This window comes from Luteolibacter algae, assembly GCF_042683045.1.
GTDB classification, from domain to species: domain Bacteria; phylum Verrucomicrobiota; class Verrucomicrobiia; order Verrucomicrobiales; family Akkermansiaceae; genus Luteolibacter; species Luteolibacter algae.
Genome location: NZ_JBHUIT010000031.1, coordinates 344666 through 457626, shown reverse-complemented (window position 1 = coordinate 457626; position 112961 = coordinate 344666). Strand labels below are relative to the sequence as shown.

At 52.7% G+C, this 112961-nt stretch carries 116 protein-coding genes (2 of these 116 running past the window's edge); 57 read left to right on the top strand and 59 right to left on the bottom strand.

The genetic code is table 11. The features are described 5' to 3' along the window. The 10 genes from ACFSSA_RS14345 to ACFSSA_RS14300 all read left to right on the top strand — a co-directional run. Positions 1 to 880 carry the 3' portion of a DUF4861 family protein gene (locus ACFSSA_RS14345; RefSeq protein ID WP_386821243.1) on the top strand. 5 nt of this gene lie to the left of the window's left edge, so 880 of the gene's 885 nt are visible here — the last part of the coding sequence; its start codon lies off the left edge, out of view; the stop codon is at positions 878 to 880. A 132-nt stretch (positions 881 to 1012) separates the two neighbouring features. After that, complete coding sequence (locus ACFSSA_RS14340) at positions 1013 to 2173, top strand: glycoside hydrolase family 88/105 protein (RefSeq protein ID WP_386821242.1); 1161 nt, start codon at positions 1013 to 1015, stop codon at positions 2171 to 2173. 43 nt (positions 2174 to 2216) lie between these two features. Beyond that, positions 2217 to 4466, top strand: coding sequence for a polysaccharide lyase family 8 super-sandwich domain-containing protein (locus ACFSSA_RS14335; protein ID WP_386821241.1), 2250 nt, complete (start codon positions 2217 to 2219; stop codon positions 4464 to 4466). Positions 4467 to 4540: 74 nt separating this feature from the next. Then, positions 4541 to 5989 carry a sulfatase gene (locus tag ACFSSA_RS14330; RefSeq protein ID WP_386821240.1) on the top strand — a complete coding sequence of 483 codons (1449 nt, stop codon included), beginning with the start codon at positions 4541 to 4543 and terminating at the stop codon, positions 5987 to 5989. Continuing rightward, complete coding sequence (locus ACFSSA_RS14325; RefSeq protein WP_386821238.1) at positions 5986 to 8034, top strand: polysaccharide lyase family 8 super-sandwich domain-containing protein; 2049 nt, start codon at positions 5986 to 5988, stop codon at positions 8032 to 8034. Before ACFSSA_RS14330 ends, ACFSSA_RS14325 begins: the two co-directional genes overlap by 4 nt. Before the next feature lie 19 nt (positions 8035 to 8053). Beyond that, on the top strand, positions 8054 to 8917 hold the full coding sequence (locus tag ACFSSA_RS14320; RefSeq protein ID WP_386821237.1) for a hypothetical protein: 864 nt from the start codon (positions 8054 to 8056) through the stop codon (positions 8915 to 8917). Between the two features lie 57 nt (positions 8918 to 8974). After that, positions 8975 to 9517, top strand: coding sequence for a hypothetical protein (locus tag ACFSSA_RS14315; protein WP_386821236.1), 543 nt, complete (start codon positions 8975 to 8977; stop codon positions 9515 to 9517). Between the two features lie 50 nt (positions 9518 to 9567). Then, positions 9568 to 10245 carry a response regulator gene (locus ACFSSA_RS14310; RefSeq protein WP_386821234.1) on the top strand — a complete coding sequence of 226 codons (678 nt, stop codon included), beginning with the start codon at positions 9568 to 9570 and terminating at the stop codon, positions 10243 to 10245. A 244-nt stretch (positions 10246 to 10489) separates the two neighbouring features. Beyond that, positions 10490 to 11248 (top strand): PEP-CTERM sorting domain-containing protein, encoded by a 759-nt coding sequence (locus ACFSSA_RS14305; RefSeq protein ID WP_386821233.1) that lies wholly within the window; start codon positions 10490 to 10492, stop codon positions 11246 to 11248. A 412-nt stretch (positions 11249 to 11660) separates the two neighbouring features. Then, positions 11661 to 12440 carry a GDSL-type esterase/lipase family protein gene (locus tag ACFSSA_RS14300; protein ID WP_386821232.1) on the top strand — a complete coding sequence of 260 codons (780 nt, stop codon included), beginning with the start codon at positions 11661 to 11663 and terminating at the stop codon, positions 12438 to 12440. Positions 12441 to 12656: 216 nt separating this feature from the next. Here ACFSSA_RS14300 and ACFSSA_RS14295 read toward each other — a convergent pair whose 3' ends face one another. Next, entirely contained in the window at positions 12657 to 13418 is a 762-nt protein-coding gene (locus tag ACFSSA_RS14295; RefSeq protein WP_386821231.1) for an IclR family transcriptional regulator, read from the bottom strand. Positions 13419 to 13535: 117 nt separating this feature from the next. Between ACFSSA_RS14295 and ACFSSA_RS14290 the strand changes: the two genes are divergently transcribed. Genes ACFSSA_RS14290 through ACFSSA_RS14265 form a run of 6 tightly spaced genes read left to right on the top strand, consistent with a single transcriptional unit; the run spans position 13536 to position 18475 of the window. After that, complete coding sequence (locus ACFSSA_RS14290) at positions 13536 to 13910, top strand: hypothetical protein (RefSeq protein ID WP_386821229.1); 375 nt, start codon at positions 13536 to 13538, stop codon at positions 13908 to 13910. Positions 13911 to 13934: 24 nt separating this feature from the next. Continuing rightward, positions 13935 to 14762, top strand: coding sequence for a 5-dehydro-4-deoxy-D-glucuronate isomerase (gene kduI, locus ACFSSA_RS14285; protein WP_386821227.1), 828 nt, complete (start codon positions 13935 to 13937; stop codon positions 14760 to 14762). 2 nt (positions 14763 to 14764) lie between these two features. Further along, complete coding sequence (locus ACFSSA_RS14280) at positions 14765 to 15529, top strand: 2,5-didehydro-3-deoxy-L-galactonate 5-reductase (RefSeq protein ID WP_386821260.1); 765 nt, start codon at positions 14765 to 14767, stop codon at positions 15527 to 15529. 42 nt (positions 15530 to 15571) lie between these two features. Next, positions 15572 to 16591 carry a TRAP transporter substrate-binding protein gene (locus ACFSSA_RS14275; protein ID WP_386821226.1) on the top strand — a complete coding sequence of 340 codons (1020 nt, stop codon included), beginning with the start codon at positions 15572 to 15574 and terminating at the stop codon, positions 16589 to 16591. After that, positions 16588 to 17091, top strand: a complete 504-nt coding sequence (locus ACFSSA_RS14270) for a TRAP transporter small permease (protein WP_386821224.1) — start codon at positions 16588 to 16590, stop codon at positions 17089 to 17091. Before ACFSSA_RS14275 ends, ACFSSA_RS14270 begins: the two co-directional genes overlap by 4 nt. Then, a complete protein-coding gene (locus tag ACFSSA_RS14265; RefSeq protein WP_386821223.1) occupies positions 17084 to 18475 on the top strand; it encodes a TRAP transporter large permease in 1392 nt (463 codons plus the stop codon). Before ACFSSA_RS14270 ends, ACFSSA_RS14265 begins: the two co-directional genes overlap by 8 nt. Before the next feature lie 136 nt (positions 18476 to 18611). Here ACFSSA_RS14265 and ACFSSA_RS14260 read toward each other — a convergent pair whose 3' ends face one another. Genes ACFSSA_RS14260 through ACFSSA_RS14250 form a run of 3 tightly spaced genes read right to left on the bottom strand, consistent with a single transcriptional unit; the run spans position 18612 to position 20289 of the window. Continuing rightward, positions 18612 to 19043 carry a hypothetical protein gene (locus ACFSSA_RS14260; RefSeq protein WP_386821222.1) on the bottom strand — a complete coding sequence of 144 codons (432 nt, stop codon included), beginning with the start codon at positions 19041 to 19043 and terminating at the stop codon, positions 18612 to 18614. Between the two features lie 27 nt (positions 19044 to 19070). Beyond that, on the bottom strand, positions 19071 to 19955 hold the full coding sequence (locus ACFSSA_RS14255) for a hypothetical protein (RefSeq protein ID WP_386821220.1): 885 nt from the start codon (positions 19953 to 19955) through the stop codon (positions 19071 to 19073). A gap of 25 nt (positions 19956 to 19980) precedes the next feature. Further along, entirely contained in the window at positions 19981 to 20289 is a 309-nt protein-coding gene (locus tag ACFSSA_RS14250) for a hypothetical protein (RefSeq protein WP_386821219.1), read from the bottom strand. A 349-nt stretch (positions 20290 to 20638) separates the two neighbouring features. Here ACFSSA_RS14250 and ACFSSA_RS14245 point away from each other — a divergent pair, with 349 nt between their 5' ends. Next, positions 20639 to 21010 carry a VOC family protein gene (locus ACFSSA_RS14245; RefSeq protein ID WP_386821218.1) on the top strand — a complete coding sequence of 124 codons (372 nt, stop codon included), beginning with the start codon at positions 20639 to 20641 and terminating at the stop codon, positions 21008 to 21010. Between the two features lie 80 nt (positions 21011 to 21090). Here the strand turns inward: ACFSSA_RS14245 and ACFSSA_RS14240 are convergent, their stop codons facing one another. From ACFSSA_RS14240 to ACFSSA_RS14225, 4 genes are all read right to left on the bottom strand, one after another. Then, positions 21091 to 21648, bottom strand: coding sequence for a sulfatase/phosphatase domain-containing protein (locus tag ACFSSA_RS14240; RefSeq protein WP_386821217.1), 558 nt, complete (start codon positions 21646 to 21648; stop codon positions 21091 to 21093). Then, positions 21645 to 22631, bottom strand: coding sequence for a sulfatase-like hydrolase/transferase (locus ACFSSA_RS14235; RefSeq protein ID WP_386821215.1), 987 nt, complete (start codon positions 22629 to 22631; stop codon positions 21645 to 21647). The genes ACFSSA_RS14240 and ACFSSA_RS14235 overlap by 4 nt, the downstream gene beginning before the upstream one ends. A 113-nt stretch (positions 22632 to 22744) precedes the next feature. Further along, on the bottom strand, positions 22745 to 23704 hold the full coding sequence (locus tag ACFSSA_RS14230; RefSeq protein WP_386821258.1) for a sulfatase-like hydrolase/transferase: 960 nt from the start codon (positions 23702 to 23704) through the stop codon (positions 22745 to 22747). Next, positions 23611 to 24324, bottom strand: coding sequence for a sulfatase-like hydrolase/transferase (locus ACFSSA_RS14225; RefSeq protein WP_386821213.1), 714 nt, complete (start codon positions 24322 to 24324; stop codon positions 23611 to 23613). Before ACFSSA_RS14225 ends, ACFSSA_RS14230 begins: the two co-directional genes overlap by 94 nt. Positions 24325 to 24501: 177 nt before the next feature. Here ACFSSA_RS14225 and ACFSSA_RS14220 point away from each other — a divergent pair, with 177 nt between their 5' ends. The 13 genes from ACFSSA_RS14220 (at position 24502) to ACFSSA_RS14160 (ending at position 38654) form a co-directional block, all read left to right on the top strand. Further along, positions 24502 to 25257 (top strand): AraC family transcriptional regulator, encoded by a 756-nt coding sequence (locus ACFSSA_RS14220; RefSeq protein ID WP_386821212.1) that lies wholly within the window; start codon positions 24502 to 24504, stop codon positions 25255 to 25257. An 84-nt stretch (positions 25258 to 25341) separates the two neighbouring features. After that, on the top strand, positions 25342 to 26469 hold the full coding sequence (locus ACFSSA_RS14215; RefSeq protein WP_386821211.1) for an acyltransferase family protein: 1128 nt from the start codon (positions 25342 to 25344) through the stop codon (positions 26467 to 26469). Positions 26470 to 26685: 216 nt separating this feature from the next. After that, positions 26686 to 28005, top strand: a complete 1320-nt coding sequence (locus ACFSSA_RS14210) for a Gfo/Idh/MocA family protein (RefSeq protein ID WP_386821210.1) — start codon at positions 26686 to 26688, stop codon at positions 28003 to 28005. Next, positions 28002 to 28976 carry a Gfo/Idh/MocA family protein gene (locus ACFSSA_RS14205; protein WP_386821209.1) on the top strand — a complete coding sequence of 325 codons (975 nt, stop codon included), beginning with the start codon at positions 28002 to 28004 and terminating at the stop codon, positions 28974 to 28976. The genes ACFSSA_RS14210 and ACFSSA_RS14205 overlap by 4 nt, the downstream gene beginning before the upstream one ends. After that, the gene (locus tag ACFSSA_RS14200) at positions 28973 to 29764 is read left to right on the top strand and encodes a sugar phosphate isomerase/epimerase family protein (protein ID WP_386821208.1); all 792 of its coding nucleotides are present in this window, start codon (positions 28973 to 28975) and stop codon (positions 29762 to 29764) included. The genes ACFSSA_RS14205 and ACFSSA_RS14200 overlap by 4 nt, the downstream gene beginning before the upstream one ends. Next, a complete protein-coding gene (locus ACFSSA_RS14195; RefSeq protein ID WP_386821207.1) occupies positions 29761 to 31002 on the top strand; it encodes a nucleoside permease in 1242 nt (413 codons plus the stop codon). Before ACFSSA_RS14200 ends, ACFSSA_RS14195 begins: the two co-directional genes overlap by 4 nt. Continuing rightward, positions 30992 to 32380, top strand: coding sequence for an ROK family protein (locus ACFSSA_RS14190; protein WP_386821205.1), 1389 nt, complete (start codon positions 30992 to 30994; stop codon positions 32378 to 32380). Before ACFSSA_RS14195 ends, ACFSSA_RS14190 begins: the two co-directional genes overlap by 11 nt. Further along, entirely contained in the window at positions 32337 to 33188 is an 852-nt protein-coding gene (locus tag ACFSSA_RS14185; protein WP_386821204.1) for a PIG-L deacetylase family protein, read from the top strand. Before ACFSSA_RS14190 ends, ACFSSA_RS14185 begins: the two co-directional genes overlap by 44 nt. After that, positions 33188 to 33976, top strand: a complete 789-nt coding sequence (gene nagB / locus ACFSSA_RS14180) for a glucosamine-6-phosphate deaminase (protein ID WP_386821203.1) — start codon at positions 33188 to 33190, stop codon at positions 33974 to 33976. Before ACFSSA_RS14185 ends, nagB begins: the two co-directional genes overlap by 1 nt. A 29-nt stretch (positions 33977 to 34005) precedes the next feature. Next, entirely contained in the window at positions 34006 to 35442 is a 1437-nt protein-coding gene (locus ACFSSA_RS14175) for a Gfo/Idh/MocA family oxidoreductase (protein WP_386821202.1), read from the top strand. A 101-nt stretch (positions 35443 to 35543) separates the two neighbouring features. Continuing rightward, positions 35544 to 36476: a GNAT family N-acetyltransferase gene (locus ACFSSA_RS14170; protein WP_386821201.1), complete on the top strand. Its 933-nt coding sequence runs from the start codon at positions 35544 to 35546 to the stop codon at positions 36474 to 36476. 27 nt (positions 36477 to 36503) lie between these two features. Then, on the top strand, positions 36504 to 37328 hold the full coding sequence (locus tag ACFSSA_RS14165) for a 3-keto-disaccharide hydrolase (protein ID WP_386821200.1): 825 nt from the start codon (positions 36504 to 36506) through the stop codon (positions 37326 to 37328). Between the two features lie 282 nt (positions 37329 to 37610). Then, complete coding sequence (locus tag ACFSSA_RS14160; protein ID WP_386821199.1) at positions 37611 to 38654, top strand: Gfo/Idh/MocA family protein; 1044 nt, start codon at positions 37611 to 37613, stop codon at positions 38652 to 38654. 63 nt (positions 38655 to 38717) lie between these two features. Here ACFSSA_RS14160 and ACFSSA_RS14155 read toward each other — a convergent pair whose 3' ends face one another. The 6 genes from ACFSSA_RS14155 to prfB all read right to left on the bottom strand — a co-directional run bounded on the left by ACFSSA_RS14155 (position 38718) and on the right by prfB (position 43733). Further along, the gene (locus ACFSSA_RS14155; protein ID WP_386821198.1) at positions 38718 to 39431 is read right to left on the bottom strand and encodes a hypothetical protein; all 714 of its coding nucleotides are present in this window, start codon (positions 39429 to 39431) and stop codon (positions 38718 to 38720) included. 47 nt (positions 39432 to 39478) lie between these two features. Further along, positions 39479 to 39868: a HesB/IscA family protein gene (locus tag ACFSSA_RS14150; protein WP_386821196.1), complete on the bottom strand. Its 390-nt coding sequence runs from the start codon at positions 39866 to 39868 to the stop codon at positions 39479 to 39481. 147 nt (positions 39869 to 40015) lie between these two features. Beyond that, complete coding sequence (locus ACFSSA_RS14145) at positions 40016 to 41560, bottom strand: glucose-6-phosphate isomerase (RefSeq protein ID WP_386821194.1); 1545 nt, start codon at positions 41558 to 41560, stop codon at positions 40016 to 40018. 30 nt (positions 41561 to 41590) lie between these two features. After that, complete coding sequence (locus ACFSSA_RS14140; protein WP_386821193.1) at positions 41591 to 42109, bottom strand: adenine phosphoribosyltransferase; 519 nt, start codon at positions 42107 to 42109, stop codon at positions 41591 to 41593. A 187-nt stretch (positions 42110 to 42296) separates the two neighbouring features. After that, positions 42297 to 42488 carry a hypothetical protein gene (locus ACFSSA_RS14135; protein ID WP_386821192.1) on the bottom strand — a complete coding sequence of 64 codons (192 nt, stop codon included), beginning with the start codon at positions 42486 to 42488 and terminating at the stop codon, positions 42297 to 42299. Positions 42489 to 42589: 101 nt separating this feature from the next. After that, positions 42590 to 43733, bottom strand: a protein-coding gene (gene prfB / locus ACFSSA_RS14130; RefSeq protein WP_386821190.1) for a peptide chain release factor 2 whose coding sequence is annotated in 2 segments (ribosomal slippage) — positions 42590 to 43654 and positions 43656 to 43733 — 1143 coding nt in all. Because the reading frame shifts where the segments join, the coding sequence is not laid out codon by codon here. A gap of 128 nt (positions 43734 to 43861) precedes the next feature. Here prfB and ACFSSA_RS14125 point away from each other — a divergent pair. Beyond that, positions 43862 to 44299 carry a DUF5069 domain-containing protein gene (locus ACFSSA_RS14125; RefSeq protein WP_386821189.1) on the top strand — a complete coding sequence of 146 codons (438 nt, stop codon included), beginning with the start codon at positions 43862 to 43864 and terminating at the stop codon, positions 44297 to 44299. Positions 44300 to 44361: 62 nt separating this feature from the next. On the opposite strand, the gene ACFSSA_RS14120 is transcribed toward ACFSSA_RS14125, so the two are convergent. Further along, complete coding sequence (locus tag ACFSSA_RS14120; RefSeq protein WP_386821188.1) at positions 44362 to 45684, bottom strand: anthranilate synthase component I family protein; 1323 nt, start codon at positions 45682 to 45684, stop codon at positions 44362 to 44364. Positions 45685 to 45770: 86 nt separating this feature from the next. Between ACFSSA_RS14120 and fusA the strand changes: the two genes are divergently transcribed. From fusA to ACFSSA_RS14090, 6 genes are all read left to right on the top strand, one after another. Continuing rightward, complete coding sequence (gene fusA / locus ACFSSA_RS14115) at positions 45771 to 47861, top strand: elongation factor G (protein WP_386821187.1); 2091 nt, start codon at positions 45771 to 45773, stop codon at positions 47859 to 47861. 132 nt (positions 47862 to 47993) lie between these two features. Continuing rightward, on the top strand, positions 47994 to 48341 hold the full coding sequence (locus tag ACFSSA_RS14110) for a hypothetical protein (RefSeq protein WP_386821185.1): 348 nt from the start codon (positions 47994 to 47996) through the stop codon (positions 48339 to 48341). A 142-nt stretch (positions 48342 to 48483) separates the two neighbouring features. Then, the gene (locus ACFSSA_RS14105; RefSeq protein WP_386821184.1) at positions 48484 to 48828 is read left to right on the top strand and encodes a hypothetical protein; all 345 of its coding nucleotides are present in this window, start codon (positions 48484 to 48486) and stop codon (positions 48826 to 48828) included. A gap of 114 nt (positions 48829 to 48942) precedes the next feature. After that, on the top strand, positions 48943 to 49956 hold the full coding sequence (locus tag ACFSSA_RS14100) for a hypothetical protein (protein ID WP_386821183.1): 1014 nt from the start codon (positions 48943 to 48945) through the stop codon (positions 49954 to 49956). Positions 49957 to 49998: 42 nt separating this feature from the next. Beyond that, positions 49999 to 50727 carry a YdjY domain-containing protein gene (locus ACFSSA_RS14095; RefSeq protein WP_386821182.1) on the top strand — a complete coding sequence of 243 codons (729 nt, stop codon included), beginning with the start codon at positions 49999 to 50001 and terminating at the stop codon, positions 50725 to 50727. Positions 50728 to 50794: 67 nt separating this feature from the next. Then, a complete protein-coding gene (locus ACFSSA_RS14090) occupies positions 50795 to 51937 on the top strand; it encodes a prenyltransferase/squalene oxidase repeat-containing protein (RefSeq protein ID WP_386821181.1) in 1143 nt (380 codons plus the stop codon). 353 nt (positions 51938 to 52290) lie between these two features. Here ACFSSA_RS14090 and ACFSSA_RS14085 read toward each other — a convergent pair whose 3' ends face one another. The 3 genes from ACFSSA_RS14085 to ACFSSA_RS14075 form a co-directional block, all read right to left on the bottom strand. Then, on the bottom strand, positions 52291 to 52938 hold the full coding sequence (locus tag ACFSSA_RS14085) for a PEP-CTERM sorting domain-containing protein (protein WP_386821180.1): 648 nt from the start codon (positions 52936 to 52938) through the stop codon (positions 52291 to 52293). 32 nt (positions 52939 to 52970) lie between these two features. Then, positions 52971 to 54002 carry a TIGR02597 family protein gene (locus ACFSSA_RS14080; protein WP_386821179.1) on the bottom strand — a complete coding sequence of 344 codons (1032 nt, stop codon included), beginning with the start codon at positions 54000 to 54002 and terminating at the stop codon, positions 52971 to 52973. Between the two features lie 375 nt (positions 54003 to 54377). Further along, on the bottom strand, positions 54378 to 55358 hold the full coding sequence (locus ACFSSA_RS14075; protein ID WP_386821178.1) for a PfkB family carbohydrate kinase: 981 nt from the start codon (positions 55356 to 55358) through the stop codon (positions 54378 to 54380). A gap of 194 nt (positions 55359 to 55552) precedes the next feature. Here ACFSSA_RS14075 and ACFSSA_RS14070 point away from each other — a divergent pair, with 194 nt between their 5' ends. Both ACFSSA_RS14070 and ACFSSA_RS14065 read left to right on the top strand, forming a co-directional pair. Next, complete coding sequence (locus tag ACFSSA_RS14070; RefSeq protein WP_386821177.1) at positions 55553 to 56482, top strand: ThuA domain-containing protein; 930 nt, start codon at positions 55553 to 55555, stop codon at positions 56480 to 56482. Between the two features lie 6 nt (positions 56483 to 56488). Next, complete coding sequence (locus ACFSSA_RS14065; protein WP_386821176.1) at positions 56489 to 57430, top strand: glycosyltransferase family 9 protein; 942 nt, start codon at positions 56489 to 56491, stop codon at positions 57428 to 57430. Between the two features lie 23 nt (positions 57431 to 57453). Here the strand turns inward: ACFSSA_RS14065 and ACFSSA_RS14060 are convergent, their stop codons facing one another. The 11 genes from ACFSSA_RS14060 to ACFSSA_RS14010 all read right to left on the bottom strand — a co-directional run bounded on the left by ACFSSA_RS14060 (position 57454) and on the right by ACFSSA_RS14010 (position 65260). Next, positions 57454 to 57816: a sulfite exporter TauE/SafE family protein gene (locus tag ACFSSA_RS14060; protein ID WP_386821174.1), complete on the bottom strand. Its 363-nt coding sequence runs from the start codon at positions 57814 to 57816 to the stop codon at positions 57454 to 57456. 75 nt (positions 57817 to 57891) lie between these two features. Next, the gene (locus ACFSSA_RS14055) at positions 57892 to 58725 is read right to left on the bottom strand and encodes an urease accessory protein UreD (RefSeq protein WP_386821173.1); all 834 of its coding nucleotides are present in this window, start codon (positions 58723 to 58725) and stop codon (positions 57892 to 57894) included. 8 nt (positions 58726 to 58733) lie between these two features. Continuing rightward, positions 58734 to 59366 (bottom strand): urease accessory protein UreG, encoded by a 633-nt coding sequence (ureG, locus tag ACFSSA_RS14050; RefSeq protein ID WP_386821172.1) that lies wholly within the window; start codon positions 59364 to 59366, stop codon positions 58734 to 58736. After that, positions 59344 to 60006, bottom strand: coding sequence for an urease accessory protein UreF (locus ACFSSA_RS14045; RefSeq protein ID WP_386821171.1), 663 nt, complete (start codon positions 60004 to 60006; stop codon positions 59344 to 59346). Before ACFSSA_RS14045 ends, ureG begins: the two co-directional genes overlap by 23 nt. Before the next feature lie 13 nt (positions 60007 to 60019). Next, entirely contained in the window at positions 60020 to 60448 is a 429-nt protein-coding gene (locus ACFSSA_RS14040) for an urease accessory protein UreE (RefSeq protein ID WP_386821170.1), read from the bottom strand. After that, positions 60448 to 62169 carry an urease subunit alpha gene (ureC, locus tag ACFSSA_RS14035; RefSeq protein ID WP_386821257.1) on the bottom strand — a complete coding sequence of 574 codons (1722 nt, stop codon included), beginning with the start codon at positions 62167 to 62169 and terminating at the stop codon, positions 60448 to 60450. The genes ACFSSA_RS14040 and ureC overlap by 1 nt, the downstream gene beginning before the upstream one ends. Before the next feature lie 3 nt (positions 62170 to 62172). Continuing rightward, complete coding sequence (locus ACFSSA_RS14030) at positions 62173 to 62484, bottom strand: urease subunit beta (RefSeq protein WP_386821169.1); 312 nt, start codon at positions 62482 to 62484, stop codon at positions 62173 to 62175. Between the two features lie 7 nt (positions 62485 to 62491). Then, positions 62492 to 62794, bottom strand: a complete 303-nt coding sequence (locus tag ACFSSA_RS14025) for an urease subunit gamma (RefSeq protein ID WP_386821168.1) — start codon at positions 62792 to 62794, stop codon at positions 62492 to 62494. 12 nt (positions 62795 to 62806) lie between these two features. Then, positions 62807 to 63085 (bottom strand): hypothetical protein, encoded by a 279-nt coding sequence (locus tag ACFSSA_RS14020; protein ID WP_386821167.1) that lies wholly within the window; start codon positions 63083 to 63085, stop codon positions 62807 to 62809. A gap of 230 nt (positions 63086 to 63315) precedes the next feature. Beyond that, on the bottom strand, positions 63316 to 64176 hold the full coding sequence (locus tag ACFSSA_RS14015) for a hypothetical protein (RefSeq protein ID WP_386821165.1): 861 nt from the start codon (positions 64174 to 64176) through the stop codon (positions 63316 to 63318). A 307-nt stretch (positions 64177 to 64483) separates the two neighbouring features. Further along, positions 64484 to 65260, bottom strand: coding sequence for an NIPSNAP family protein (locus ACFSSA_RS14010; RefSeq protein ID WP_386821164.1), 777 nt, complete (start codon positions 65258 to 65260; stop codon positions 64484 to 64486). A 141-nt stretch (positions 65261 to 65401) separates the two neighbouring features. Here ACFSSA_RS14010 and ACFSSA_RS14005 point away from each other — a divergent pair, with 141 nt between their 5' ends. The 10 genes from ACFSSA_RS14005 to ACFSSA_RS13960 all read left to right on the top strand — a co-directional run bounded on the left by ACFSSA_RS14005 (position 65402) and on the right by ACFSSA_RS13960 (position 77801). After that, positions 65402 to 67150, top strand: a complete 1749-nt coding sequence (locus ACFSSA_RS14005) for a hypothetical protein (protein WP_386821163.1) — start codon at positions 65402 to 65404, stop codon at positions 67148 to 67150. 61 nt (positions 67151 to 67211) lie between these two features. After that, positions 67212 to 68069, top strand: coding sequence for a formyltetrahydrofolate deformylase (gene purU / locus ACFSSA_RS14000; RefSeq protein WP_386821162.1), 858 nt, complete (start codon positions 67212 to 67214; stop codon positions 68067 to 68069). 132 nt (positions 68070 to 68201) lie between these two features. Then, the gene (tig, locus tag ACFSSA_RS13995; protein ID WP_386821161.1) at positions 68202 to 69542 is read left to right on the top strand and encodes a trigger factor; all 1341 of its coding nucleotides are present in this window, start codon (positions 68202 to 68204) and stop codon (positions 69540 to 69542) included. A gap of 3 nt (positions 69543 to 69545) precedes the next feature. After that, positions 69546 to 70220, top strand: coding sequence for an ATP-dependent Clp protease proteolytic subunit (locus ACFSSA_RS13990; protein ID WP_386821160.1), 675 nt, complete (start codon positions 69546 to 69548; stop codon positions 70218 to 70220). Positions 70221 to 70271: 51 nt separating this feature from the next. Continuing rightward, positions 70272 to 71573, top strand: coding sequence for an ATP-dependent Clp protease ATP-binding subunit ClpX (gene clpX, locus ACFSSA_RS13985; protein WP_386821159.1), 1302 nt, complete (start codon positions 70272 to 70274; stop codon positions 71571 to 71573). Between the two features lie 203 nt (positions 71574 to 71776). Next, positions 71777 to 72502 (top strand): ABC transporter ATP-binding protein, encoded by a 726-nt coding sequence (locus ACFSSA_RS13980; RefSeq protein ID WP_386821157.1) that lies wholly within the window; start codon positions 71777 to 71779, stop codon positions 72500 to 72502. A gap of 80 nt (positions 72503 to 72582) precedes the next feature. Continuing rightward, positions 72583 to 73314, top strand: coding sequence for an ABC transporter permease (locus tag ACFSSA_RS13975; protein WP_386821156.1), 732 nt, complete (start codon positions 72583 to 72585; stop codon positions 73312 to 73314). Between the two features lie 41 nt (positions 73315 to 73355). Continuing rightward, positions 73356 to 75284, top strand: coding sequence for a Gldg family protein (locus tag ACFSSA_RS13970; protein WP_386821155.1), 1929 nt, complete (start codon positions 73356 to 73358; stop codon positions 75282 to 75284). Between the two features lie 74 nt (positions 75285 to 75358). Continuing rightward, positions 75359 to 76615 carry a DUF4340 domain-containing protein gene (locus ACFSSA_RS13965; protein WP_386821154.1) on the top strand — a complete coding sequence of 419 codons (1257 nt, stop codon included), beginning with the start codon at positions 75359 to 75361 and terminating at the stop codon, positions 76613 to 76615. Positions 76616 to 76733: 118 nt separating this feature from the next. After that, positions 76734 to 77801 (top strand): 3-deoxy-7-phosphoheptulonate synthase, encoded by a 1068-nt coding sequence (locus ACFSSA_RS13960; RefSeq protein ID WP_386821153.1) that lies wholly within the window; start codon positions 76734 to 76736, stop codon positions 77799 to 77801. A 91-nt stretch (positions 77802 to 77892) separates the two neighbouring features. Here ACFSSA_RS13960 and polX read toward each other — a convergent pair whose 3' ends face one another. Continuing rightward, positions 77893 to 79626, bottom strand: a complete 1734-nt coding sequence (gene polX, locus ACFSSA_RS13955; RefSeq protein WP_386821152.1) for a DNA polymerase/3'-5' exonuclease PolX — start codon at positions 79624 to 79626, stop codon at positions 77893 to 77895. Positions 79627 to 79759: 133 nt separating this feature from the next. Between polX and ACFSSA_RS13950 the strand changes: the two genes are divergently transcribed. Next, positions 79760 to 80200, top strand: coding sequence for a DUF5069 domain-containing protein (locus tag ACFSSA_RS13950; RefSeq protein ID WP_386821151.1), 441 nt, complete (start codon positions 79760 to 79762; stop codon positions 80198 to 80200). An 81-nt stretch (positions 80201 to 80281) separates the two neighbouring features. Here ACFSSA_RS13950 and ACFSSA_RS13945 read toward each other — a convergent pair whose 3' ends face one another. From ACFSSA_RS13945 to ACFSSA_RS13880, 14 genes are all read right to left on the bottom strand, one after another. Beyond that, the gene (locus ACFSSA_RS13945) at positions 80282 to 80767 is read right to left on the bottom strand and encodes a low molecular weight protein arginine phosphatase (RefSeq protein WP_386821150.1); all 486 of its coding nucleotides are present in this window, start codon (positions 80765 to 80767) and stop codon (positions 80282 to 80284) included. 89 nt (positions 80768 to 80856) lie between these two features. Then, complete coding sequence (locus tag ACFSSA_RS13940; protein ID WP_386821149.1) at positions 80857 to 81270, bottom strand: hypothetical protein; 414 nt, start codon at positions 81268 to 81270, stop codon at positions 80857 to 80859. Between the two features lie 49 nt (positions 81271 to 81319). Continuing rightward, positions 81320 to 82456 carry a type II secretion system F family protein gene (locus ACFSSA_RS13935; protein WP_386821148.1) on the bottom strand — a complete coding sequence of 379 codons (1137 nt, stop codon included), beginning with the start codon at positions 82454 to 82456 and terminating at the stop codon, positions 81320 to 81322. A 40-nt stretch (positions 82457 to 82496) separates the two neighbouring features. After that, on the bottom strand, positions 82497 to 84194 hold the full coding sequence (locus ACFSSA_RS13930; protein ID WP_386821147.1) for a GspE/PulE family protein: 1698 nt from the start codon (positions 84192 to 84194) through the stop codon (positions 82497 to 82499). 18 nt (positions 84195 to 84212) lie between these two features. After that, positions 84213 to 84794 carry a hypothetical protein gene (locus ACFSSA_RS13925; RefSeq protein ID WP_386821146.1) on the bottom strand — a complete coding sequence of 194 codons (582 nt, stop codon included), beginning with the start codon at positions 84792 to 84794 and terminating at the stop codon, positions 84213 to 84215. Between the two features lie 21 nt (positions 84795 to 84815). Continuing rightward, positions 84816 to 86615 (bottom strand): type II secretion system protein GspD, encoded by a 1800-nt coding sequence (locus tag ACFSSA_RS13920; RefSeq protein WP_386821145.1) that lies wholly within the window; start codon positions 86613 to 86615, stop codon positions 84816 to 84818. Positions 86616 to 86650: 35 nt separating this feature from the next. Further along, positions 86651 to 87367, bottom strand: coding sequence for a hypothetical protein (locus ACFSSA_RS13915; RefSeq protein ID WP_386821144.1), 717 nt, complete (start codon positions 87365 to 87367; stop codon positions 86651 to 86653). 7 nt (positions 87368 to 87374) lie between these two features. Further along, a complete protein-coding gene (locus ACFSSA_RS13910; RefSeq protein WP_386821143.1) occupies positions 87375 to 87908 on the bottom strand; it encodes a hypothetical protein in 534 nt (177 codons plus the stop codon). 4 nt (positions 87909 to 87912) lie between these two features. Continuing rightward, positions 87913 to 89685, bottom strand: a complete 1773-nt coding sequence (locus ACFSSA_RS13905; protein ID WP_386821142.1) for a hypothetical protein — start codon at positions 89683 to 89685, stop codon at positions 87913 to 87915. Positions 89686 to 89814: 129 nt separating this feature from the next. Continuing rightward, positions 89815 to 90276, bottom strand: coding sequence for a hypothetical protein (locus ACFSSA_RS13900; RefSeq protein WP_386821141.1), 462 nt, complete (start codon positions 90274 to 90276; stop codon positions 89815 to 89817). Positions 90277 to 90355: 79 nt separating this feature from the next. Further along, positions 90356 to 91627, bottom strand: a complete 1272-nt coding sequence (locus tag ACFSSA_RS13895; protein ID WP_386821140.1) for a type IV pilus twitching motility protein PilT — start codon at positions 91625 to 91627, stop codon at positions 90356 to 90358. Positions 91628 to 91646: 19 nt separating this feature from the next. After that, the gene (locus tag ACFSSA_RS13890; protein ID WP_386821139.1) at positions 91647 to 92573 is read right to left on the bottom strand and encodes a hypothetical protein; all 927 of its coding nucleotides are present in this window, start codon (positions 92571 to 92573) and stop codon (positions 91647 to 91649) included. Positions 92574 to 92604: 31 nt separating this feature from the next. Further along, positions 92605 to 93372 carry a hypothetical protein gene (locus ACFSSA_RS13885; RefSeq protein ID WP_386821138.1) on the bottom strand — a complete coding sequence of 256 codons (768 nt, stop codon included), beginning with the start codon at positions 93370 to 93372 and terminating at the stop codon, positions 92605 to 92607. Between the two features lie 25 nt (positions 93373 to 93397). Continuing rightward, positions 93398 to 94048: an ATP-binding cassette domain-containing protein gene (locus ACFSSA_RS13880; RefSeq protein ID WP_386821137.1), complete on the bottom strand. Its 651-nt coding sequence runs from the start codon at positions 94046 to 94048 to the stop codon at positions 93398 to 93400. Positions 94049 to 94269: 221 nt separating this feature from the next. On the opposite strand from ACFSSA_RS13880, the gene ACFSSA_RS13875 reads away from it, so the two are divergent. Next, complete coding sequence (locus tag ACFSSA_RS13875; RefSeq protein WP_386821136.1) at positions 94270 to 95154, top strand: tyrosine recombinase; 885 nt, start codon at positions 94270 to 94272, stop codon at positions 95152 to 95154. A 7-nt stretch (positions 95155 to 95161) separates the two neighbouring features. Here the strand turns inward: ACFSSA_RS13875 and ACFSSA_RS13870 are convergent, their stop codons facing one another. Beyond that, positions 95162 to 95911 (bottom strand): hypothetical protein, encoded by a 750-nt coding sequence (locus ACFSSA_RS13870; RefSeq protein WP_386821135.1) that lies wholly within the window; start codon positions 95909 to 95911, stop codon positions 95162 to 95164. A gap of 2 nt (positions 95912 to 95913) precedes the next feature. Next, positions 95914 to 96324: a YkvA family protein gene (locus ACFSSA_RS13865; protein WP_386821133.1), complete on the bottom strand. Its 411-nt coding sequence runs from the start codon at positions 96322 to 96324 to the stop codon at positions 95914 to 95916. A 125-nt stretch (positions 96325 to 96449) separates the two neighbouring features. Here ACFSSA_RS13865 and hprK point away from each other — a divergent pair, with 125 nt between their 5' ends. Next, on the top strand, positions 96450 to 97415 hold the full coding sequence (gene hprK / locus ACFSSA_RS13860) for an HPr(Ser) kinase/phosphatase (RefSeq protein WP_386821132.1): 966 nt from the start codon (positions 96450 to 96452) through the stop codon (positions 97413 to 97415). Positions 97416 to 97440: 25 nt separating this feature from the next. Here hprK and ACFSSA_RS13855 read toward each other — a convergent pair whose 3' ends face one another. Together ACFSSA_RS13855 and infC are read right to left on the bottom strand one after the other, a co-directional pair. Next, the gene (locus tag ACFSSA_RS13855; protein WP_386821130.1) at positions 97441 to 98148 is read right to left on the bottom strand and encodes an HAD family hydrolase; all 708 of its coding nucleotides are present in this window, start codon (positions 98146 to 98148) and stop codon (positions 97441 to 97443) included. A gap of 5 nt (positions 98149 to 98153) precedes the next feature. Further along, the gene (infC, locus tag ACFSSA_RS13850; protein WP_386821128.1) at positions 98154 to 98804 is read right to left on the bottom strand and encodes a translation initiation factor IF-3; all 651 of its coding nucleotides are present in this window, start codon (positions 98802 to 98804) and stop codon (positions 98154 to 98156) included. Between the two features lie 402 nt (positions 98805 to 99206). On the opposite strand from infC, the gene ACFSSA_RS13845 reads away from it, so the two are divergent. Together ACFSSA_RS13845 and ACFSSA_RS13840 are read left to right on the top strand one after the other, a co-directional pair. Continuing rightward, on the top strand, positions 99207 to 100100 hold the full coding sequence (locus tag ACFSSA_RS13845; RefSeq protein ID WP_386821126.1) for a D-alanyl-D-alanine carboxypeptidase family protein: 894 nt from the start codon (positions 99207 to 99209) through the stop codon (positions 100098 to 100100). Next, entirely contained in the window at positions 100101 to 101246 is a 1146-nt protein-coding gene (locus tag ACFSSA_RS13840; RefSeq protein ID WP_386821124.1) for an aminotransferase class I/II-fold pyridoxal phosphate-dependent enzyme, read from the top strand. Here ACFSSA_RS13840 and rpiB read toward each other — a convergent pair. From rpiB to ACFSSA_RS13815, 5 genes are read right to left on the bottom strand one after another with little or no spacing between them, the layout of a single operon-like run. Beyond that, complete coding sequence (gene rpiB / locus ACFSSA_RS13835; RefSeq protein ID WP_386821123.1) at positions 101235 to 101669, bottom strand: ribose 5-phosphate isomerase B; 435 nt, start codon at positions 101667 to 101669, stop codon at positions 101235 to 101237. The genes ACFSSA_RS13840 and rpiB overlap by 12 nt on opposite strands. After that, on the bottom strand, positions 101666 to 102322 hold the full coding sequence (locus ACFSSA_RS13830; RefSeq protein WP_386821122.1) for a phosphopantothenoylcysteine decarboxylase domain-containing protein: 657 nt from the start codon (positions 102320 to 102322) through the stop codon (positions 101666 to 101668). The genes rpiB and ACFSSA_RS13830 overlap by 4 nt, the downstream gene beginning before the upstream one ends. A gap of 30 nt (positions 102323 to 102352) precedes the next feature. Next, positions 102353 to 103810 carry a tetratricopeptide repeat protein gene (locus ACFSSA_RS13825; RefSeq protein WP_386821121.1) on the bottom strand — a complete coding sequence of 486 codons (1458 nt, stop codon included), beginning with the start codon at positions 103808 to 103810 and terminating at the stop codon, positions 102353 to 102355. A gap of 47 nt (positions 103811 to 103857) precedes the next feature. Then, a complete protein-coding gene (locus ACFSSA_RS13820; protein ID WP_386821120.1) occupies positions 103858 to 104610 on the bottom strand; it encodes a M14 family metallopeptidase in 753 nt (250 codons plus the stop codon). A gap of 16 nt (positions 104611 to 104626) precedes the next feature. Then, positions 104627 to 105409 carry a dienelactone hydrolase family protein gene (locus ACFSSA_RS13815; RefSeq protein WP_386821118.1) on the bottom strand — a complete coding sequence of 261 codons (783 nt, stop codon included), beginning with the start codon at positions 105407 to 105409 and terminating at the stop codon, positions 104627 to 104629. 203 nt (positions 105410 to 105612) lie between these two features. On the opposite strand from ACFSSA_RS13815, the gene ACFSSA_RS13810 reads away from it, so the two are divergent. Beyond that, positions 105613 to 106107: a PEP-CTERM sorting domain-containing protein gene (locus ACFSSA_RS13810; RefSeq protein ID WP_386821117.1), complete on the top strand. Its 495-nt coding sequence runs from the start codon at positions 105613 to 105615 to the stop codon at positions 106105 to 106107. A gap of 201 nt (positions 106108 to 106308) precedes the next feature. Next, positions 106309 to 107733: a DUF4139 domain-containing protein gene (locus tag ACFSSA_RS13805; protein ID WP_386821116.1), complete on the top strand. Its 1425-nt coding sequence runs from the start codon at positions 106309 to 106311 to the stop codon at positions 107731 to 107733. A 27-nt stretch (positions 107734 to 107760) separates the two neighbouring features. Here ACFSSA_RS13805 and ACFSSA_RS13800 read toward each other — a convergent pair whose 3' ends face one another. The 6 genes from ACFSSA_RS13800 to ACFSSA_RS13775 form a co-directional block, all read right to left on the bottom strand. Then, positions 107761 to 108492, bottom strand: coding sequence for a hypothetical protein (locus ACFSSA_RS13800; protein WP_386821114.1), 732 nt, complete (start codon positions 108490 to 108492; stop codon positions 107761 to 107763). Between the two features lie 53 nt (positions 108493 to 108545). Further along, complete coding sequence (locus ACFSSA_RS13795) at positions 108546 to 109262, bottom strand: TPM domain-containing protein (RefSeq protein ID WP_386821113.1); 717 nt, start codon at positions 109260 to 109262, stop codon at positions 108546 to 108548. Positions 109263 to 109279: 17 nt separating this feature from the next. Further along, complete coding sequence (locus tag ACFSSA_RS13790) at positions 109280 to 109888, bottom strand: TPM domain-containing protein (protein WP_386821112.1); 609 nt, start codon at positions 109886 to 109888, stop codon at positions 109280 to 109282. Beyond that, positions 109885 to 111174, bottom strand: a complete 1290-nt coding sequence (gene hisD / locus ACFSSA_RS13785; RefSeq protein ID WP_386821111.1) for a histidinol dehydrogenase — start codon at positions 111172 to 111174, stop codon at positions 109885 to 109887. Before hisD ends, ACFSSA_RS13790 begins: the two co-directional genes overlap by 4 nt. A 49-nt stretch (positions 111175 to 111223) precedes the next feature. Then, positions 111224 to 111718, bottom strand: coding sequence for a DUF3592 domain-containing protein (locus ACFSSA_RS13780; RefSeq protein WP_386821110.1), 495 nt, complete (start codon positions 111716 to 111718; stop codon positions 111224 to 111226). A 95-nt stretch (positions 111719 to 111813) separates the two neighbouring features. After that, positions 111814 to 112668: an ROK family protein gene (locus ACFSSA_RS13775; RefSeq protein WP_386821109.1), complete on the bottom strand. Its 855-nt coding sequence runs from the start codon at positions 112666 to 112668 to the stop codon at positions 111814 to 111816. A 108-nt stretch (positions 112669 to 112776) separates the two neighbouring features. Between ACFSSA_RS13775 and dnaX the strand changes: the two genes are divergently transcribed. After that, positions 112777 to 112961, top strand: partial view of a DNA polymerase III subunit gamma/tau gene (gene dnaX / locus ACFSSA_RS13770; RefSeq protein ID WP_386821108.1) — the beginning only. 1444 nt of this gene lie beyond the right edge of the window; 185 of the gene's 1629 nt are visible here — the first part of the coding sequence; its start codon is at positions 112777 to 112779; its stop codon lies beyond the right edge, outside the window.

The following is a 112961-nucleotide window of genomic DNA, read 5'->3' as shown; positions in this document are numbered from 1 at the left end:
AATCCAAATCATTTTCCCAGTTCTGGCACTGGCATTTCTCGACCCTGCCTCCATTGCCGCTGCCAACGATCTGAAACCCGCGACCTTCTGCCGTTTTGTTCAGGAACGTCAGGATGACTTTGCCTGGGAAAACGACAAGGTAGCCTTTCGGGCGTATGGCCCCGCCCTGCGTGCGGGCAAGGAAAACAGCGGCATCGACTGCTGGCTCAAGCGCGTTCCCTACCCGGTTATCGACAAGTGGTATACTGAAAACAAGAAGGGCAAATCCTACCACAAGGATCACGGTGAAGGTTATGACCCCTACCATGTGGGTTCGTCGGCGGGAACCGGCGGCACGGGAATCTGGCTCGATGGCAAACGCGAACCACTGGAGACTTTCACCGGCTATGAAGTGATCGAGAGCGCACCGGAAGTTTCCCGCTTCAAGCTGAGCTTCGAACGCGAGATCGGCGGGGTGGTTTATCGCGAGGAAAAAACGATCACGATCAGACTCGGAGAGCGTCTGTTCGAGGCCCGTTCCGTCTTCACCCGCGACGGCAAGATCGCGGTGGGCCTTCCCATATGTATCGGCGTGACCACACATGATGGCAAAGCGGAAGCATCCTCGAACACAAACGAAGGATGGATCGCCTGCTGGGAAACGATCGAAGGAAGCGGTCTCGGAACGGCGGCGCGAATGGAGCCATCCCGGATTTCAGAAATCAAAGAGGTCGAATCGGACGAACGTGATCAAAGCCATATCTTCCTGATTGCAAACACCAATGATGACGGTGCCATCGACTACCGTGCCGGTTACGGATGGGAGAAAGCGGGCGAGATCACCACCCGCGAGCAGTGGGAAACGTATCTGAACGAGCATGGCCAAAGGGATGCGGATTGAATACCGATCATACTAGATCAACCCAAACCCTCTAGCGAGATCGACTGGTGACCGGATAAAAACGCGGCATTGGCAAGGAACTAACGCACGGATCGGACGCTAAAGCTACAACCACGGAAACATTCTATTTTTATGAAACCCTTTTCTTCTTTCAAATCATTATGCATCGGCATCATTTTTCTGTCCTCGGCGGCAAGTGGTGTTGCCGCAACCGAACCATCCCCGCAATCTGTAAAAGCGATCTGCGAAAAAGTCGCTGAATGGCAGATCGAATCCTTCGAGGAACAGGGAAAATACCGAGCGCTACCGACCACGGATCGACGGAAATGGCATCACCGGAACCGCTATCCCGATATGAACTGGAACAATGGTGCGCTTTATGCCGGGATGTTCGAATGGAGCACGATTGCCGGAGATCCGAAATTCACGGACTGGCTGAGAGCGATCGGCGATAAGAACAGCTGGGATCTCCACGTGAATGCTGCGAAGGGCTCGCATCACGCGGATGCCCATGCTGTCGGGATCAGCCACCTCAAGATGCATGAGCAGTTCGGCGATCCAGAAATGATAGCTCCGACACGCGGAATTTTTGACGAAATCCTGGCAAGGCCGGATGCCGAGGAATATCATTGGGTTTGGGCGGATGCCTTGTTCATGTCGCCTCCGGTTTGGGCGCAACTCTCCAAGGCGACAGGTGACATGCGTTATCTGGAATACATGGATCGGCAGTATCATATGACCTACGATGAGCTCTGGAACGCGGAGGATCAGTTGTTTTACCGCGACAAGGGACGCATCAAAAAACGTGAGAAGAACGGCGCGAACGAATACTGGGCGCGCGGCAACGGTTGGGTTTATGGCGGCCTGACCTACATGCTCCCCTACCTGCCGGAAGACTGGGACGGGCGTGCGTTTTACATCGATTTGTTCAGGCAAATGTCGGAGGCGCTCATACGCACACAGCGCAGCGACGGCACCTGGTCGATGGGAATGATGGGCGCTGAAGCGGATTATCCGTCAAAGGATATCAGCGGCTCGTCCTTCTTTGTGTTCGGCATGGCACGCGGGATTAACATGGGTATCTTGGATCGGACGAAGTATGAGCCGATCGTTTTCAAGGGCTGGCAAGCCTTGACCGAGTGCGTGCGGGAGGACGGACTAGTCGGCTACGTGCAGGGTGTGGGCGCGGGACCGGGCGAAACCTTTGCCGATTACACCGAAAGCTATGGAACCGGCGGGTTCCTTGCAGCCGGGGCGGAGGTTTATAAACTGGTCAGCAAAACGGGTCGTTAAATCATTTCCGGAGATGAGTCGTTTTTGCAAACCAGGGAGAATTTTGGGGTCAATCACTGGGCTCATAATCAGCGCAGCTGCACAGACAAATGTGCTGGATGTGGACTTTGCAGCCACTAGCAATGAGCAAAACGTCATTCTAAATGCGACCCGGCTTGATAGTGATTATGAATACGATTTGCAGATGTCGACGGACCTGGATCAGGACGGGTGGCAATCTGTCGGGGATTCGGCATTTGGTCTGGATAGCGCCAGCTGGATTTGGCCAATGGATGAGCCGCATGCATTCTACAGACTCAAAGGGGTGCCGATTAATCCCACGGGCGAGAGCGATTTGAGTCGAATACCTAGACAATATTTTGAGTATCAGATCCAACAACCGAGCGATGAAGCCGCGATTGCGTTGTATTTGGAATCACAGCTTGGTGACGGCACGTGGAATGACGTGGACTATGAAAATACCTGGCGTGGGGGATGGCTGACACTCGTTCACTTGCAGCGCTTGCTTCCGATGGCGGTGGCATACGTTTCTCCGGACTCAGCATATTATCAGGATCCCGCAATTAAAGTGGCGGTTCTGAGCGGAGTCCAGCATTGGCTGGATAATGACTATCGCAATGCCAACTGGTGGCACACGTCGATCAGCATCCCCGAATATCTGCTGAAGACATTTGTCATGATGGGTGATGAGGTGCCCGCGGCCATGCTTGCCCAGGCAATGGCGGGGCCGTTATCGCGCTTACACTCGATGAGAAACCATGTCGGGCAGAACCTTGTCTGGGTCGCCGGGAACCATTTTTGGAGAGCGTATCTCAATGGGGATGAAGCGGCTATGACTGTGGCGGCCGAGCGGATCCTTTCGGTGCTCGATGTAGCACAAGTGGGCGAAGAAGGCCTTCAGCTTGATTGGACCTTTCACCAGCATGGGCCGATGATGCAGTCGGGCACATACGGAGTCGATTTTGGAGTCGACATGGTCGAGTGGTCTGCATTGTTGAAGGGCTCGGGTTTGACCTCGGAGAAATTCAGCTACATCCGCAATTATTTATTGGAAGGCTCATCGTGGATGATCTGGAAGGGGCGATTGGATTTGAACGCATGTGGACGCCAGTTTACCGAAACCGCTGCGTTGCTAAATCCAGATGAAAAGGGCCAGATCTATCAGAATTTGCTCCGCCAGATGAGTCGGATTGATCCCGGCTATGCTGATGAATACCAAAAACGGCTGAACCCAAACAACGAACTTGTCGGCCATAAATCATTTTGGCGTTCCGACTTTGCCATCCATCGTCGGCCGGGATGGTATGCCTCGCTCAAGATGTCGTCGACACGCGTGGTCGGCACGGAGATCGCCAATCAGGAGAATACGAAAGGCTTGCATTGGGGGGACGGCACCTTACTGCTCTATCAATCTGGTCAGGAGTATGTCGCAATTCCCCCGCTGTGGGATTGGCATCGTCTGCCGGGCACGACGGCCGACATGGGCTTGCACGCTTTGGCCCCGAACGGGTATGGCACGGAATATGGAGCGACGGATTTTGTGGGCGGCCTTACGGTGGATGATCACGGGTTCTCTGCCATGCACTTTCAGCGGAAGGAGCTCACAGCTTACAAGGCCTGGTTTTTCGGGGAGAGCTCGGTGATTTGTCTGGGAGCTGGAATCGAGGGGACGAGTCTCGGCCCGGTTTACACCTCTGTGCAGCAATCGTTGTTATCCGGCCCCGTTGAGAGCTCCATCGGCCCGCTGAGCGTTGGAACGCATGTGCTCCCGGCAGGCTCATGGGTGCATCATGATGGGTATGGCTATCAGCTGGCGGATATTGCGACAGTTGATATCGCAGCAGTGACCGGGAACTGGAACCGCATTTATCCCGCACGGGATAGCCTTCCCGCCGCTGGCGACGTATTCAGCATATGGGTGGATCATGGGCAGTCGCCATCTGAGGAAAGCTATGCTTATGTGATTCACACGGAGGTGGAGGCCTCGGAAATGGCTCAGCGGGTCAGCGCGCCACAGGCAACCATTTTGAGCAATACGAATACATTGCAAGCCATTGAGGTCGATGGCGGGACGCAGGCGGTCTTTTATGCTCCGAGTCAATTGAACACCAGCGGAGGCAGCGTGATCACTGTGGATTCGCCGTGTTTGTTGAGCCTGAATGCGAACGAACTGATCGTCGCAGATCCGACCCAGAAGCTGGCTTCCCTAACCGTGACAATCAACGGAGAATCCAGATTAGTCGAACTTCCACCTGCGGAGAACGCGGGAAAACAAGTTGTGGTCCACTGGTGACCGTGTGCTCAGGAGACCCCATATGAATATTCGCCGATACGAGAACCAAGCATCATAGGTCCATCGAAAAAATCATGATATCAAAATACATCTTATCCGCGGCTTTGGCTGCTTCGCTCTGCCATCAAGCGCACGCGGCGGAATCGGAATCGTCCCCGCCCAATGTGCTGTTCATTCTGATCGATGATTTCGGTTGGAACGATGTCGGTTACAATGGAAGCACATTTTATGAAACGCCGCAGATGGATGCGTTCTCGGAAAAGTGGATGCGTTTTGATCATTGCTACACGCCAAGCCCGATGTGCTCACCCACGCGGGCGAGCATTCTGACCGGGAAAAATCCCGCGCGGCATGGCATTACCCAGTGGCTGTCTGGAAGTGATCAGCCCCATACCCGCAAGGAAGAGACGCCGCAGGTGTACTGCCCGCTTCCCCGGTCAAATGGACTGCAGGAAAACGAAATCACGCTGGGCGAGGCTTTCCAGGAAGCCGGCTATGACACGGCATTCTTTGGAAAGTGGCACATGGGCAAAATTAGAATCACCGGCGGTCCGAAAAATCACGGATATGATTCGCAGGTAGCGGTGATCGAGGAAAATGGATGCAGGCAGTTTTCCTACAAACGCTATTTCCGCAATGCCAAGCCCGGGCAAAGCTTCAACGACGCACTGAATGATGCGGTGATCGATTTCATCAGGCAGGAATGCGACAAGCCGTTCTATCTGCACCTTAGTCATTTCGCGATGCATGCGCCGATCGTAACTTCGCCGGAACTCCGCGCTCGGTTCGAAGCAAAGAAAAAGGCTTTAGGTATCACCACGGCGGATACGGAACTCGATGAGTATTCCCACATTCCCCATAAACTGCAGCAGGACAGCGCCGAGTATGCCGGGGAACTCTTCAATCTTGATGAGGGACTTGGCCGCGTGATCGACGCGCTCAAAGAGAGCGGGCAATACGAGAATACAATCATTGTTTTGACGGGTGACAATGGCGGCAGAACCACCATCGACAAGCCAGATGCCACCGCCACCGTCCCGCTGCGCGGTGGGAAAACTTTTCTGTTCGACGGCGGTTTGCGCGTGCCGACGCTGATCCACTGGCCAGCGCATTCAAAAGCAGGCATGCAGACCGATGCCATCGTAAGCAGCATGGATTTTTATCCTACCTTGCTCGATATGGCGGGTTTGCCGCTCAAACCGGAGCAGCACCGCGATGGCGTCAGTCTGGTGCCCCTGTTCAAAGGCGGTTCGCTGGATCGGGACACCCTTTACTGGCACTTCCCGCATTACCAGGGGGAAGGCTCCTACCCCGCCAGTGCTATTCGCAAAGACAACTTCAAGCTGATTCTAAATTACCATCATGGAGATGTGTTGCTGTATGATCTCGCGGAGGATCCGCATGAAACGAAAAATCTCGCCCTTTCGATGCCCGAGAAGGCCGCGGAACTCGAGCGTGAGCTAATAGCCTATTTGAAGGAAACAGAAGCCACCATTCCCCAAGCCCAGACACCCGACCAATGAATACGACCTCACGACTAGCAGGATTGGCGATCCTTTTACTATGCTGCCTTGGCAGTATCCAGGAGACAATAGGCGCCGAAACGGACTCCTCGCGAATGCGCCGGCAATTTATCGAATACCATATTCAGAATCCACCGGATCCTGTCGTGGTCAAAGGCTATCTGGAATCCCAGCGAGATGATGGAACCTGGGCGGATGTTGACTACACCAGTCAGCGGACTGGAAGCTGGGAGACCCTGGATCACTTGATAAGGCTCCTGAAAATGGCCGCGGCTTATGTGAATCCCCATTCCGCCTACCACGAGGATCCGAAGATGCAGGCAGCGCTCTTAGCGGGCCTGTCGCACTGGGTGGAGAAAAACTATAATAATTCGAACTGGTGGCATCGATCCATTGGCGTTCCCGAGAACCTGCTCGCGACCTTTGTTCTATTGGGAGACGAGCTTCCGGGACCCATGTTGCAGGAGGCGCGCGAAGGCCCGTTGAGCCGATTGCATAAACTGGGCAGCGGCACCGGACAGAACAAGGTGTGGATCGCTGGAAACTGGTTTTTATTGGGACTATTGACCGATGATGCCGCCGTGATGAAAGCAGCCAGCGACGCGATCTGGTCGGAGCTAGTAGTGTCCACGGGTGAAGGGATTCAGCCGGACTGGAGCTTCCATCAGCATGGTCCTCAGTTGCAGTTCGGGAACTACGGCCGCTCTTTTGGTGGCTGCATGGTGCAGTGGGGATGTGTGCTGCGGGGCACCGATTATGCGATATCTGAAGAGAAGCGGTTGATTTTGCGAAATTACCTGACGCAGGGCCCCGCTTGGACTCTGTGGAGAGGCCTAATGGATTTCAGTGCGTGTGGACGGCAATATTCTTCGGAAAGTGTGGGCAATCCACGCGGGAACTATGTGGACATTCGCTCGCAGATTGCACGCATGATCCAAATTGATCCGGAATATCAGGCCGGCTATGAGGCTCTGCTGGAGGAACCCAGTCAACTGCTTGGTCACAAGTTCTTCTGGCGATCCGATTTCGCCGTGCATCGCCGACCCGATTGGTATGCCTCGGTCAAGATGTCTTCGACCCGTGTGGTGGGCACCGAAGTTGCCATTCAGGAAAACATTCAGGGGCTGCACAATGGCGACGGGGTGATGTTGCTCTATCAACACGGCAAGGAATACGAGGACATCGCGCCGCTGTGGGACTGGCGCCGCTTGCCTGGCACCACTTGCGATCAAGGGCTGAAAAACCTAACTCCCAAGGGCTACGACACGGAATACGGCGGCTCGGATTTCGTGGGCGGCTTGACCGATGGAGAGACTTGCATGGCAGCGATGATCTACCTCCGCGAAGGACTGACGGCTCGCAAGGCGTGGTTCTTTGGAAAGGATACGGTGATTTGTCTGGGCACTGGCATCGGCGGGGAAACTAAAGGGCCAATCTACACGTCGATTCAACAATCGTTGCTAAAGGGACCGATAACGACTTCGTCAGGCGAGCTTGCGGGCGGAACCCATAATCTCAGCGCTGGAACATGGGTGCATCACGATGGCATCGGCTATCATTTGCTAGACGCTACAACCCTGAAATCGGAAGTGGTGGGGGGTAACTGGCGCACCTCCTATCCGGCATACTCGGACCGGCCGGCCGAAGGCCCTGTCTTCAGCCTGTGGATGGATCACGGCACCTCTCCGCAGCAGGAAGCGTCCTATGCGTATGTGCTCCACCCTCGAACCAAAGCGTCGGAAATGGCGCAGGTCATCAAGACACACCCCGCCAGGATTCTGAGCAATACGAAATCCCTGCAGGCGGTTGAAAATACAATGGGCGTGCAGGCGGTTTTTTATGAACCTGGCAAGCTGACGATGAGCAGCGGAACCGAGATCGCGGTGGATGCGCCCTGTTTATTGAGCCTGAACAACAAGCAATTGGTCGTTGCCGATCCGACCCAGAAGCTGGAATCCCTGACGGTGAAGGTCGATGAAAGGGTTTGGGAAGTAATACTTCCCGTGGGGGCAAATGCAGGCGCAAGGGTGTCGGTAGAACGATGATTAAACAACACTCTAACACATGACCAACCAACAACGCCTACCAAAGATTTTCAGAGCGGTTTACGCCTCCATCATCGTCTGTTTTTCGCCAGCAGCGCTCCATGCCGGAGACTCCACGCAAACGATCAATCACGAATTTCTCGCCAGACTGAGCACCGCGGGCGTCCTTGATGCGGCCGAGGAAATCGGGCTGAATGTCGATGCCCATATCCTGCCGCTTGCTCGAAATCCGGGGCACCAGTATGACCGCTACCGCTGGTCGGTGGGCCACGCCGACGATGGTGGGATCATGATCAGCGCCCTGCCACCGGAAGAAGAGGTCGGGTGGACACCTTGGGAACGCTGGCGTAAGGGGGAAGACGGCCAATGCGTTCACGAATCCTGGGTGCTTTATCCTCTCAAAACCGCGACGCCCGAAGGTGTTGCCCAATGGTATCGAATCGATGAGCCCGGCCTCGGACCGCGATTTGCAGAACCTCCCTCCAGTCTCGAAGAACTCCTGCATCGGGCACGCATTCATGAAGCCGCCAAAGTTCTGGGATTCGATGCGAAAGAGATCCTGCTCGACCCGCTTTCGGCCGAAGGAAGCAGGCGATATCTGCAGTGCCGATGGGTGGTCATACCCCACCATCTCGCTGCGGATACCCCAGTCATTTATGTGCTACCCCCGATGCATCTAGCCGACCAATGGCCGTGGGAATCCTGGTATACGGACGGCAGCACACCCCTCATTCTCCATGTCCATTTCACCAAAGCAAGTTCGAGAACCACCGGCACGTGGAGCGAGTATGCCAATGCGCCGCAGCGCCCTCCCGAGATTTTCGGCCACCTCTGGCACTGGTATGACGAGCCATCGCTCGTCCCGACGATGGCGAACCCTTAATTCAAAGCGAACGTTCCCTGAGAAATCACGAATCCATTTTTAACCCGATAAATTATCATGCCCAAATCACTATTCATCGCAGCCATCTGTGTCTTCTCGTTCTTCCTTTCCCCCGGCGCTTTTTGCAAAGATTGGGAACAGGTGCTGGAGGAACGGTTGCCCGAATATGGACACCGCAACTGGATTATCATCGCTGATGCGGCCTATCCGAAACAAAGCGCACCCGGGATCGAAACTATTTACACCGGCGCAGGCCAAGTGGAGGTGCTGGAGAAGGTGTTGAAAGCGGTGGATACAGCCAAGCATGTTAGACCCATGGTGATGCTCGATGCCGAACTGGATTCTGTTTCAGAGAAAAACGCAGGCGGTGTCGATGCCTACCGTAACGAGTTGAGGCGCATCTTTGGAGAGCGAGCGCCGAAGGTGATGGCGCACGATGACATCATTCGAAAACTCGATGACGGCGCGAAGATGTTCAGCATTCTCTTGCTCAAGACGGACATGACGATCCCCTACACCTCCGTGTTCATCGAACTGGACTGCGGTTACTGGAGTGCCGCTAAGGAACAGGAGCTCCGCAAGAATTTCCCGACACCATAGTGTTTGTTGAAGTTATTTCCTGACAACCGAGATAATTATTTCCTCGATTTATGCCCTCAACTACCAGCCCTAGAAAGCGGATATCCCCCGCTATTGTCTGGATTTTCGGATACGAGGACGATTACCTTGAGAAATTGACTACGATGATCCAGCTCGACGAATGGATCACCTGCGCTTGCGTCGTCAATGATCTCGAGGAGGTGCGCAAGCGGTTGACTGGCAACGGTGAGGCGCCCGATGTGATTCTGATCGACCTCGATCTGCCAGGGACCAACGGGCTTGAAGGCATTCGGGAGCTGAAGCTGTCTCACCCGATGACACAAATCGTTGTATTAACCAGTGCCAACAACCGCAGATCGGTGTTCCATGCGCTTGAGGCAGGTGCGGCCGGCTATCTTCTCAAAAACGAGCCACCGCAGAAAATTATCCAAAGTATCCAAGAGGTCATCGAAGGTGGCGGCGTGCCGTTGAGCAGCTCGGTCACCCCCTACCTTCTCGATGTGCTCAGGAGCTACCAGGCCAAGGGAGCGGAAGGGGTTCTGACCGATCATGAAGTGGAGATTCTCGATCTTTTGGCTGACGGAATGAGGAGGAAGGAAGTGGCGCAAAAATTCAACGTTGCCACCGGCACGGTGGACTACTACTTGCGACGAATCTATGGCAAACTTGGCGTCAGCACCATTCCGGGTGCGGTTGGTCAGGGATTCCGCAGGGGAATTTTAAAATAGGGCAGAACTCGCCGTCACACGGGGGGCTCCGGAACAGAGGTTATATCTTCCCTTTGATATACAAATCTTGCCGCGCGCTCAATGCCCCCTCCCGCTACAAGAAATCACAGTTACTACTACAACACCCCTACCTTGTCATGGAAAAGCCGATTAATTAAGTTGCATCCGCACTTCATGCGATCAGGCGATTCGAATCGCACCGGTGTAAGATTGGCATCTTGAATTTCAAAATAGCATAACCACCATGAAAAAAACCGCACTAGCATTCACAACATCATTTTCGCTCGTATTAGGAGCGCAGGCGGCTCTCGTCATCAACGGCGACATGTCCGCTTCACAAGTCGGAACTACCGGGAATAATATTACTTTTGGAGACGTGGGCGTAGGCTGGGTTGCTAAGGGCGGTGCGGCACCAAACACAACCAATACCGCCGCTTGGAGAACAGTAAACAACCGACTCACAGATTTCGGGGGAGCCGGCGGCAACTCTGTGGGCCAAATAAATGCGGTGACTACTGAAACGGGCTCCAACCTGACATTCAAGTTCAGCTGGACTCCAGGTGGAACTTCGCCTGCGGACAATCTTACACTGGAGTATCAAGTGGTTGGCTGGAAGTTAGGCACTGAAACTCCTGCTGTAAACGACACGATGTTCAATGGCATCAATTTCGGTGGAAGCAATGTCGGCGCAATTGGCGGAGGTAGTGCAAGAAATCTAATCTCTGGAAGCGCCACGACAGGGATTAATGGTGGAGTAGGTTCCCAGACGGTTACCGGCGTGGCTGATACAACAGCCCCCTATAGTTTCGACATTGACCTTAGCCTGCTTCCCTCAGGATTCCAAGACGTCAGCGACTACGACTATATCGGCGTTCGTTTTTCGGACGTCACCGGGGTCGACGGCGGATATATCAGTGACGTCAGTCTCGTAGTCCCCGAGCCATCCGCAGCCGCCTTGCTCGGTCTCGGCCTCGTCGGCCTGGTGATCCGTCGCCGCCGGTAATTCCGAATTCCGAATGCATCCTGATTGTTTGCAAACCAGATCGGGTTCTTGCTGGCTACGGCGGGAGCTTTTTTCTGTATTCTTTTCCTCTATTCTCTTTAACGATCGTCCGCTGACCAAACCTGGAAGCGATACCGGTTTTTTTGGCGCTGGGCGCGGACTTCCAAGTAGCACCTCTCGTCTCAGTTGATTCGCTGCTCCATTGTCCGGACCGTCTGCATCGGGTCTTTACAGGCATCCTGCATCTGCACACCTATCGCTTGTATTCCAGAACCCAGACCCGTCATTAGAATGAAAACTCCTTCTACCACACGCATCCCGGCGCAGGCCGGTCACCAGGAACAATTCCATTATCAACAAACACTGCCGAACCCGAACCACGATGGAAACTAATTTGATACGAAGCAAAACGATGACACTACCCAGTGCGATGACATTTTTACTCGGTGGGCTTCTGCTGGCCGGAAGTGTGCTTAGCAAAGAGAATCCAGCGGAACTCGCGGTTCCGCGAGACACCACCGGCAAGAGCCAGTGGGTCGCCAACCACTACAAGCGCATGATGGCTCTGGCGGACAAATCGCCCGAGAAGTTCAGGATAGTCTTCGTCGGTGATTCGATCACCAAGAAGTGGCTCGATGATTCCGGATCCTTGTGGGCGGACAATTTCGGAAGTGAAGACAGCCCGTTTTACGCTTTGAATCTCGGTGTCCCGGGAGATCGGACCGACCATGTCCTCTACCGGCTAAAGGCAAAGGAAGACGGCGGATTGGGGAACCTGGACAACCCCGCCATTCAGCCCGAGGTGATTGTGCTGATGATCGGCACCAACAATCTTTTCCCACCCCATGATGCAGAACAGATCGCCGGCGGCATCGGCGCGGTAGCCAAGCGCCTGAAGGACTTGCGTCCTGACTCGAAGCTGATCATCTGTTCGGTCATTCCCTCGAACAGCGCCCAGAAGGACGAGGAACTGGTCATACCTGCCAACGCAACGCTGTCGGCTCTCGCGGAAAGCATGGGAGATGACGTCCGCTATCTTGATCTCTTTTCTCCCTTTCTCGACGGACAGGGAAAGAAAAACACCGAATGTTATGAAGACGGGCTGCACCTCAACGAAAAGGGATACGAGGTCTGGTTTAGTGAACTGATGCCGATGCTCAAGGAGACTCTAGGGTTGGCAACGGAAAACTAGCGGGCCGCTGGAAGAATTCGGCTGGGTGTGGGGCGATGTTGTCGTCCCTCCCGTTCTTGCCGGATAAGAGGAGCCCTTCGTCTGGAGCAAAATCGTCAACGACTGATTCGGATGCATCCACATCCTGTGGGATCAGCACTGCCGGGCCCAAGCATGAGGATTTGCTGGGATTAAAAAGTGGCCATCGGTCCCCTCTCAGATCTGTAAGCTCCGGGTTCATGCGTCGACACTGCCGCCAAGTTTTAGAGAAAGATCTTCGGCAGCAGAGATCACCCGATCTGCAATTTCAGGGATTCGTTCCTGAGGAAAGCTAACAGTGCTCGCCGTGATACCAATGGCGGCTTCTACCTTACCCGATGCGTTGCGCACCGGCGCGGCCAGACATCGAACTCCTATGCTATATTCTTCGTTATCGATCGAATACCCACGAGCTTGGATCTCGCGGATTTCCTTTGCCAGCGCTTTGACGGAGACCGATGTATGCGGGGTTCTTTTTACCAACGGCACGCCATCAAGGAACCCAGATAAATCAGAAACCGCAAAAGCGAGCATGATTTTGCCGGTCGCCGAACAATGAATATCTGCGAGCGTGCCCTCTTTGGAGGCGGCGCGCACCGGATTGGGGCTCTCGCAGACCCGGGCGATTAAAGCCTGCTTGCCCGTCAGCTGCGCTAGGTGTGCGGTTTCTCCGGTAGTCACTGCGAGTATATTCAAAACCGGGCCGGCCAGTTCGCGAATATCGCTCTTCTTGAAGGCTTTAAGACCCATCCCGAGCATCATTGGCCCGATCTGATAAGTCCTCCCCTCACGCTGCACAAAACCCTCATCTTCGAGTGTGGTCAAAATGCGCAGCATCGATGTCCGTGGAACCCCGAGGTGCTCTCCCATCTCCCCGATACTAATACCGGATTTCTGCTCAGCCATAAGCTTGAGAGCCAAGCAGGCGTTCTTCAAGTTAGGGATCGTGTATTTGCTCATGTGAGATATTATGTGTTCATATATGAACAGACGTCAACCAAATATGGATATTACTCCTTGACGATATTGAATCGATAGTTAGGGTCGCATCAGTTCTCCGGAAAACGGTGAAATCTCATGTTACACAAACCGATCTTTCTAAACCTTGCCCCTGATGCTCTGGTGGGCATCAGCTTTACGCCCTGGCGCGTAACTGCTCCTGAGTCGGCAGAGATCAACCCGGAAACCCACTCCTCTTTTGTCCCGGAGCGGGAAAATGGATTTGCTTGTGAACTCAATGAGCATGGTGTTGCCACTACTGTGCTAGTAGCTCCGTCAAAAATTAGCGAAGTGGTTCGATTCGGCTCAAACAAGCCTGACCACAGTTGCGGGCAGTTCATCACGGAGACGGATCCCGGTGGCCGCATTGTTTATCATACGGGACACGACTGGGAAAAGGCCGGTGCAAGCAGATCAATGCAGAAATGGGCCGCTCATCTCAACAATTTTTAAAATCAATCAATTGAAGCATTTAGCATGAACATCAGATACACAGTCGGAATCAACGAATACAGGAGGATGAACACGCAGGAGCTGCGTGATGCCTTTCAAGTGAACATTTTTGAAACCGGCGAGATCAATCTACTCTACTGTGAGGTCGAGCGCGGCATTATTGGTGCTGCGGTTCCAACAACCACGGCACTAAAGCTCATCGTTGGCAAAGAACTCGCGGCAGACTATTTCTGCCAGCGGAGGGAAATCGGAATCCTGAACATTGGTGGTCAGGGTATTGTGACAGTTGATGGAGTCGAGTATGTGGTGAATAATCTCGATTGCCTTTATGTTGGCCGAGGCAGTCGGGACATCACCTTCAGTAGTAACGATGTCAGCACACCGGCGCGCTTTTACTTCATCAGTTATCCAGCTCACAAGGAGTTTCCCACCGCACTTGCTAAAAAGACCGATGCCAATGCGTTGCATCTCGGCTCCGTCAAGGACGCCAATAAGCGGACGATTTACCAATACATTCATAAGGAGGGAATCAAGAGCTGCCAACTGGTGATGGGTTTCACAGCCCTGGAAGAAGGCAGTGTCTGGAACACCATGCCCTGTCACACACATGAGCGCCGCACCGAGGTATACATGTATTTCGGGCTCGAAGATAACGCCCGAGTGTTTCACCTGATGGGACTCGGCGATGAAACCCGCCACTTAACCATGGCCAATGAACAGGCGGTCATTTCACCAATGTGGTCGATCCATTCGGGATGTGGAACGCAGGCGTATAATTTTTGCTGGGGAATGGGTGGCGAAAACCAACGCTTCGACGACATGGATCACATTCAAATCAAGGACTTGAAATAATGATACTCGATCAATTCAACCTTGAGGGAAAAGTCGCACTTGTGACCGGCTGCAAACGCGGTATTGGCAAGAGCATGGCGCTCGCGTTGGCGGAAGCCGGCGCGGACATCATCGGTGTCAGTGCCTCACTTGAAACGGAAGGCAGCGCCATCGAAAAGGAAGTGCGGGCGCTTGGCCGCCGGTTCAAGGGGTATGCCTGCGACTTCGGTGACCGCAAGGCGCTCTACGCATTCATCGAACAGGTGAAAGCGGATTTCCCACAGATCGATATTCTTGTAAACAACGCGGGCACGATCAAGCGGGCACCCGCGGCGGAGCATCCGGACGAATTGTGGGACCCGGTGATAGAAGTCAACCTGAACGCCCAGTTCGTGCTCTCGCGTGAGATCGGCAAAGAGATGGTCGGGCGGGGTTCCGGAAAGATTATCTTCACTGCTTCGTTGCTTACATTTCAGGGCGGCATCACGGTTCCCGGCTATGCGGCCAGCAAAGGAGCGATCGGCCAACTGACGATGGCACTCTCCAACGAGTGGGCTAGCAAAGGGGTTCAAGTCAACGCGATCGCTCCCGGCTACATCGCCACCGATAATACCCAGGCGCTGCGGGATGACCCGGAGCGCAGTCAGGCAATCCTGGGCCGGATTCCGGCCGGGCGCTGGGGGACACCGGAGGATTTCATGGGGCCGGTGGTGTTTCTGGCATCACAAGCTTCCAACTACATGTCCGGCCACACCATGCTTGTAGATGGCGGATGGATGGGACGCTGACCACAACCTAAACGAAATAGGCGGAATGAACTTCATACAAAAATGAGTAAATCAATTTCCTACTTCATCTCCGGGCTACTCCTCGGCGGCCTGCTCGCGACGCTTGGTTTCGTTCTGTTCGTGAGGACGCTGGATTCCGGAGAATCGGGGAACGCCCAAACGGTTCTCAAGCTCGGGCACGGCCTCGACACAGGGCATCCCGTTCACAAAGCGATGGAGTTAATGAAAACCCGCCTGGAAGAACTCTCCTCTGGGCAGATCAGCATCGACATTTACCCCGGTGCTGTCCTTGGATCAGAAACCCAATGTATCGAACAGCTACAAAATGGTTCGCTGGCGATGACCAAGACGTCAGCCGCAACAATGGAGAATTTCATCCCTCAAATGGCGGTTTTCAGCCTCCCGTATATTTTCCGCGATGAAAATCACTACTGGAAAGTGATCAATGGAGAAATCGGACAGGAATTGCTCGCACAAGGGGAGGAGAAATTACTGCGGGGGCTTTGCTATTACGATGCCGGCAGTCGGAATTTTTATAGCAAGAGCCGCCCGATCAAAAAACCGGATGATCTCAAAGGAATGAAAATCCGGGTAATGAACAGCAGCACCGCCATCGATATGGTCAAAGCCATGGGCGGCTCTCCGACGCCCATCGCGTGGGGGGAACTCTACTCCGCGCTCGCTCAGGGAACAGTCGACGGAGCCGAAAATAATCTGCCAAGCTTTACCACCAACAAACACTACGAAGTATGCAAACATTTTACTTTAAATGGTCACACCCGGGTGCCGGACATCCTGATGATGAGCGCCAAAGTGTGGAACAAGCTGGATCCCCAGGTTCGCGACTGGCTGCTGATCGCCGCCCGGGAATCCTCCGATTTCCAACGTGAATTGTGGCAACAGGAAACAGCTATAGCGCTTGAAAAGGCCGAATCCGAAGGGGTGACGATCTACGAGGTCGATACCGAGGCGTTCGCCGCAAAAGTTAAGCCAATGCTACAGAATATTGGAAACAGCGACGTGCGCAAGCTAGCTAAAAAGATCAAGGCTATCAACGAATGATCAACGCAATACTCAGTTTCAAAAAAGGTCTGGCAAAGCTGCTGGAGCTGACCCTAATTCTCGCAGTGGCACTACTCGTCCTCAACGTGGTATGGGGCGTTTTCACACGTTATGCGATGGGAGAACAGGCCAACTGGACCGAGGAGCTGGCTCGCTTTTTGCTCGTCTGGATCTCGATGCTTGGGGCTGCCCTCGCCTTCGGCACCAGAGCTCACCTCGGCGTCGATTACCTGATGGAAAAGCTGCATCCCGAAGTGCGCGGACTGATGGAGGTGACGGTGCATCTCATCGTTCTCTTTTTCGCTGCCGCCGTTTTCATCTATGGCGGTAGCCGTGTTGTTGCGGATGCCTTGGCAATGGAGCAGACGACACCCGCCCTCGGTTGGAAAATGGGCCATATCTACCTGGTGTTGCCCGTGGCAGGTATTTTTATGGTAATTTTCACGATAGAGAATTTGATTGAAACGATAACCCTGAAAAAGGAGGCAGCCCGTGGCTGAAGTCGCACTAATCCTGGTCGTGGTTTTTGTGCTCTTGCTGTTCATGAACACCCCGATCGCTGTGGCTATCGGACTTGCAACCTTTGCCGCGGTATTACTTGAAGGTTCGGATCCCACTGTTGTCGTCGCTGCCAACATGGCGAACGGCGTAAATAGTTTCGCACTTCTGGCGATTCCATTCTTCATCCTCTCCGGGCACCTGATGGGCAAAGGCGGAATGGCCCGGCGCCTGATCGATTTCGCCGGAGCGTTGGTCGGCTTCTTTCCCGGAGGCCTGGCCTACGTCAATACACTCACGTGTATGTTGTTCGGATCGATTTCGGGATCGGCTGCGGCGGCGGTGTCATCGGTCGGCGGATTTATGATCCCCGAAATGAACCGCAAGGGATACAACCGGGAATTTAACGTCGCCGTCACAACGACGGCTGCAACAACCGGTCTGCTCATTCCGCCCAGCAATGTCATGATTGTGTATTCAGTCGCTGCGGGTTCGGTATCGATCGCCGCTATGTTCATGGCTGGCGTCATTCCTGGAATCATCGTCGGGTTGTTTATCATGCTGGTTTGCGTGGGACTTGCCCTGCGAAACAAATACCCCTGTGAAGATCGCTCTTCCCTCCGGGAGATCCTGATAGCTTTCAAACGCGCATTTCTCAGCCTGTCCCTAATCGTCGTCGTAATTGGAGGTATCCTGGCCGGTGTCTTCACTGCGACCGAGGCCGCCGCCATAGCGGTCGTCTATGCCTTTCTGTTGACCGTTGTCATCTACCGGGAAATCAAGCTGAAGGCCCTACCAGATCTGATGTTGCAAACCGGTATCACAACCGCAGTCATCATGCTATTGATCGGTGCAAGCTCCGGGATGAGCTGGATCATGACGATGGCCAATATCCCGCAGACCGTCAGCGCGGTGTTACTGGGATTATCCGAAAATCCGGTGATGATACTTCTCACCATCAACATTCTGCTGCTGATAGTTGGCACCTTCATGGATATGACTCCGGCGATCCTGATTTTCACGCCCATTTTTCTGCCCGTGGCCGTATCGCTGGGCATGAACGAAGTTCACTTCGGCATCATGATGATTACCAATTTATGCATCGGTCTCTGCACGCCGCCTGTGGGAACCTGCCTTTTCATCGGCTGCGGAGTCGGGGAAACAACGATCGCAAAAGTGACCACTACCATGCTGCCATTCTTTGGCGCAATGATCGTCGCGCTGATGGTGATTACCTATATCCCGGCCACCTCGCTGTGGCTACCGGTGCAGACCGGACAGCTGAAAAAGAGCGAGGTAGAGAAAAACACTTTTATGAAGTGGCATCTCGTCCCGGATCGAGAGAAGGAAGGCGATGCTCTCAAACCAAAAGAGATTCACGATTGAAAAATATGCTGAACGAATTTTGAAACGTTTGATCAATTTCCCGATCGACCACGTGATTCTTGAATTCATCGATCTTTTCGATGCCTCTGATGATCGCAGATTCTGTGCCTAAGCATTTTGATTCCTCCCATCCTTTTCAGTCAGGGTGAACCGATAGAGGGTGGCAGAAACAAGCCACTCCGTTGGCACTGCAGTGGATCGCCCGGTTGCTCAGTTGTTGACCGAATCTCGGAACCGCTCCCACAGCCATATGGAATTCAAATATCAAGGCCCGCTCGGCATAAACCTGTGTTGTCCCCTCAACCCGAATCTGTCGAGGCAGCAGCTCGAACAGACGTTTCTCATCCGGCCAGTTGACGCTGTGAGCCTCTACGCCAGCGAGGACAGTCTTCTGTCCCTCATCCAGGAAGGTGGGTTTGGTGATAATCACGGCACTGAGTCCGTCCATGTCACCTGAAGTCAGCGTCTTATCCAGCCAGGCGTCCCCCGCCACAATATAGCGGAATGGGATGTTTTTCCGGATCAACTCAAGGCCGACACGCTTCGCCTCCGGCTTCCATCGACGCATCGCGGTGTGACTGTAGAGCAGCCCTACCTACGCGACCGGTTCATACCCGTTAAAGAGGTCCGCGTGGCGACGAACGAATTGGTAGAGGTCATCGAAATTCCCGGGACGGCTTTCGTATCGAGCTTCATCTTCACCGCTCCATACATTATTTGGAACCAGGAAGTTATGCCCGTATGCATAGGATTGGGCGATCCAGATTCGCACCATGCCCTTGAGATTTTGGTCACGGACGTAGGTCCAATCGTTATTGCCCATCCCGGTCACAAGAATCCGCTTGCCGAGCCCGTCGGCGAGCTTGTAGCGGAAAATCTGATCCTCAGGAATCTGGCGCTTCTCGGGATGGAGAATCGTTTCAATCGTAAAATGATCGATCACCGAAGCCGGATACCAATCTTTGGCGTGGTGCAGCGGAGTGCTGGTCGAAAACTCAATCGGCGTGGCCGACATCTCATCGACGGCCCGATGAAATTCTTCCAGAAATCCTCGAGCCGCCACCTGCTGGAAAGTAAGGTATTCATCTGCCAGGGGCAATTTGGACGGCCAGGCGAGAACCTCTCTTCCAAACTGAGTCGAAGTAAAACCGCGATCACGAAGAAAGCGCCCATAGTCGAATCCATTCAGATCCCCTATTTGAAGTGCATTCAATTTTTGCTGAGGAATATTTTCAGCTACATATCCTTTGAAAGCGGTCATACAGTGAGAACAGAAACAGCCACCCTGATGGAGCGCGTTCGCCGTGGTATGGATTCCGTCGATAAGCAACATGTCCGGCTGTCCCGCAAGCGCCTCTTTGGCCTGTTGTGTCAGATATTCCCGATAGCCGGGAGCATTGGTGCAGAAGTAGTAGGGCGGATGCCCCTTATACTCGCTGTTCCAGAACCTGAAAACGATCGGATTTCCATCGAGATCCATACACGCGGCATCCTGAAAATCTGGATCAATAATCGATCATCACGCGCCACCCGGCATCCAATTCCACCCTCGCCTGATAGCGAACGCCCGAGCCATGTGCCTCATCGATTCCCCTCTTCCATTCCGCATAAAACTCCTTCCCCGACAGCTCCCATAGCCGGAAACCCCATGCGACCATCGTAGCCCCGTATTGCCTATACACCTCGGGACTGGCTTGATTTGCAAAGGCTACATCGGACCGTTTGATGCTGCCGTCAGCAAGTGCCTGGGTCGGGACATTTGAGATCAGTGCCACCGTAAGGAGCGTGCGAATCGCGATTCTTCTCTTCATCATATATAAATGGGCCAACGAAGCTCTTGAAATAGTAGACATCCTCACTCCGGATGACCTCTTCCAATCAAGCATTAAAGGTTACTCCACCTGTTTATTAGGCAAGAAATCGGACTGCGATTTACTTCTCTAACCAGGCCAGAATTTTGTGGCACGTTCCTAATGCTCAGCGGTTCCGTCTCCAACACCCCTAATATCCTTCAGTCGAGCCGTAGCGGATCAATTTTTTTACGGGCTGAAAAATGATCTCCGTGTGAAACCCTCCTGACATAGGGTTGTCAGGAGGGGATGCTTTGATCGAGAGGTCGACCGGAAGACCGGGCGCATCTTTATGACCAATTACCAACAAATTATGAAAACCAACGCACTAAACTGGTTCGAGATCTTCACAAATGATCTGACGAAAGCCACGGAATTTTACAGCACCATTCTTGCCGCCGAGCTGGAGCCCGCGACGATGGAAGGTTGCCAGATGGCCATGTTTCCCAGCGATACTGAGAACGGTGTCGGCGGCGCAATCACCCGGATGGAGGGCTGTGCCCCCGGAGCCGGTGGCACCCTGGTCTATCTGAATGTCGAGGGTGATCTCGACGGTGTCATCTCCCGCATTCCAGGCGCCGGGGGAACGATCGTGAAAGAACGTTTCAGCATTTCCCCGCACGGCTTTATTGCGATCTTCCGCGATCCGGAAGGCAATCTGGTGGGCCTGCATAGCATGTCTTGATGAAAAACTTTTGAGGGGATCCGATCCCGGATCCCCTCATCAAACCGATATGTAACAACTTATAGCAAAGAGGCAGCACCCTATTTCAAAAGCTCCTCCATCTGCACCCATTTTTCGCCCTCTTTGAGCTTGTAATTCTCTTGCGGAGCGCCCGGCGTGCTGCGGCCTTTGTTAATAATCCCGATCAACTCTTTTTTCAGACTTACAACGACTTCCGGGTGTTCCGAAGAAAGATTTGCCGTCTCTCCCAGGTCCTTTTCCATATCGAAAAGCATGATGCCGGCTGCGTCCGAGATCGGTTGCTTGACCTGCTCATCGCGACCGCGCCGTGAGCCGCCATGCTCATCAAGGACGAGTTTCCACTTTCCTTTTCGCACCGCGAAATGCCCATCATCCGAGTGATGAACGAGCATCCGCTCGGCAGCTCCCGGAATAGCTTCACCCTTGATGGCGGGTAGGAAACTCACGCTGTCTTCCGCGACGTTATCCGGAAGTTTTTTCCCGATAAGCTCCGCACAGGTGGCCAGCAGATCATTGGTGGAAATGAGTTGATCGGAGACCATTCCGGCTTTGATCGTTTCCGGCCAGCGGATCACGAAGGGAATGCGGTGACCGCCCTCCCATAGTGTGCCTTTCATGCCACGGTAGATCCAGCTGGTCTGGTGGCCTTTTTTGCCATCTCAGGAATTCCCGCTGATGGAGAAGTCCCATTGTCCGCAGTGAAAATCACGATGGTATTTTCCGCCAGCTTCAGCTCATCGAGAGTTTTCAGCACTTCTCCCACCACCCAATCCGTTTCCATAACGAAGTCGCCATGATCGTTCAGCCCGCTTTTCCCGAGAAATCCTTCTCTCGGGACAATGGGGTTGTGCGGCGACGTGAGGGGTAGGTAGAGGAAAAAGGGCTTTTCGGCATTTCCCCGTATCCATTCACAAGCGGTGGAAGCAAATCTCGTTAGTTTTTCTTCCTGGACGTAATCGTCCTCCGCCCAGTCGGGCTTGGTATGCACGTATTTTCTTTCTTTCACGTCCGCGGCCGTAAGCAGTTTCACTTCCTTCTCCACCCGTCGACCCTCGATGTAAAACATGCATGTGGGATGGGATTCGAGGACGAAATCAAATCCCCTATCCATGGGGCCGTTCTCGATAGGTGCGGTGAGATCGACGAATTTTGCCGCGATCCGCTTGCTCTTCGCGGGGGCACTGTTTTTCCAATCCATTCCCAGATGCCACTTCCCGACCATCGCAGTCGCATAGCCTGCCTTTTTGAGGAAAGTGGCCACGGTCTCCCGCTCTTTTTCGATCAATGGTGGGCTATAGGGCCCAAGCACCCCTTCCTTCAGCCATGTCCGCCAGCTATAACGGCCAGTCATAATGCCGTAGCGGGTGGGTGAGCACACTGCGGACGCTGTATGCGCGTCCATGAACTTCATCCCTTCCGCCGCGATGCGATCGATGTTCGGGGTTGGGATTTTACCGTCCTTGTTGTAGGCGGAAACATCTCCCGGCCCCATATCATCAGCGAGGATGTAGACGATGTTCGGCGTGGCAGCCAGTGCGTTCTGCGCTGCAAGAATCAGCGCGAAGCCGATAACCTTTCCCAATTTTAATTTTCCACTCATACCCATTTTTTCTTTGTTCTTGTTTCGTTGATTCAAAAAAATTTCCCCTTCATCTGCCAAAAGGAGAGAGCCAGAATGGCGGGCGAAGCCATTCCCTCATCCCATCGAGCAAGTTACTTCTTCGCCTTGGACTTCTTGTTGGCTTTTCCCACAAGAGGTTCTCCTTCGGGATGCCTGGCCTTATATTCCTCTGGCGTTAGCCACGTGATGGCCGGCCACCATCCGGTGTCATTGGATTGGCGGGCGCCCTGTGTGGAGCGGCCATTGCAGAGCATCTCCGTCAGCTTTACTTCGAGAGCCGCAGCCACCTCCGGATGCTGCTTGATCAGGTTTCGATTCTCTCCGATGTCCTCCGCTAAATCGTAAAGCTCGCGGCCATTTCCCCCGGATGGCATTACCAGTTTCCACTTCCCCTCCGTGACCGAAAACTGTCCGTTGCGGTTGTTCGTGATGATCATCGGGATGCGCTCGAAACCGGAGGCAGGATTCCTCAAAACATCCGCAAAGCTCTGGCTATCTTCCGCAGCATCCTCAGGGAGTTTGGCTCCGATGATTTCTGCGACCGTGACCATCAGATCGATCTGACAAATCGGTTTTTCCCAGATCCGGCCAGCCTGAATGACCGCAGGCCATCGTATGGAAAATGGAACACGGTGACCGCCCTCATAGTGCGATCTTTTTCCGTCCCTGAGCTTACCACTACTATGGTGCCCGTAATCCTTGATGCGTTGCTTCCAGGTATTTTCGGCGCCGTTGTCACTGGAGAAGAGGACGAGCGTATTTTCAGAAAGCTCCTGTTCATCGAGGAAATCCAACAAGCGCCCGATGTGGAAATCCGTCTCCATCACGAAATCGCCATAACCGCCACATCCGCTTTTTCCGATAAAGTCCGCGCGAGGGGCGACCGGCTCATGCGGAGATGTCATGGAAAAATAGAGAAAGAACGGCTTGCCGTTTTTCGCGTCGTTCGCCTGTGCGCTCACCCATTCCATTGCCTTGTCCGTATAGCGGGTGAGCAGCTGGTCGTCTTCCCAATCCGGCGCGACTTCGCTGATGAAGTTTTTGTTCTCAATCGTATCTTTCGGCTGCTCCTCGAGATCCGTGTATACGGCTTCATGATGCGCCAGCGCTTGTCGATGTTTGGAAAATTTTTCTTGTGATATGTTAATAGATCCGGCTCCGCAGCCCCCGGCGCCAGGCCGCGATTTTCAAACCACGCGCATACCAACTTCGGCGATGTCGGTATCCCATACCAGTAGTCAAAGCCTCGATCCACCGGCCCCTCCAAAATCGGTTCCGACCAATCGCGGTCCCCCCGCGAACCCGGTAGTTCCATGCCGAGGTGCCATTTCCCGACACAAGCGGTATGATAGCCGTTCTGTTGTAGCATCCCGCCAATCGTCAAGCGGCCTTCGGAAATCATTGATGGCTGGTCCACATCACCGACACCTTCTTTCAGCTCGGTGCGCCATGGATACCGGCCTGTCATCAAAGCATAGCGTGAGGGTGTGCAGGCTGATCCCGCCGAGTGTCCGTTCGTAAAATTGATCCCTCCTTTGATCAGGCGATCTATGTTCGGCGTCTGGAATTTCGAATCCGGATTCAGGTGACTGACATCTCCGTAGCCCTGATCATCCGTGTAGATGACGACGATATTCGGCTGAGACATCGGGCCCGCATGGAGCTCTGCCATTAGGGACAGGCTCAGTCCGGTGAAAACTCGCGTAAGAAAAAGGATGTGAAAATGGCTCAAAAAGGGTCGGGTTGGGTTTCAGAATATCCGTTCGAAGAGCGATCGAATATTAGGACAACATCGGGTTATTTTTCCCGAAAGACATGTGCTGGCAGGTGAGTAGGCTATTGTGAACAAATGACCGATCAAGAGGATGCCGAATGGATCAAGAAGCAGGAACAGTTCCGCGAGGCACTTCATGGCGCACAGCTCCAGCAGCTCTTCAACTATCTCCCGGGAGTCTATTTCGTAGCGAAGTGCAAGGATGGCCAGGTGATGATGGCCAACCAGCTGGCCGCACAGCTATGCGGCCAGGAATCCGAAAAAGACATGATCGGGAAAAGCGATTACGACCTTTTCCCTTCCGAGCAGGCGGAAGGCTACACCAGAGACGATCGGCAGGTTTATGAGACCGGGGTGCCGATTATCGATCGTGTGGAGCTCGCACCGGATCCCAAGAATGCGATCAACTGGTTCATCACCACAAAGCTGCCTCTATATGGGCAGAATAAGAAGATCATCGGCCTCGCCTGCATCGCCAGGAACATGGAAGACGATAGCGAAAAGGTGCGCCCGTATGCTGAGATGAACGATGTATTGGAATACATCCGCATTAACTACGCCGCGCAAATCCGTGTCGAGGATCTCGCCGCGCTGGCCCATCTATCCGTCGGCCAGTTCGAGAGGAACTTCAAAAAAATCTTCGGAATTTCCCCCAAACAGCATCTCATGAATGTGCGGATCCAAGCTGCATCCCACCTTTTGCGATCTACTCACCACACAATCACTTCGATTGCCCACGAAACGGGATTCTACGATCACAGCCACTTTTCCCGTTCTTTCAAAAAGGAACTGGGCGTTTCCCCTGGAGAATACCGTAAGCCCAAGGGCTGATTTTTTTCCATACTCCTGCGGCAAATACACAAACGCGTCAGCATTCTACAAGACCGCGGCTCCGTCAGCAGTCCAGCATGTCATATGCCGCATCAAGTTCCACCTGCTCCAGATGAGAAAGTCCGTTTGACATCATTGGACGCATTGCGCGGATTCGATATGTTCTGGATCATCGGTGGCTCGGGAATGATGGTCGCATTGATTAAAATCCTGGGCTTTCCGGAGAACTGGGTGGAGGAATTTGCAAAACAAATGACCCATGGAAAATGGGATCAATACCATTTCACCGATCTCATCTTCCCGTTGTTTGTGTTTATGTCGGGAGTCACTGTGCCCTACTCGATCCTGGCAAAAAAATCCAAGGGCGTGCCTAGCCGGACATTGCAACTTCAGATTATAAGGCGCACCGCGATTATCGTCCTGATCGGGGTTAGTTTTACAGCCTTCCGTTTCAGATGGGAGGAGATCCGCTTCTATCAGGTCCTCTGGATTATCGGTATGGCATATGGGATCGGCGCCAGCATTAACCTGCATATCAGGAGCTGGAAATATAGGATCGGTATATTCTTCGGCATACTCGTGACCTATCACCTCGCGATGCAATATATCCCCTACCCTGGAAAAGGAGACACTATGACGTGGGGCAACAATCTCGCGGCATGGATGGATCGAAACTTGATCCAGACCAAACTGCTTGGAACCACCAGCGATCCGGAAGGCTCTATCCGGATCTTTCCAGCCGGTGCGCTGGGCCTGCTGGGCGGACTCGTCGGCGAACGGATAAAATCCTATCAAATCCCCCGCTTACGATGCGGCATCGAGCTATTTGCAGCCGGCCTGTTCTGCCTGCTGGTCGGCTGGCTCTGGAGCTTCTCTTTTCCCATCATCAAAGTCCTCTGGTCTCCATCCTATATCGTATGGTCCGCGGGCTGGTCCCTGCTACTGCTCGGGCTGTTTTACACGCTCATCGATGTGTGGAAGATGAAGTGGCTCGGCTGGGTCTTTCTTCCGATAGGTATGAATGCGATTACCATCTATGCCGCACAGTGGTATTTTCCGTTTCATGCCAGCCGGGATTTCTTTTTCGAAGGATTGGCCAGCCACTTCGAAAATCCTGACATGCGGAATTTTATCCTCAGCGCCGGCCTCGTCATCATCGAGTGGTTGATCCTTTACGCGCTCTACCGGAAGAAAATTTTTCTACGGGTTTAACCCGGTTCCTCCGTGCCACCGAACGGAAAATTACACACAGATGCAGAATTTATCCAAGACCCGCAATCCACGATATGTTGAGCTACTGTAAAGAAACTATCCGAAACCCATTATTACACCCGGGAAACCGCTGGCGGAAAACTACACAGTCGGACTGACCTCGGTGCCTGACGGACCCACCGCATATCGGCCTTTCCTCGGAAAAACACCCATACCATGCACACCAGACGAAAATTTCTTCGCAATCTTTCCTTGGCGACATCAAGCCTTCCGCTTTTCAACATCGCCCGCGCCGGTGTCCCGGCAAGCGGCAGGATCAATCACGCTAGCTTTGGTGCCGATGGGATGGCCTTCGCGGATCTCAAAGCACTCTCGGCCAATCCCCGCGTCAATCTGATCGCCGTCGCCGAAGTTGATGAAAACCGTTTGGGAAAATTGGAAAAACTCTTCCCCGATGTCCGTGTCTACAAGGACTGGCGGGTGCTGCTGGACAAGGAGCACAGGCATCTGGATTCCGTGAACGTCTCGACGCCCGACCACATGCATGCACCAATCGGTCTTGCCGCGATGCGGATGGGTCTCCACGTATATGGGCAGAAGCCGCTCGCCCATACCTTGAAAGAAACCCGTCTTATGGCGGAAACCGCCCGGGAGAACAAATTAGTGACCCAAATGGGCACCCAGCTGACCTCCAGCACCAATGAGCGCCTCGCCGCCCGGATGATTCAAGACGGAGTGATCGGAAAGATCAAAGAGGTCTACATGTTCAGCCATAAAAACTGGGGCGATTCCAAACCGCGGCCGGATCGCCGGGATCCCGTTCCGGCGGGTTTTGATTGGGATCTCTGGCTGGGAGTGGCTGCCGAGCGTCCTTACATCCAGAAATACTATCATCCTGGTAATTGGCGTGCCAGATTGGATTTCGGCACAGGCACTCTCGGCGATATGGGATGCCATATTTATAGTCTGATGTTCCAGGCCTTGGGCGTCCGCGCTCCGCTCTCGGTGAAGTCCATCGGTGGCAGCCCGGATGCCCATAGCTGGGCGATCAATGAATCGTTTGAATATCTTTTCCCGGGAAATAATCTGACTGCGGGAGATACGGTGAAAGTCACCTGGACGGATGGCTCGCTACGCCCTCCCGCGGAATTTTCCGAAATGTTCGGAGATCAGATGCCGGACCAGGGCTCTATCTTTGTCGGAACAGAAGGAATTCTTTTACAACCTCACACAGAGAAGCCAGTCCCTTACCCCCTGGATAAATATAGGGATTACGAATACCCGGAACTTGAGCCACGGAATCATTACGCCGATTTCGCAAATGCCGTCTGCGGGGAGAAGGTGAAGCTATTGGCAGACTTCCACGATTACGGCGGCCCTCTGACTGAGACAGTGCTGTTAGGCGCCCTCGCATCCCGTTTCCCACAGGAGACTTTGAAATGGGAGACGGAAAAGCTACGCTTTGCCAATTCGGACAATGCAAACCAATTCATCACCAAAACCTACCGAGAAGGCTGGGAAATCGAAGGACTGTGACATTGAAAATCGGCATCATAGGAATGGGCTTCATGGGAGCGACACACTTGTCCGCCTGGCGACTGGTGCCGCAAGCGGATATCGCCGCCGTTTGTGTCCGGAACCCGGAAATCACCAAGGCCAAGCAAGGCAATATCGAGACAGGAGCGTCTGATCTGGATCTGGACGGGATCAATATCTATACGGATCTTGAAGAAATGCTGGCCAGGGAATCCCTGGATGCCGTCTCCATCACTCTGCCCACACATCTTCACAAAGAAACCTCCATCCGCTGCCTCGAGGCCGGCCTGCACGTATTGTGCGAAAAACCGATGGCTCTCAACGATCAGGACTGCCGGGAAATGATCGAGACCGCCAATGCATCCGGAAAAATCCTCATGGTGGCCCAGTGTATCCGCTTCTGGCCGGAATATGCCTGGCTGAAGGAAACTTTGGAATCCGGTGCGCTGGGAAGAATCCTTGCCGCAGATTTCCAGAGACTGACCTACGCCCCATCCTGGAGTGGTGAAACCTGGTTCTCAGACACGGCCAAAAGCGGCGGAATTTCCCTGGACCTGCATATCCACGATCTGGATTTTGTTTTGTATCTACTAGGAAAACCAGAGAGCACCATATCGAGAAAAAGTCATTTCCCCAATGGCACGACAGCCCACATCCAGACATGGCTCGATTACCCGGAAGAACTTACCGTGAGCGCGACCGCCAGCTGGTTGATGCCGGAATCCTTCGGTTTTCAAATGTCTTTCAATGTCGTTTTTGAAAAAGGGTTGGCTGCCTTCGACGGGAAAAAGCTAACGATTTATCGCGATCATTCGGATCCCGATGAACCATCCCTACCGCAAAAAACTGCTTATCAAAGCGAGGTTTCCCATTTTGCGGATTTGATCAGCGGACGAGCCCATCACCCAGTCATCAGCCCCGGAGAAGCCGCGGAATCGGTGCGAATCGCGCTCACCACAGAACAATCATGATAACGGAAATTAGCGTCTGCACCTGGTCACTGGCGAATCACTTGGAGCGGGTCAACACAGTGATGGATCAATCCGGCATCGGCGGGTTGCACCTCGATGTATCGGCCGCGGAACAATTCAATCGCATCATTTCGGAAAAAGGCTGGCGGATCAGCTGCATGATGCTCGGCTTCCCACAGGAAGATTACTCCACGCTGGAATCCATCAGGAAAACCGGTGGCATTATCCCGGACTCCGAATGGCCGGAAAACAAGTTGCTTGCGGAAAAAGCGATTCGCAAAACCGCGCAGCTCGCTGTTCGCTACCTTTCGTTCCATGCAGGATTCATTGATCATACCGATGCGGAAGACTATCGCATATTTTCCCAAAGAATGCGCCAACTGGCGGATTCCGCGCGGGCTGCGGGGGTGACGCTGCTCCTGGAAACGGGTCAGGAATCCGCGGAGAATTTGAAACAGTTTTTGACGGATTTGAATCATCCGGCAGTTGCCGTGAATTTCGATCCCGCCAATATGATTCTATACGGAAAGGGTGATCCCATTGAGGCCATTCACATTCTTGCTCCCTGGATCAAGCATGTCCATATCAAGGACGCCATTCTATCCGCAGTCCCCGGGCGATGGGGCGAAGAGGTCCCCTGGGGAAAAGGTGATATCGACACAGACGCCTTCTTCCATGCGCTGGAGAAAATCGGTTACACCGGAGCGGTGGCCATCGAGCGTGAAGCAGGAGAAAACCGCGAGCAGGACATGATCGATGCCATCGCACAAATGAAGATCAACGTATGAGCGATACCAAAATGAACCGATCCATTTCCACGCGCCTCTCCATCATGATGTTCCTCCAGTTCTTCATCTGGGGAGCATGGTTTGTCACGCTTGGCACCTATCTATCCCAGTCACTGTCCTTCACACCTGAACAAATCGGCAGATCCTACAGCACCATGTCGTGGGGCGCGGTCATCGCACCTTTTATCGCCGGCACGATTGCGGATCGGTTTTTCCCTGCACAGAAAGTGATGGCCTTCATGCACCTGCTGGGCGGCTGTATTCTTTTTTACGCCGCCACGATCACTAACTCCACGGTTCTCTTCTGGGTGCTGATCGCCTATGCGATTTGTTACAATCCTACCCTAGGGCTGGTGAACGCGATCTCTTTCAACCAGATATCGAACCCCGAGAAGGAATTTCCCCGCATCCGTGTCTTCGGAACGGTCGGCTGGATCGCCGCAGGATTACTCATCGGATTCATGAAAGTGGAAGCAGGTAACCTCCCGATTTTTGTCGCCGGTGGAGCATCAATTCTTCTCGGGATTTTTTCCCTGTTCCTACCCGATACGCCCCCGACCTCCCTGGGTCACAAAGTCACCGTAAAAGATATGCTCGGGCTGGAGACCCTGAAGCTGATGAAACAGAGATCCTTTGCCGTTTTTGTGATCGGCTCTCTGCTAATCTGCATTCCATTGGCGTTTTATTATAACTTCGCCAATATGTTTCTCAACGACGTGGGCGTAAGTAACGCCGCTGGAAAAATGACGATGGGCCAGATGTCGGAGTTTGTCTTCATGGTGATCATGCCGTTTTTCTTCGTCCGTCTAGGCATCAAAAGAATGATGCTGATCGGCATGCTCGCATGGGCAGTCCGCTACGTCCTTTTTGCATTCGGCAGCCCGGACTCGCTTGTCTGGATGTATTATGCGGGCATTCTCCTGCACGGCATCAGCTACGATTTTTTCTTTGTCACCGGCCAGATCTATGTGGATAGGACTGCCCCCAAGATCATCCAGGCACAAGCCCAGGGGTTCATCACCTTTATCACCTATGGCGTGGGCATGGTCATCGGCGCAAACCTGGCCGGGCAGGTGGCCGGATATTTTACGACTACCCTGGCATCCGGCGACGTCGTGAAGGCGATGATCGATTGGCAAAAGGTATGGCTGACTCCCGCCATCATCGCCGGCATGATATTTCTCCTGTTTCTCGCTCTCTTCAAGGATACCAAAACCGAATCCCTCGATGAAAATTAGGCCGAAGATCCCGCCGGAGCTCGATCCCGGTTTTGAACCCGCGGCATTGTGGAATCGTGCCTATCAGGAAAAAGTCCACCGAGCCGGTTCATCGGTCGCTATAGCGATTGCACTCACACGACCGGACGGAAGCACCAGAACATTTCATACAAAAATCCTTCCTGAATCGGCTCCGGACTCAACGCTCAACGAAAGGTATCTGGAACGTATCCTGAAGTTCCTCCTCTGGCAGTGCGGCGCTTTCCAAATACGGATCGCGGGCTGTGATCCCATCACCCGCAGGCTGAAATCGATGTATTCTGAGGATGGAGAGCGGGCTTTCGATTACTGTTTTTTCAGTGATCAAGCATACCTGCAGCCACTGGAAATCATTGCCTGTCGGCACGATGAGATCCCGGATGAGACAGAACAGATCATTCCGCTCGGCCGGAATCTGGACGGCTGCCGGATAGGATTCGACCTCGGTGGATCGGATCGAAAGTGCGCGGCTCTCATCGATGGAAAAGTCGTATTTTCCGAAGAAGTCGTATGGACGCCGTATTTCGAGAAAGATCCTCAATACCACATAAGCGGCATCCAGGATTCGTTGAAGCGCGCTGCAGCACATTTGCCGCGTGTGGATGCAATCGGCGGCAGCTCGGCTGGTGTTTATGTGAGGAACGAAATCCGTGTGGCTTCGCTTTTCCGGGGAATTTCCAGCTCGGACTTCGATACCAGAGTCCGCCGGATTTTTTTTGATATCAGCCAGCACTGGAGAGGAATTCCCTTCGAGGTTGTCAATGATGGCGAAGTGGCCGCCTTGGCAGGATCCATGTCACTCGGGAGAAATTCTCTCCTGGGAGTGGCAATGGGCACCAGCGAGGCCGTGGGATATGTCACCGCACAAGGGAACATCACCTCAATGCTAAACGAGCTCGCATTTGCGCCCATAGATTACCGTGCGGACGCACCCCGCGACGAATGGTCCGGTGACACAGGCTGCGGAGTCCAATACCTTTCACAGCAGGCGGTGGCCAGGCTAGCACCCGCCGCCGGATTCGATTTCCCGGAGAAAACACCCTTTTCCGTCCGTTTGGTCGAAGTCCAGAACGCACTGAGCCTGGGTGACAAACGCGCGGCGAAGATATTTTCCACGCTCGGCACATACCTCGGCTATGCGATCGCACATTACGCTGACTTTTACGAGCTGCGGGCAGCACTGCTGCTAGGGCGTGTGATGAGCGGAGAAGGCGGAAATATCATCATCGGGAACGCGAGGTCCGTGCTCGCCACCGAGTTCCCGGAGCTAGCCAGGCAGATGGAAATTTTCACCCCGGACGAAAGAGAAAAACGTCATGGACAAGCAGCTGCCGCAGCCAGCCTTCCAAGCCTACATTGAAATGAATAATCCCTACCTACCTTTCATCCAAAGCATCGAGGACGGACTTGCGCTGGCAAAGGAAAGCCCCAGGCCCCTACTCAAGCACAGCCGCCTCGAAGCAGACTCCAAGGTTTTGCTTTTCTCTCCACACCCCGATGATGAGTGCATCACCGGTCTCCTTCCCCTGCGCCTGATGCGGGAAGCAAGGAAACAAATCATCAATGTGCCAGTGACATTCGGAAGTATGCTGGCGAGACAACAGGATCGCTCCAAAGAACTGGATGCAGCATGCGATTACCTGGGATGGGACAACTTCCGGGCAAAAGACAGTTTTGACCCGCTGGCCATCGAGGACATTCTCGAGGCGCTCACTGAATTCAATCCGGAGATCATTTTTTTCCCTCATGAGGATGATTGGAACTCCCGCCACATCGCGACCCACAAGCTGGTTGTGGATGCGCTTGGACGGATGGGTCCGGACTTCAGCTGCATCGTTGTTGAAACAGAATTCTGGAAGCCGATGCATTCGCCGAATTTGATGGTGGAGGCTGATGCCGGGCTCGTTGCCGATCTTGTCGCCGCCACCTCTCTGCATGCGGGTGAGGTCGCACGGAATCCTTTTCATCTTCTGCTTCCGGCATGGATGCAGGATAATGTCCGCCGCGGTGCGGAAATCGTCGGCGGCCAAGGAGGTAGCGCACCGGCGTTTTCATTTGCCACGCTATACCGGATCCGGAAATGGGAGCATGGGCAGCTCGTCGATAATCTTGTGCCACAAGGCCTCTCACTTCCCGCCTCAGACCACTTGATCAAGGAAATATTCTAATGGAAGTCATCATCACCAAGGACTGCATGACAGCCAGCACGGCGGCTGCGAAAACAATCTCCAAGCTCATCCGGGACAAACCGAATGCTGTTCTGGGACTGGCGACGGGGAGCACCCCGCTGCCCCTCTACTCGGAGCTGATCCGCATGCACCGGGAGGAGGGACTGGATTTCAGTGGAGTCACCACGTTCAACCTCGACGAATATATCGGATTAGCCCGGGACCATCCGCAATCCTATAACTACTTCATGTGGGAGAACCTGCTCAAACACATCAATATCCGGACAGAAAATGTTCACATACCGGATGGCACCACCGATGATGTCCCCGGGTTCTGCAAACGTTACGAAGAAGAAATACTCCTCGCAGGCGGTATCGATTTACAAATTCTCGGAATCGGTAGCGACGGCCATATTGGTTTCAACGAACCCGGCTCTTCTTTCGCCTCGCGGACACGTATCAAGACTCTCACCGAGCAAACCGTTGCCGACAATGCGAGGTTTTTTGATGGCGATGAACAAGACGTCCCACGCCATTGCATCACGATGGGAATCGGCACGATCATGGACGCCCGCATGAACCTCCTTCTCGCCTTCGGAAAGAATAAATCCAAGGCCATTTCCGCCACTATCGAAGGGCCTGTCTCCGCGATGACACCTGCATCCATTTTACAACACCATCGCACCGTTAGAATCTTCATCGATGAGGCCGCCGCCTCGGAGCTAAAACGCCAGCACTACTACCGCTGGGTATATAATGGAAAGCCTGCCTGGCAGCAGGACGTATGAAAAACCCGCAAACCTAACCCTATCCAATTATGAACCACAAAATAAAACACCAATCCACCCGCCGCAATTTCATCAAAAGCACTGGTGCCATCGCCGCCGGCTTTACCATCCTCCCATCCTACCTCACCGCTGCGCGCAAACCGGGTGCGCCACTGCCTCCCAGTGAGCGGATCAATCTGGCATGCATCGGCATCGGCGGCCGGGCACGCGGAGTGATCCCGAGCCTTTGCCATGGAGGACGTGCGCAACCCATAGCGCTCTGCGATGTGGACTTTGAGTCTGCCAAAGGAGCCCAGGACACCCTGAAGCAATATCCGGATGCTGCCCGCTTCCACGATTTCCGCGAGATGTTCGATAAGTTGGAAAAAGACATCGATGCCGTCAGTGTCGTCACTCCGGATCACACGCACTTCTGTGCTGCCATTCTCGCAATGTCTCTTGGGAAACACGTTTATGTGGAAAAACCGCTCACACGCACTTTCCATGAATCCGAGCTACTTATGCGAGCCGAGAAGAAATACGGAGTCGTCACCCAGATGGGCAACCAAGGCCACACCGGCTCCGGTATCGATCTCTTCTCAAAAATGGTGGAAGCAGGTTTATGTAATGAAATGACACACCTGGACGCATGGAAAACACCAAGCCTCTGGTTCATGGACAAAAAGCAACGGAATATCCTCCCCCTCTCAAAAGATCCCGTGCCGGATTCCTTGAAAACCTGGGATCTGTGGTGCGGTCCGCGCCAGAAGTTGCCATTCAACAAGCTCTACCATCCATTCGACTGGCGCGGCTTTTATGAATACGGCATGGGTATGCTGGGTGACTGGGGTGCCCACATCATCGACTTTGTCCACGACAAGCTCGATATGGGCCTGCCGACAACGATCAAGTCGATCCAAATGCTCGATCACAATCAGATCTACTACCCGCTCGGTTCCCAGCTATCCATGCACTTCCCCGCTCGTGGCGAAAATAGACCCGCCATCGACATGATCTGGAAAGACGGTCCGGATTGCCTACCAGAGATTCCGGAGCGTTTCCTGACCAAGGGAGAAAACGGCAAACCAGATCAGTCGATCACACGTGGTGCCGGGACCTTGCTCTATGGTGAAAACACGGATCTGGCCATCTCCCGGGGCCATCATGTGGACTCGCCCGTCATCCTAACCCAGCAGGATTCCAAAAATAAATACGATGCCTTCAAGCCGGTGGAAGTGGATCGCAATTCCGCCGATCATTTCACAAGCTTTATCAACGCCTGCAAGGGCGATGGCACGACCAACTCGCCATTCAGCAAAGGCGGCTTGCTCACCCAGGTATTGGCGCTGGGCACGATCGCGCAGTATCTCAACACGGATCTGGAATTCGACCCGAAGGCCAAGCAATTCGTGGACAATGATGCCGCCAATGTCTTGCTCAATCCTCCCGCCCGCAAAGAGTGGGAACAATATTACCAGCTTGCCTAAGGCTTAGGCCGCAAAGGTTTTTTTGGGTTTCCTCTCCCCGCTGACGCTGGCGATGGAGAGAGAAACCCATTACTGAAAATCTTCTTCCACCACGCAGTAGTATGGAAAAAAACATCGGGTTAAGGCATGCCATCCCTAGCGATCGGACCGCTGTTGCAGAGCTAATTCATCTTTCCACAAACCGTTGGTATGAAGCCAATGGCAGAGCTCCGGTCTTCCCGCCGGAAAGCCATCCGGTAGAGCTTTTTTGCGAAGTCTACGAGGCCCTCGATCCGGGGAGATGTCTGCTGGCCATTGATGTAAATACGAGACAAATAGTAGGTTCATGCTTTTACCATCCGCGTGAAACTCACGTTTCCCTCGGCATTATGAACTCGCATCCGGATCATGCTGGCAAAGGCGTGGCGCGCATGCTTCTGGAGTTCATACTACACTTCGCGGAACGGGAGGGTAAGCCAGTTAGGCTCGTCTCAAGCGCCATCAATCTGGATTCCTTTTCCCTCTACAACCGTGCCGGGCTTGTCCCCTACGCGATCTATCAGGACATTATTTTGGAAGTCCCGTCCGCGGGTATTCAGGAATCGACCCCCACCGGCAAGATCCTGCGGGATGCCGTGTTGTCCGATGTTCCGGCGATGTTGGCGCTGGAAGAAGATGTTCTGGGCATACGCCGCGCATCCGATTTCGAATACTTTATCAAAAATCAAAGTGGTGACTGGCACGTCAGCGTCCTGGAGAACCAGAGCGGAGAGCTCGAAGGCTTTCTCGCATCGATCCACCATCCTGCCAGCTCCATGCTGGGCCCCGGTTGCATGCGCGGGGATGAAGAGGCTATCGCACTGATACGGAGAGAGCTGGACTACCGCCGAGGCAAAACCATGGTGTGGCTGGTTCCTTCGGACAGACCCGCCATTACCCGGGCGATGTATGGACTCGGTGCGCGGAACTGCGAGCTTCACTTCGCCCAGACCACCGGAACACCACCCGCTATCAATGGCGTGGTGATGCCCACTTTCATGCCGGAAACCGCTTGATCCCCAGAACTAGAATCCAAAAATCATATGAAAAAAATACTATTATCCACCCTCGTTTTCACCACCGCGGCATCGCTCCTTTCCGCAGAAGACGCTCCACGTCCGCTGTTTGACGGAAAATCTCTCACCGGCTGGCATATCCCGGAACGTAAGGAAACCGATAAAGACTACGCGACCAAAGAGAATTTCTTTGTTAAAGATGGAGCGATTCACTGCTACCAACTACCAAATAAGAAGGGTGGCATCATCCTGACCGACGAGGAGTTTTCCGAGTTCGAGCTCGAGATGGACTTCAAGAGCGATTGGGGCTGTGATTCCGGAATTTTCATTCATTGCAATGAGCAAGGCCAAGGTATCCAGATATTGAACGATTACCTAAAGGATGGCTGCGTTGGATTTGGCTTCGGTTCCGGTATGGGAGGCTTCATCTCCCGCCCCATTCTGCTCAATGAAGTGGATGGTAAAATCGTCGCCAGAGACTCCTATGATGCCGTCGAAAAGGACGGACTTCTCTATGCGATAGATGCCAGCGGCTGGAATAAAATGTGGAAGACCGATGACTGGAATAGAATCCGTATCCGCTGCGTCGGAGATGCCCCGCATATCACCACTTGGATCAACGGCGTTAAAGTCATGGAAATGGACGGAACCACCTACAAAGCACGCAGCTTGAAGGATGAGACCGAAAAAAACTGGGATGCTCCCTCCGCTTGGGATAGCGATAAAGTGCGCGAAACTACGGGAGGGAAAGGCTCGATCGCGCTCCAGATCCATGTTGGAGGGCGTTGGAAACAAGGTGGCTCCGCTGCTTACCGGAACATCACAATCAAGGAACTTGACTCAAAACCATGAGCTGATTTCCACCGCCGGCTCCGTGCCGGACCATGGTTGCCCTGCCGCTTTCCGAACCACTACCGATGGATTTCGCAGCTGCAAGGCTCGTGGATCCGCTTGCTCTACCTCGCATGGCTGCTCGCAGACCGCTCTCCTCCGGGGACTAACTATGCAGTTTGATTCCAATCCTCAGTGGCAAAATTTTGCGGAAAGAAACGCACCCTTGTCACTCCCGGTGAGATCGGTAAGATTTTTTGCACGCAGAAATTACGCTTCCACCTCTAAATCACTTATTCTCACATGAAATTCGGAATCATCGGCGCCGGCATGATCGGCAATTTTCACGCAAAGGCCATCCAAGCAATGGAGCACGGGGAACTACATTCCGTTTGCTCTCTAAGAATCGAATCCGCTGAAAAACTGGCGGGGGAATTTGGCGCAAAGGCGTTCACCGACATCGATACATTTCTTGCCGATCCCGAACTGGAGATTGTCACAATTGGCACGCCTTCCGGGGCGCATCTCGATCCGGTTTTGGCGGCTCTCAAGGCAGGAAAGCATGTGATTTGTGAAAAGCCATTGGAGATCACCACCGAGCGTATCGACGAGCTCACTGCGGCGGCAAAGGAACATGGCAAGACACTTTCCGCGATCCTCAACCGCCGGTTTCATCCGGGAATGGATGCCTTCAAGAAAGCGGCTGATGAAGGCCGTTTCGGGAAACTTACTTCCGCCTCCGCCTACGTAAAATGGTATCGGGATCAGGCTTACTACGATTCTGCAGGATGGCGCGGAACCTGGGCCTTGGACGGTGGCGGAGCCTTGATGAATCAATCGATTCACACGGTCGATGCCCTACTTTATCTCGCAGGTCCGGTAAAATCCGTGCAGGCAAATGCTGCCTGTCTTGCTCACCAGCGTATAGAAGTAGAGGATATCGTGGTAGCTGCAGTGGAGTTTGAGAACGGTGCATTGGGCGTCATCGAGTGCTCCACCTGCACCTGGTCGAAGGATGGCCACCCCGCCCGCGTCCAGCTTTCCGGAACTGACGGTTCAGTATTTCTTGCAGACGAATCGTTTGAAATATGGGAGTTCCGCGATGAAAAGCCTGAGGATGCAGAGATCCGTAGAACCTTGATGAAAGGGCAGGAAGCGGGTCTGGGGGCCAACGATCCGAAGGCGATTAATTTCTACCAGCATCAACGGAACTTCGAGGAGGTAGTTGCGGCCATCCGTGAAGGACGCGAGTGCAAAACCAATGCCTCCGAAGCCCGCAAAGCCGTCGAGTTGATTCGGGCAATTTACGAGTCCGCACAAAACGGAGGAAAGAAAGTTTATCTTTAAACCTCCGTCGAAGAGTGATCTTCCGCGAAAAGGGAGATCACTTTTCCAATAGAGAACGCGCTCTTATTTCCAAATCGGTAGCCGATCGCCCGGATTCAACTCGGCCGGGGGCTCGATTGAAAACGACCTGTCTTTGCCGATCCGATACGGTCCGTATGCAATGGGAATAACGGTCAACTGGAGAGCTGGCTCTTCGTCCACCACGGCACGGGATACATTGACCACCGCCGCGCAGTTCGGGTTTTTGCTCACCTTCAGAATATCTCCCACGCTGAAGAGATCCGCGGCATGGGCATTTTCCGTGGGGAAAATGTATTCAATCACCACCGGGAAACCGACGGCCTCAGTGAAATCATCCGGTTTCACCATTGCCTGTGCCCGGATAGCAAACCCCGGATAAAGGAAATCTCCCGGTGCTAGTTTCTTCACATCCGCCACTTGATACTCCCCTTCCACATAAGTCAGCAGGAGGGTTTTCTCGAAGTTCCGCATGTAATTGCGCAGCAAAAGAGCGTTGAGCTGGTCACGGTTCGCCTCCTCCAGACCAAAGAACTTTCCGTATAATTCACTGGGATCAAGGACGTTGCCGTTAGGGACATCCAGCACCGTGTAGCGCTTCAGCTCAGGGAGACGATCCAGTTTTTTGAGAATGCGGTAATTTCTTGGGATTTCCGGGTTACCAAAGATATGCAGACAGAGAAACCAACTGACCACGGCGAAACACGCCGCCAAAACGTTGGCTAGAAACCACCAGTAATAGGCGGGACGGCGTGGCACCGGCTCTTCCTGGTTTTTTTTGTTTTTTCTCTGATTCGCAGCCACGACTATTCTGCCCCTCCACCGCAAACTTCTCCATCTTCCGCACCGCTTCCTTCCGGCTCGTCATCGGGCTCGAACGAAGTGCCACAGCCACAGGAACGGCGGGCACGTGGATTGTTGATCTTGAAGCCCGCATCCGTAAGATCATCGGAGTAGTCGATCTGGCAGCCCCGCAGTTTATCCAGGCTATCCGCAGCGATGATGACACAGGCCCGGCCGTTCCGGACGATTTCATCGCCTTCCGCAGGCTCGGCGACCTGCATCTCATACTGCCAGCCAGCACAGCCACCTTTGTTCACGCCGAGTCTTAATCCAGCGGTTTCGGAAGCCGATTTCGACTCCAGCAATTGGGCGAGCTTTTCCTGTGCGTTTTCTGTGATTTCAATGATAGCCACGTCCGAAAACTAGCCCAGCACCGGCCGATGTGAAGCAAGATGTTTCATGACCGCCACGTTTCGCAATCCCCCGGACGGCTGTATGAAATGAAAAAACCGCTGATCTCTCTAAGAGACCAGCGGCTTGGAAAACGCGATCGCAATACCCTAGAGCTGGAAAAGGTCTTCGGCAGGGCTTTTACCCATGGACATCTGAGCTTCCCCGTTGTTGGCGAGATGAACCAGGCAGTGATAAACGGCTTCAGGATCACCATCCACCTCGAAGGCCACTTCATCCGCATTTTTCGCCTCGGATACAAGACGTCCGCGCACCCGTCCGAGTAGATTCAGGAAGGTTGCAGCGGCTGCCTTACCTGCTTCCACACCCGGCTGATGGTAGGCGTTGATATTCACCAGAGTCGCATAGAATGAAACGGTGCGCTCGAAGAGAGCGATGAGCATCCCCAAGGAAAATGGGGTCACCTCATAAATGGAAATCGTCAGAGATTTACGACCGTTTTCATACAATGCACCACGCGTCCCGCGCATGAAGCCCTGCAGATAGTCCGCACTGGTGTTTCCGGGATCCACTTCGATGGATTTTCCCTCACGCCCCCTACGGACTTCGATAAACGTGGCGAAGAAATTGTTCACGCCGTCCCGCAGCTGCTGGACATACGCATGCTGATCTGTTGAGCCTTTGTTTCCATAAACCGCGATGCCTTGGTTGACGACATTGCCATCCAGATCTTTCTCTTTGCCAAGGGACTCCATTACCAGCTGTTGAAGATATTTGGAGAAAAGGACCAGGGAATCCTTGTAAGGCAGAATCACCATATCTTTTTCGCCCCGTCCGTTCGTCGCCTTGTGCCAGGCGATAGCCAGCTGGAGAGCCGCATTGTCATCGGCTTCGCGGGAGCGGGTCTTCTCATCCATCGCCGCCGCACCTGCGAGCAACGCATCGATGTCCAATCCTTGGAGAGCTGCCGGAACTAGGCCGACAGTCGAGAGAACCGATGTGCGCCCGCCGATCCAATCATCCATCGGAAATCGTGCGATAAAGCCGTGCTCCTCCGCGAAACGATCCAGCTTGGAGCCTACTCCGGTTACCGCAACGGCATGTTTCCCGAAGTCGATCCCGGCTTTTTCGAAAGCTGCTTTCGCCTCGAGCATTCCATTACGGGTTTCCGGAGTTCCACCGGATTTTGAAATGATAAGCACCAGGGTCTCGGCCATATTGAGGGTGGCCAAGGTGTCATCCATTCCCTGCGGATCGGTATTGTCGAAAAAGGTAATCTTCATTTTCGCATCCTTGCCAATCGCCTGGGAGACGAGTTGCGGCCCGAGCGCGGATCCACCTATCCCGATCAGCAGGAGCTCCTTGAATATTTTCCCCTCGAAGGTCACTACCCGTCCGGTGTGAACATGCTCCGCGAATTCCTTGAGATCCTTGAGCGGCTGGGTGATCGCAGCCTTCAACTCGCCAGTCGGTGCCAGCTCTGGATTGCGCAACCAATAGTGCCCGACCATCCGCGCCTCATCGGGATTGGCGATCGCTCCACCTTCGAGAGCGACCATATCGTCAAATACCTTGGTGATTTTATCGCCCAGGCCAGCTTTATAATCCGCTGTGACATCCATCAGAGAGAGATCCAGGCTGAAGCCGAGATCATCGTATCGCACCAAACTTTCGTTGTATTCTTTCCAGCTCATTGTGTGTTTTTCAGTAATTGGTAAAAATTTTTAATAATGGAGAATTGATTTCACCTCATGGGAAGGGATTTTTTCTCTTCCTTTGAGAAAAGACAGCTCGATGAGAAACGAGACTGCAATGACGTCCGCGCCGACTTTGTCTAGGAGCTTGACCGCGGCGGCGGCTGTTCCACCGGTGGCTAGCAAATCATCCACGAGTAAAACCTTCTCACCCGGCTTCACCGCGTCCTGGTGTATCTCCACCGTAGCCTCTCCGTATTCCAGCGCGTAAGAGGCCTCATGGCATCTCCACGGCAGCTTGCCTTTCTTTCTCACCGGCACGAAGCCAGCTGACAAGCGATCCGCTACGGCCGCCGCAAAAATAAATCCGCGTGCATCAATCCCAACGATTTTATCGATTTCCTTCCCTCCGGCTGTCTCACAGAGAAGATCAATCGCTCCGCGGAAAAGCGCGGCATCGCCGAGAATAGGCGTGATATCCTTGAAAACGATCCCGGGCTTTGGGAAATCATTCACATCACGTATCGCAGATTTCAATCGCTCGACCATCACGGAGCTTTAATGACATCGCTCATCAGGGCAAGACCCGAGGGTGGAAGTCTCATGAAAATGGATCAGCCACGGGATGAACCGGCCGCGCGGCTCCCGGACCGCATGCATCACAATAAACTGCGATCAAAGCTCTTAATCAAAGGGCACTTCGTGAAGATACGATAGATAAGAAGAAATCTTCATGTTAGGCTTCAAGGATTCGCTTCTGTTGTTTTTTGCTAAGCCCGAACCGATAATAATCTTCCGGTTTCCAAAGATTATTATGTTCTTTCATTTCCGGATCACGGACATCCAGGCTCAAATCACAATCGAAAGGCGCTGTCTGCCACAAAAGTCCACCTATTAATAATCCTATCGGCTTGATCAAAATTTTCATGATTACGTTGGCAATTATTGATGACCGGGATCATCACGGAAGAATTGCCAACAAATTACAGAAATTGGAAATTATCTCCAATTTCCGTGGATCAACTGGGCTCAATCCTCATCATCCTTCACGCCTTTGACGCGGACTTTGCCACGTAGCTTGGCCTCGATGAAGGCATCGATATCTCCGTCCATGACATCCTGGATGTTTCCCGTCTCCTCGCCGGTGCGCAGGTCCATCACTTTTTGATATGGTTGGAAAACATAGGAGCGGATCTGGTTTCCCCAGGAGACATCGCCCTTTTCTCCATAAGCACGATCGGACTCCGCGCGTTGTTTGTCTTCCTCGATCTGATAGAGCTTTGCTTTCAGAATCTGGTAAGCCATCTCGCGGTTGGCACCCTGCGAGCGAGCCGCTGTCGAGCGGATTAAAATGCCGGAAGGAAGGTGCCGTAGGATAACCGCCGTCTCCACCTTATTGACGTTCTGTCCGCCTTTGCCACCGGACCGGGTGGTGGTGATTTCCACATCCTTCTCGTTGATCTCGATTTTGATCTCCTTGGAAATTTCCGGAGTTACATCGATAGCGGCAAAGGACGTGTGCCGCTTCGCGGCGGAATCGAAAGGAGAAATGCGCACCAGACGATGCACTCCCCGTTCGCTTTTCAAAAAGCCATAGGAATAGGGGCCGGTGATGCGCAACATGGCGGAGCGGAGGCCCGCCTCATCACCATCCTGCCAATCCAGCGTCTCCACGGTGTAGCCTTTCCTTTCCGCCCAACGGGTATACATGCGGTGCAGCATCTGGGCCCAATCACAAGCCTCGGTGCCGCCGGCTCCGGATTGTATCACCATAAAGCAAGACGGTGAATCATCGCCGGGATTGTTCAGAAGCGTGAGAAGCTCATAAGAGCGAATATCCTTTTCCAAAGCCTGGGTCCCCTCGATCGCCTCCCGGGCAAGCTCTTCGTCATCGAATTCCTTGGCCAGATTGATTCCCTCGATAATATCGCCGATGCGGGACTCGAGATCGAGAAAGCCCTCGAGCTTCTTCTTCAAAGCGGCCGCATCTTCGGAAATTGAGCGCGCCTTTTCCGTATCATCCCAGAAGTCGGGGGCACCCATCGCCTCCTCCAGCGTCTGGATTTTATTTTCTAAAACAGGAACGTCAAAGATACCTCCTGAGTTTTGACAGGCGGCTTTTGATGCCGTCCGTGTCAAGCGCCAGGAGGTCAGCGGTAGGTAGTGTGGACATGTGGAGCGAAGAAACCGCAGCTCGGACAGCCCCGCAAGAACAATCATGGCAGGAGAAGAATCCGCCCGTTTCCGTATTTTCCCGATTCGGGTTTGAAATCGAAAAATCGGGCGTTAGCGTTGCGGCCTATGAGCAACAAAATCGTTCCTACTATCTCTTCCGGCACACCCGGCCCTCTCGGCGTCCTGCATCTTCCCCGCTTCTGGCAGAAACTTTCCCTTGGTGCGGCAGGCAAGCTCGCCGAAGATTATCCAGCTTGTGGCCAAGGCTACGACCAAATGGTTCTCGATGGCCTGGGTCTGGATAAGCAGGCGCTTCTCGATTTCGTTGCGGAAAAGAAGCCTACCTACATCCAGTTCGAAAAATTCGTTTCCGAGAATGCGACCAAGCTGAACCAAACCGCAGTTTCACAACTCAATGCGGCAATCACCGGCTACCAGCACACCGATGAAACACGCCAATCGATTCTTTCCTCAGTCGGTCTTCCGGATGGCAACCCGACTGATGCCGTGAACCTCAACAACCTTGATGACTGGCAAGGTTTCCACGCCGCCGAGATCGCATAAACCAGCGTTTGAAAATCTATCGAAAAGCGGAGAGGCAAAATGCTTTTCCGCTTTTTTTATCGCTAAATTCCCGGATTACCGGCTCTCCACCGCTCCACTCCCAGCCGCAGCCCTTCCGCCTTTTGCAAGGTCTCACGATATTCGTCTTCCGGAATAGAATCCGCGACAATTCCCGCACCAACCTGGTATTTCAAAATCCCATCGCGGCGAACCATCGTCCGTATCGCTATATTAAACTGGCTTTCTCCATTGAAGCCAAGCCATCCCATCGCCCCGCAGTAAATCCCCCGTGGTGATTGCTCAAGCTCCGCGATGATTTCCATCGCTCTCTTCTTCGGAGCCCCGGTGATGCTTCCGCCGGGAAAACATGCGGCGAGAGCTGACAAGGCATTGGACTCTGCTCTCAATCTACCTTTCACGGTTGATACGAGATGGTGGACTTGCGCCAGACTTTCCAGCCGAAGCATCTCACTTACTTCCACACTGCCAAACTCGCAGACTTGCCCGATATCATTCCGTAACAAATCGGTGATCATCACAAGCTCCGCAACTTCCTTGGGCGATGTCTGAAGCTCCACCGCAGAGCGCAGGTCCTCATCAAGATCGGAAAAACGTGGCCGGGTTCCCTTGATCGGGCGTGTCTCCACCCCTTTTCCGGATATTTTCAAGAAGAGCTCGGGAGAAGTTCCTAAAACTTCAATCCCATCCAGAGACATCCAGACACCCATCGGTGCCGGGCTAGCATCCCGAAGCACCTCGTAAAGCCCGAACAACGATCCTTCCCCGAAAACCTCGGCAGAGAATGCCTGGGCAACATTCACCTGATAAATATCCCCTGCGGCGATCCAATCCTTCACCTTCCGCACAGAATCCAGAAACCTTTCCCGACTCATTTCTCCCGAGAATTCCCCGAGGCGGGCCCCGCCTGGTAACGGATCACCCAACTTTTGCGAGAGTCCTCCCAGCTCCCACCAATCACCGCTCTCCTCGTCCCGGACCAGCATCTCACGATATTCGCCGAACACGTAGTCCCCTTCGTAACTCACCCATCCACACAGGCCTCCTGCCGGGAGACCGAGATCCCCGCCAACAGATGCATTCCCGGCTAACACCGCATCCAGCACCTTCCTGTCGCTTTCGGAAAAAATCGATCCCCGGAAAATCTCAGCCGGAGCGGCCGAAACCACCGAGATCGCCCTCCCGGCATTTTGAGGCACATTCCCCGCAGTATCGAAAAACACGGGATTCCCCAGCCATTCAAGCCTCCGCACCACCTCGACAGCCTCCATTCCGGCCAATTCCGCCACTCTTCGCATGCCGCGTTCCGTCATATTCACCGCCAAAACAATGACCGCCAGGCCACTGTCCTCAACCCAAATCCGCAATCAAAGGTTGCAAAACCCTTCCGCTCCGCTAAAACCCCGCCCCGCCGGGATCTCTCGGCCGCACCAAACCACTACACATTACAGGCATGAAGGACCTCAGCAAATATCGCAACATCGGCATTTTCGCCCACGTTGACGCCGGTAAAACAACCACCACCGAGCGTATTCTCAAACTCACCGGCAAAATTCACAAACTTGGTGAAGTTCACGACGGCGCATCAACCATGGACTTCATGGAACAAGAAGCCGAGCGTGGTATTACGATCCAGTCCGCTGCCACTACCTGCTTTTGGAAAGACCATCAGTTCAACGTTATCGATACTCCGGGCCACGTTGACTTCACGATCGAAGTTTACCGTTCCCTCAAGGTTCTCGACGGCGGCGTCGGCGTTTTCTGCGGCTCCGGTGGTGTCGAGCCTCAATCCGAGACCAACTGGCGTTATGCGAACGACTCGAAGGTTTCCCGTATCATCTATGTTAACAAACTCGACCGTATCGGCGCTGATTTCTACCGCGTCGTGGCTCAAGTGAAAAAAGTCCTTGGCGCGACTCCTCTCGTCATGGTCCTGCCAATCGGCACCGAGTCCAATTTCACCGGAGTGGTCGATCTTCTTTCGATGAAGGCATACGTTTGGGATGACTCTGGCCAGCCAGAGAATTTCTCCATCGAGGAAATCCCGGCCGACATGATTGAAAAAGCCGAGCAATACCGTGCGGAACTGATCGAAACTGCCGTCGAGCAGGACGATGCCGTGATGGAAGCCTATCTGGAAGGCAACGAGCCTGACATGGAAACCATCAAAAAATGCATCCGCAAAGGCACCATCGATCTTGCCTTCTTCCCTACCTACTGCGGCTCCTCCTTCAAAAACAAAGGCTTGCAACTCATTCTCGACGCGGTTGTCGATTACCTGCCTAACCCGCTTGATGTCAAACCTCTCCCGGAAGTTGACGCAGAAGGTAACGAAACCGGTAAATTCGCGATCATTGATCCATCCGCACCGCTCCGTGCACTTGCATTCAAAATCATGGATGACAAGTTCGGTGCACTCACCTTCACCCGTATTTATTCCGGCACGATCAAGAAAGGCGATACCATCCTCAACTCGTTCACCGGCAAAACCGAACGCGTTGGCCGTATGGTCGAAATGCACGCGGACGACCGCAACGAAGTCGATGTCGCTCAAGCGGGTGACATCATCGCCATCGTTGGCCTCAAAAACGTGCAAACCGGCCACACTCTTTGCGACGAGAAAAACCCGGCCACTCTTGAGCCTATGGTCTTCCCGGATCCGGTTATCTCCATCGCCATTGCGCCGAAAGACAAGGCAAACGCCGAGAAGCTCGGCAACGCCATCGGCAAGATGGTCCAGGAAGATCCATCTTTCCGCGTCGAGACCGACGAGGAAACCAACGAGATGATCCTCAAGGGCATGGGCGAGCTCCACCTCGATATCAAAATCGATATTCTGAAGCGCACACACAAAGTCGAAGTAGAAGTCGGTGCTCCACAGGTTGCCTACCGTGAAACGATCACCAAAGCCGTTTCCGACAGCTACACCCACAAGAAACAGTCCGGTGGTTCCGGTCAGTTCGCGAAGATCGACTACAGCATCGAGCCAGGCGAGCCTGGTTCCGGATTTGTATTCGAGTCCAGCGTCGTCGGCGGAAACGTTCCAAAGGAATACATTCCAGCAGTTGAGAAAGGTTTCAAAACCTCCGTCAGCAAAGGCCCTCTTGCTGGTTATCCATGCTTGGACTTCAAAGTTACGTTGAAAGACGGTGGATTCCACGCGGTTGACTCCTCCGCCATCGCGTTCGAGATCGCTGCGAAAGCCGCTTACCGCCAATCCATGGTGAAAGCCGCTCCGCAAATCCTTGAGCCTATGATGAAACTTGATGTCTTCTCTCCTGAAGAAAAAATCGGTGATGTCATCGGCGATCTTAACCGCCGCCGCGGTATGATTCACGGCCAGGAGCCAACTCCGGGCGGTGTCCGCGTCAAAGCGGAAGCACCACTTTCAGCAATGTTCGGCTACATCGGCGATCTGCGCACCATGACTTCTGGCCGCGGCCAGTTCTCCATGGAGTTCAGCCACTACGCAGCATGCCCACGCAACATCGCTGACGAAGTGATTGCAAAGGCCAAGGAGCGCGAAGAAGCACTCCGTAAGTAATTGCTAAGCCGGTCTTCCCGGCCGGCTCCTAAAGTAGACCTTCAAGCAAACCCGCATCGGCATACAGTCCGGTGCGGGTTTTCTTTTTGCAATCCAGTCAATTCGGAATGATGGTTGGAACCCTATCACCCCATGAAAGTTCCCACGCCAGCTCTGCTCCCCACCTCATTTTTAGCCGCCATTTTCCTATCTGCCTGCAATGAAAATCGCGGAGAGCCACGCCAGGATCAGCTCGAAATCTCTGCGGAGAATCTTGAAGCCAAGGCGGAAAAACTCAAAACCGATATCGAGCAGACTGCGGAGGGTAAGGAAAGGCTGGCAAAGGAACTTTTAGAGAACGATGGCGATAAGGATAGTGCTGCGATCTTGGAGAAAGATGCGGATGAGGTCCGCAAAGTTGGAAAAATCCGAGCCCAGCAGCTTGAAGAGCAAGCAGAGAAGATTCGTGAGCAGAAAGAGATCCTGCCGGATTCCGAATAACCCGCAGCTTGCATGATGCATGGTCGAGGACTGGCATAACACACGATTTCCGCGCCTTTAACCTCCGGAATCCCTGTAAACACGTATGGCATCTGATCTGCAATAGGACACTATAGCCTCTAGGCAATAACCACTACCTACTATGAAAACTAAAGCAATTACCTCAATTTTCGGCGCTTCTATTCTTGCTCTTGCCGCTACCTCTTGTGATTCCCCGCAGGAAAACGCTCGTGAAGATGCCGTGGAAGCCAAAGCAGATAACATGGAAAACAAGGCCGATCAGGTCCGCCGTGATGCGGAGAAGAACGCAGATATGAAAGAGGATCGCGCTGATCAGATGAGAGAAAATGATCTCAATGACGCCAATGGAAACATCGACAAAGCTTCAGACGACGTGGAAGATGAAGCCGACCGCATCCGCGAAAATGCCGAGAAACGTGCCGATCAGCTCGAAGAGGATGCTGACGCCGTCCGTGACTCCGAATAAAACTCATCCCCGATTTATTTAGAAAAACTGCCACCGGTCATATTGATGGGTGGCGGTTTTTTTGTATTTTTTGAGCTGTCTTGACTCAGCACGTAACAAATCCACACTCGCAGCATGTCAGACAACTTTACGTTAAAACCTAATATCGCCCTCGGAGTCGTCCCAACCCACATCCGCTTTGTCGGAGGCCTGGTGCCTGACGAAAATGGGAAACTCCCGCGTGAAAGTGACGGACGAATCTGCTGTGTCGCGGAGATGGACCGGATCTGCCAGCAGTCTCCTGTTCGCCCTAGCTGCACCCAGATTTCTTTTTTCCCCGGCACAGATGAGGGAGATGTGGAAGAGATGATCTCAGGGCTGAAGTTTCTTGATCTCGCGGTTCACCTAGTCCTCATGGTGGGTGGCGCAAATCCAATGAATCCGGCCGATGAAGACGCAGTGGTTTCCCAACTAGTCGCCAGTCTCAAAGGCGCGATCAAGCATGAAGTTGCCTCCGTGGGCTCCACGTCAATTGAAGAGTGGATGAGCAACGAAGCTCCGCGGACAGGAGCCGATTTCGATGCAGCAGTGGCCCAGAACGTAAAGGTTCATCTGCGTGCCATCAAAGAGTCCGGCTTGCTCGAATCGTCCATTGACACCTGGCACCTGGAATTTCTCCGCCCGGGCGAATTCAAAACCTTCACCAATATCGATCGCGCTTGGTCCTTTATCAAAGAAATCAACAAGGCACTCGGTCGCAATTTCTTCAAAATTCTCGTGGATGCGGCTCATTGTGGTGACTCTGGATTGTCCATGGAAGAAAATCAGCGGCTCATCGCTGAGGTTGCAGCAGCCGATCATCTCGGCGTCTACCATGCCTCCGCTCCGACCACCCGTGGCTGTCTCAGCACGGATGATGGTTGGATTGGAGCAACACTTTTGGCGGCGGCGAAGAGCGGAAAGCTGGAAACCGTTTTCGTGGAACTTTTCGATCACGAGGACGATGCCCTCGGAGCTCTCCGCGATCTTGGCACGGGCCACGGAGTCGATACACGTGACGGCCGCTCATACACGCAAACCACCATCGATGCCCTGGTGGAAGTCGCCCGCCGCCTGAACAATCTTCAAGCGCGCGGTTTCTTGAATTAACCGCCACTCCCGCTACGCGTTAAACTTTTTCCTGATTTCTTTATGCCCACCATTCGCCTGTTTTTCTTGCTACTGCTTTTGCAACTGCAATCTCCCGCTCAGGAAGCCGGGCAGGATCAGGAAAAAGTTCAAGCGCCCGAAAGACCGATCATTGAGCAGATTGATGCCAACCAATATCGGATCGGGACGGTAACTTTTGATAAGAAGAGCCGTGAGATCCGGTTCCCCGCGCAGCTGAATATGCGCGAAGGACTACTGGAATACCTGTTGGTTCACCAGAATGGTAAAATCCATGAGGCCCTCTTCCGCACCGAAACCAGCCCCACGAATATCAATCTGGCATTCACTCTCCTCCGATATAAGCCGTCGAGAGAACTTTATCGAATCCCACGGGAGCCTGGAGTGCTTTCGAATGATTTTTATAAGGAGGACGAAGCAACCCGGGCTGCTGCAAGAATTGCCATTGATGTCGAATACACCATCGATGGGGAGACCAAACGCTTTTCCGTCAATGAATGGATCAGCCATGGCACGACCGGCAGAACGATGCCGCTTACCCATTGGGTTTATGGTGGATCAGAATTTTATGAAGGACAATACGTCCCCGAAACCACCGGGGACTTGGCGGCGATCTTCATCACCAATGCTTCAATCATCAACTATCCGGGTGAAGACAACGGCAATGATGATGTCTGGACCGTTTTCACCCGCAGGGTGCCTCCGTTGGAAACAAACGTTACTTTGATTGTTTCCCCGTATAAAGAGCCCTAAGATTTAGCCACCGGCACGCGTTTCACAAAGAACCGGAAAACGTTTACGGACAACTCAATTAAAATCCATGAAATCACTTCTGCTAAGCTTCGCCATCTGTATTGGCTCCACTGCCGCCCAGGCTCAAAACGAATATCTATCGATTAAAAACGAGATCCGCCAGTCTATCGCCCGCGGGAATGCCTGGCTCGTCGACCAGCAGAATGAGCAGGGTTTCTGGGATGATGAGGGCCTGCCAGCGTTCACAGGTCTTGCCCTCACCGCCATTGTTCGTGATCCAAACCTGCAATCCCCGGCAGAGAAACTGCCTACCTCTGCCGAAAAGGGTTTCGCCTGGCTTCTGAAACAACAGAAAGCAGATGGCGGCATCTACAATCGCGGTCTTTCAGTTTACAATACCGCCACCTCTCTCACCGCACTGTCCTCTGCCGGTAGAGATGTATTTGAGCCGGCAATTATCAAAGCCCGTCGCCATCTGATCGCCAACCAATGGGACATTGGCGAGAAAGGAAAGTCGGACAACCCGAACGATGGAGGCATAGGCTACGGCTCCCATGACGATCACACCGATATGTCCAACACCTATTTGGCGATCGAAGCGCTGGCGTTGTCCGATAAAATTATCGAGGATGGAAATCATGCGGACGAGCCCAAACTGGATTGGGACGCAGCACTGACCTTTCTTTCCCGCAGCCAAAACCTCAGCGCCACCAACGATCAGGAATGGGCCTCGGATGACGAAAAGAACAAGGGTGGTTTTATCTACACTCCGGGTGACTCAAAAGCCGGCACCGATGTTACCAAAGACGGAAAAGTTGCCCTCCGTTCCTACGGATCAATTTCCTATGCGGGTTTGCTCTCCCTTGTTTATGCAAACGTTACCCCTGACGATCCGCGGGTGATTGCCGTGAAAGAATGGCTCGGTAAAAACTACACCACCGAGGAAAATCCCAATATGGGAGCGGAAGGCCTCTACTACTACTATCAGGCGATGGCCAAGGCTATGAACGCATCTGGAATCGATAAGTTGAAGCTTGCCGATGGCACTGAAGCAGATTGGCGCAAAGATCTCGCCGGCGCTCTCCTTACCAGGCAACGCGAGAATGGCTCGTGGGTAAATGACAACGGACGTTGGATGGAATCCAACCCGATCCTCGTTACTGCCTATACGGTTCTGGCGCTTGAGGAAATCTATCGCTCCATTCGCTAATTCGACGAGTTGAGCAACTTAACTGGCCACGGAGTAGGAATGTAGAAATTCCTTTGAAGAGGGATCGGTTCATCGTTCAAGAATTAACCGGCGGCTTCCCTTTCCTTAGCAAACGGTCGCCCGAGCCGGGCGACCCTACCTTCATTCAATGAATTGGTAGGGCCAAGCGGCTCGCTTGGTCGTGATATCAGAACTCTCGTTTAGATTTGATCGCTCATTCCTTCAGTTTTCTAACTATCTGAGCAACGGTCGCCCGGGCCGGGCGACCCTACCTCTTGTACAGATGGGCACAAAAAAAAGACGGGCCGAAGCCCGTCTTTAGAGAAGTGTATGTGTGTGTCAGATAGCAAAAACTAGCGTCTACGACGAAGAAGACCAAGCACACCAAGCGCACTCAACAAAAGTGCAGAAGGCTCTGGAACCATTGTAATTCCTGTTGCGGCACGAACGGGATCTGGCCCACGAAAAACAGCACTATAGTCAAATGTAGCGCTATCAGTAGGGATTTTGAATGATGAATCATCTAAAAATCCTGCTGAGTTACCAGAAGTATCAAACCAAACTATACGGAATGCATCACCTGTAGAAACCCCATTGGAACCATTTAGTTCTATCGTTGTGATAGATCCAATTCCACCTACTCCGCCCGGATTCTGAGGAACCGACTGAGCCGAAAATTCAGTGAAAGCAGACGTATTTGAAGTGAGCGTATTGGAGAGAATCAAAACATTACTTCCGGTCGTTCCCCCAGTGCTTAGGGTCGATACCAAACTGGGAGATAGAGTCAGTTTGTCATATGTTGTTCCGAAACCAGTGTTATTTGTATCCACGATAACTCCCCAATAAAGGCCATTCATTGCAACCCCTGATGCATCAGCAAAATTAGAAGTTACTCCACCCGTAGTTGAGAAGGGCTGTATAAACTGTAAGGTAACAGTCGCCATAGCCGATGAGGCGAAGATCACAGATCCAGCCATGACTGCCAATGTATTTATTTTCATATAAGTATATAATATTAATTTGATCCTAAAATCTACAAGTCATCCAAATAGTTTTGTTCAATGGAAATTTCACCATCTCCTATTGGAGCTCCAGCAGAGCGCCGCAATACATAACCTTGTCCTGATTTCAGCTTATATAGGCCCGTTTGATCACCAGATACACCGGCGACACCAAACCATGCTGTTCCTGACCAAACAAGAACCTCAGACGCTGACTTATTTATACCCGATGTGCTATTGTCAAATGTCAGCAGGTTGTCTCCAGGAAGCATACCTCGCAGGTTTTCAATTGGCTCATCGACGGGACTGGTAATCGAAATTCTGTTATCTTGGGCATTACTATTAATTTTTGTGATCAGCGCCCGCGATTTAGTTAGCGGAACGTTTCCGGTCACTACAAAGCCGTCAATAGGTGCGCCTCCGGAACGTACAATAAATGATTCGCCTGGGAATAAAATGGTATTCGAGTCATTTTCGAGGCCGTTATCAGCGCCAGAAATTTGAAACCATGAAGTCCCGCTCCACACAAAAGCCAGATCGGAGGCTAAGTTAGAGCCAGCTACTGTTCCCGAGTATGCTAAAACGTTGGTTCCCGCAGGTAAAGTCGATGGGAAGAATGTGCCTAGGGTCCAAGCCTTCGAAATCACAAACGTATCATTTGCGCTAACTCCTGATAAATCACCCACAATTATGCTACCAAGATTAACACTATTTGCAGTATTTGCGGAAATCAAACCGATAAGACCTTCTTGAGAACCTGAGGTTATCTTGAACTGGTAGGGAGTTGCAGGATCACCCGCTAATCCAGATACAGGCAAGACGTTTGTATCGAGAACCAAATTAGATCCTGAGACAGAGCTAATCTTACCAGAATATTCGGGAGCACGTTCTAAGGGAATAGAAACGGTAGCATCAGTATTCGCTGTGATATCAGGTATTGCTGCATTCGAATCCGGATTACCTAACGTCACATAGCCAGAAGGCTTCGAATACGCAGTTTCTGCGTGGGAGATGCCGGGCGCGGCGAGAGCAGCGGCGGCGATAAAGGGGATTAAATTTTTCATTGCGGGCAATGGAGTAGTTTTTTTTTTGGTTTCGGTCAGGCCGTATAGGGTGACATTTCTGTCACGACTCCGGCTACTTCACGGTGTTTCCACCGCACACACAGGGCAAAGAAACATCATTTGTAAACACAGAGCAAGGGCAAAAATTTATCCCGGGATGGCTATTCGTGAGTTTTTACATTCAGTTTACATAGCCGCGATCCACACCTCACACAAACTCCTGCTTTTCAGCAGTTTACATAAAATCCAACCAACCGTATAAATCTGCTAGATATCCGGTGTGGAGGTTAGAATTTTCAATCCGGCCTGTATGCGGTTTTCTATAATGCAGGATGCTTTGAAGATTTAACCATTTCTATTCAAAAAACAGTGTGGTTACTCGGGCCAATGGGTGAGATTTTTCAGGAGTGTCAGACGGTTCTCGATCTCATCTCTGGAAATGTGGGCCAGCCGGTTGGCGGAGAAGGCCTCACAGGTGAAGGAAGCCACGACAGATCCATAAACGATCGCACTGCGGATATCGTCGAAGGAAAAGTCCGTCTTTCCGGTGGAAGCGAGGTATCCGGCGAGAGCGCCGAGAAATGAATCCCCCGCTCCTGTTGGATCGGCCACTTCCACAAGAGGGAACGCGGCGCATCGGAAAAGATCATAATTTGTGCCAGGCAAGGTGAACTCTGTCGCAGGGCTCCCTTCCGGGTGTTTTGAGAAGAGGATCGCCCCGAACTCGCCGAGTTTGATAACCACATTCCGGGGTCCTTTCTCCAGAAGTCTCTGACCGGCGGTAATCAGGTTCGCGGTCTTACAGAAATCCCGTGCTTCGGATTCATTGATCACGAGAAGGTCGATCTTCAGGAGCACTTTATGGAGATCCTCGTTGGCGATGGTGATCCACAAATCCATGGTATCCGCTGCGATGAAAGGCCTTTCAGCGGTGAGCTGGTCAATCATCTGAAGCTGGTTGAGAGGATGCATATTGGCGAGGACCACGATGGGCGCCGAAGCTATTTCTGCGGGAATTTTTGGTTCCCAGTTTTCAAGAACGTTGATCGCTACTGCCAAAGTATCACGATCGTTCATGTTCTCGTGGTATTCTCCGGTCCACGAAAAAGTGTCCCCTTCGGAGCGCTCAAGGCCGCTGGTCGAGATGTTTCGGGAAGCAAACAGATCCAGATGTTCCTGCGGAAAGTCCTGCCCGATGACTCCTATCAGGTGAACCGGATCGGTAAAATATGAGGCTGCGATCCCGGTGAAAGAGGCGGAGCCGCCAAGAAGATTTTTCCCCTCCGCGGTGGGGGTTTTTATGTTGTCGATAGCGATCGAGCCGCCGATCAATACTGCTGAACTGGTGTTTTGCATGCCGGTTGGTTAATCACAAACCTCCAATATATCTAGCCGAATGAGATTTTTGTTGGGGGCACCATTACTGCCCGGCCGAATTTCAATCCGGGCTAGGAAATCGCAGCAACTACGGCATGGCGGCTCCCAAAATTCATCCATGCGTGAAAAATGGGTGTTGATGAGATGCATTACAGGTGGTGGATTGTTCGGAAATGAAAAAGCTTCACCCGAAAAGTGTCATCCTGGCTGTTCTAGCTATTACAAGTTTCCCGATGATTTCCGCAGCGGAAGATGTTCCACATAAAAAGCTGGTAATGATCGCCGGTAAACCCAGCCACGGCCCGGGAATGCATGAATTCAATGCCGGATGCGAGCTACTGAAGAAATGTTTGTCCGGCGTGGAGGGCCTGGAAGTGGAAGTCCACCCAAACGGATGGGTGAGCGATGATGCCGTGCTCGATACGGCGGATGCTGTCGTGATTTATGCGGATGGAGGAAAGAAACATCCGGCGCTGGAAGGCAATCGCCCGGAGCTGATCCAAAAACTGGTCAACCGCGGAGGCGGGGTGATGATGATGCATTACGCGGTGCAATGTGCTGACGAGGGAGAGAGTGGTAACGACTTCCGCGAATGGATCGGCGGAGCTTACGAAACCGGCTTTTCCTGCAACCCATATTGGGAAGCAGATTACAAAAAATTCGATATCCACCCCATCACCCAAGGGATCAAACCTTTCAAGATCCTGGATGAATGGTATTTCTCCATCCGTTTCCCGGAAGATATGAAGGGCGTGCAATCCCTGCTGGTCGCGACCCCTTCCGATGAAGTGCGGGATGGCCCCTACGTTCATCCGAAAGGCCCTTACGAACACATTCAGGCAAGAAAAGGCGAGCCCGAAACCATGATGTGGAGCATCGAGCGCCCAGATGGTGGCCGCGGGGTGGGTTTCACCGGAGGACACTTTCACAAAAACTGGGAAAACGATAGTTTCCGCAAGATTGCTCTCAATGCGATGCTCTGGATTTGTAAGATGGAAGTCCCGGAAAATGGCGTGGAATCCACTGTCAGCGCAGAAGATATGGCCGCGAATCTGGATGACAAAAGTGATCCTGTGAAAAAGGCCAACAAGCAGAAGAAGTAACCCCTGATGAGTCAGAAAAAAGGAATGCTGCTGGCAATGCCGGAGCGGTGGGATGAGGCATGCTTTGCGATTCCGGCATTGCGCGCACTGCACCAGACAGGGCTCGTAGCCAGCATCGTCTGCCGTGAAGAGCAGCAGGCACTTTGGGAGAGTGTCTGCAATGCCAGGCAGTTCCGTTTTTCAGAAAAGACAAAGGTGGGGGCTCTCGTCGACCAGATAGGCGGAAGCTGGGAGGCGACACTTGCGTGGCAGGACGGCACCGCAGCAAAGGCTTTTGCGAAAGCGAAAATCGAGCGGCGGCTCGGGCCCGACGAAAAAAAACTTTCCAAGCTCCTCACCCATCCAATGGCCGTCCACGAGGGCGCGACCGAGCACCGGGTGCGCATGTATTTGAAAACCTGTGAAGAACTGGGCGTCTCCGTTGACAGACCGGAGTATTTTGTCGCTTCCCCCATGGGCATTCCCGCTGGTCACAATACTGTCCTACTATGCCCCGGCTCCGACTTCGGACCGAGCTACGAGTGGCCGCTCGACCGTTGGCAGGAGCTCGGCGAAGCAATGCTGGAACGTGGGAAACATGTGACTGTCGCAGGTGCGGTGGGAGGCCGCGGCCTCGGGAAAATTCTGTCGGTCCGGTTGGGAAGCGACGTGGAGTTTCTCCACATTTCTCCATTATCCGCAGCGCTTCCGATGCTGGCCGCCCACCAACTGGTGATCGCCGCAGATGGATCGCTCCCTCATCTCGCAGCTCATGCGGGTGCAACTTGCGTCACGCTTTTCGGGCCCAATGACATCGCCTGGAAACGACCTCTCGGGAAGCGCCACGTCGCAGTAAAACGCCACGTGGAGTGCTCTCCCTGCCTCTCTCCCAAATGCCTTATGGACGGGAGATGCCAGTTGGAGCTGGATGTGGTAAAAGTTCTCGCGGCGATTCCAAAGTGCTTCTAAGCGAACCTTTTCTGACCAAGAAACTAGCCCTTAATGAGCATTCTTGCTCCAAAAACCACCAGAACCACCCCGAAGGTGCGGGTCAGCACCTGATTTGACAGCGACCGCATCAAATCACTTCCGAACCAGGCTGTCACGGCGGAGGCGATCCCTACGAATACCACGATTTTCCAATCGATGAGATTCCCGGCACGCGCGTTGTTCAACGTCGCTACCAGCGAGGTTAGAATAATTACCGCGAGGGAAGTCGCTACCGCTTGTTTCTGCTCGAATCCGAAAAAAGCAACGAATGCGGGAACCAGGACGATTCCCCCGCCCACGCCACACAGTGCCCCGAGCAAGCCAGCAAGAAGTCCGATCGCAATGGAAAGCAGGATAATTTTCACCCCGCTGCAATGAACGGCTTTTACTAAAACATCAACTGTGAAACCGGTTTCGCCCGCCGATGCCGGGTTTTCCGTTCACATGAAAATACGCCCGAGAGAGGGAGCTTTCAGATTGGCATTTTTGTAAAGCAAGCTCCGTAGCCGCTCGATTAAGCGTCGAGCGGCCAAGCTGTCACGACACAACGCTCGGACAACTCTCACCTCCCCTCCTTCAAGAGCACCGTGCCCCAGGTAAACGTCCGCACCGCTGAGCGCATCGATCTCCGAAGCCGGCCAGTTTTCCTGCATTTCTCCAGCCACATAAATGGAAATATAGTGCCCCGCCTCAAACATCGCGGTAATCCCCTCCAGGCCCTCTCCCGGCATTTCATAGCGCTCCCGCGCCACAAGTTTACCCGCCATCTTCAGATCGAACTCCCAGCGCAGACTCTCGTATTGGAAGATTTCCCCATGCGCGACCCTTCCCGGCGAGATCCAATCGATGAAAAGCAATCCAGCCTCCCGCTCCAATTCGATTTCCGTGCGCTGCACGTAGCGTGCGCCCGCATGGGGAATAAATGCCTCGGGGATCCACTCAAGAAACCCATCGGCTTCGACTGAAAACTTTTGCTCACAAATCGCCGCCTTTCCGTCATACTTCCGCATTCGGAACACCCGTGAAGAGCTTGGAGTGCTCATTACCAGGCGGGCTTTGGCGCCGACAGAAATGTCGCTGAGCAAGCGGTCTCCATCAAAAAAACCGGCAGTGGGATTGATCACCGTCACCACCAGCTCCGAGCCATCCTCGGACACATGCGACTTACTCAGATGCACCGGCGCACGGAAACTCTGCCGGGAAAGGAACGGCACCCCGTCTGCCCGCACCTCGCAGCGCAGCCGCAAATGCCCGCTGAGAGAATTTCCAGTCATTAGCTGCATCAGACAAAAAGATATTCGTGCTTCAGCCAGCCGAGAAGCTCTTCCTTGCCCTTCTCCGATTTTAAATCAGCGAACACGACAGGCTTTTCGCCGCGTTGTGTCTTCGCATCCCGCGCCATGACATCAAGATCAGCCCCCACATACGGCGCGAGCTCGATTTTATTGACCAGCAGCAGATCACTTGTGCGGATCGCAGGGCCACCCTTTCGTGGAATTTTATCACCCTCGGCGACATCTATTACATAAATGTAGGCATCGACCAGCTCCGGGGAGAACGTTGCCGAAAGGTTGTCTCCTCCGCTTTCGATAAGGATAAGCTCCAGATCGGGATGTCGGCTCTCCAGATCCATAACGGCTGCCATATTCATACTGGTATCATCACGGATCGCGGTATGTGGGCACCCGCCTGTCTCCACCCCGATGACACGATCCGCAGGTAACACGTTTGCCCGCAGGAGAAACTCCGCATCCTCGCGGGTATAAATATCATTCGTGATCACGGCGAGCGACACCTCCGTCTTCAGCCACTCGCTCAAGCGCAATACGCACATCGTTTTGCCCGAGCCTACAGGACCACCCACACCTAGCCGGAAGGGTCTTTTATTTTGATTAGGAGATGAAAAGTCGTTCATTGGAAACTGCATGTTTGAGTGAAGCTATTTCTAGCAAGGGGTTGAAAAATCCATCGATCTCGGCTTCCAACGAATCCGAGATTCTGGTGCCAAGCGCGCCGAGCACGCGGTAGAGAATTCCCTGGCATGCGGTCTGGCCGATGCGCATCAACTTCATCGAAGCAGCAGTCCCTGCCACCACGGCCTGATAGGAAAAAGCACGTGCGGCATCCCCCACGCCCACGCCACGGAGTTCAAGAGCCGTCACGACAAGATGGTGCGCACGGGGACAGTTTTTCTGGAAATCGGTGATCAAGGGATCGCCATCCAGCTCGCACAATAATCCCAGGCGCTGCGAACCCACACGGCGGCTGGCATCGCGTAACTCGGCAGCAATCCGCCAGCCGTCCAGCTCCGCGTCCAGCTCCGCCAGCAGCACGGAATCTCCCTCTACTGCCGCAGCATGCGCACGGGCGAAAAACGGCAGCTCAAACTTCAGCAGAGCCGGTAAAACCTGCCGCATCAGGTATCGCTCCAGCTCGTCTGCTGTAGTCACGACCCCGGCTCGCACAAGCTCTTCCAGGCCATATGAATGAGCGTATCCACCCGAAGGATAACCGGTATCATTTGATTGCAAAAGCCATAGCAGTCCGTCACTCATCGTTAATGGAAATTCAGCTGTGAGCGATGGCTTTCATCGGTGTGAATATGACGACAGGCTCAGAGAAATCCCATCCCTCCCGCGCTAACAGATGTGCCATCGCTTCATCGTGCAGCACCCGAAGCGCTCCCATCATCACCTGTGCCGGAAGATGAAGATTCCCCACCTTCCAGCCGACCAAGGCAGCATGGGCGGTATCTGTGAAAGGGACTTCGTAAACCGGCTCCGGCAGCTGGCGGACGATGTAGTCTTTTCCCCCATTCTGATAGATCACGCAGCCGTCGATCAACCGACTTTCCAGGTCGAAGCCAAACTCGCTCCCATCCTCGGCGACTCCCCGCCAACGGCGCTTCAAAAACAAGCGTCTCTCCACTGCCAGCTCGACACGATCCCCGGCAGCCTTTTCAGAACGGGAGGCCAACATTTTTTCGATCAGCCTCATTAGAAAAGGAAATATCTCTGTGCCATCGGCAAGACTGAAAGAGGCTCGCAGCGAAGCTCCCTGCCATCGGCCACCACGCTGTAAGTTTCCGGATCGACGGTGATCCTGGGCAACGCATTGTTGAAGAGAAGATCATGCTTGGTGACCTTGCGGCAATTCTTCACCGCTGATAACCGCTTCTGCAGCCCCAGGGGATCAAGTGCTCCGCTCTCCAAAGAAAGCGCACTAACAAATGTGAGAGAAGTGGCAAAAATCGATTTACCAAAAGCCCCGAACTGTGGGCGATAGATCGCGGGCTGTGGCGTCGGGATGGATGCATTGGGGTCTCCCATGTTTGCCCAGGCGATGAGACCACCTTTGAGAATCGTCTCCGGTTTCACCCCGAAAAAGGCCGGCTTCCAAATCACAATATCCGCCAGTTTTCCAGGCTCGATACTGCCGACCTCGTGAGCGATCCCGTGAGTAACCGCAGGACAAATCGTGTATTTTGAGACATAGCGCAACGCCCGGAAGTTGTCTGCGGCAGGATGTCTTTCGTCCTCCAACTTGCCAAACTGGACCTTCATTTTATGCGCCGTCTGCCAGGTCCGGGTGATGACTTCTCCCACCCTTCCCATAGCCTGGCTATCGCTCGACATCATGGAAATCGCTCCCATATCGTGCAATAGATCTTCGGCCGCGATCGTCTCGGGCCGGATACGGCTCTCGGCAAACGCCACATCCTCCGGAATGCGGGAATCGAGATGATGACAAACCATCAACATGTCCAAATGCTCGTCAATGGTGTTCGTAGTAAATGGGCGGGTGGGGTTTGTGGAAGATGGCAGAACATTGGCCTCTCCACATACGCGGATGATATCCGGAGCATGCCCACCGCCGGCGCCTTCCGAATGGTAAGTGTGAATCGTTCTACCGTTGAAGGCCTCCAAAGTCGTCTCCAGAAAACCCGCTTCGTTAAGCGTGTCGGTATGGATCGCCACCTGGACATCCATTTCATCCGCAACAGTCAGGCAGCTATCGATCGCGGCCGGCGTGGTCCCCCAGTCTTCGTGAAGTTTCAGTCCTATCGCACCGGCCATCACCTGCTCGCGCAAGGGTTCGTGAGAAGAGCAGTTACCTTTTCCCAGGAATCCCAGGTTCATCGGAAAAGCTTCGGCCGCTTCCAGCATCCGGTGGATGTTCCATTTTCCGGGAGTGCAGGTTGTCGCAAAAGTCCCGTGCGCAGGGCCGGTGCCCCCTCCCAGCATCGTGGTCACCCCGCTTGCCATTGCATGCTCAATCTGCTGCGGGCAAATGAAATGAATGTGTGTATCGATCCCACCTGCTGTGACGATACAGCCTTCTGCGGCGATAACCTCCGTTGCCGCTCCGATGGTCATGGTGATACCATCCTGCAACAAAGGATTCCCCGCATGGCCGACACCGATGATACGACCGGCCTTGATCCCGATATCCGCCTTGATCACTCCGTGTGCGGCATCAAGGATCAAAGCGTTTGTGATGACGAGATCGAGGGAATCCGCATCAAGCGCCAGTGGCGACTGCGCCATCCCATCGCGGATGACCTTACCTCCGCCGAACTTTACTTCATTTCCGTAGCCACCGTTTTCAGCGATCAGATCCCGCTCCACTTCGATAAAAAGCTCGGTATCAGCCAGCCGGACTTGATCACCCACCGTCGGGCCAAAAGTCCCCGCGTAATTTTTTCGGGTTTGTTTCATCATTCAAATCTTTCCATTAACCGCAGAGTTGAAGCCATGGATCTCGCGTTTCCCGGCGAACGCCACCAAGGGAATTTCCCGGCTGTCCCCGGGTTCAAAGCGGACAGCGGTGCCTGCAGGAATATTTAACCGAAATCCACGTGCCACCGCCCTGTCGAAATGCAGCTCGGCATTCACCTCGGCAAAATGAAAATGACTGCCCACCTGCACCGGCCGGTCGCCACGGTTTTCGACGACGATTTCCATCGTATCCAGACCGGCATTGAGCTCGATATCCGCTGCACCTTCCGGCGTAATGATTTCTCCTGGTATCATTTCTGTTTCAACGGATCGGATTGTGGACGGTGACGAGCTTTGTGCCGTCCGGGAAGGTTGCTTCCACTTGAACATCGTGGATGATCTCGGCCACGCCTTCCATCACCTCATCCCGCCGCAGCAGGGTAGTCCCATAGCTCATGAGCTCGGAAACCGATTTTCCGTCCCGCGCACCCTCCATGATTTCTGCGGTAATGAGAGCAACAGACTCCGGATGGTTCAGCTTCAATCCACGATTCATCCTCCTGCGGGCAAGATCAGCGGCTACGACAATCAGCAGTTTTTCCTGCTCTCTTGGGCTTAGATGCATGATGTGGAAAAATCAGTGGCGGGAGGTTGCATCAGACCAAATGCCACCGTCCTTTTGAAAAAAAGCAAAGCCCAGGCAAGCCGCCACTCCCGTGAGAACCAATAAGCCGCCCAGATCGAAATCACTCTCCAATGGTTTTGCGGAAAACTCGGTGACCGGCTCATCAAACTCATCGACCTCGTAGGGGTGATAATGTCCCGGGGGGCCAGGATGAGCTGAAACGATAGCAGCCGAGGACAAAAACAAGCCTAAGACGGCAGCTCGGCTAGAGTTCCTATTCATTGTTTTCATAGTCTTCACTAAACACGGGAAAGCATGGCCCGTGCCAAAAACAAAAGTCCCTGCCTTCCCGTTTTCCGGGGCGGCAAGGACTCTGTGACAATGAGAACTGGTTCGAGTGAGGAGTTTCCGAAAGAAAATCCTCTCCCGGATTTCACGATACATGCGGGAAGGTATGAGGCGCTCTCACACCCCAAAACCCTCCCGCACGCAACCGTAACAACAGGGAGTCTTAGTAAAAATTAGAAGGAGAGACCGAGGCCAATATTGGTGGCAAAAAAGCTATCTTCCGTGTTGACCCCTTGTCCAATGACATCGTCGTCAGTGAGGTAGTAGGTCACCCCGGCGTTTAGAGACCAGTCGCCATAGGCATCGCCAATGATGCTATTGAGAGGCAGGGATGCCTGGGCACCGATGGAGGCAAAACCAATGCCACTATCACCGGATGCCGCGTGGTAACCATCATCAACGAAGTAAGCGAGACTGAAAGGGAAGGAGATCGAGACCGGTCCCGCTTCGATTCCGTGCTCCAGTCCAAGAACCAAAATGGTTCCTTCATCACCTCCGGCAGGACCGGCGGCACCTGCATCAAGCCGATTGTGAATCGTCAAAGACGGAGAAAGAAAGGTGTCATAGGAAAGGGAGATATCGAGGATATCCTCCGTGTCATTTCCGTAGAACCAGTTTTGATAGGTCACCCCAACTGTGAATTTTTCATACGTGTAGGAAAGACCATACCAGAGATCCACCTCAAGAATATCGCCGCCAAGTGTGGCCGTAGTATTCGGGCGATCCTTATCATGAATTTCCGCCCAGATCCCGAGCGTGGCAGTGAAACCGGCAGGGAGGGCAAATGCGAGCTCTGCGGACGGATACAGCCCCATACTGAACGCATCGTCACCATCGTTCCAAACATCGTTACCGTAGGAGAAAAAGTGGGAGTTGAAGTCCAGGTTGAAGGATCCGGAAACGACATCCGTATCCGCGATTTCCATGGGAGCCGCAGGGGCGGATTCCATAGGACCTGCGAGAGCGACACTTCCGGACAATGCTGCGGTAAAAACTGCGGATTGAAGGAAGTTACGATGGTATTGATTTTTCATAGTTCAGCTGTGTGTTGAGGAGCCATGTGCGAATTGGGAGGCTCACCCGAAGATTAGCGTTTGGCATGCCATCAAATGAAAAATCAGGAAAACATCATGAATCCAAACCCACTGCAAATGAGCCAACTATGAATGAAATTACTTCACCACCCCTGAACAGAGAAAGGAGCGGACAGACACGCTTTCCATGTCTCCGCTCCTTTCATCGGGGGAACCGGCCTACCGCGGCGCTCCCTCCACTACACGAAGCCCATCTACTACCATTCCAGTGGCTCGATCATTCAGTCGTGCGCAGATAACCTTCCGCTTATTTGGCCGGGGAAAAATCCGTGGCTTTCAAAAACAAGGATTGGACGCCTCCATCCGCGGTGAGTGATCCCCCGGCTTTCTCCTCGGATGATTTTTTTGCGGCCACCCAGGTCTCATCCTGACGGAAGGCATCCCAGGATTTCCCGGCCCCCTCCACACTTCCGTGGCCGAGAAAGTAAAGCAGGGTTTTATCAGCTCCCGCCTGATCGGGAAGGAGGCTATAATACCCTGCATTGAGCATATCGTGCTTTTCGAACAATTTGAGTGCGTGATCACGGAAACGGGATAGCAACGCATGCAGGTTCCCCGGAGTGGCAGTATAAGTGCGCATCTCGAAGATATGTTCTCCCTCCCCCTTGGAAAATTGTTCGAAGCCCTTCGAGAAATCGGTCGCCTTCAGGTAAACGCTATCGATTTTTCCAACCAGTTTGCCGTCCCTTTGAGATGCCGCTGCGACTTCTTTCCACTTGGGATCATTTACGAATGCTTTCCAGGAGGCAGCCGCCGACTCCCGATCCGGATGCGCCAGCAAGTAAATAAGAAGGTTGTCCGGATTTTGGACCGGGACCCAGTAGCCGATGTTCGTCATTCCGTGCTTTTCAAAAAGCATGCAGGTATGATCCCGGAAACGGGACAGCAACGCATCAAGTTTCCCGGGATTCGCCTGATAGGTGCGAAGCTCGAAAACCCGCCCATCGGCTGGCTCCTCGGCGGATGCCGCGGAAAAACTGGATACAGCGACCATACTGACAATCAATTTTAGTAATTTTGACATGACGCAATCATGTCGCCATGCCTCCACACCGCAACCAATAGTTTTTTACCATATCCGTTCCAAAAAATGACCGGGGAAGCCATGCCGCAGAGGTATCGGCAAATCCTTGCAAGCTCTGGAAATCAAAGAAAGTATTGCCGCGTGTTCCGCGTGATTCTGCCCAGCCTGTTTTTATCACTATTTCTCCAGTCCGCGCCGGCTGCTCAGGTGTGGCAGCCGATTATCGATTACACCATCTCCTTTCCCGGAGACAGACCCGATGCAGCCCCCATCATCAACCCTTTCGAAAACTTCACACATTTTGCCTCGGACTTTGGCTGGATGGGCCCCGGTGGAGCCCGTATCGACTCGCGCAACGGCGTCATCCACGTCCGTCCGGATGGTGAGTGGACAGGCGCATGGCATTCGCTGGCAGGCCTGGCGGCGGATTCATCCCGCACTCTGGATCCTACCGACCTCGTAGGCTTGCAAGCCCCCCGGGAACGACGGACGGGAATCCGCGCTCTCAGCGTAAATGCCAGTGGCTTTGGCAGCCTGCGCCTTGAACTTGCCGACGTGAACCGGGAGATCATTTGGAGCAACACGTTGGAGCTCGCTACGCAGCACACGATTGCAAGCGCTTTGCCGATTCCATCCCACCTGACCAAACGGATCAAATTCATGAACTGGATCGCCGAGCCTGGCGCGGAACTGCGAATCTCCTCCATAGGCTTTCTGGCAGAACGCCCCGAGATGAGCCCGGAGGAATGGGCGTTTCGGATTTCCCTTGGAAAAATCCGGCGCTGTCATGATCCCGATAGCGGATTCACCCGGGATCGCGGGCATCTTCCCGCAGGTGTTTTTGATTCCATCGCATCGACAGGATATCACGCACTTTGCAGCGCGCTGGGGGCAGCCGAAGGAATTCTGGACAGGGAGGCGGTTAGCGCGGAAATCGAACGCACCATCAAGGCAATCCGTAAACTGCCGAAATCCCACGGTTTTCTTCCACATTTCGTCTCCAAAGGAGAATCCGGCAGAATTTCCATACACCCTGGGACGGAGTTCAGCACGGTCGATACCGCCATTTCGCTCCAGGCCCTTTTACTGGCTACGGAAATTCTCGGCCGGACCGATCTACAGGAAGAAGTCGGCGGCATGATCGCCGATCTCGATTTTCCGGGGGCGACCGATACCGATGGCTGGATCACCCACGGATTCCTGGACGACGGCCACACGATGCTAGCCGGAAGATGGCGCGATTGGGGTGGAGAGACAGCTCTCGTCCTGGCACTCCAAGCCATGACTCCCGGAGGAAAATCCGCCATACCGAAGATGACCAACAGCGGCGAGGTCTATCGTGGCGTGGGGTTTATTGCAGAGATCCAGAGTCTGCTTTATCCGGATTTTGATAAGACGGACAAAGATTTGATCTCATCCATCTCTTGGCCGGAGGCCCGCAAGGCTCTTCTCGCGGATCAGATCGCCTATTTCCAGCAGTCAGCGCCGGAGACATCCGCAGCAAAACAGGGAGTCTTCGGGGTATCTGCCGGCGAGGCGGGTATGCCGGGAGCAGGCTATACGGCAAACGGCACGGAGGTTATCGGAGTGCGTTGGATCCATCCCCATTACATGCTCATGGGACTGGCGCTTAGCGGTGGCGAGCTTTATCACGCCGGACTGGAGCGGCTGGACGCGATTGGCATGCTTTATCCTCTGGGATTGCCGGAAAACACCGAGGTGGATTTACGCCTTCACAATCCCATGCAAGGCTCGCTGAACGCCTCTTTCGAAACCCTTGCCGCCTACCATGGCTGGCGGGGGCGGAGCACGGAGAAAAACCTCCTCGACCAAGCCAGTAAAAAATGTTCATACACCCGCGAAGCAGCGGCGATTTTTTACGCACAATAATCCATTCGCCTGCCTACCTCACGCTTGCCAAACAATTTCCCGAAAAAATCGACCCCCTATCATGCGCCCCGGCCTTATTCTCAAGCTCTCTTCTCCCGACCACCCCGGGATTGTCGCGAAAATTGCTTCATACGTAGCATCACACAGCGGGAATCTGATTGAGTTCAGTCAATTTTCCGACCAGCTGCAAAAAAAGTTCTTCGCCCGTCTTGAGATCGATACTTCGAACCTTAATGTCGATATCGAGGACTTCAAAAGCGGCTTCGGCACGCTCGGCCGGTCACTTCAAGCGACGTGGCACTTTCGCGTGCTTCCCTATAAAATGAAGACGGCCGTGCTGGTGACAAAGACCGACCACTGCCTCAACGAAATTCTCTGGCGCACCGGCCTCAACGAGCTCCCAATTGAAATCACCTCGATAATCGGGAACCGTGGCAATTGCCGCCAAATCGCGGAACAAGCAGGCCTGCCTTTCCATGAAATTGATATGGACGGGGACAAGCGGGAAGCTGGCTTCCAGCAAATCCGCAGCCTTCTCGTGAAACAAAACGTGGAATTAATCGTTCTCGCCCGCTTCATGCAGATCCTCCCCGACGCATTTTGCCAGGAGTTCTCCGGCCGTATTATCAACATCCACCACTCCTTCCTGCCTGCCTTCATCGGGGCGAATCCCTACAAGCAGGCTCACGTCCGTGGAGTGAAACTCATCGGTGCCACGTGCCACTATGTAACGGCTGACCTTGATGCCGGCCCCATTATAGAACAGGAGGTGGACAGAGTCTCCCATTTCCACAGCCCCTCGGATCTTTCCCGCCTCGGCCGTCATTGTGAACGCATCGCGCTTGCAAAAGGTATCCGCTATCACGTTCACGATCGCACTATTATCGACGGGCACCGCGCGATTGTTTTTCCTGACTAAACCCACCGGTTTTCCCCAACCAAACCCACTGATCAGCAGATCGGAGCCAAACACGCGGGCCAACTGCGAACAAATCCAGTTGCCAAGCCCTCCCCACTGGCTCTAGTTTCCCCGCCCCAACGCAGAACCTTTATGAACATCGTCGTCGACAAACAGCCAAAATGCATCGCAACCCTCAACGTGGAAGTTCCATCCGCCGATGTTGCAGCCAAACGTGAGGCCATCACCTCGTCCTATGCTTCCCAAGCAAAAATCTCAGGATTTCGCCCGGGAAAAGCTCCCAAAAACGTGATTCAAAAACGTTTCGGCAAACAAATTTCAGAAGAGCTCAGAGACGCTCTCTTCGGTGAAGCTTGTGATCAAGCCCTTGAGCAAGAGAAACTCAAGGTTCTCGACTTCGGCTTCCCGGACAAGCTCGACGAGCGCGAAGACGGCTCAATCGCCTTCGAAACCAAACTCATCCTCGCTCCGGAGTTCGAACTCCCGGAATACAAAGGTATCGAGGTAAAGGCTCCTTCCACAGATATCACCGACGAGGAACTGGGCGAACAACTTGAAAATCTTCGCGAGCGCCTTGCGGAGTTTGAAGATGTGGCGGACCGCCCACTCCAGAACGACGACATCGCGGTTGTCGATTTTACCACCACTCTTGATGGCACACCACTCGATGAGGCAATCGGCGAAAAAGGAAAATATCTCGCAAAACGCGAGAACCACTGGCTCCCTATCAAAGAGGGTTCCTTCCTCCCCGGCTATGCCGAGCAACTCGTAGGCCTCAAAGAAGGAGATAAAAAGGACGTTGCCATCACTCTGGACGACGAGTTCCCTTTCGAAGACCTCCGCGGCAAGGAAATCGTTCTCCACACTTCTGTGGAAGGTATCAAAACCGCAAAACTTCCGGAACTCGACGACGCGTTTGCCGAAAAACTCGTGCCTGGCAAAACGCTTGAGGACATCAAGGACATGATCCGCGACAACATGTCCCAGGAAAAGACCAAGCAAATCAACGAATTGAAGGTCAACCAAATCGTCGAACACCTCAACAAGGTGGTAACTTTCGAGCTTCCCGAGGAAATCGTCCAGCGCGAGACCCAGAACCAGGCAAACGCGCTCGTCCGCGAGGGCACAAAAGCCGGTGCCTCCAATGAGGAAATGGCCGGCAACCAGGAAGAAATCTTCAATGTCGCCACCGAGCGGGCACTTACAAATCTTCGCACGAACTTCCTCCTCCAGGAAATCGCCAACACCGAGAAAATCAGCGTTTCCGATACAGACCTTTTGGGTCACATCTCAAAAATCGCGGAGTCCCGCAAACAGCCGATCAAAAAGGTCATCAAGGATCTCCAGAAGAACAATCAGATCCAGTCCATCCGCAACTCGATGCTTATTGGCCAGACCATTGACTTCCTTTTGGAACAGGCGAAGGTGACTGAAGTTTCCCAAGAGGAATTCGAAGCAACACCTGCCGAGTAAAAAATGAATCTATTCCCACCATCCAATCATTCGGGCTCCCACGGCGCCCCGCAGAACAGTTATTACATCCCTACGGTCATCGAGTCCGATGGCCGCAGTGAGCGCGCGTTTGATATCTACTCACGCTTGCTCAAGGACCGTATTATTTTTATCGGCACAGCCGTCGACGATGGTCTGGCGAACTCCGTGATCGCCCAGCTCCTCTTCCTGCAAATGCAGGACCCGAAAAAGGACATCCACATCTACATCAACAGTCCCGGCGGTTCCGTGACCGCAGGCCTCGCGATGTATGATACCATGCAGTTCCTGACCTGTGACGTGAACACCTATTGTATCGGCATCGCCGCATCAATGGGCTCAGTCCTCCTCACCGCGGGGACCAAGGGCAAACGCTACTGTCTGCCTAACTCCCACGTCATGATCCATCAGGTTTCCGGCGGCGCCCAAGGCACGGCATCCGATGTGGAGCGCACCATCGGCTTCATGTTCAATCTCAAGAAGCGCCTCAACGGAATCCTTGCCCATCACACCGGCAAAACCGTCGAGGAAATCGAGCATGATTCCGACCGGGACAACTACATGACAGCGGAAGAATCCGTCGCCTACGGTCTCGTCGATAAAGTCCTCGAGTCCCGCAAGCAGCTTCCTGACAGCGTTCAGGAGAAACTCGCCGAGTAAGCCTTACACTTCAGTCTTCCAGTTCTCAGAATTTTAGTTTTAATATAACAAATGGCCCGTGCTTCCAATCTTACCATGTGCTCCTTCTGCGGAAAGAGCCACTCAGAGGTAAAAAAACTCATCGCAGGCCCGGGCGTCTACATTTGCAACGAATGCGTGGATGTTTGCGGAAACATCCTTGCAAAGGAACTGAATCCACCTGAGAGCACCGGAGGCTCGAAGAAGGGAAAGGGAAAAATTTCACACGAAAAGGAAGATATTCCCACTCCCGCCCAGCTACTCACTGAGCTGGACAACTATGTGATCGGCCAGGAGACCGCAAAACGCGTGCTCTCCGTGGCTGTTTATAACCACTACCTCCGTCTCAATCAGAACAACTTCTCAATATCCGCGGAGTTCAAGGATGTTGAGATCGAAAAGTCCAATGTTCTATTGTTGGGCTCCACCGGCTCCGGGAAAACTTTGCTCGCACGCACCTTGGCCCGGGTTCTCGATGTTCCTTTCTGTATTGTGGATGCCACCACACTTACCGAGGCAGGCTATGTCGGGGAAGATGTGGAAAATATTATTCTCCGCCTTCTCCAAGCGGCAGACTTCGATGTGGAGCGTGCGGAGCGTGGCATCATCTACGTCGATGAAATCGATAAAATCGGCCGCAAGACCGAAAACGTATCAATCACCCGCGATGTTTCCGGAGAAGGTGTCCAACAGGCGCTTTTGAAGATTCTCGAAGGCACCACCTGCAACGTTCCCCCTCAGGGAGGACGCAAGCACCCCCAACAGGAATACATCCAGATCAACACGGAGAAGATTCTTTTCGTCTGCGGTGGAGCTTTTGTCGGGCTGGAAGATATCGTGCGCCGTCGCTTGGGCAGTAAGACACTCGGTTTCCACAGCGACACCAAAAATGATTCCCTCGATGCGACAAACTCGAAAATTCTTGAGAAAGTCCTGCCGGAAGACTTGCTCCACTTCGGGTTGATTCCGGAGTTCATCGGCCGTCTCCCCGTCATTACCTCATTGCGGAAGCTCACCGAGGATGAGTTGGTAAAAATCCTTACAGAGCCGAAGAATGCTTTGGTCAAACAATACTCCAAGCAACTCGCACTCAACAACGTCAAGCTCCGGATCACCCGTGATGCGCTGCGTGCCATTGCAAAACAGGCGGTTGAACGCGGAACAGGCGCACGCGCCCTGCGCTCGATCTTCGAAGCGCTAATGCTCGACATCATGTTCGACGTCCCATCGCGTGGCGATATCGAGGCGGTATCTATCAACCGCCATGTCATAGAAGGCACCAAACCGCCATCCATGCGCCGTCGGAAATCCGACGCCAACGAAGATGCGGCATAGGAATAATCAGCACCTTCCTTTTCTAGCCGTCAGGGCTTGGTCTTTTTAGCGGACGATTGATTCGTCCGCTTTTTGCTTTTCCGGAGACGCGTGATTTTTCCGTTTTTTCCGGATTTTTCCTAAACAAAAACCTACTCCGGTGTCGCAAAATTTACAGGGTTGGATAAAACCACTTTCCATTTCCCCAACTACGAGACACACCCATGATTGAAGTAGCAAAACTTAGCAAACACTTCGGTAGCAAGCTCGCCGTCGATAACCTCTCATTCACTGTGGAGAAGGGCGAAGTCCTCGGTTTCCTGGGACCCAATGGTGCCGGAAAATCGACAACCATGCGTATGGTGACAGGATTCATCCCACCATCCGCCGGAGATGCCAAAATCTGCGGTATTTCCATGGTCGAAAATCCCGCAGAGGCTAAAACCAAAATTGGCTATCTGCCGGAGTCCGCTCCCCTATACAATGACATGACTGTCATCGGCTTCTTGAAATTTTGCGCTGAAGTCCGTAAACTCAAGGGCAGCGCAAAAAATGACGCGGTGGAAAAAGCGATCGAAACATGCTTTCTGACAGGTGTCGCCCACCAGTCCATCGATACCCTTTCCAAAGGTTATCGCCACCGGACCTGCCTCGCCCAGACACTTCTCCACGATCCGGAGGTTCTGATCCTTGACGAACCAACCGATGGTCTCGACCCGAACCAGAAATACGAGGTCCGGCAGCTGATCAAGCGTCTCGGCGAAGAGAAAGCGATCCTGTTTTCCACACATATCCTCGAAGAAGTGGAAGCTGCCTGCACGCGGGCGGTCATCGTGGATCGTGGCAGGATCGTGGCAGATGGAACGCCATCGGAGCTCATCGCTCAATCTGGAAGCGGATCACTGACAGATCTGTTCAGAAAAGTCACCACCACTGATACGGCAGCATAAGAATTCTCCAAGAACATGGTGAATTCCATGATTCCGATGGAAGCACTCACCTACTGATCACTTTTACCCTTTTTCCATTTATGTCCTCTCTGACAATTTTCAAACGTGAACTAAAATCCTACTTCGCACAGCCCACGGCCTACGCGATCATTGTCATCTTCCTCATCCTTTCACTAGGCCTCACCTTCACCTTCGGCAACTTCATGCGGGTGGGTGATGCCTCGCTGGAATACTCCTTCTTCTTCTGGCATCCGTGGCTCTACATGTTGATCGCGCCTGCTGTAGGCATGAAGCTCTGGGCGGATGAGCAACGCAACGGGACCATCGAGCTCCTCGGGACCTTTCCGGTCTCGCTCTGGTCAGCGATCACCGGGAAATTCTTTGCCGCGGCCACCGTCAGTCTTGTGGCCTTGGCGCTGACATTCCCGATCGTCCTAACTGTAAACTATCTTGGAAGTCCGGACAACGGGGCCATTTTCTCCGGCTATATCGGGTCATTTCTGGTCTCGTGCACGTTCCTGGCCATCACCATGCTGGTCTCCGCATGCACCCGGGATCAAGTCGTCTGCCTGATCGTATCTGTCACCATTTGCACTTTGATGGTGCTCTGCGGATACGATGATTTCACACGGGAGATGGCAAAAGCGACTTCATCGTCCACCGTCGAGGCCATCGTTACCTTCGGGGTTTGGGATCATTTTTCCTCGCTTAACCGCGGACTTTTCCGGCTCCAGGATTTTGTGTGGTTCGCCAGCTTCATCGGTCTCTGCCTACTTGGCACTTCCACGATTCTCGGCGCAAAACGCGCATAACCTTCCATCATTCCATTACCGTCATTTCAAAACTTACCCTTATGAAATCTCCCATATCACGTGCCGCACTAGGAATTGCCGCCCTCGTCGCAATCGCGATCCTCGCCAACTGGTTGATCTCGCTCACTCCTTTGGGGAACCGCGGTGCTGACTTCACGGAAAACAAAATCCATACACTTTCCGATGGCACCAAATCGATTCTCGGTGAGCTGGATACTCCCGTGGTTATTCGTTACTACGCCAGCCGTAATAGCGATTATATGCCGGAGCAGGTAACGCTTCACATCCGCCGTGTCGATGACTTGCTCAAGGAGTATTCCAACCTTTCCAACGGAAAACTACGTATCGAGAACCTCGATCCCGAGCCTGATACCGATGCCGAAGACTCCGCGAATCTGGATGGCATCTCCGGACAGCAAATCAATGGTGACAATCTTTTTCTCGGGTTGGCTGTCTCCGCATTGGATAAAAAGGTGGTCCTCCCATTTCTGGATCCAAATGAGGAAACGATGCTCGAATACCAGATTTCCAAAGCTATTGCCGAGGTCACAACCCCTGTGAAACCTGTCATCGGAGTCATGTCCGCACTGGATCTCGCAGGGTCTCCGGCCATGATGCCCGGACAGCCACCCCAGCAGTCCTGGGTGATTTACCAGCAACTGCAGCAATCCTTTGATCTCAAAGATCTAGGTATGACGCCTGAAAAAATCGATCCGGACGAAATCAAGGTTCTTTTGCTATTCCACCCTGCGGGTATCAGCAAGGAAACCGAATACCTGGTGGATCAATATCTACTGAATGGTGGAACCGTCGTCGCCTGTCTGGATGCTTACTCTGTGGCAGCGCAGATGGTCGGAGGCGGCAACCCGATGACCGGGCAGCAAGGTGCCCCGGCCACCTCCACTCTCCCCACCCTTCTTCAAGCCTGGGGCATGAAATTCGAGTCCAACGAAGTTCTCGCGGATCCGGTCAATGCGACGATGCTCGGTGGCAACCGCAACGGAATAGCCGTGCTGAGCATTCCTCAACGGGATATGCCCCAGAAAGATAACATCATCACCAATGCTCTTGGCTCGGTAACACTTTATCTTCCCGGCGCATTCAAGAAGGAAGGCAATCCAGGCGTCTCGATCAATACCTTGATGCGCTCCTCGAACCGTGCGGGCTTTGTCGATTCACTCAAGGCCTCACGTTTGGACCCATCGCTCGATACCTCCGTCAGACCCGAGGGAATAGCTTTCGACTTGCTAACCCATCTTTCCGGTAAGTTCAAAACCGCATTCCCCGAAGGGGACCCTCGCGCCAAGGAGGAAGCAGAAGCATCTGATGAAGCCACAACCGCCGGAAACGAAGACTCTGATAAAGAAACGTCCGCTGATAAAAAAACCTCTGACGCTTCGCTCAAAGAAGCAGTGAAAGACGGCAACGTCTTTCTTGTAGCTGACGTGGATGCTTTCTACGATCGCTTTGCCTACACAGTGCAGAACTTCGGAGGAGTTCAAATGGCAACACCCGCCAATGGTAATGCCACCCTTCTTCTCAACCTTCTCGATCAAGCCACCGGTTCCAAGTATCTTATCGGTTCCCGGTCTAGGGCTGCTACACGCCGCCCTTTTACCGTCGTCCAGGAGATGGAAGCGGAATTCAACAAACAGGTCGGCAGCAAGATCCAGGAGTTCCAGGTGAAAATGGATGAAGCCCAGGCAAAACTCCAAGAGCTGCAGGCACAGAAAGCCCAAGGCACGGAGCTCTATCTTTCTCCGGAACAAGAGGCGGAAATCAAAAAATTCCGCGAGCAACAGGTTGAATACTCACGCCTTATCCGGGAGCAGCAGAAGGATCTCCGCCGGCAAAAAGACAAACTTGCCGGCAATATCACTCTGCTAAATGTCGCGGCGATGCCGACCCTCGTAGTCCTCTTCGGACTAGGGCTTTACCTGAAGCGTCGCTCCTCCACACGTGCCAGATAATTTCCGGTATCGATTAATTCTGAACTCCTTTTAGCACTGATAAAACAGCTCATTATTCATCATTTTAGAACATCATGAAATCCCGCACAGTCATTATTCTCTGGCTAATCGCCATACTGCTCGGAGTCTCCGTGCTCTTGCTAAAACATTCGCAAGGAGACGAAAACAATACAGCCACCAAGCGTGCCCCAGGCCAAACCCTTTTCGAGGACTTCCCTGCGGACAAGATAGCAACCATCGAGATCTCCGGAGCAGAACACACCGCTACGCTGACGGAAAAGGACGACAAATGGACCGTCGCCGAGCGGGATGATTATCCTGCGGATACCCGGGCGATCAATGACCTGCTCCGAACTCTATCCGAGTTAAAGGTCACGCAGGGGATCGAAGCGGGGCCATCCTTCGCGCCACGTTTCGGCATGGACGAAAAATCCTCCAAACCGGCGGAGCATGGTCTGCGAGTCAGCTTCAAAGACTCGGCCGGCAAAGAGCTGGCCAAGGCTGCCTTTGGAAAAAATCTCGATGCGGCAGGCAGTAGTGCCTCTGCCTTCGGAGGCGGGGCCACCGGTCGATATGTCAGGAATTATGCCGACGAGTCCGGTTTCTATGCCGTATCCGAGGTATTCGGCACACTCTCGGAAGACCCCAAGAGCTGGTTGTCTGAAGAATTTATCAAGGTTGAGAAGATTCAAAGCATTGCCCTTACCCAGCCCGGCTCGGACGAGCTCGAATGGAAGCTAACCCGCGACAATGAAAATGCGGACTTCGAATTTACCGAAGCCTTCCCCGGGGTAAAAATCGACACCGCCGCAACTGCTCCGCTCAAATCCCTCTTCTCTTTCGCCCGTTTTGAGGACGTGATCTCCAACGCGGATCTGGAGAAACGAGCAAATCCCGAAAAACTACAAAAGGCGACGATCACCACCTTCGAGGGTCTCGTTTACGAGGTTACTCTTCAGCCCGACAAAACCGCCGCAGGACAATCCACACCTACCACGGAGAACTACCTGATGACGGTTTCAGTCACCGCGGAGCTGCCGAAAGAACGGAAAAAAGCGGAGAACGAGAAAAAGGAGGAGGCGGAGGCCGCGGACAAGGCGTTTGCAGATCGGAAAGAGGCTCTCGGCGAGTCGATCGCCAAAACCAAGGCTCTCGAAGGACGGACATTCCTCGTCTCCAAATTCACTGTGGATGCTCTCTTGAAAAACCGGGCCGCCCTCATGGATAAAGGCCCCGGCCCCGGGGAAAGTGACAAAGCTCCCGCCCCAGGGACTTCCGCTACTTCGGATCCGGTGGAAATACCTCCAGCTCCAGCCGCCGAGGATAACTAGCAACAGCTTGCTCTCTCATCCCGCCCCATTGTCCTACCGGCCACAGTGGGGCGATTTGCTTCAAATGCGGGACACTTAAAACTAGCCAACGCTTCCTTGGCAGGTTTCCATCTCTTCCGTGACCAAGCACCGCACAGACGACCTTCGCATTTCCGGCATCAACCCGCTTATTTCCCCTGCGGTCCTCGCCTATTACCTACCGATCAACGAGCAAGCTGCTTCTGTAGTGCACAACGCACGCAACGAAGCTGATGCCATCCTCAATTTGAAGGATGACCGTTTACTCGTTATCGTCGGCCCATGCTCGATTCATGATCCCGAGGCAGCGCTCGAGTATGCTGCCAAGCTCAAAAGTGAAGCGGAGCGCCTCAAGGCAGACCTCAGCATCATCATGCGGGTCTATTTTGAAAAACCACGCACGACCGTAGGCTGGAAAGGATTGATCAACGATCCGATGCTGGATGATTCCTTCGATATCAATCAAGGTCTCCGCGTTGCGAGAAAACTGCTTTTGGAGATTTCCAACATGGGCCTACCATGCGGCACTGAGTTTCTTGATACCATCTCCCCGCAATACATTGCGGATCTTATCTCGTGGGGTGCTATCGGCGCCCGCACGACAGAATCGCAGATTCACCGGGAATTGGCTTCCGGCCTGTCCATGCCTGTCGGTTTCAAAAACGGCACCGGTGGTTCCATACAAATCGCTCTTGATGCCATCAAATCCGCTTCCCGCCCACATCATTTCCTTTCGGTAACCAAGCAGGGTGTGTCCGCCATTGTCTCCACTGCAGGCAATCCTTCGTGCCACCTCATTCTTCGCGGTGGCAAGTCCGGCCCGAATTATTCGGCGGAAAGTATCACCGCAGTGGAATCGATCCTTCGTGAACAGGATCTTCCGCTTTCCCTGATGATCGATTGCTCACATGGTAATTCAAACAAGGACTACCGTAACCAACCATTGGTCGCGAAAGATCTAGCAGAGCAAATCGCAGCTGGCTCAAAGTCCATCACCTCTGTGATGATCGAGTCCAACCTTGTCGAAGGAAACCAAAAACTTGATCCGGATCTTAGCAAGCTGACAAGAGGCCAATCCGTGACCGATGCCTGCATCAACTGGGATGACACTGTGGAAACTCTGGAAGTCCTTGCCGCTGCCGTCCGCGACCGCCGCGCAAAAGCCTGATAACTTCCCGGATGCATTCTTACGAAAAAGGAGAAGGGTTTGATACTCTTCTCCTTTTTTAATGAGCGTTTCTCGGCGAGCCGACAGGAGCTTATCTTGCGCCTTTCGGAGTTTTCAGAAACTCTTCCACCTCCTGCACAGACCGGGTGTTCAGCACGTCCTCACGCCGCAGCCAGCCTTTGCGGGCGACTCTCACCCCCAGACCGAGATGGTGCAATCCTCCCCGTGAATGCGCATCCGGATTGATCGAGCACAAAACTCCTTTATCCCGCGCCCGCTTCCACCAGCGCCAATCCATATCGAGACGCATGGGGCTGCAATTCAGCTCAATGATCGTCCCAGTCGCCGCCGCACAATCAATGATCCGTGCGTGATCCACCACATAGGCGTCCCGTTTCAGCAATAGGCGTCCAGTCACATGCCCGAGCATCGTGACATGCTCGTTCTCCATCGCACGGCAAATCCTCTCCGTCATGGTCGCTTCATCGAGATTGAAAATACTATGAACCGAGGCCACACAGTAATCGAGTTTGGCCAAAATTTCGTCCCCAAAATCCAGGCTGCCGTCTTTGAGTATGTCCACTTCAGATCCCGCAAAAATTCGGAAACCTCCCAGTTTTTCCTCCAGTTCGCGAATCGCCTTCACTTGCTGAAGGAGCCGTTCTTCATCCAGACCATTCGCATAGACGGAGGATTTCGAGTGATCCGAGATTCCCAGATACTGTAGTCCTAGCTCCATCGCCTCCTCGACCATGCCTTCTAGGGTATCACGGCCATCGGAAGCGGTGGTATGATTGTGGAATGTGCCGCGGAGATTCATTAGCTCCACCAATCGTGGCAGCGCATTTTCCATCGCAGCTTCGATTTCACCGCGGTTTTCACGCAGCTCCGGCTCGATGAACTGAAGCCCCAGAGCTGAATAGATATCCTCTTCCTCATTCACTTCCGGTCTGGCCGTGGCTCGATCTGTAGGATTCAACCCGTATTCGTTGAGCGACCATCCTTTTTTCAGGGCCAGGGATCTGATGGCGACATTGTGTTCCTTTGAGCCGGAAAAATACTGGAGGGCAAAGGGAAACTCGGCACTTGTCACCGCTCTGAGATCGCAATGGATACCGTTTTTAAGACGAACCGAAGCTTTGGTATCACCGCATGCGATGACAGCATCAACCTCGGGTAACGTCGTAAAATCTTCGCAAACTCTGGCACCCTGTCTGGTGGCTACGAGAAAATCCAGATCGCCCACCGTCTCTTTTGCGCGCCGGTAGGATCCCGCAACCGAGACTCGTGAAACCTCCGGATGCTGCCTGAGCGTATCCAGAATATTCTCTACCATCGGCTTGATTTCCCCCAAAGTGAATCGATCCGCGAACTTCTCGTTTGCCGCGATCGCTTCAAGGATCTTAACCTGTGTTTTCGCACCGAATCCCGCCAATTTGGCTACCTCATCTGCTTCACAGGCCCTCTTAAGTTTCTCAAGGGAATCCACTCCCAGGGCTTCATATAGAGCTTTGATTTTCTTTGGCCCCAGCCCCTGGACATCGAACAAGTCAAAAATCGTATCGGGAAACTCCGCTATCAGATTCTCATAAAATTCCAGACGACCGGTTTTTGCCAGCTCCCCCAGTTTGTCCCGCAGCGCTTCGCCAATTCCCTTGATCCCTTTCAGTTGGTCCGCTTTTGCGAGCCCTACAATATCCTCCTCCAGAGACATTACCACCTCCGCCCCCTGCCTGTAGGCACGCACTTTGAATGGATTTTCCCCCTTTAGCTCCAGTAACAAAGCTATTTTCTCCAGCACCTCCGCCATTTTTTCCCGATTCATCTTGAGAGAAAATATGTCTATCCCAGCCGCACCACGCAAGAGCTGAGCACGATACCCCAGAGCTCGCGGCCACCCGGAAAATGTCACAATCAAGATCTGGATATATCCTGCAACTGGGGCACATTGGCTGGCCATGGATATCCCATCATTAGACCTCACCACCGAGTTTCCCCGTAGTCCCCGTGACACCTCGATCGCCGGCTATTGCATCGCAGCAAGAGCACTCGATAAATGCCGCGCCGTGCTGAACAATACAGCTGGCGAATATCATTCCGGATGCCCGCTGGATCTTGTGTGGCTGGACTTCGTAGGCATCAAGTTCAAAGCCTTTCGCAAATTTGTTTCCAGCGGTGCGGATGACGCTGCGGTCTCTGAATGGATCAAAGAAAATGCGAAACAAAAATCGCGCAGCGAAGTGATCAAGTGGAACAACAAAATGCGCGATAAACGTATCAGCAAGATGTCTCCCGACTTGCAAGAATTCCTGGAAGATTACATTCCCGCCAATCTCCCTGCGGATAAAATCGTGCGGGTATGGTTCGATGTATACGATATCGAAGAAAAACGTATCTGATTTCCACCGAATATCATAGTTCTCCCGGCTCCCCTTTCGATGGATTTTTTCGGATGGTGGAGCTTTTTTTGCCTACCACAACTACGCCTTGCGGGGTGTGGTTTGGTCAATATAGGCGATGATCGCCGGGATCGCTTGTTCCATGACTTTCGCCACTTCGACATAAGCACTTTTTCCCATCCCAATTGGGTCTGGCACATCCGCGCCAAGCCCTTTTCCGGGTAAATCCACAAACTCACAGGCGAGATAGTATTTGTCGGAAAACTCCGGGAAATGCTCTTCCAGCACCGCAAGATGTCCTTTTGTCATAGTGAAAACATGGGTGGCGTCCTCCAATAACTTGGCCGAAACCGGCTGGCTCTTGAAATTGGCCAATGGTGCTTTCACCGCCTTGCAAATCTCGGCGGTTTCCCGGCTGCAAGGTGAGCCCTTTGATGCGGCCACGCCTGCCGAACCTACCGAATAATCGTTTCTCCCTTCAATGGCTTTGCGAAAAAGTGCCTCGGCCATGGGACTGCGGCAGGTATTGCCAGTGCATACAAAAAGAACCCGTTTACTCGCTGTCATAATCTGCCGATAAGATGGGTCCCCCGGAGCGATGCGTCAAACGAAAGCCTATGGCGATCCACAGACAATTCATCGTTTCAAGATTGGTTCTAGCCTCTAAGAATCTCCAACGATTCCTTCATGTTTTTCATGAACTCCGGATTCTGAAGGAGACCCCTTATCCAAATAATTACCGGAGCAAGCCCGCCCATCATCAGGAAAACGGAAACCAAATACCAGGTTACGGATTTTCCCTTTGGAGCAACGAATTCCACCCACCAGGCCTTTTTATCGACAACCTTGGTGGTGAACATCTGGTTATTTTCCTTCAATCCCGCAAGCATCTCATTGGCAGCCTTCGCACGACCTGTCGTATAAAGATGTTTGTATCTCCTGCCCGGCTTTTCAGGGAGCTCGATATGTCGTATATGCTTGGGCACATTATCCAGCGGGCGCAACGTGAGGATCTGGATTTCGTAAACGAACTTCTCTTTTAGCCAGCGGTCGAATTTTGTGAGTTGCATAGAAGAAATACGATTGAGGCATCGATACTTGCGCCATCCACGGTAGGATCTAGATCCCGCTTTGCATCATCTTCGGCCCCATCAGGAAGATCGGAAGGAAAGTTCCGACGAAAACTGCTGCGATCAAACCAACGGCTATTAGCAAAACCACGAAATTGACTGTGGCTGCAAAGGCCGCCATGTGATTTTCCGCATCTTCCTCATACATCTCGGTAAGCATATCCAACTGCGAGTCAAGGGATGCCGATTTCTCGCCGATAGAAAGCATGTGGGTGACCTGAGAATCCACGGAGGTGTATTTTGCAAAAGCAGTCGAAAGCGGCACACCAGAGTGTTCATATTTATCCGCTGCTTCCCGTAGCTCATTGTAGAAAGGCGTTCCCATCACACTGTTTGCGGAAACCCGGATCGATTTGGCAAGGTTGATCCCGTTCGAGTGCAGCAACCGGATGGTTGAAATAAAAGTCATCTGTCTCAGGGACATGATGAGCAGGCGGAAAAGACGCCATCTGGACATAGCAATACCCAGGATCGTCTCGCGAACTTTGTTCGAGCGGACAATCGCTATCGCAATCCCAATCACGATCAGGAGAAAGATCCACCAGGTATCTTGGGTGAAATGACTGACTTTGAAGGAGATCGCCGTCAGGCCATCTGGCTTTTGTCCGACTCCGGTGAGCATTTCCTCCACTTGGGGAACGATCTTTACCTGTGAAATGACGAAAGCACCGGTAAGCACTCCGATGATGACACCGGGCATGACGGTGGCTTTCTTGATCGCTTTCTGGAAATGCAGCTCGCTGGTAAGTCGGGCCGCAAGAGAACGGAATGCCTCATGCAACTGACCAGCGTCCGAGCCCGCCTGGATCAGGCCGATAATCGTTTCGCTGAAGCGCTTGGTCCGGCGGAATGCCTCGTGAACATTCATACCCGCATTGATATCCTCTCTGACGGCATTCAGGGAATCGACGATGCTCTTATTCTGCAGACCCTGGGTATAATACTTGAGTGCGTCGGCGGTATTGATCTGCGCTCGCAGCATCGATCCGATACCACGGAACATGTCGACTTGTTCCTTCTTGGTAAATTCCTTCGGCTTTCCAGGGCTGTTGAAAAACGTGATCTGCTTTTTTTCAGGCCCTTGTTTTGGCTTGCCCAGCCCGGCCTTCTGAGGTGGGGGGCTCATACGAGACGGAGTCGCCGCCGTTTTCGAGGGAATGGAGGCACTAGTCATCTGTATATGTCATGTCGATAACCTTACTGATCGCAGCAAGGTCGGTTTTTCCTTCTTTCAGTAGACGGAGGCCGCTTCGGCGAAGATTCGGCAAGATCCCTTCCTGCGCGACTTTTACCTCCAGCTCATAGGGAGTGATTTCACCTTTGGACAATGCATCGGAAACTTTGGGGCTAATCGGAATGATTTCCAGAATAGCGGTCCGGCCGGAGTATCCTGTATTGCGGCATTCTCCACACCCGTCATCGTGTGCCTTGAAAATTGAGACATGTGCCCATGAATCATCCAGACTGAAAGTCTTTCTATCCAACTCCGAGATACCATTCGCGGCCTCCTTGCAATAAGGGCAGAGTAACTTCACAAGACGCTGGGCGCACGCGGCTTTGAGGGTTTGAGCGATCTTCCAGCGCTCAATTCCCAGCTGCTCGAAGCGCTCGATAATTTGGGAAGCCCGGGGGGTGTGGATCGTGGTCAAAACCTTATGCCCGGTAACGGCAGCTTCGATCGCGAGCTCCGCCGATTCCAAATCCCGAACCTCACCCATAAGAATGATGTCCGGGTCGGATCGCATGAACGAGGCGATCATCGGCTTGAACTCTTTAGGACTTTTCAGGTCACAGTGGGTGATACCGGGAACTTCGTCCTCCACAGGGTTTTCCAGAGTCAGGATATTCACTTCCGGTCTGTTCAGCTCGCGCAGAATTGCGTTGAGCGTTGTCGATTTACCAGATCCCGTCGGGCCGGACATCACGATGATCCCTGCAGGAATTTTCATCACCTTATTGAGCGCGAACATCGTTTCCTCATCAAAGGCCAAGGTTCCTTTTCCCAAAGTTACGTTGATGTTGCTCTTATCCAGCAAGCGCATCGTCACATGGTAACCGCGGTATGTTCTATGCCGCTCGTAGCGAATATCAATGGGTCGATGGAAATAAGAAATCGTAAAACGGCCGGAAATCCCCGGCACCGTATTGCGGATTTCCGTCGGAAGTTTCATCAAATTGAGCAAAAATGCGTCCAACCGATCTTTTAACTTCATCGGTATCTCCACTTTCCTACCGATATCTCCGTCCACCCGGAAGGCGTAATAGAATGTCTCCTTCTCAACCTTGAAGTGAATATCAGAAGCACGGGTCCGGACCGCATCCGACATGACTGTCGCGATCAGCTGTGCCATTGGCTCGCTATAATCCGTCGTAACATCAAAGTCATGGATACCATCATCCATATCCTCCACATCGATCGCCTCCAGATCGGAACGGCTGGGCCCACTATTGGTCCCCACGGACTCAATGGCCCGGGAAATCTCTGAGGCCAATGTGACGATTTTCACCAACTCCAAGTTCGGAAAACGCGGGGCTAGATACTCTTCCGCAAGGGGGCTCCATGGGTTAGCGGTCGCCACCACCAGTTTGTTATCTCCGGATAGACATAACGGTGCAAAGAAACCACGGGTCATGACTGTCGCATCGCAATAGGTATGCAGAGATGCATCACAAAACTCGGCGACCTTCGGAAAAAACGGCAGTCCATTGATCTTCGCGACAGCGGCCATAAAGCTATAGCGGGTCACACGGTTAGGCACCTGATCTTGGTCCAGATCAGCAAAGCCCGGATCGTGACCGGCAAGCTCGGTCATGATGCGTCGGCTGATTAACTCATTGAATGATATGCCATCAAAATCGATCACGGATATTAAATATAAAAATTACAGTTCGAAATGTTTGCGACAGAGAAACGCCCATGATTCATAATCCATCCGGGCGGTCGTAATGAAGGGGCGGATTCCGAAACGTTTCCCGACTATATAATGGATTTCCTCCCCAAGCATCGCCGCTGCGATCGGATTCACTGATGCCATCCCTATCGCATCTGTATCTTCGGCAAAAATCACCGGCGTCAGAAGGCGTTTTCCCAGCCGATGCATTGACTCGAAAGAATCATAAAATGCCGAAGGCGCGATGAGCTTACTGGCAAATGGAATCGAAGGCGGCACAGGATGCAAAGTCGAAGCAACCGCATCGCTAAAACTATTGATCACTGGCGCAATGTGTTCTTCTTCATGGCCAATCACACGGGCCAAAGTCTCAATTAACTCCATTGGCTTTCCCGCAGACCGGGATTTCCGGACTTGATCCAGAGCTTTGAAAATATCTGGATCTCCGGCCGCACCTGTTGCGCTCAAAGCCTCGGCAGTCCGCACAAGACAAATTTCCACAAGTTCAGCTTCGGATTTCCTTTCGGCGCGAGCGCTGAATTCCGGGGCTGCTTGAAATACAGATGAGTTCATGGAGTTCTGGAATAGTGGAAATTACCGACGCCGTGCACGGCTGAACTTCGGCTTGGTGCGCTCGGCCGCTTCCACAGGCTCTCGGGTTGGAGCAGATTGGAACTCGTCCTCGCGTGGATAATAAGGAGCTTCCGCAGGTTTCATCCCACGAATTGTACGTTTGAGATTTGGCTCGTGGGCAGGCCCGGGATTGTAAGGATCTATATGATCATAATCGCAAGGCAGCACGGTTTTTCCCTTAACCAGATTACTGGTTCTGCTGTTGGCAGAGACATCTGCGGGATCATACGATGTCGGCGTCACAATAAATACGAGTGATGTTTGCTCCTTGCTGGCTTCCTTACTCTTGAAAAAGAAATTCAGCATTGGAATATCCCCCAGCAAAGGAACCTTGGTTTTGTCTTTTGACTGAACTTCCCCGTAAAAGCCTCCAACGACGAGTGAATTTCCATCAGGAATACGCGCCAGTGTTTCAACCATGGATTCTGTCACACGCGGATACCGGTTGCCGACTCCCCCATTCAAGCTGACTCCCACAACTTCCCCTGTGATTTGGGCGGAGCGCGGACGCATTTTCATACGGACTGTGCCATCCGGCAGTAGGGTGGGAGTTACGGCGATCGATATACCAATTTCCCGGTGATTATCAGGATCCTCCGTAATCGCTTTATCCGAGGTGTCGATCTTATATCGAACTTCCTCTGTCACCGTTAATTGTCCGGTAGTGCTCGGCGTTGAGGTGGAAGTGATGATAGGAATACGATCAATAATCGAAATGGTCGCCTGCTCATTATCCTCGGTGATAAGAGTTGGGTTGGAGACTTGGTTGGATATTCCGCCTTCGTCCAATGCACGCAGTAGACCTGTTAGCTGAGCCGGTGCCAGAACTATACTTTCAGTTCCCAAACCACCGAATACATCGCTACCTACTGGAGCTGGAAGGCCGAAAATATCAGCTAGCTGAGTTGTAACGCCGAGACTCACCCCGGCATCACCCAGATTCTGCGACCAATTCACTCCCATTTTTTCACCAGAAGTGGAATTGATGCGAAGGATCTTTGTTTCAACAATTATCTGCCCCTTCGCCTTATCGATACCATGAAGGAGATTTTGGGCAGCTTCAATACGAGTCGCCGTATCTATAATAATCACCGTATTTGTCTTAGGCTCAAAATTTACAATTCCGGTTCCCGGAGTGAGCATCGGCTTAATCAATTCCTTGATTTGCTCGATATCCGAAGGTCTCAGATATTGGAGCTGGTAATGGTATTCCGCGCTTGGAAGCTGGCTTAATTGGGCCTGTGTCAAAGCATAGATCGTATTTCCCTTCGTATGGAGCGACAGGCCATACATGAACGCCAATTCCTCCATTTGGTTGAGCGGATTCCCATCATCCAGATGCCCGGTCACCATATAATCCGGACCGTTGATCTTAAGATTATGGAAATATTGCCGACCGGCGGACTTGGCCAGGAATTGAAAAATATCGTTAAGACCCGCGTCCTTGATGATATAACCTTCCGAAGTTTCCTCCATCTCCCGTTTTTGATCTTCGAGCGGTCCGAAAGGAGCTGATCCTGCTGCATTATCCGGCGGCTCGGGATTCACCGGAGGTAGATCGGCGGGATCCGCGCCAATCTCCGGCAGCTCATTCTCCAAATCAGAACGTTCCGGCAAAGTCGGAACCTCGGAGATATCTGCTGGCGTCGGCTCAGATATTTCTTCTTTCACCACCGAGAGAAGATCTTCCTGTGCGGATGAAACCGCCACTCCCAGCTGGAACAGAAGCAGGGCGAGCAAGTATTTCGGGTTAATTTTCATGGTAAGGGATTTAGCGGGATCGCAAAAAACTGGTTTTAATTTCTAGGATTAAAGGACTGATCGACACCTAGATCGAGTGGCATATTCTCCACAGGTGACACCATTCCCGGCGGTTGCATCTTATCGCCGCCAGCCACCATGCCAGGTGGTAGCATTTCGGTTTCCAAAGCGGCTGTTTCTCCTGTATCGAGATTCCGGAAAACGATCTTCTGGGTGGTCACTTCCATAACCTTCATGCGCATTTCGCTACCTTGGAAACGCAGAGGAAATTCCTCGTCTTCCTTAAATGAGCGGGTGCCAACCAGAAACTTTTTCTCACCCGGCATGATTGTCGTAACCCTGATCATCTTGATGATGTCTGCCAGTGGAGTTGGCGGGAGCGCCGAGGGTCGCCTCTGGGGCAAATTCGCCATTTTGTTAATCTTGGGAGCGGAGTTCGGATCCTGGAACAACCCGAAGGGATCGGTCGCCCTATTTCTCATCGAAAATACTGCTGCGCGGGCGCGGATATACGGATCCACATCTTGTCCGGCAAATCTCGATGGCTGGGTGTCAACAGGTCCCGGCGGCGGCAGATTATTCATTTTGCTAACCGGCGTTCCATCCCCTTCCATCATCTTATCGGTTTTGAAAACATCCGCAGTTTGCGAAAACCCCGCGCTACAAATTACAGCATATAAAACCAGCATCCTCGCGCCGCTTCCGGAGAGGCGTGGACTACTGAAATTTGCCAGTTTATATACAGCTTCCATAATATTTTTAGTTCTCCCAGGCAGTGTATGCGACCTGGAAATTGAGAAGTGAAGGATCATTAGGACCGATCGGGCTCATCGTCAGCTCCTGGAGCTGAAGATTAGGCATACGTGTCTCAAGCTCCAGGAATGCGCGTTGCACGCTTCTATAAGTTCCCCGGAAATTGAATTGCATTCCAGAAGATTTCTGAGCACTTGCCGCACCAAATCCAGTGGCTCTGGGTAAACGCTCAAACGCGGTTTGTTGGAACTCCTTCGGCGGAAGGTCCTCTGCGATTTCCCTTAAATTGGTTGTCACCAGTGAAAATGTCTCCTTTTTGAGGAGCTCCTGCCACTTGTCAGAACTAGCCTTTTGTTTGCTGAGCATCGCCTCGATCGCCAACGCGCCCATCTGGGTCTGTTTGTGCGTTGAGTAGTATTGAATTTTTCTGTCGAAGGAGGCTGTGATTTTCCCCTTTGCGAAAATACATCCGCCAATCAAAACGCCTGTGATTAGGAGTGGAATAATCAAGCCAAAGATGATGATAGATTGCTTATACATACATTTATGGTGCTTTCACTGCAGACACTGCCATAACATCGCCTGACTCAAAGCGTTGCGTGATCGTGAGTGTAAATGAGAATGGATATGTCGATTCATCGCCATCGAAAATGTCTTCTGCAGGCATCTGGTGAAACTGGGGATTCTCTTTTGTTTTCACATTGATGACCAGCGTCCTGGTAACCGGAGTGGGATCGTAGGCAAGATTTCCCGTCACTTTTGCAATCTCTGAGAAATGTGCTGAAATACCCTCCCGTGTATTCAGGCTGTTGAGATAGGCAAGCGCCTCGTCCCTCACCATGCCGGTCACCACCCATTCTTTGACGAACCCGATTTTCTTTTGTCCCGGTGCCGAGTCAGGACGAACCGTGTGGTCGACACCTTTGACCAGCAAACCGGATTTCGCCGGAAAAAGTCTAGCTATTGCCTCCATGGAACTCCAGGCCTTCGAGCGATCCTCCAGCAGATTGTTCCAGTGATCCAAAGTCTGCCGTTGTTTATTGAGGGTCCCCATTCGCATCTGCATGGATCTGGCCTCGTCCGCATTGAACGTCCACTCGGGCCTACGGATCATCGTCGCCACGGAGAAGCCCAGCCAAATTATGCTTAGTAGCGTTAAACAAAATAGTGCCACGCGCCCGTGTTTCAAATATTTGACCAGGCGCATCTCATTCCGGGTCGGAAAAACCTCAGCCGCCTCTCTGAGGGCAGGAAGGAAATCCTGATGAGGCCACCTTTCCACAAGTAACATCTTGAACGTCTGGCTCATCGATTCCGGAACTTCGTCCGGAGGGGATTGCACGGCCAACATTGGCTCAGGCAACCATGAAGGAAGAGGCTCGACTACTGGATAGCTCGTAAGCTTCACCATCGATTCCGGGAACGATTTCTGCAAGTCTTCCACCAGCTTGGGATCAATCTCATCACCCAAAGGAAGAATATGGATATCCGGATCAACAAATTCCAAAGCAGCATTCGTCGCCAAAACCGCATGACGGAAATTGGAAGGACGCCGCAAGCCGCGATGCTGTAGAGCTCTGAGCAACCTGAGATCCCCGTGTTCATTGAAAAATGCCATCGCCGTAAACCACGGATACTGCATGATTGCGACGACGGGTTTTTCGCCTCCAAAATCAATGATCGAAGGCAGTCCCATGATCGCAATCAATGGCGCACTGAGTGCCTGGGTGATGATCGGAAAATTATGATCATTCCCGTAGTTCCGGAGGCCAACTGTAAAAAATTCTAGGCTCCTGGTAAGTGATATTGTAGTGGCAATCACCTCGCTACCTGCCGCTGGGTATGGAAGAACCCGCCAGGAACCCTGGTCGGGCGGAACCGAGGAGTCATCGAGAATTTCTCCCGGATTGTGATAAGCTGTCTCGCGAAGCTCGGACAAGGCAGCAGGATTATCGAGACTCTGCTTGAGTTCGGCAGTCGCAAACTCGTCGGCGATATGTAGGACCACTCCCACCGAGTTCCCCTTCGAGGCCCGCACATACTTTTGAAGCTGTGCGGCGAAAACTGAAATTTGCTCCGGATCAACGAAAAGTTCATCATTGATAGCCGGGCCATCACTCCATTCATTCTTCGAGCGATTGTAAAAGAACGATTCTATCCTTGTCCCGTCTACGCTGATGTGCAGCTGCATATCCAATTCCAATGCGTTCTGATACCAGGCAGCTTGGCTTGCACGACTGCTTTCCCGATGGATCTCGCAGGCTTGGCGGAACCGCTGGAAGACATTCAACGATGTCGGATGTTCGAAAGAGGACAAGAATGTGGGATATTTAAACGTTAAAAGCGGATTGAATAATCCGGATCTCAAATGAAATTTCGATCCGCTCCAAAGGACTGGAGCGGATCGAAGAATGTCTATACGGCAATGACTTTGCCGCTATTGTGATCACCAGTCACCGTAGGTGCCTTCTTTTGGCATGTAGTCGACTCCTACGGTTGGCTCAGATTCTTCGTCTGCAGCGGCACCTTCGACTGCCATATACAGCGAACCAATATCTGGAATAGTGGTCGGCTCTGCAATCTTGTAGCTAAAGTTGCTTCCTGCTGGATGTGCACCCGCAGTAGGATCTTTTTCAATGAATTTTCCCGCACCAAAAATTTCGGTTCTGAGATCAGCGTCAGTATCACCAGCGTTCTTGCCGTTCATATTGGAATAAGAACGAACTGCTTGCTGAACGTTGCGGATTTGCAGGATGGATGCTGCACGGTCGGAACCTTTTTTCCACGCACGTGCGCCGATGAAAAGGATGGAGATGAGGGAAAGCAAGACGAGGATAACAACGGTAAGCTCAAGGAGAGTCATACCGGACTTGGTCGCTTTCACGTTTTGGGTGTTAGTCAGTTTCATGTGTATATTTTGTTTTGTTTTGTTTTGTTTTTTTCAAGGAGGAGCCGGAGAGGCGGTTTCCAGGAAAGTGTATAAATTTTCAGATAGTATCGTCGTTCGTTCGGTCCATTTTTGCCGATTCAACAGTTTCGTGTGAGATCAGTCCGTTTCTCAACAGGCGTTGGAGATTCGCATCCCACTGTATGTTGCCGGCCCGGCGTATCACATCCTCCAGCGATCTCGCGCCGCCATCGTAGTTGGTGATGGCGGAAGCGACCGCATCATCGTTGTTCTGTAGGAACTCGTAGGTCAGCACTCTTCGCTCTATCCCATTGAGGAGACCTTGCGAGTGCACGAAAATCAGAATCTCGGAGAGCCGGGAAAGCACTGAAGGATGATTCTCCCGAGGATAAAGCTCCAGAATACGGCCAATAGTTTTTACAGCTCCCGTAGTATGTAAGGTGGACAGCACGAGGTGACCGGTTTGCGCAGCTTCCATACAGGTCTCCATCGCTTCGCGATCGCGAATCTCACCCAGAAGGATGATGTGGGGAGCCTTACGAAGCACATCCTTCAACCCCTGCTTATAGTTTTTAACATCCCGGCCGACTTCTTGTTGGGTTACAATGGACGGCGAAGGAATACGGTGCCCCGGGTAGATGGGGTCATCCATATCGTCTGGATACTGATACTCGATGGGATCCTCGACAGTGACGATATGCTTCGGATGGTTCTGGCGAACCCAATCAATCAAGGAAGCAAGTGTTGTTGACTTTCCGGAGCCTGTTGGCCCCGTCACAAGACAAAGCCCCGCTCTTTTCAACACACTGTGCTTTAATGTATCTACCGTGTCCGGATCAATACCAAGGGTATCAATTCCGGGGATGAAATCATTCAATATCCGGCATGTGATGCCTAGTCCCGAGGAAGAAAGATGAGCCTGGATCCGCAGCCTTCCGGAACGTTCTCCATTTTCACCCATCGGGATTCCATCGCAGGAAAAATCAGACACCATTTTTTCGGCGAACTCTTCGATCGCCTGGCTGATTTTATCCTCCACACGCATCTCGACAGAACTGGCGTTACCAAACCCATGCGATGCTGACTCGCGGTTGCGAATGAGCTCTTTGAGAATTTCATCCATGTTCGCGGCAGTGAGAACGCCAAGGAAATCCAACTTCTCCATACCTTTGTTGGTATGGATATATACCGGACGTCCGGACCGCATCTGAATATCAGAAACCCGAAGTTCACGACATACCCGGAAAATTATACCAAGCAAATCACGCCCCGACATTCCCGGAATAAACCGCAGCGTAGCTGCAGCCGAGACCGGTCTCGGTGGAAGTGGTGGTGCTTGGGTGGTTTGCATAAAAAAGTAGTCAGGAAATTTAATTGGCAGTGGAGTCGGTGACGATCGATGTGCCTAAACTGAAGTTACGATCCAATGGAAGTCCCTCGAGACGGCTTATGGATGCCTCGTGGGCTTTTCGGATTTTCAAAACAAAGTTAAACCGCTCAAGTGCCTCAGTGACACGCATCTCAGAAAGGTTTTCCCATTTGTGATTCACAGACCAGTCTTCGGAGAGTTCCGCATAGAGGGCGAGTGACTGATCCATGACTTTTAACACGTTCCGCATTTGAGCGGTGGTATAGCGGGGATTCTGGTCATGGATGAGCCGATCATTCAGCATGAGCTCGACCACGTTTCCGGCAGCGGCGGCGGCAGTCAAAGCCTGGCGGGGATCATTGCGCTGATTCAGGCAATACGTGATCGTGTGATTTGCTAGCTTGGCAGCGCCGGCTGTTAGTTCCGGTCGCGTTCCCAGCTGGGGCTCGGTCAGGAAAAAATGGTAAGCGTTGTAGTTCCCGTAATGTCCGGGATCCAAATTGTATGCAAAGCGAAGTTTATCCTCGATACCTCTTCGGATGAAAAACTTGTGTGCGCTGGACGCAGACTTCGGATTGGTTCTTTCCTCGAGCCCCTGGGCAAGTCCTTCAATAAAATTTCTGAGTTTGTCATCCAGCGCTAACGATTCGTTGGAAGCCTTGCTCTTGGTATCCTTAACCGGATGATGTTCGCAATGCTCCGGATCTTCACAGACATGGCCGACATCCGCTGTAGCATGCCAGTAATTATCGATCGGCCCCTGCATCGCCATAGCAAACACCTCTCCATAGGGACTGTGGTTAATCCCTAAAACATTCAAAGGGACATCAATATCCCGGTTCTTCAGAAGCGGTCCGGAAGCAAACACAAATCCAGCCGCACCGCACCCAATGAGAGCGATGGAGATGATATTTGAGATAGATTTCATGACGACGGAGTTGAAGAAATATTTACATTAATCAGGCATTGGCACTTGTGCGGAAGCAGAGCCTTGAAATACCGACATTGACTGCGAGAATGGCTGAGAAATAGAGCACCATATTGGCGAAGACCTCGCTTGAGAGTGCGCCAGTTTTGAAATAGAGGCGCTGCGTCAAATCTGCGAAGCGATACTGGGGAGAGTAGAGCCAGAGAGCCTGGAGAGCGGCGTTTGCCTCCAGCTTGAGCATGTTATCCAAATAGCCCACCCCGTATAACCCGTAGAGAGCGATGAAGAGCGTAATGCCAAACCCAGAGATTCCGCCAAACCGTGAGGCAAGGGCACAGGCAAGTGCGAGGAGTGGAGCCACCACCAGTAGGAACAGCGCCAGATATTGCAGGTTCAACGTCCACCACATTCCTTTTTCGCCAGAGTCCGCCGGCATCGCCGCAAACAAGCAGATCCCCGTTGTGATCAGTGCCAACGGCAGAATGAAAGCGAAGAGCGCGAGCCAAATTTCGAACAACTGCCGGGTTCCCGAAACACCGGTCGTGCGGAAATACTCTCCGGTCCCGGATCTTGTATTCGATTCGCCAAGACGAGCAGCGGAGAAAAATCCCCATAGCATTGAGCAGACTAATAACGTTCCCCATGCGGCCTGAATGCGGGCAGGTTGCACAAGAATCGGCTTTTCTGAAGCGCTGGAAATCATTGGCAACACGAACGGAAGAGCAACCACTGCAAAAAGACAGATCGCCCACGCTTTCTTGCGAAAGATGGTTGTAAAAGTCAGTTTGAAAAGTCTCATGATTGTTGTTGTCGGAAAATTATACTTAATTGAGGAGGGCTTTGAGTCCGGACCAATTCTGATCCGCTCCACTGTGATGACTGATGTTTGCTCCTTCGATGAGGAGAACACTCGGCATGACCATCGCATCGTAATCTGGATGACATGAAACAAGCCGCAGGACGTTCTTATCAGATGAGTTCCACATCTCTTCAAATGCCTCCCGGGCAAAGGCATCGAGGCCACTAAAAGGTTCATCAAGAAGCAGGATATTACCGCAGTCCGGCTTGACCGAATACTCGGCCATGATCAACGCGGTCTTACGGCGGTTACCGGTGGAAAGACGTCCATAGATTTTGTTCACATCCAGTTCAATCCGATCTGCCAGTGCGAAGGCAGCCTCTTGCCTGGATTTTGGTAAAAGAGCTTTCAAAATACCTTTTGGCGTTACCTCGGGATCAAAGCGCATATCCTCAGGCAAATACTGCATGTAACCGTCTACGCAGTAATCTCCGGTCAGCGCCTTCAGGCTCCCGGCTATAGTCCTGAGCAGCGTCGATTTCCCTCTTCCATTCCGGGCCAGCAGAAAATGCGTCCCACCGCCAAGCTCCACGGACTTTTCAAAAGTCGCAAGTGGCGCGGTGTAACCAATTGCCAGACCGGAGTCGAGGCGTATGGATGGTGTGGGGGATTTCATAGAGTCGTTATTCCTTTACGATTCGTTGCGGTTCTAATGTTTTTTACGATTTAATCAAGATAAATTAACTATCTTGAAAGGTTTGATGTTTTTAATGGTAGATTTTACGGACAATTGCGCAATATTTTTTTAAATATCGTAGATTCTGAGCGATCAATGATTCCTGAATATTTTAAAATTTATCGTGCTCATATCGGGACGGTTTGCTATCGGACAGATTGATGGAAACTCAGATTGATGAATTCTTGCGGTTTCTCGCCGTCGAGCGAGGACTGTCAAAAACATACCAGCTCTCGGTAGGCCAGACACTTACGGGTTTACGTAAGTGGGCCGAAAAAAGTAAAATTACGTTTGTAGAAGCAGGAACGGAAGATCTGGCAATATTTTTAAAGGATGAGAAAGCCCGCGGAATCAGCGCATCCTCCAGACGGGTGGCGACAGTTCATCTTAAAATTTTTTATCGCTGGTTACACCTGCACGATAAAATCCCGATGGATCCCGCAGAGCCTCTGAATGCCACTAATTCCAATAGAAAACTTCCCGAGACTCTGTCCCCGACTCTGATCATGGCATGGCTGGAAAACCTACCCACTGAGAAACTGTTGGATAAGAGAGACAAAGCTATATTGGAGTTATTCTATTCGTCCGGTTTACGCCTTGCGGAGCTATGCGATTCCCTTCTCCCATGGCTGGATCTGGAGGAGGGTTTTCTGCGAGTCACAGGGAAATGCAATAAAACCAGGGTGGTTCGTATCGGTAATGCAGCACTGCAAGCCCTCGAAAATTATCTGGAGAATGAGCGTGCGCTTTTGACCAAGAAGCACAGCTCCTCCCATATTTTTCTAAGTGTGCGAGGCGGCCCACTGACTCCTGAAAGAATTCGTCAAATCGTCAAGAAGCGGGCAATTCAAGCAGGAATAGACACGACAGTTTATCCCCATCTACTACGACATTCGTTTGCGACACACCTGCTTGAGGGAGGCGCTGATCTACGAGTAATCCAGGAGTTACTGGGGCATGCCGATATCTCCACCACCCAGATCTACACCCATGTCAGCACCCGGGGGCTAAAGGATATGCATCGGAGATTGCATCCCCGCGGCTAAGAAGCACTCAGTCCTTTTTCGCCGGAGTAAGTTCCGGTTTTTCCGGACCTCCATAGGATCTGATTTCGAGCCCCTTGGACTTCTTTGATGCTGCGGGCTCAGCCTTCGGGTCGGACTTAGGTTGCGGTGCGCCAGGGAGGTTCAGCGGATTTACGATGATCGGCTTGGGCGGAACGGGCTCAGTGCGGATAGCCTGGAACAGCAGATTGTAATTGTGCCGAAGCGCTGCCGGAAAGGAAACCCTGCCCGCTTCAACAATTTTTTCCCGAAGCATTTTTGCAGAAATATCGGCAATCAAATCCGTCCCCACCTGCACAGCTCGATCCACGCCGGCAAGCTCCTGCCCTGCATCGGTTCCGCTACGTATTAGATCACTGGTGACGGAGCGCCCCTGTATCGCAATACTCGACTGCGCGGAAATGATCGTCCCCTTCTCGTCCACGGTGATTTCGAGCATGGCGTGATCATCGGAAGACAACCAACCGCGGACATGATCAATACGCAGAGAGATAAAAATTCCGCCGTCCGGAGTGGGAGTCACCTCCGGACGATAAGTCCGGTAGGTCGTCCCCGAAAGCGGATATTCAGCCGCGCGCCCGGCACGTTGTTTCCATCCGCCAAGAGACTTACCAAGCTCTGCCTCGTTGACAGAAACCTGCCCTAGAGCAATTCCCGCAAATAGGAACGATGAAATGAGGAGCGATTTTAGAATCATGACAATGTGGTTGGCTGCGTGTTTATACGTCAGGTGAAACATTTTTATTCAACCGAAATCGGGCTCTCCACCGAAATGTCTCCATCTCCCCCACCCAGGATTTTATCGGTGAGTTCGGACGCTTGCTGCTTGTGCGTGTCCTTTATGTGGGTCACCACTGCGGCCATTGCACCAAGAATCACACTCCAGTCATCGGTGAAGCCGGCTCCAAGAATGGCGTCCGGAATGAAATCCATCGGGAATATCAGATATCCCAAGGCACCCAAAATCACGCTTTTCGCCCACGCCGGGGTTTCCGGATCCCGCATGCAATAATACAAGGTCAGAGCGGAAGCCATGATCTTACGTCCCCCTTTTTTAGAGAGTTTTCGGATCACAAGCCAGAACCCGGATACGGAAAAAGCTTCCGGCATGTGAGTTTTGATGGCCGCCTTGTTGATTTTGGGAAATTTCATGACTTGCCGCCAAGATAACTCATCAGGTTGCAAAATCAAATCACCGCTTTTGCCGGAGAATGAGAGTTTTTTCTCCTTATTCGATTTGGCGTGCCGACACGGAAAGCGCTTGATAAGACCCATCTATGGCACAACGCGTTAAAACCGTGGCATCGATCACGGTAGAGAAATTTTTTGAGGCATATTCGTCCTCATTGAAACTGGTGATGATGGGAGAGCGGGTCGGTTTCGACCGGGTGATCAGCGAGCCTGCGGTCAACCGCCCGGGTTTGGCGCTAGCGGGTTTTTTCTCCTATTTTGCAAAAAGGAGAGTCCAGGTCCTGGGGAATCTGGAAATGGCTTATCTACGAAAACTGCCCGAAGAGATGCGCATTGATCGCTTCCGGAGAATGTGCGAACGGGACATTCCTTGCATTGTCGTTTCCCGGGGCGCAGCGCTTGGGCCGGAACTTATGCTGGTGGCGAAAGAACACTCGATCCCGGTGTTCGGCACTTCCCAGATCACCATGAAGTTTCTCAATGCAGCAACAATTAGCTTGGAACATGAATTCGCTCCTACGGTTACCATCCATGGCTGCATGGTCGATATGCGGGGAATAGGCGTGCTCATCGTCGGTAAAAGTGGATCCGGAAAATCCGAAACCGCCATCGGCTTGCTGGAACGTGGCGGATCTCTCGTGGCGGATGACATGGTGCGCATCAAACATGTGGGCGGCGAACTCATCGCCACAGCGCCCGATCTATCCCGCGGCTATATGGAAATCCGGGGAATTGGAATCATCAACGTTGCAAATTTATACGGCCTGGCATCAATCCGGCCGGATAAGCGTCTTGATCTGGTCGTGACCTTGAAACCGCAGGCGGATCTCAACGAAGTGGACCGCGTAGGACTCGAATCAAAAACTTACGAACTCCTCGGCCAACAAGTTGTCCATGTGGAAGTGCCCGTGGGCCCCGGCCGCGATACAGCGAGGATGGTTGCTATTGCCGCGCTCGATCAACAATTGCGTAGGCTCGGCTACAATATGGCGGATGAGTTCAACCAAAAACTTCTCCACCACATGTCTGTAAACAAAGGTCCGATCCCATGATTTCCCTTCTGGAAAGGAGTCTTGCCTAAAGTGAAAAATCTTTCAGTGAGCCTAAAACCCAATCCGCGCCAGCCTGCTCTAGCTGCTGGGCGGAGAACTGCCCGGTAGCAACCGCCAGGCATCTGGCTCCGATCGCATGTGCGCAAGCAATGTCTTTTGGAGTATCTCCAATAATCAAGGTTTGACGCGGATCATAGATTCGACCGGTAAAAGCAAGCGCACGCTCCAAAGCGATCGCCCCTAACAAATTCCGATCCGCCCGGTCCGAGCCGTAGGCGCCAAAACTAAAATGCTGATCCAGACCATAGTGTTTTAGTTTTATGGCAGCGCCCAATTCGGTATTGCCTGTCAATAGAGCCAGCTGGGCATGCTCTTTTTGAGCTAAAAGCTCTAGGAGTTCGATAACTCCTTCCAGCACTCTTCCATCTGCCGGATTTCCCTCCAAACTGGCCTCCAGATGGCGATGGTAGGCTTCGAAAAACTTGTGCGTTTGCTCCTCGGTCGCATCCACTTCAAAATGGACGTAAAGATTTTCCAAAATCCCTAGATCAGTGGAACCAGCCAGATCAAGTGGCGGTCCATCGCTTCCGAAGACCTCAATGGCGGTCTTCCGTAGAGCAGCCATTCCCTTTCCTCCGGTATCAACCAATGTGCCGTCGATATCGAACAAAAGGAGCCAGGGTTCGGAACCCTGGCTCAAAGTTTCGAGAAGATTTTTCAGATCATCCGCCATGAATATCAGGCCTTGGTTTCTTCGTCTTCCACATCCCCGGACTCCTCGGAGGAAACGTCAGCATCATCGAAGTCTTCGTCGTCTTCTTCCACTTCACCATCCTCTTCATCTTCTTCGATGAGTTCACCATGGTAGAGATGGAAATGACGCTTACGCTGATGAGCTGGTAGCGGAGAAAGAATCATCGCCACCGCACGTCCGTTGAGACGTGGAGGCTGATCAACGGCCGCCATGGACTTCAAGTCCTCGATAATCCGCTTCAGAACCACGAAACCGAGGTCCTTGTGCGCATTTTCGCGTCCCTTGAACTGGAGGACGAAACGCACCTTGTGGTTCCCTTCCAGGAAAGTTTCCGCACGGCCAAGCTTGATATTATAATCGTGCTCGCCGGTTCCAACCCGGAATTTCACTTCCTTCATACGGGTTGATGCCTTCGATTTACCCTTCTTCAGCTTTGCCTGGGTATATTTGTATTTCCCGTAATCGATGATCTTGCATACCGGAGGATCCGCCTGACCCGCGATTTCCACAAGATCAAGCCCTACGGACTGTGCTTTTGCGAGAGCTTCGCGTGATGACATCACTCCCAGCTGATCTCCGTTTGCGTTAACGACTCGGACTTTGGGTGCGCGGATGCGATCGTTAATCCGCGTCATATCGCGGTAACGACCCCTGTTGTTGTTTTTCTGTGGTCTAGCTATGGCTTTATCCTCCGGATGTGTTGATGCGACGTTCCGATACACGACAGTGCAAGAGCACTACAGCATAGCGAAGCGAAGAAATGATTAAAATGCTGACTGAAACGAAAAGTCATGAAAAAGTGACAAAAGACCCACACCGCCTCAAGGAGCCGGTGATTAAATGAGTGGGGATTCGTTCCGAAAAAGTCATTGGTAAAAAGTGTCAACCAGCTGCTGCCAACTGACTGGATGCTTTACTTGGGTGATAAGTAAGCGAGCTTCCGGCTTTTGCGCAAGTATGAAATTATGATCGCGGAATAGCCGCATGCCTTTGTGATCGATATTGACCGCCGCCCGCCCAGTCCGCATTGTCCCGCCATGACCTTTTTGCGTCCCCTCGCACGTCCACTAATTTTCACGCTCGGTGTCATTTTTACAATCACCTCATGCGGCGGCAATCCTCCACCTCCTCTCCGCAATCAGGTTGCCCAGAATTCACCACAACAGATTGCCAGCATCCCCCGCACACCGCCACCGGCAGTGGTTGCGGAAAGCGTGCTGATTGTGGACATCGCCAGCGGGAGGAACCTCTACGCGAAAAATGCCGATTCCGTCCGTGCGGTCGCTTCCACCCAGAAGCTGATCACCGCTCTGTGCGTGCTCGACGCGGGAAATATTGATCAAGTCGTCACCATCAGCTCCTACGATACCCGCTGCGAGCCAACCAAACTCTACCTGAAACCCGGTGAAAAATATACCCGCCGTGAGCTACTCAAAGTGCTAATGGTAAAAAGCGCGAACGATGTCGCCCGTGCGTTGGCCAGGGATATCGGCGGCAGCGTCGAAGGATTTTCCGATCTGATGAATCGGAAGGCTGCCCAGCTCGGCATGAAAAATTCTCATTTTGTGAACCCCCACGGCCTGACGGAGCCCAACCAATATTCCACAGCGCGTGATATGGCAATCGCCGCCCGTGCCGCCTACCGCAGCCCCCTTCTTCGTTCCTTCGTAGCTACCAAATCTTTCGTATTCCGATACAATGATGGCCGCACGCGCACGATCGAGAACACCAACAAATTGCTCAAAACCGTGGATTACTGCGATGGAATGAAGACAGGCACAACCAATGCCGCAGGCCGCTGCCTCATCGCCACTGGCACTCTCAACGGCCGCTCTGTCATCTGCGTGGTCTTGAAATCCAACACGCCAAATATTTGGAAAGATTCTGAAAAGCTCATGCGATGGGCTCTTGAGCGACCTGCCGCACAGTAGATGGAACCTACCTCTCCAAGGAGCCAGCTTGCACAGCTCTCCAAGCAGGAACTTTTGCGGGCTCTCGTCCCGACAGAGACGCTTGGTGGAGAAAGGGTTTTCCGGGATGGCAGGCAGCTCTGGAATTTCGCCTCGAATGATTATCTCGGGCTGGCCTCCCACCCAACGGTCGCAACTGCATACATCGAAGGTATCAAAAGATTTGGCGCAGGTGCGAGCGCCTCACGGCTGGTAACCGGGAGCTCGCCCGCTCATCAGCATCTGGAAGAGACACTTTCGGAAGCAAAACACGCTGAGGCAGCCCTCACCTTCACCTCCGGATTCTCTACGGCCTTATCGGTCATTCCTATTGTCGCGGAAAAAGGAGATTTCATTGTTCTCGATAAGCTTGCGCACGCATCCCTGATAGATGCCTCACGGATTTCAGAGGCTACACTGAGAGTCTTTCCCCACAATAACACCGCGAAACTCGCCCAGCTACTCGCAAAAATTCGCGCAAAACATGCTGGAGCGCGAATCCTTGTCGTCACCGAATCGGTTTTTTCGATGGATGGAGATCTATGTCCGTTGCGGGAAATACTAGATCTCTGCGAAGAGTTTTCCGCTCTCCTTCTGTTGGATGAGGCGCACGCCATCGGGGTCCTTGGGCAAACGGGCATGGGTCTGGCAGAAGCCTTGGGAGTGCAATCACGGATTCATTTCCAAATGGGAACCCTCAGCAAGGCAGTCGGGCTTTCCGGTGGATATCTTGCAGCAGATCGCGAGTGGATTGATCTGATTATCAATCGCGCCCGTCCTTTTATTTATACAACTGCTCCTCCACCCGCCCTACTGCATGCGGCTTCCGCAGCAATAGAACTCATTCGGTCCGGGGAGGGCAAAGCATTGAGAGAAAAGCTTTTCAAAAACATCTCGCAGCTTCGACAAGGTCACCCCAGCGCTATCATTCCAATGATTTTGGGAGAGAACCGGATCACCCTTGATGCCTCGTGCGCACTTGAGGATGCAGGCTTTCTGATTCCTGCAATTCGCTTTCCCACGGTGCCGAGAAATACCGCCAGACTGAGAATTACTGTATCGGCAGGCCATTCACTGGATACGGTAAAAAAACTTTCGGATCAGCTTTCTCAGATATTAAAGGGCTGATTCGATCTTAGCGATCCGAGCCGCGTGCCTGCCCCCTTCAAACTCCGTCGCCAACCATTTATCCACGATTTGTAGGGCCAGTTCTTCGGAAACAACCCGGCCTCCGAGTGAAATCACATTTGCGCTATTATGCGCTTTTGTAAGCTCGGCACTCCATAAATCCCAGCAAACTCCACAACGCACACCGGGCACCTTATTTGCCACGATCGCTTCACCATTACCGCTGCCTCCGAAAACCACGCCGAGATCACTCTCACCCGTGCCGACACTAACTGCTGCCGGGCGGACAAAATCAGGATAATCCACCGATTTCCCATCGTTTGTGCCAAAATCCAGAATCTCATGCCCAAGACGAGATAAATGCCCTTTGACCACCTCCTTGAGCTGAAATCCCGCGTGATCCGATCCTAATGCAATTTTCATGAGGCTTGATGTTTGAACGTTGTTACCCCGGCACCGCCGATCATGGAAACAATATACATCGCCAGATCGTGCTTTGGTGCCTTTTCAAATAATTCCGTGCGATCACGAAACACTAGGATCGCCTCGTTATCCGAAGAATCAAAACCAATATCCCTTCGGGAGACATCGTTTGCTACAACCAAATCACAGCCCTTTTTCTGAAGCTTCAGTTTGGCATTTTCTTCGACGTTTTCAGTCTCTGCCGCAAAGCCAACGAGAAAACCCCTGAAGCCCATGATCTCCCTCGCCGAGCCAAGGATATCTTTCGTTTTCACCAGCTTCAGGGTCAGCGAGTCGTCCGATTTTTTGATCTTCTGTTCCGGTACAACCGCAGGTGTATAATCCGCCACCGCAGCCGCAAAAATACCGGCATCCATACGTGGCAAATAATCGGCGACAGCCTGATACATCTCCTCGGCGGATTCGATCTGGAGAAAATCCACACCTTCCGGCACGTCCAAAGCAGTAGGCCCGGATATCAGTAAAACCTGATGTCCGGCATGCGCCGCAGCATTCGCGATCGCATAACCCATCTTACCGGAAGACCGGTTCGTCAGGTATCGGACCGGATCGATCGGCTCCCGCGTGGGCCCTGCCGTGATAAGCACTTTCATTGTCGATACAGAGAGGGAATAAGCGTTCGGCTATTTTCCGGACTTGATACGCTCAAGTTCCTTTTTACCGGCCGCCAAATCCTCTTTACTCAGAGTTTTCTCAAGCTCGGTAATAAAGTTGGCAGCATTCGCCTCACCGATTTCTCCAGCCAATTTCGCAAGCGCCCATCCCAGAGGTTTGTTCATTGTTGTAGCTGCACCCGCTGCGTGGAAACGGGCAAGGGCAAGCGTGGCACTGGCATTTCCCTGTGCTGCGGCAAGACTATAGAACTTCATGGCTTGTTCCAGATTCTGTGGCACTCCGGATCCACGCTCATACATCGTCCCAAGGTTATTTTGAGCTGCCGGGAGATTCGATTGTGCCGCGCGGCTAAACCAAGATACTGCCGCTGGAATATCCGCCGCACCAAAGCGACCGGAAAGGTAGAATAGGCCGAGCTCATTCTGGGCTAGGGCCATACCGCCATTTGCCGAGGTTAGCAAATGCCCGTAGGCCGTCTGCAAATCCGGCTTTTCTTGATTCAAATGCAAGACTGCAAGCTGGAAATGAGCTTCCGCATTTCCTGTCGAAGCCGCCTTTTTGAGGAGTTCCACACCTTTCTCTCCATCTGCTTCAGTGCCTATGCCGTTCAGGTAAAAACGCGCGGCCCGCAACATGCAGTCCACCTGTCCGGCTTCCGCACCTTTTTGGTAAGCCGCCAATGCAGCTTTGGGATCCTTGCGCGTATTTTCCTCATAATTTCCCAACGCCAGGTATGCCGCGAAATTCTTCTCTGCGATGGCCTTATCCAGCCATTCATGACCCTCCTTCAATTGCTCCTTGCTCGCATCTTTTTCCGTGAGCAAACGGGTCCCCAGCGCGACCATTCCGGCAGAATTACCTTTTTCGGCAGCCAATCTATAATTTTTCATCGATAGCCCGGGCTTTCTCATTTCGGCAAAGCCCATCTGCCCATCATAGAAGCGAGCAAGGAAAAGCATCGATGCGATATCGCCAGCTTCAGCTGACTTGCTCCACCATTTCACGGCTGTCTCCGGGTCCGGCTTTTCTGAAAACCGGCCAAGCAAATACGCTTCGCCCAAGATTCTCCCGGATACGCCGGCATCCGTCTTTGCCTGATTTTCCAATAGCGTCTTCGCTTCTTCCACATCAGACTTTTCCTGGGATGCCATCAGCATAAAGGCCAGCCGATACACGGAATCCGCATGTTTCTTCGCGACTCCCTTCCGGTAATATTCCATTGCCTTTTCACGGGAAGCCTCAGCACCCTTTCCGTTTTCATGCGCAAAACCCATCAGATAAATCGCCTCCGCATCCCCTTTTTCAGCCAGCGGTTTCGCCAGCTTGATCGCGTCATCGAACTTTCCAGCCTCATAGGCTTCGGTAGCAGCTTTTGCTGGACTGGAGGATTTTTTTCCTTCCGCTGCGAAAAGCTGGCCGGAGGCCATCGCGGAGAGAACGAATGCGGAGATGATAGTGTGTTTCACTCCCGAGAATTAACCTTTGGAGCCTATCATGGCAAGCATGCCGCAGTTCAAACATCTAGACCATGCTGGGACATGATCTCACGGAAACCGAGCATATGGGCCTTCGCTCTTTCAGGCAGCGATGCCTGGCTCGGCGACTCCAGAGTATAGGAAAGTGCGCAACCTTGCTTTGCCATGTAGATTGCCTCCGGCCATTCATCCGGCAAATCGGCCTCCGCACAATGAAAGATCCAGCCGGGCTCTCGCACGGCATGTCCGTCGATCACCTCACAAGGCTCAGGCGGCAGGACTTCCGACACCGCGGACAGGATTGCCCGTGCACGCTGTGGACAGTCCTCTCCACAATTGATCTCATAAAAATAGAAGCCCGTTGACTCCCAGTCCTCGTGGAATGAGATGAAGATTTCAGGCACCGGATGACGCTTCAGCCACGCGATATGGGCAGCTGTCTCCAAGCTCCTGCTCTGCAAATAATCCCGATTCAGGTCCACTCCAGCTCGATTTTCCCTGCGTCCCACCGCCAGGCCACCCGGATTGAGAGCCGGACAAATCAACCAGTGCACACAATGCGAAAAAGTTCCGCTTTCCATGAGTTCCAGTAATGCCAACGGGCCCGCCGGCTCGTCACCATGGATACCTGCCGAGAGATATACCACGGGGCCGGGCTGGGTCGGTTCCCGCTCCCAGGCGAGGATTTTTCCATCTTCTGTCTCTAGAAGCACCTCGGAGGTAAATCCCTGCTTCAATGCAGCTGCGGAGAAATCCGAAGAAAATAACAGCCAATCAAAGAGATTCCGCATCGCTATAATCCAAACGCTAGGATTCAGTGAAAATTTCCGAGAAGAACTGCTGCATATCCTCCCACGATCTCGCATCGGCCTTTGCATCGTAAGCGGCACCTTTCGAGACATCATTGCCCGCACTTTTTTGCGTGAAGCTGTGGACAGCACCACCATAAGAAACCAGCTGCCAGTCCACCTCGGCATCAGTCATTTCCTTCTGAAATGCCGCCACTTCTTCATTGGGAGTAAATGGATCAATCGCTCCATGCAAACAGAGAACGGCAGAGCGGACCTTACCTTTTTCAGCCTCCATTCCCTCTCCCGCGGACAATCCACCGTGAAAAGAAACGACACCTGCCAAATCCGTGCCAGCACGGGCGAGTTCCAGAACTCCAGTCCCGCCAAAGCAATATCCGATCGCAGCCAAGCGTGTGACATCAGTGCGTTCATCATTCCTCAAAACCTCCAGTCCTGCCTGCATTCTGGAACGAAAAAGTTCTCTGTCTGCCTTGTATTTTCCGGCAACTTCACCTGCTTCCGGTGGCTGCGGGCGAATCCCCGCCCCGTAGACATCGGCCGCGAAAACATTATAGCCCATCTCTGCCAGCATCCGCGCCCGCATCTTCTCGTAGTCTGTGAGTCCCGTCCATTGATGGATAATCAGCACCGCAGGACGCTTACCCTCGAGGCTATCATCAAAGACATGATATCCCTCCAGCCGCACCCCGCCTTGCTCGTATTCCACGGCATGATCCACAAGCTCGGCATGGGAATACTGCGAGATCAGTCCCGCTATCAGAAGTAATAATTTTCTCATGCCCTATCCAAAACGAGATTCCCGTGTGAGTCAAATGGCTACAGGCGGGATCCGGGAAATTTCCACCATCAGGAATATTCAGGTAAGTTAAATTTAAATATAGCTAATATATATGTATATTTGTGATATATTTATCTTGTCCGAATATAGGCGTTCATAATATTAATACCACGTCCATCCAACCATGGACTTCCCCCCAAAACATGAAAACGAAACTTCCGCTCATTGCGGCACTGTACTGTGGTCTCTGCACCGTCAGCTCGGCCTTCACCCTAGACTTCAATGGTTATGTAGGAAAAAGCCTTCCTACCGACACGATTTCCATCCTCATCGAAGGTTACGGAAATGTGACTTTCACCGCCGGTAACAAATCGACTCTCATTGTCGATGAGAAGTTTAAAAATGACAATGGCTTCGGCGCTCCCTCCCTGTCGTTCGACGAAGGTGACACGGTCAATGTAACCTTTGAAGGAGCTCAACCACTGAATGTCGATTTTGATTACGTTGGCGTTTCCGACGGTGAATCCTTTACCACAGAAGAGAGTCAATTCGCTTCCCAGACATTCACGATCAGCCTTGAAGGCAATGGTGATGGAGCAGGTCTTTATCAAATCAGCTGGAATCAGGTTCCTGAGCCTTCATCCGCACTGCTTGGGCTTCTCGGTAGCGCGCTGCTCGTAATCCGCCGTCGCCGCTAATCACCCGGTCAGGCATATCTCTTTTACTTACAAAGGCGCATCCCGCGGGATGCGCCTTTTTGATTTTTATAATCGCTCGATCGGGCAGCTCTCCTACCAGAAGGTATTTTTCAGGCACTGATACCGCTGATAAGCTCATGGAAAGTTGCAGGTTGAATAAAACGCTCGCCGTGTGACGCTATTCGGAGGAAATAGAAGAATATGAAACCCACACTGCTCCTTTTATCATTAACCGCGGTTTCCCAAGCTGATACCGCGATCACCATTTATAACCAAAATCTCGCAACTATCCGCGAGTCTATTGGTCTGACGCTGGGGGAAGGTATCTCCTCCGCGACTTTTGAGAACGCAACTTCACAAGTCATGCCGGATTCTGTCGTTCTTCGCGACCCTTCTGGAGAACATCAATTCTCGATTTTAGAGCAGAGCTACCGAAACGATCCTGTTAGCCCAGAACTTTTGCTTTCCTTGAACGAAGGCAAAACGATCGACTTCCGGGCGCTATACCCCGACGGAAAGGTGGAAATTATTCCGGGGAAAATCATTCGTTCGGGCTATGTGCCAAACGGCCAAGCCCAGTCGCCCATCATCGAAGTGGATGGAAAAATTCGATTCAGCCTACCAGGCGAGCCATTGTTTCCCAGCCTGGGAACCGATTCCGTGCTCAAACCCACCCTTTCCTGGCAAATACATTCCAGGGAGAAGGCTGAATTTCCCGCCCAGCTTTCCTATCTCAGCCACGGAATGTCCTGGCAGGCAACCTACAATCTGGTCGCGCCAGAAGAAGGAGAAACCGTGACACTCACCGGCTGGATTACTGTCGAAAACAATTCAGGCACGACCTTTACCGATGCAACAGTGAAGCTCGTGGCCGGAGATGTGAATATGCAGCCGAAACCCGAGCAGCTTCGTCTCCGAAAAATGGAATCATTCGCCCTTTCTGACAGTTCGCCGGGAGAAGTCAGCCAGAAAGCCTTCGACGACTTTCACCTCTATTCACTTCCCCGTCCGCTGACTCTTCACGATAAGGAAACCAAACAAGTGGAGTTCCTACGCTCGCCAGAAGTCACAGCGGTGAAAAACTACATTTATGACCCCATTTCCATGTATCGTTTTCAAGGAGGAAGCGGCATCCAAACCCAGCCGATCGAGGGCCAGCAGTTTCCCAAGGACGTGGCCATCTACTGGGAATTCAAAAACTCGGAAGAAAACGGCCTCGGCATGCCGCTTCCAGCAGGGAATATGCGTTTCTATCGCGAAGATTCGGACGATTCGAATCTAGAATTCGTAGGAGAAAACAGCATTGATCATACTCCGAAGAACGAAACAGTCCGCGTCTACACCGGCAATGCTTTCGACTTGGTCGGAGAGCGGAAGATTACGGATTACCAGCTCAACGAACGCCAGAAATGGATACGCGAGAGTGTTACATTGACGTTAAAAAACCGTTCGGAATTACCAAAGACGATCACTGTCCGCGAACCACTCTGGAGAGGGACAAACTGGAATATCGAAAACCCTTCTCATGAGTTTGAAAAAACAGACTCGAACACCATCGAGTTCACGGTCGATCTCGCACCCGACGAAGAAAAAGATGTGACCTTTACCAGCCATTACAGCTGGTAGAAAATCCGCACGTCGCAGGGCTTTGAGCTATCGGCCCTTTAGGCTGGTTTCACGGAGCTCTGTGGTCTCCCGGAAAATGAGTTTTTCTCCTACGTAGCGGGTTTTCTCCTCCTTCACAATGCCGATTCCGGGAGCAAACCAGATTGTCCGGCGAAGCTCGAATTTACCATCATTTCCAGTCATCAGTAACCGGATGCTTTTATATTCCCCGGCTGGAACCGTAATTTTCTCCCTGGCAACCACCTTGATTCCACGCTTACGCGCTCCATCCTGGGCGCTGAGCTTTGTCATTTCCTGCCCGGGACGCACTCCGGCAATCACAAACGGAATAGCTGGATCCAGCCACATAGGCTTGGCATCCAACATCTCAGGAAACGTATTTCCACGCATCATCACACGGTCATCGCCAATCTCAACCAATTCGCGCTGCACCGGCTCGCCTTCCATTTTGACATCGAAGGCGTCCGTCTCTGGCAAGTTTTCCGCGACTTTGACCTTGCCGACATAGGTTCGGATTTTTTCCTGATCAAGTTCCACTGCAGACGCTCCTTCCGAAGTAATCCCTGCAGGGACTTCCACGGAAATATTATATTTCCAGTAGTCACCCTTTTTAAGGGGAAGCAGCGGCATATCCTCGCGTTTCAGTTCTTGGGCGACGGGTGATTTGGCGGCCAGGCCTTCCGTATCTCCCTTCTCCTTTTCGCAGGCCAGGAGTAGAAGAAAGGTTACTGATGAAAGAAGGATGGTGGATCGTTTCATTAAAAAAGGGGGGATTATGGATGGAGAAGAATTGATGATCAGAGAAGGACTGCTCAATGGTTCAAAGTGCTATTTCCGCCAGAATATGGCGCTCCAAGACGGGGGGTCTTGCGGATGGCGGGAAACAAACGTGGCCCGCTTTTTCTTAATCTTAGAATAAAAAATGATATTCCGGCGATCAACGGTATCGCAGCGGCGGCACCTAGAATCGCGGCGATCTTCAGCAACCGCTTCCGCTTGTCATACTCCACGCGCTTTTCCATTCTGGCACTAATCAGCGACTCGCTTTGCAGAATCGCATTCCCGGTCCAATAGCGGAGGGCATCCGCCGCTTCTATCGAAGCCGCACGGATCTTGCCGAAATCATTCGGCTCCGCCGCCGCCCGTTTTTCAGCAGCGTCCAGCGTCTCCCGCAGGATTTCCGGCTTCACGTTTTCCGACATGATCTCACCGGGAAAAATCCATGGAGTCCGTGGATTTCCCGGCACATGAAGAACCACCGAATTGATTTTGGCGGCCCCCCACTTTTCAGCAAAACTCTCCGCCACATGCTCCAGCGGAGCATCACCGAGCTTGGGCAAAATTACCACCAGAACATCAATTCCCTCGTTTGCCAATATTCCCTGGAGAGGCAGGGAAATATCCAGACGCTCCTGTGGAGTGAGTATGTCGCCGGGATCGAAAATCGAGTCTCTCGGCCGCTCCTGAGCCGCTAGATCAATCAATGATTCTTCGGCCGTGGCACCCAGCGAAAGGAATAAGGAGAACAAAAATAGCAACAAGGTCTTCACTGGGATTTATGGGAAAGTTGTTTTTGCGAGCGGGTCCATGCCTTTTCCATCAGTGCCTGTGCCGACTTCAAGAATGCGCAAACCGCCTGTCCGGAATCGCCACGCCGGAAAGGAGTCACCGTTTCCCGAAGTGCGTAATTCCACATTTCATCCGATAGCCAAAGCTCTGACCGATAGCCCGTTGTTACCGATGCGCGGCCTGTCCTGGCGTCTACCAGGAGCAGAACCGACCATTCCCGGTCTTCGGCAGTTTCATTCTCCGCCAATGGACAGACATTCATAAGCCAGAAGCCGAACAAAGGCAGACTGACATTTGCTTCCAGGGTAACCGCACAAATTTTCCAGTGGAATTGAGGGAACCTTTTGTTGAAACGTTTGATGGAGGTGTCGATTTCCCTCTCCTCCTTTTTGGACCAGAAATCCGCGACATCCAATAAAGGCAACAGCGGTGGCGGAGAATCTCCGAACATGTCCAGCGACTTGGCACCGGTGAAGCCACAGCTCTCACACCATTTCGTATCGCGATTGATTTTTGCGTGGCATGCAGGACATGTCACCGCAGAGATCGCAAAACGTTTTGGTGAATATTCGCGCTCCTCGTTCATCTTTCCAAGCGGATAGAAGTGGATACACCGTGAGCGTCAAGCCCTTCCAAACGGGCAAATTCCTGGATGACGGAGAGCGATTTTGCCACGGCCGGCTTGTCCATTTTCACAATACTTGTCCGGCGCTGGAATTGATCCGCGCGAAGCCCGGAAAAAGACCGCCCCGCACCGCCGGTGGGCAAAGTATGGCTCGGCCCGGCGAGAAAATCTCCGACAGCCACCGGAGAGTCCGGCCCCAGGTAGATGGCACCCGCAGTGCGGATTTGCGCGAGTATCTCGTCCTCGTTTTCCACGATCAGCGAAAGGTGCTCTGGAGCGAATTCGTTCACGATGCGCACACCTTCTGCCAAAGATTCCACGTGCATGAGGAATGTTCCGGTCTTTAGAACTTCTTTGATGATTTTTGAGCGGCTGAGAAGCTCTGTCTGTTCCTCGACTTCCTTTTTGACCTTTTCCAAAAGCTCCATGGAGGGTGTTAGAAACCCAACCGCACTATCCCCTCCGTGCTCCGCCTGGGCGAGCAAATCTGCGGCAATGTAGGCCGGCACCGCCGAATCATCCGCCAGAATAAGGATTTCACTCGGCCCGGGTAGAAGATCAATCGATACCGCCCCGACGAGCTGACGTTTTGCTTCGACGACGAACCGATTTCCCGGCCCGAAAATTCTATCAACCGGAGCGATCGTCTTCGTCCCAAGCGCCATTGCAGCAATAGCCTGGGCTCCGCCGACTTTGATCGCTTCCGTCACCCCCGCCTGGCGCAGGGCGAAGAGCAGGGCCGGGTTGACCGTGCCATCCGGACCACAGGGGGTCGCCGCGAAAATATCTGGAACCCCCGCCGCCTGAGCAAAGCCAGCCGTCATCAACGCCGTCGAGACAAGCGGAGCTTTTCCTCCGGGGACATACACACCGACCCGGTCAAACGGAGTGAATCGCTCACCGACGGTCGCGCCTTCGGCATTTTTTCCAGACCAGTCCTTGCGCATACTCTTATGGGCGAAATCATGGATATTGTGCAGACTACGGCGGACAGCCTCGCGGGTTTCGGCAGATACGCTCGCCTCCGCAGCCTCAAATTCCTCCTCACTGATGAAAAGCTGTTCCCTCGTGAGCGCGGCACCATCGAAGCGTTGGGTGAGCTCCACAAGCGCTTCATCACCATTCGTGGCAACATTGGATATAATTTCCCCGACCAAATCGCGAACGGAATCTTCTGGGATGGCTCTGCGGCGCAGGCTCTGGGCAAATGCGGGATATTCCGCGTCCTTGTAAGTGAGAATTTTCATACCTGTGAACTGCGCAAAACATGCACAATCCACCGCTACACGCCAACTATCAATCGACGGACTTCTTCGAGCACGCCTGTGCCATGGCACGAATGACAATACCTAGGCCTCCGATCACAAACAGCATCGGAAACCAAATCGAGTAACCGGCAGCCTTTGTATCGGGCTTCAAGATCGTGAAATCATGGTCATCCGGGTTTACATAAACCTTGGTTCTAGCACCGGCAGGATATTTTTCCTTTTGGCTCTCGGCCTGATCTCGCTTGCTGGAATAAGGGTTTCCCCGCGATGTCAGCCGCTCCCCGGTCTTCGCCTCGCCATCCCATTCATAGCCGTAAAGGACCTTCAACCGATATTCCCTGGGGGAAAATTCGTTGGGTTCCCATTCTTCCACTTCCGAAGATAGAATCACCGCCTCTACCTGCGGCCAATCATGCATCGCGCTGGCCTTTAAATAGCTTTTCCACATCAACATGGTGAAAACGCCTCCGATCGCGGCAATGGAAAGCCCGAGCAGGACGAGGAAAATGGTGGATGCTTTCATTGGGAGACAGCAAAACAATAGTGCTCCATTGGAAAATGCAACGCTTCTGAGCAATTCGGCTTGTGATGCATCTCCCGGTGATGTGCAAACTCCGACTATAATCCCGTGAGCATCAACGCGCCGCAAATGCCCGCTTCCTGGCCGAGCTTTGGCGGCACGATGTAGGGCGCATTCTCAAGCGCGGGAAAATAACCGCCGGCAAGCTCCTTGATGAGCTCTTCCGTTTTCTCATGTAGCCCGGCAGCCTGAGAAACTCCACCACCGATAACCACCCGCTCCGGCGGAGCTATCGCAAGCAGCGCCTGAATGCCGTGTGCCAGATACCAGGCTTCCGTATCCCATGCCGGGTGTTCTGGTGGCAGCTTATCTCCGCATTTTTCCCAGCGTTGCTCAATCGCCGGGCCACTGGCCATGCCTTCCAAACAGCAGCCATGGAAGGGACAGGTCCCTGCAAAGTCATCGCCAGCCTTCCGCGGCAGAAGCAAATGGCCGAATTCCGGATGAAGCGCCCCGTGAAGCAGACGCCCGTCACAGAGGACGCCTGCTCCGATGCCAGTGCCAATGGTGATATACGCTACATTTTCCAACCCCGCCGCAGCTCCGATCCGGGATTCGGCCAGGCACGCGGCGTTCACATCGGTTTCCAACGTGATTTCCAAACCAGGAAATTTGGCCAATAGCGCCTTCGTGATGGAAAAACCGCTCCAATTGGGCTTCGGAGTGGGAAGCATATCCCCCCAGTTTTCAGCTTTGGGATTGATCTGGACTGGGCCGAAGGCGGCTACGCCCATCTTACTCGGAGTGCCTCTTTCTGCGATCCATTCCACGGCTGTGGTGAACGTTTCCTCCGGTGTGGTCGTTGGAAATCTGAATTCCTCCCCCAAGCTCCCGTCGCTCCCACCAATTGCCACCACCGTCTTCGTGCCGCCTAGTTCCATGGCTGTAATCATGGAACTAAGCTACCCCCATTCCTAAATACGGTCTAGGTATTTGGAGCGATTTTACTTTAGGGAAAACTCGGCAATGACAAATCGCGCGTTCTGCCTATGCTCTGCCGCGTGAGTTATCAGGTTTTCGCCAGAAAGTATCGCCCCAAGACATTTTCCGATGTTTTGGGCCAAGATCATGTCGTCCGAACTTTGCGCAACGCCATTGAGCAGAAGCGCCTTGCACACGCTTACCTATTCGTAGGCCCCCGGGGAACGGGCAAAACATCGACTGCACGTATCCTGGCAAAAGCCCT

What these genes read in the sequence shown, in the direction of transcription:
- ACFSSA_RS14315 (WP_386821236.1), top strand. Translation starts at nt 8,975, where the DNA reads ATGCCCAAATCACTATTCATCGCAGCCATCTGTGTCTTCTCGTTCTTC.
- ACFSSA_RS14215 (WP_386821211.1), top strand. Translation starts at nt 25,342, where the DNA reads ATGCCGCATCAAGTTCCACCTGCTCCAGATGAGAAAGTCCGTTTGACA.
- ACFSSA_RS13990 (WP_386821160.1), top strand. Translation starts at nt 69,546, where the DNA reads ATGAATCTATTCCCACCATCCAATCATTCGGGCTCCCACGGCGCCCCG.
- ACFSSA_RS13885 (WP_386821138.1), bottom strand. Translation starts at nt 93,372, where the DNA reads ATGAGACTTTTCAAACTGACTTTTACAACCATCTTTCGCAAGAAAGCG.
- ACFSSA_RS13830 (WP_386821122.1), bottom strand. Translation starts at nt 102,322, where the DNA reads ATGAAAGTGCTTATCACGGCAGGGCCCACGCGGGAGCCGATCGATCCG.
- ACFSSA_RS13945 (WP_386821150.1), bottom strand. Translation starts at nt 80,767, where the DNA reads ATGACAGCGAGTAAACGGGTTCTTTTTGTATGCACTGGCAATACCTGC.
- ureG (WP_386821172.1), bottom strand. Translation starts at nt 59,366, where the DNA reads ATGAACGACTTTTCATCTCCTAATCAAAATAAAAGACCCTTCCGGCTA.
- ACFSSA_RS14330 (WP_386821240.1), top strand. Translation starts at nt 4,541, where the DNA reads ATGATATCAAAATACATCTTATCCGCGGCTTTGGCTGCTTCGCTCTGC.
- ACFSSA_RS14125 (WP_386821189.1), top strand. Translation starts at nt 43,862, where the DNA reads ATGAGCAACAAAATCGTTCCTACTATCTCTTCCGGCACACCCGGCCCT.
- ACFSSA_RS14045 (WP_386821171.1), bottom strand. Translation starts at nt 60,006, where the DNA reads ATGAGTGACGGACTGCTATGGCTTTTGCAATCAAATGATACCGGTTAT.
- ACFSSA_RS14270 (WP_386821224.1), top strand. Translation starts at nt 16,588, where the DNA reads ATGATCAACGCAATACTCAGTTTCAAAAAAGGTCTGGCAAAGCTGCTG.
- ACFSSA_RS13925 (WP_386821146.1), bottom strand. Translation starts at nt 84,794, where the DNA reads ATGAACTCATCTGTATTTCAAGCAGCCCCGGAATTCAGCGCTCGCGCC.
- ACFSSA_RS14320 (WP_386821237.1), top strand. Translation starts at nt 8,054, where the DNA reads ATGACCAACCAACAACGCCTACCAAAGATTTTCAGAGCGGTTTACGCC.
- ACFSSA_RS13870 (WP_386821135.1), bottom strand. Translation starts at nt 95,911, where the DNA reads ATGTTTCACCTGACGTATAAACACGCAGCCAACCACATTGTCATGATT.
- hisD (WP_386821111.1), bottom strand. Translation starts at nt 111,174, where the DNA reads ATGAAAATTCTCACTTACAAGGACGCGGAATATCCCGCATTTGCCCAG.
- ACFSSA_RS14210 (WP_386821210.1), top strand. Translation starts at nt 26,686, where the DNA reads ATGCACACCAGACGAAAATTTCTTCGCAATCTTTCCTTGGCGACATCA.
- ACFSSA_RS13975 (WP_386821156.1), top strand. Translation starts at nt 72,583, where the DNA reads ATGTCCTCTCTGACAATTTTCAAACGTGAACTAAAATCCTACTTCGCA.
- rpiB (WP_386821123.1), bottom strand. Translation starts at nt 101,669, where the DNA reads ATGAAAATTGCATTAGGATCGGATCACGCGGGATTTCAGCTCAAGGAG.
- kduI (WP_386821227.1), top strand. Translation starts at nt 13,935, where the DNA reads ATGAACATCAGATACACAGTCGGAATCAACGAATACAGGAGGATGAAC.
- fusA (WP_386821187.1), top strand. Translation starts at nt 45,771, where the DNA reads ATGAAGGACCTCAGCAAATATCGCAACATCGGCATTTTCGCCCACGTT.
- ACFSSA_RS13845 (WP_386821126.1), top strand. Translation starts at nt 99,207, where the DNA reads ATGACCTTTTTGCGTCCCCTCGCACGTCCACTAATTTTCACGCTCGGT.
- ACFSSA_RS14030 (WP_386821169.1), bottom strand. Translation starts at nt 62,484, where the DNA reads ATGATACCAGGAGAAATCATTACGCCGGAAGGTGCAGCGGATATCGAG.
- ACFSSA_RS14020 (WP_386821167.1), bottom strand. Translation starts at nt 63,085, where the DNA reads ATGAAAACAATGAATAGGAACTCTAGCCGAGCTGCCGTCTTAGGCTTG.
- ACFSSA_RS13900 (WP_386821141.1), bottom strand. Translation starts at nt 90,276, where the DNA reads ATGAAACTGACTAACACCCAAAACGTGAAAGCGACCAAGTCCGGTATG.
- ACFSSA_RS14075 (WP_386821178.1), bottom strand. Translation starts at nt 55,358, where the DNA reads ATGCAAAACACCAGTTCAGCAGTATTGATCGGCGGCTCGATCGCTATC.
- ACFSSA_RS14095 (WP_386821182.1), top strand. Translation starts at nt 49,999, where the DNA reads ATGCCCACCATTCGCCTGTTTTTCTTGCTACTGCTTTTGCAACTGCAA.
- ACFSSA_RS14110 (WP_386821185.1), top strand. Translation starts at nt 47,994, where the DNA reads ATGAAAGTTCCCACGCCAGCTCTGCTCCCCACCTCATTTTTAGCCGCC.
- infC (WP_386821128.1), bottom strand. Translation starts at nt 98,804, where the DNA reads ATGACGCGGATTAACGATCGCATCCGCGCACCCAAAGTCCGAGTCGTT.
- ACFSSA_RS13800 (WP_386821114.1), bottom strand. Translation starts at nt 108,492, where the DNA reads ATGAAACGATCCACCATCCTTCTTTCATCAGTAACCTTTCTTCTACTC.
- ACFSSA_RS13855 (WP_386821130.1), bottom strand. Translation starts at nt 98,148, where the DNA reads ATGGCGGATGATCTGAAAAATCTTCTCGAAACTTTGAGCCAGGGTTCC.
- ACFSSA_RS14190 (WP_386821205.1), top strand. Translation starts at nt 30,992, where the DNA reads ATGAAAATTAGGCCGAAGATCCCGCCGGAGCTCGATCCCGGTTTTGAA.
- ACFSSA_RS13775 (WP_386821109.1), bottom strand. Translation starts at nt 112,668, where the DNA reads ATGATTACAGCCATGGAACTAGGCGGCACGAAGACGGTGGTGGCAATT.
- ACFSSA_RS14070 (WP_386821177.1), top strand. Translation starts at nt 55,553, where the DNA reads ATGAAAAAGCTTCACCCGAAAAGTGTCATCCTGGCTGTTCTAGCTATT.
- ACFSSA_RS13875 (WP_386821136.1), top strand. Translation starts at nt 94,270, where the DNA reads ATGGAAACTCAGATTGATGAATTCTTGCGGTTTCTCGCCGTCGAGCGA.
- ACFSSA_RS13935 (WP_386821148.1), bottom strand. Translation starts at nt 82,456, where the DNA reads ATGAGCCCCCCACCTCAGAAGGCCGGGCTGGGCAAGCCAAAACAAGGG.
- ACFSSA_RS13820 (WP_386821120.1), bottom strand. Translation starts at nt 104,610, where the DNA reads ATGCGGAATCTCTTTGATTGGCTGTTATTTTCTTCGGATTTCTCCGCA.
- ACFSSA_RS14310 (WP_386821234.1), top strand. Translation starts at nt 9,568, where the DNA reads ATGCCCTCAACTACCAGCCCTAGAAAGCGGATATCCCCCGCTATTGTC.
- ACFSSA_RS14165 (WP_386821200.1), top strand. Translation starts at nt 36,504, where the DNA reads ATGAAAAAAATACTATTATCCACCCTCGTTTTCACCACCGCGGCATCG.
- ACFSSA_RS14090 (WP_386821181.1), top strand. Translation starts at nt 50,795, where the DNA reads ATGAAATCACTTCTGCTAAGCTTCGCCATCTGTATTGGCTCCACTGCC.
- ACFSSA_RS14305 (WP_386821233.1), top strand. Translation starts at nt 10,490, where the DNA reads ATGAAAAAAACCGCACTAGCATTCACAACATCATTTTCGCTCGTATTA.
- ACFSSA_RS13865 (WP_386821133.1), bottom strand. Translation starts at nt 96,324, where the DNA reads ATGAAATTTCCCAAAATCAACAAGGCGGCCATCAAAACTCACATGCCG.
- ACFSSA_RS13880 (WP_386821137.1), bottom strand. Translation starts at nt 94,048, where the DNA reads ATGAAATCCCCCACACCATCCATACGCCTCGACTCCGGTCTGGCAATT.
- ACFSSA_RS14015 (WP_386821165.1), bottom strand. Translation starts at nt 64,176, where the DNA reads ATGAAAAATCAATACCATCGTAACTTCCTTCAATCCGCAGTTTTTACC.
- ACFSSA_RS13810 (WP_386821117.1), top strand. Translation starts at nt 105,613, where the DNA reads ATGAAAACGAAACTTCCGCTCATTGCGGCACTGTACTGTGGTCTCTGC.
- tig (WP_386821161.1), top strand. Translation starts at nt 68,202, where the DNA reads ATGAACATCGTCGTCGACAAACAGCCAAAATGCATCGCAACCCTCAAC.
- clpX (WP_386821159.1), top strand. Translation starts at nt 70,272, where the DNA reads ATGGCCCGTGCTTCCAATCTTACCATGTGCTCCTTCTGCGGAAAGAGC.
- ACFSSA_RS14220 (WP_386821212.1), top strand. Translation starts at nt 24,502, where the DNA reads ATGACCGATCAAGAGGATGCCGAATGGATCAAGAAGCAGGAACAGTTC.
- ureC (WP_386821257.1), bottom strand. Translation starts at nt 62,169, where the DNA reads ATGAAACAAACCCGAAAAAATTACGCGGGGACTTTTGGCCCGACGGTG.
- ACFSSA_RS14080 (WP_386821179.1), bottom strand. Translation starts at nt 54,002, where the DNA reads ATGAAAAATTTAATCCCCTTTATCGCCGCCGCTGCTCTCGCCGCGCCC.
- ACFSSA_RS13970 (WP_386821155.1), top strand. Translation starts at nt 73,356, where the DNA reads ATGAAATCTCCCATATCACGTGCCGCACTAGGAATTGCCGCCCTCGTC.
- ACFSSA_RS13940 (WP_386821149.1), bottom strand. Translation starts at nt 81,270, where the DNA reads ATGCAACTCACAAAATTCGACCGCTGGCTAAAAGAGAAGTTCGTTTAC.
- ACFSSA_RS13980 (WP_386821157.1), top strand. Translation starts at nt 71,777, where the DNA reads ATGATTGAAGTAGCAAAACTTAGCAAACACTTCGGTAGCAAGCTCGCC.
- ACFSSA_RS14175 (WP_386821202.1), top strand. Translation starts at nt 34,006, where the DNA reads ATGAACCACAAAATAAAACACCAATCCACCCGCCGCAATTTCATCAAA.
- ACFSSA_RS14245 (WP_386821218.1), top strand. Translation starts at nt 20,639, where the DNA reads ATGAAAACCAACGCACTAAACTGGTTCGAGATCTTCACAAATGATCTG.
- ACFSSA_RS14085 (WP_386821180.1), bottom strand. Translation starts at nt 52,938, where the DNA reads ATGAAAATAAATACATTGGCAGTCATGGCTGGATCTGTGATCTTCGCC.
- ACFSSA_RS14105 (WP_386821184.1), top strand. Translation starts at nt 48,484, where the DNA reads ATGAAAACTAAAGCAATTACCTCAATTTTCGGCGCTTCTATTCTTGCT.
- ACFSSA_RS14055 (WP_386821173.1), bottom strand. Translation starts at nt 58,725, where the DNA reads ATGACTGGAAATTCTCTCAGCGGGCATTTGCGGCTGCGCTGCGAGGTG.
- ACFSSA_RS14260 (WP_386821222.1), bottom strand. Translation starts at nt 19,043, where the DNA reads ATGCGTCGATGGAAGCCGGAGGCGAAGCGTGTCGGCCTTGAGTTGATC.
- ACFSSA_RS14195 (WP_386821207.1), top strand. Translation starts at nt 29,761, where the DNA reads ATGAGCGATACCAAAATGAACCGATCCATTTCCACGCGCCTCTCCATC.
- ACFSSA_RS14255 (WP_386821220.1), bottom strand. Translation starts at nt 19,955, where the DNA reads ATGGATCTCGATGGAAATCCGATCGTTTTCAGGTTCTGGAACAGCGAG.
- ACFSSA_RS14040 (WP_386821170.1), bottom strand. Translation starts at nt 60,448, where the DNA reads ATGAGGCTGATCGAAAAAATGTTGGCCTCCCGTTCTGAAAAGGCTGCC.
- nagB (WP_386821203.1), top strand. Translation starts at nt 33,188, where the DNA reads ATGGAAGTCATCATCACCAAGGACTGCATGACAGCCAGCACGGCGGCT.
- ACFSSA_RS14200 (WP_386821208.1), top strand. Translation starts at nt 28,973, where the DNA reads ATGATAACGGAAATTAGCGTCTGCACCTGGTCACTGGCGAATCACTTG.
- ACFSSA_RS14160 (WP_386821199.1), top strand. Translation starts at nt 37,611, where the DNA reads ATGAAATTCGGAATCATCGGCGCCGGCATGATCGGCAATTTTCACGCA.
- ACFSSA_RS13890 (WP_386821139.1), bottom strand. Translation starts at nt 92,573, where the DNA reads ATGAAATCTATCTCAAATATCATCTCCATCGCTCTCATTGGGTGCGGT.
- ACFSSA_RS14275 (WP_386821226.1), top strand. Translation starts at nt 15,572, where the DNA reads ATGAGTAAATCAATTTCCTACTTCATCTCCGGGCTACTCCTCGGCGGC.
- ACFSSA_RS14325 (WP_386821238.1), top strand. Translation starts at nt 5,986, where the DNA reads ATGAATACGACCTCACGACTAGCAGGATTGGCGATCCTTTTACTATGC.
- ACFSSA_RS14025 (WP_386821168.1), bottom strand. Translation starts at nt 62,794, where the DNA reads ATGCATCTAAGCCCAAGAGAGCAGGAAAAACTGCTGATTGTCGTAGCC.
- ACFSSA_RS13895 (WP_386821140.1), bottom strand. Translation starts at nt 91,627, where the DNA reads ATGCAAACCACCCAAGCACCACCACTTCCACCGAGACCGGTCTCGGCT.
- ACFSSA_RS13790 (WP_386821112.1), bottom strand. Translation starts at nt 109,888, where the DNA reads ATGAACGAGGAGCGCGAATATTCACCAAAACGTTTTGCGATCTCTGCG.
- ACFSSA_RS13920 (WP_386821145.1), bottom strand. Translation starts at nt 86,615, where the DNA reads ATGAAAATTAACCCGAAATACTTGCTCGCCCTGCTTCTGTTCCAGCTG.
- ACFSSA_RS14300 (WP_386821232.1), top strand. Translation starts at nt 11,661, where the DNA reads ATGACACTACCCAGTGCGATGACATTTTTACTCGGTGGGCTTCTGCTG.
- ACFSSA_RS14065 (WP_386821176.1), top strand. Translation starts at nt 56,489, where the DNA reads ATGAGTCAGAAAAAAGGAATGCTGCTGGCAATGCCGGAGCGGTGGGAT.
- hprK (WP_386821132.1), top strand. Translation starts at nt 96,450, where the DNA reads ATGGCACAACGCGTTAAAACCGTGGCATCGATCACGGTAGAGAAATTT.
- ACFSSA_RS13915 (WP_386821144.1), bottom strand. Translation starts at nt 87,367, where the DNA reads ATGGAAGCTGTATATAAACTGGCAAATTTCAGTAGTCCACGCCTCTCC.
- ACFSSA_RS14100 (WP_386821183.1), top strand. Translation starts at nt 48,943, where the DNA reads ATGTCAGACAACTTTACGTTAAAACCTAATATCGCCCTCGGAGTCGTC.
- polX (WP_386821152.1), bottom strand. Translation starts at nt 79,626, where the DNA reads ATGAATCGGGAAAAAATGGCGGAGGTGCTGGAGAAAATAGCTTTGTTA.
- ACFSSA_RS14290 (WP_386821229.1), top strand. Translation starts at nt 13,536, where the DNA reads ATGTTACACAAACCGATCTTTCTAAACCTTGCCCCTGATGCTCTGGTG.
- ACFSSA_RS14135 (WP_386821192.1), bottom strand. Translation starts at nt 42,488, where the DNA reads ATGAAAATTTTGATCAAGCCGATAGGATTATTAATAGGTGGACTTTTG.
- ACFSSA_RS13910 (WP_386821143.1), bottom strand. Translation starts at nt 87,908, where the DNA reads ATGTATAAGCAATCTATCATCATCTTTGGCTTGATTATTCCACTCCTA.
- ACFSSA_RS13805 (WP_386821116.1), top strand. Translation starts at nt 106,309, where the DNA reads ATGAAACCCACACTGCTCCTTTTATCATTAACCGCGGTTTCCCAAGCT.
- ACFSSA_RS14010 (WP_386821164.1), bottom strand. Translation starts at nt 65,260, where the DNA reads ATGTCAAAATTACTAAAATTGATTGTCAGTATGGTCGCTGTATCCAGT.
- ACFSSA_RS13950 (WP_386821151.1), top strand. Translation starts at nt 79,760, where the DNA reads ATGGATATCCCATCATTAGACCTCACCACCGAGTTTCCCCGTAGTCCC.
- ACFSSA_RS14235 (WP_386821215.1), bottom strand. Translation starts at nt 22,631, where the DNA reads ATGAGTGGAAAATTAAAATTGGGAAAGGTTATCGGCTTCGCGCTGATT.
- ACFSSA_RS14185 (WP_386821204.1), top strand. Translation starts at nt 32,337, where the DNA reads ATGGACAAGCAGCTGCCGCAGCCAGCCTTCCAAGCCTACATTGAAATG.
- purU (WP_386821162.1), top strand. Translation starts at nt 67,212, where the DNA reads ATGCGCCCCGGCCTTATTCTCAAGCTCTCTTCTCCCGACCACCCCGGG.
- ACFSSA_RS14140 (WP_386821193.1), bottom strand. Translation starts at nt 42,109, where the DNA reads ATGGTCGAGCGATTGAAATCTGCGATACGTGATGTGAATGATTTCCCA.
- ACFSSA_RS14145 (WP_386821194.1), bottom strand. Translation starts at nt 41,560, where the DNA reads ATGAGCTGGAAAGAATACAACGAAAGTTTGGTGCGATACGATGATCTC.
- ACFSSA_RS13965 (WP_386821154.1), top strand. Translation starts at nt 75,359, where the DNA reads ATGAAATCCCGCACAGTCATTATTCTCTGGCTAATCGCCATACTGCTC.
- ACFSSA_RS14250 (WP_386821219.1), bottom strand. Translation starts at nt 20,289, where the DNA reads ATGATGAAGAGAAGAATCGCGATTCGCACGCTCCTTACGGTGGCACTG.
- ACFSSA_RS14295 (WP_386821231.1), bottom strand. Translation starts at nt 13,418, where the DNA reads ATGAGCAAATACACGATCCCTAACTTGAAGAACGCCTGCTTGGCTCTC.
- ACFSSA_RS14340 (WP_386821242.1), top strand. Translation starts at nt 1,013, where the DNA reads ATGAAACCCTTTTCTTCTTTCAAATCATTATGCATCGGCATCATTTTT.
- ACFSSA_RS14225 (WP_386821213.1), bottom strand. Translation starts at nt 24,324, where the DNA reads ATGGCAGAGCTCCATGCGGGCCCGATGTCTCAGCCGAATATCGTCGTC.
- ACFSSA_RS14170 (WP_386821201.1), top strand. Translation starts at nt 35,544, where the DNA reads ATGGAAAAAAACATCGGGTTAAGGCATGCCATCCCTAGCGATCGGACC.
- ACFSSA_RS13815 (WP_386821118.1), bottom strand. Translation starts at nt 105,409, where the DNA reads ATGAGAAAATTATTACTTCTGATAGCGGGACTGATCTCGCAGTATTCC.
- ACFSSA_RS13840 (WP_386821124.1), top strand. Translation starts at nt 100,101, where the DNA reads ATGGAACCTACCTCTCCAAGGAGCCAGCTTGCACAGCTCTCCAAGCAG.
- ACFSSA_RS13780 (WP_386821110.1), bottom strand. Translation starts at nt 111,718, where the DNA reads ATGAAAGCATCCACCATTTTCCTCGTCCTGCTCGGGCTTTCCATTGCC.
- ACFSSA_RS14240 (WP_386821217.1), bottom strand. Translation starts at nt 21,648, where the DNA reads ATGAAAGGCACACTATGGGAGGGCGGTCACCGCATTCCCTTCGTGATC.